The organism is Segatella baroniae B14, assembly GCF_022024235.1.
GTDB classification, from domain to species: Bacteria; Bacteroidota; Bacteroidia; order Bacteroidales; family Bacteroidaceae; genus Prevotella; species Prevotella bryantii.
The window spans coordinates 7501-122843 of sequence record NZ_CP091799.1 but is presented as its reverse complement, the minus strand read 5'-3'; the positions used below and the strand labels follow the sequence as shown (position 1 = coordinate 122843).

The following is a 115343-nucleotide window of genomic DNA, read 5'->3' as shown; positions in this document are numbered from 1 at the left end:
CACGGCCATATTCACGTGTACCCGTTTGCTCAACCTTTCCACCTTGTGCATAAGAAATAAACTGTGCACCATAGCAGATACCTAATACTGGATATTTACCGATAAACTGATTCAAGTCTACCTTGAATGCCTCCTTATCATGTACAGAATAAGGACTACCACTAAGGATGACGCCGATTACACCTTCGTCATCTTTTGGAAATTTGTTGTACGGTAAAATCTCGCAGAAGGTGTCAAGTTCACGGACACGACGACCAATAAGCTGTGTGGTCTGAGATCCGAAATCGAGGATAATAATCTTCTGTTGCATTTTATAAATATGTTATTTATTGGGATTATAACGTATTCAGAAAGTCTTCTGCCTGCTTCAAAGTATCCTGTTTGCCCACGTCCATCAATCGGAGGTCATTTTTTACATAACCTCTGATGACAGCCTTGTCACAGTTTTGCAGATAGAAGTCCATAATTGGGAATTTCTCCGGATAGCTTTCCATCAACGAGAAAAGGCGAGGAGAAAAAGTATGTATGCCACTGAAAGCATACAGTTGATAGTGAAGTGTAGAAAGCGGCGAGTTTGTTGGTGTAGAAGTATGGATCGCTGATAGCTGAGCTTTGAGGGATTCAACGTTTTCTGCTATCTCCGTTTTGACTTCTTCAAACGGACTCTTCACTTCTCCGGTTTCTATATTCACCCATCCGACGAGAAGCATGTCATTATTGAAGACCAAATAGCGTTTGGTTTTACGCCAACTCATTAATAATGTAGCATCTGCCTGAATATGAGGAACACCACACTCCTGACACATGATGCGAGGATTTAAGTGATAGAACTTCTTCAAGTCGACATTACTCAATATGTCTACATTATGAATAAGGATAGGTGTTAAAGGACTAAACAGCTTGCGAGCATGAAGTATGCCACCTCCCGTCTCTAATAATTCGGCCGTCTCATCACTGATACGGATATCCATGCCGAAATTATCATTTTCTTTCAGATAATCAACAATCATATCTGAAAAATGATGAACATTAATAATAATACGGGTAACGCCAGCTGCTTTAAGTTTGAAAATGACACGACGCAAAAGCGGTTCTCCTCCTACCCTTACCAATGCCTTTGGCATATGATCCGTAAGAGGTTTCAATCGGGTACCTAACCCAGCCGCAAAAATCATTGCTTGCATCATCTTCTACTTTTTAATGCGTGCAAATTTAATCATTTTTCATGAGACTACCAAAAGATAACCCGCGATTATTGTTCGCGGGCTGGTAATATCTGGTGAATATGCTGTTCACGATGGGTAATCTCTACTTCGATACCAAACTTCTCGTGGATATGTTCGGCTAGATGTTGACAGCTATATACACTTCGATGTTGTCCTCCGGTACAACCAAAACAGAACATCAAACTGGTAAAGCCTCGTTGTATATAGCGCTCCACATGATGATCGGCCAATTGATATACGCTCTTCAGGAATGTCAGAATCTCACCATCATCTTCAAGGAATCGGATAACAGGTTCGTCTAGACCTGTAAGCTTTTTATAAGGTTCGTAACGACCGGGGTTATGCGTACTTCTACAGTCGAAGACATAGCCACCACCATTTCCTGATGGGTCTTCTGGTATACCTTTGTGGAATGAGAAGCTATAGACGTGCACGACCAATGGACCTTTACCTTCGTATTTTGAAAAAGTTGCTGGTCCATCTTGTGGATGAGCTTGATAAATATTGTTATCTGCCACCTTATAACCATCTGCACGAGTCAACGCAGGCTGTTCTATTCGTGCAAACTGAGGTAGTTCTGTTAATCGACGCAACATATCCATCATATATGGATAAGGGAACACTTTATCACCCAGTGCTATTAAATCACGAAGATTCTGAATAGCAGGCGGAATAGAATCGATAAAATGTTTTTTACGCTCAAAATAGCCTCTGAAACCATATGCTCCTAAAACTTGAAGGGTACGGAAGAGCACAAATAGAGAGAGTCGACGTACGAAGTGGCGCTCACTTGGCACTTCGATATAATTCTTCAGACTATTGTAATATTCCATAATCAGCTGGCGACGCATCTTAAAAGAATAATGTGCGGAAGCCTGCCATAAGAATGAAGCCAGATCATAATAAAATGGTCCTTTTCGCCCTCCTTGATAGTCAATAAAGTACGGATTTCCTTCTGAATCCAACATTATATTGCGTGCCTGGAAATCACGATACAAGAAACATTCCATCTTCTCTGATGTCAAGTCTTTGGCAAACAGACGGAAGTTTGCTTCAAGCTTTAATTCATGAAAATCTAAATCTGTAGGTTTCAAGAAACAATACTTGAAATAATTCAAGTCAAAAAGTACTCCAGCCTCATCAAATTCTGGTTGTGGATAACAATTACTCCAGTCTAATTCTCGTGCACCACGAATCTGAATATTGGGTAATTCACGGATGGTCTTCAATAGAAGTTCATATTCTTTCTGATTATATCTGCCTCCAGCTTCTCTACCACCACGAATGGCATCGAAAAGGGATACTCCACCTAAATCTGTCTGGATATAACGAAGTTCATCCGCACTAACTGCGAGAATCTTTGGTACAGGCAGTTGGCGCTTGGTAAAATGACGGGTAAGATAAACAAATGCATGATCTTCATCACGACTCGTGCCCACAACACCGATAACCGAGTGGCCATCATCATCAAACATACGATAATACTGGCGATTACTACCCTGACCAGCTAGTTGTTCTACACGAGCAGGTTTCTTACCACTCCATTGCTCAAATAATTCAACAAGTTTTTCCATCTTTCCTTCTTATTCCTCCCTGTTTTTTTCTTCGTCTTTTTTTCTACGTTTTTCTGCCAATTTCTGATCAGCAACCTGTGCATAATGATCGCCAACCAACAATAATAACAGAATACCTACAGTCATCAACAAGGGGTGAACCAGATGAAGAACGAAACTCGTAATAAAGTAAATCAAACCAATGACAAAAGCAAAGCCGATAAACTTTTTCCAGTCGATATCAATTTTCTGTTTCATATGGTTGCAAAGATACAAAAAAAAATCGGATGTCGTCACGACAACCGATTTTCAAAAACAAACTACTTAAAAACTAATCTACTAAAACAAATCAAAAAAATATCTTTATTCGGAAAATTCCGATACTTTCTTTACTTATTACACTGCAAAGATAAATGTTTTAAAAATAACCACAAAACATTTTTGCAAAAAAATGTTCTGCCTATTATAAAAATAATAAAAAAGGGACAGATCTTTAAGACCCATCCCTATTTTTGTTATCTATGGTTTACAATTATAGGCTTACATCATGCCTGGAGCAGCTGGACTCATTGGAGCAGGATCTGCTGCAGGTTTGTCTACCAATACACACTCAGTTGTCAAGAACAAGCCTGCGATAGATGCAGCATTCTCGAGAGCGACACGCTCTACCTTAGCAGGGTCAACGATACCAGCGGCACGAAGATCCTCGTAGATATCCTTACGAGCATTGTAACCGAAGTCACCTTCACCCTCTTTTACTTTGTTTACGACTACAGAAGGCTCACCACCTGCATTACGTACAATCTGGCGAAGTGGCTCCTCAATAGCACGCTCAACAATCTTGATACCAGTTGTCTCGTCAGCAGTTTCACCTTCAAGACCCTTCAAAGCTTCGAGTGCACGGATGTAAGTAGAACCACCACCTACAACAACACCCTCTTCGATAGCAGCACGAGTAGCGCACAAAGCATCGTCTACACGATCCTTCTTCTCTTTCATCTCTACCTCAGAGTTAGCACCTACATAAAGAACTGCTACACCACCAGCCAATTTAGCTAGACGCTCCTGCAGTTTCTCTTTATCGTATGAACTCTTAGTATTTGCGATTTCGTTCTTAATCTGAGCTACACGATCAGCAATATTTTCTTTCTGACCTGCACCATTAACGATGGTAGTATTGTCCTTATTAACAACTACCTTCTCAGCAGAGCCCATCATCTCGAGAGTAGCCTGCTCAAGTTTCAAGCCCTTCTCTTCGCTGATAACAACACCACCAGTCAATACAGCGATATCCTCAAGCATTGCTTTACGACGATCACCGAAACCTGGAGCCTTAACAGCACAAATCTTCAAGCCACCACGAAGACGGTTTACTACCAATGTTGTCAATGCTTCAGAGTCAACATCCTCAGCGATAACCAACAAAGGACGACCGCTCTCTGCTGCAGGCTGAAGTACTGGCAAGAATTCTTTCAAGTTACTGATCTTCTTGTCATAGATAAGAATGTATGGATTATCCATTACACACTCCATCTTGTCAGCATCTGTCATGAAGTATGGAGAAAGGTAACCACGATCGAACTGCATACCTTCTACTACACCGATATTGGTATCACGGCTCTTACTCTCCTCGATAGTAATCACACCATCTTTAGAAACTTTACGCATAGCATCAGCGAGCAATTTACCAATTTCAGGATCATTGTTAGCAGAAACAGTAGCAACCTGCTCTATCTTATCATAGTTATCACCTACCTGCTCAGCATGATTCTTGATATAATCTACGACAGCCTTAACAGCTTTATCGATACCACGCTTCAAGTCCATTGGGTTTGCACCTGCAGTAACATTTTTCAGACCTTCAGTTACGATAGCCTGTGTCAAGATAGTAGCTGTTGTTGTACCATCACCTGCATCATCACCAGTCTTACTTGCAACGCTCTTAACCAACTGTGCACCAGTGTTTTCGAACTTATCTTCAAGTTCTATTTCTTTAGCTACAGTTACACCATCCTTTGTAATCTGAGGAGCACCGAATTTCTTTTCGATAACTACATTACGACCCTTAGGACCGAGAGTTACTTTTACAGCGTTAGCCAACTGATCTACGCCCTTCTTGAGAAGGTCGCGTGCATCCATATCAAACTTAATATCTTTTGCCATGATTTTCTTTACTTTTTAATGATTATACAAATAATTAGTCTTCTACGATAGCTAAAACATCGCTCTGACGCATCATGAGGTATTTCTCACCATTTGCCTCAAGCTCTGTACCAGCATACTTACCATAAAGAACAACATCGCCTTCTTTCAGGATCATCTGTTCGTCCTTTGTACCCTGACCTACAGCGACAACTTTACCACGCTGTGGTTTTTCTTTAGCTGTATCAGGGATAATGATTCCACCTACTTTTTCTTCAGCTGGTGCAGGAAGTACCAGCACTCTGTCTGCTAATGGTTTAATGTTCATGATTTTATATTTTTTATTTGTTATTTTAATACCTGGGTGCTAATCTATCATTTAGCGCTCGACCATTATTATACATAAAGTGTGCCAAAAAAAGCGTGTGACAAATTTGTCACACGCTATACTGACAATTTTGTCACACGACAGCTTAATAACCTGGATTCTGCCACATATTAGCAGAAGCCGTACTATACTGAATTACTCCATCTGCATCTTGACTATAGGTCTCACTGCTCAAATTAGTATCCGATTCTAATTCATAGCTTGGAATAGGACGATAATAGTGCTTCAAGGCTATATTACCAGATCCTTGCGCATTATATTTCTTCACGTGGTCGAGCAAAGTATGAGTACGTTTCAGATCAAACCATCTCTGATATTCGCCACAGAGTTCGAGGGCACGTTCTTTCAAAATGGTTTCTATCGTTACAGTACCTGATATCTTATTGTCCTTACCCGAAATAGCACGAACGGTACGAAGCGCATTAATGGTAGCAAGTGCAGAACTATTGTCACCGGTTTGCATCTCTGCTTCAGCCTCGATAAGATACATTTCTGCCAGACGAAGTACCATGATATCACGATAAGAACAGTCGTATGTAGGATAGTCCGTATCATATTGGTCATCCAGGAATTTTCGAATACCAGGATAAGAACACCAGCCGCCTATTTTATATGAATTGTAGCGACTGTCTCCATATACATCTGAGGTTTTCTTAGCCGACTTCGTAGGAAGAGCTGTTGCAGGATCGTTAGAAGTATAAACAGGAATATCACCACCACTGGCAAACTGGATACGATATTTATTCTTAGCCTCAGCTTGTGCAGCCTGTCCTTCTTGAGAGTCACCATCGAGCAGACTATATACGATAGCAGCTCCACCACCATTGAAATAATTTCCATCGGCATTGTAAACAGAATCATAATCTGCAAAGTCTTGATCTGCCATATTTGGATAGTTAGTAGCATTACCAGCCAAATCCTTAGGAATACGATAACTGGTAAGCATAGTACCCTGATAACGCTGATCGGTTTCCTTTACCTCATCCAAGAGCTGCCACAAGTACAACGATGGCAGATAACGAGTAAAGCCACGGCCGTAAGGAGAATAATAAGGACCCACTGTAACTTTTTCACCTGTTGTAGCACTCACGATATAGTCATTACGACTACTACTGGTTGCATCGGTTACACGTACAAATACCTGATTTTTATTCTGGCCACTACCGCCCAAATCACTGGCACCATTATTCCACATGCTGACAAACATTAAGTTCATCGCACTACCACCATTCTTACTATAGCCACGGCGAGTTAACAACGAGTTATACTCTTCATGATCTCCATCTTCATCCGTACTAAAGCGATAAGGAACACAGTTATCATAACCAGAACTGAGCGTATTGCCATAATGTACGCGGAACAACGACTCTGAATTATTTTCCTCGTTGTTCAAATTCCACGTATCAGAATAGCGTGTGTATAAACTAGCACCCGAACTACTAATAACGTCCTTAGCAGCATTCAAGGCTTCAGTATACAGATTACCATAACCGTCTACACTATTAGCCCCTAACCAAGATGCTGCATACAGAGCGACACGAGCATATAGAGCCTCGGCAGAATAGTAATAAGCACGACCGGTACCCGTTGCATTCGACTGAGACATGATACCCGCACTCTTATATTTTTCCATAGCCAATTTCAAATCATCTAAAATATGACCATAGACCACATTTTCTGGTTGACGTACAGGAGTTGTACTCACCGTCGTTATTGGTTCTGAATTATAAGGAATAGGGCCCCACAAAGCCACCATCTGTGAGTAATATAGCGCTCTCAAGAAATAAGCATCTGCTTCATAAGCGGCTTTCTGCGTATCATCAATAGCCGAACTTTCGTCCACATATTTCAAAGTATTGTTACAAACATCTATTCCTGCGTAAAACAACTCCCAGTACTGATCCAGACAAGGATTATTATTAACAGCATTGGTACCCGAAGTAGAAGAAAATCCATAACTTTCAGCAGAAAGGTCATAGCTGCAGAGCGATTTCTGTTTATTATCATAGCCATAATAAAACAAATCAGACCCCATCTCTGCCAAACCGAGAGAAGGTTCTTTGCCCCACCAACCACGAGCATACGCATATGCTGAAGATACCAGGCCATCGATACCTGAAGCCGTATTATAGGCCAAATCTGCAGTTGTTCCCGTTTTATTATCCTCAGTCAAATAGTCAGAACAAGAGGTCGCCGTTACTCCGAGAACTGAGACAGCGAGAAATAAACCATATATTGTTTTCATGCTAAGATTGTTTAGAGTTAGAATGTTACATTAAGACCTACTACCACCTGTTTCTGCAGAGGGAATGTTACAGCACCGCCACGTTCTGGATCATAGTCACCAAAACGGCTGAATGTAAAGAAGTTTTTCAGAGAACAATATACACGGGCATTGCTAGCAAGGACCTTTTTCAGCAAAGGTTTAGGCAGATTGTAAGACAGTGTAATGTCTTTAATTTTAAAATAATCAGCCTTTTGCATGGCGATAGCGTTCTTAAAGGCCGTTGATGATTGTCCTGATGCACCTGGAGATGGTATGGTGGTATCTGTGTTATCAGGTGTCCAATAATCCAAATCTCCCCAGTTAGAACCATCATAGGTATAGAGAGTATAGGCACTGTAATACATATAGCCTCCAAGACGGGCCATGGTAGAAATACTCAAATTAAAGTCCTTATAGGTCAAAGAGGTATTCAAGCCCAAGATGGCTTTTGGCGAACGATTATAAACTATTTTATCATCATCATTGATTACGCCATCATTATTTTGGTCTACTACTTTTGGTGTACCAGGATCTCCATAATCATCGTATGGCTTTGTAAAGGTTAGTCCCTTGCTGGTATAGTTTTCTTCTACATACTGGTCAAACTCTCCTACTCCCCAACAATTTTCTACTTGATAGGTATAATAAGCCGAAACTGGCGAACCTACTTTCAGTATGTTATAATTGTCAGATACATATTGTGTAATACCATCAGACAGTTCATCTACATAATCACGTGAGAAAGTGGCAGAGGCACTGACATCCCATCTGAAATTTTTGTTCTGCACAGGTACTGCTCCCAGGGAAATTTCGAAACCATGGCCACTGGTTTCGCCCACATTATCCAACTGACTGGTATATACAGAAGAGGCAGGTGCCGTCTTATAATACAGCAAATCGTACGTATGCGTTTTATAATAATCAAAGCTACCATACAGTCTGCTACCTAATACCGACCAGTCCAAACCGAAATCAAGAGAAGCAGTCTTCTCCCATGTAAGATCTTCATTGGCCATAGTCATTGGCGCCTGGTCTGTAGAGTTCGGCAGAATAGACGAAATCGTAGCTAAAGTCTGATAAGCACTGATGGCAGAGTTACCCGACAAACCCCACGAAGCACGAACCTTTAAGTTATCCAACCACGACTTGGTATTTCGCATAAAATTCTCTTCGCTTATACGCCAGCCCGCACTGAAAGAAGGGAAATAGCCCCACTTATGTCCATCTGCAAGAACAGAAGAACCATCAGCACGGATAGAAGCCTGGAAAAGATATTTAGAGTCATAAGAATAGTTGACACGTCCAAAGAAAGATACCATATTGCTCTTGACATAAGAACTTGTCGCTGTAGGACTGGTAATCTTTGAAACATCATAAAACGAACTTGTATAGTAATGTTCTTGTCCTGCCTCTCCAGAGATACTACTGGTTTCTTTTACCGTCTGTGTCATTTCATGACCCAGTAAGAAGTTGAAATCATGTACCTTATTAAGGGTAAAATTATAATTAGCCGTATTCTGCCATACATATTTGGTAGAAATAGAAGATGCATTACTGATATACGTTGTCTTAGAACTCTGGTAACGGCCCTGACTCTCGTAATCCTGATACAACCCATCTCTCGAATTGTTACGATCTAATGTAAACTGAGACCTAAAATTGAAGCCCTTAAATGGAGTAAGTTCTGCATAAGCACTACCAAAGAAACGTGTAGTCTCTACATTACGCTGATAGTTGCCATTTTCGTCCATCAAAGGCGAACAATGCGCTATATACCATGGGTTAGGAGTTGCATTGATAGAACCATCACTGAGATAAGCATGGGTAATAGAAGTCATCTTCTGAGCCTGACCGAACACACCACTATTTCGCTTGTCATTATCCTTATATACATACGACAAGCTTGCACCCACTTTAACCAGTTTGTTAATACGATGATCGATATTAGCTCTACCTGTATATCGGTTATATTGATCACCATCCATCAGACCCTGATCAATCATATCAGACAGCGAGACATTGAAATTCGTTTTCTCACTACCACCCTGTATAGATACTTCATAATTTTGAGATACACTATTCGTCAGGATCATATCCAGCCAATCGGTATACGATTTGTCATTATAGATAGAAAGAGTAGAAGTACCATCATCCAGATATTCACCCAACACATCCTCTGCAGTCGTTGTCTTTGACGCTGAACTCCAGTCACCAGAAGAAAGCATATTCTTATAATCTTTGGCATCTATCATACGTTGTACTTCCTTGTCACCATACATGGACTTGGTAACACCCGTAGCACTATTAAAAGAAAGATAACCATTGAAACTAACCGATGTACGACCAGCCTTACCACGCTTGGTAGTAATAATGATGACACCATTAGCACCCTTAGTACCATAGATTGCTGTAGATGCTGCATCCTTCAAGATATCCATCGACTCAATATCGCTGGCAGGAATATCCAGAGTAGAACCATATTCTACTCCATCCACCAAGATCAAAGGATTATTAGAAGCCAATAGAGAACGATTACCACGAAGCGTCATACTGACACCCGAACCAGCCTGTCCGTCACTCTGCTGAAGATCTACACCCGGCACCTTTGCTTGCATGGCTTGAAGGGCATTTGCACTAGCCACCTGATTAATGTCTTTCGTGTTGACACTAGCTACAGAACCCGTCAGGTCTTTCTTTTTCATCGTACCATAACCGATAACGACCACCTCATCCAGATTTTGGTTATCCTCCTTCATGGTAAGGTTAATCGTGGTACGATTACCAATCGTTACGACCTGCTCTTGATAACCGACATAGCTTACTGTTAACTTAGAATTGGGGTTAACATTAGAAATCGTGTAATTACCATCAAGATCAGTTACAGCTGCAGACCGACCGTTAATCATAATTGTCACACCAATCATTGGTTCACCGTTAACATCTTTCACGGTACCCGTAACTTGTCTTTGCTGTGCCAAAGCCGGCATACAAGTCAGGCCTAAACATAAAGCCATAGAGGCTTCTTTCATTTTTAGGTACATATTAGCGTTATATTAGTTATTAATAAATGTGGAACATGATACAAAAAGGAAAGTCTTGTAGAAGAAGGCAAGACTGATTTGCTTTAGGTATTTGTTCGCTTCAATTAGATTGTTTTGTCTAGTTTAGTTGATGCTTCAAAAGTAAAAAAAATAATTCGCGATGAAATAAGACCCTTTTTATTTTAAGGTTTTTATATATTAAGAAGGGCTTTTTTTAATAACTTTTCTTAAAATGTGACACTACGCACAAGGCACAAAAAAAACTGCTGATGCTTCATGCACCAGCAGTTATATCCGTGTGAAAGTACCACACTTCATCTCATATTATTTTAATTATTTTTTCTTTTTCTTTGAATTCTTAGCCGAAGACGCATCTTTGAGAAGAGTCTGACTAATAATCGTAGCCATCTGGGTAGCTCCTTGTATAGAAGGATGCACACCGTCTGCCTGGAATTGTTTACCATCTTCATTCTTGAAGAGATCACGCATTTCTATAACCTCCAGTTTATTTTTCTTGGCTATTTTACGAATCATCGGGATAATTTCCTGGAATGTTTCCTCCTTCATATCCCATTTCACATTGGTACCAATTGGTGTAACCAGGATAATACGAGGATTAGTTGGCAGAGCTTTCAGGCTATCAATCAATTGCTGATAATCTGCATGAAACTCATTCTTATGAGCCCAATTATACCCTTTTACGTCATTCGTTCCTAATTTCACTATAGCGATATTAGGCTCGAAAGCCAAGGCATCATGCCAAGCCTCTTCTTTCTGGTAAGGCAAATCACCTTTATTTAATAATGTACGCCCACTAACGCCAAAGTTCTTGACGTTATAATTACTACCTAATTTTTTCTGCAACACAGCAGGATAGCCTAAGTTATCAGCCATATCAATACCAAAACCATCTGTTATTGAGTTACCAATGCAAGCTACACGTACCGCATCTGCCTTTGGTGAAGGGAGTGCATTCAGCCAGTTGGTTAACTCAGTCAACATTTGGTCATGGTAAGCATAGTTCGTACGAAATCCAAAACCGTGACCGCCACTAGGATAAATATAAAGTGAACAGTTATTACCAGCTCTGCGCATAGCACTATAATAAGCCACACCGTTGGTTACAGGAGGCACTACCCGGTCGTCATTGGCAAGAAGGATAATGGCTGGAGGAGTCAAGTGGCGTTTAACAGAATTAAAATTACTGAATGATTTTACCAACTCTTTATCGGCTTTTTTTTCACCCAGGAATCCATTAACACTACCTTTATGTGTATCCCGCTCATTCATAGAGACAACAGGATAGAATAAGATCGTGAAGTTAGGGCGAACTTTCCAGTCTGCGTGAGTACTCACCGAAGAAGCCAAATGGCCACCTGCCGAGAATCCCATAATACCCACATCATACGGATTCACATGCCATACACTGGCACTATCTCTTACCGTTTGGATAGCGTGATAAGCATCACCCAACGGAATAGTACGGTCTCCATTTGGCATACGGTATTTCAGTACGAAATAAGCTATACCCTGACTATTGAAATATTCAGCCCATTGATGACCTTCGTGGTCCATAGCCAAATGAGAATAGCCACCACCCGGACAGTCTACAATAGCTCTACCTGTAGCCTTGCTGGCATCTGGCAGATAAGCATAAACAACCGACTGTCCATCTGTAGAATTTTTCCATTCAAATTTTCGAACCGTAGACTGTGCCATCATCGTAGATGACAACCACAGCATAGCCACAGCTAAAAATAAATTCCTCTTCATGAGTGTAATATTTATAGATATCGTTTAGTTAATAATTATTTTCTCTGAAAGGTCTCGATATAGTCAGGCAGATAATAGCCTAAATGTGGAGGCTGATTATACGACACATTCTGCCAAGCCACCCCCATGCGATACACATGATCTTGCATCAAGCAAGGCACTCGATAAGGGGTTGGGGTTTGAGTAGAATAGATATAGAGCAAACTTGGATCTTCACGGTCTCGTAAGATGACTTCTTCACGCCAGTCGCCAAAGAGATCTGCTTGCAAGCATGGGGTACTCTTACTACCATTACAAGATTGTGGATTACCTAATTCGCGAAGAGCTTTATCCCCCACACCGAGTTCTTTCACCTCTTTACCTCCATTCCATTTTGTAATCGAGTTACCATTGAGCATTTCATCATAAACATCGCCATCCCAATAAATACGGAAGTTCATACCCATCATACTGCGCCAGATATTAAAACCTCTGTTACGCTCGCCATTACCTCGTGGTCTTCTGACATGACTATTCTGATCATTTGGAAGCCACTTAACTGTTGAAATCACACTACCCTTAATATCAAAAGTTGAAGGTTGACCTATATAACTATATTCTGCACCACGATGAGTAGAGTCAATATCAGCCATAAGTCCACGCCCCGTGTCGTCTTTAGCTGTATGATATAGCAAGACCTCACCAGTACGAGCATCACGATAGTTGAATCCATAGGGATCGTTCTCGAGGACCATAAAGTATTCCAAACCAGGACGGTCTGGATCAAAATCACTTAAATGTTGAGCATCGCCATGACCTAATCCTGTAGAATAAAGTAAGTTACCATCGTGATCGATAGCAGCCGAGCCATAGGTAATCTCGTCACAACCGTCACCATCTACATCAGCCACACTGAGGCTATGGGCTCCTTGTCCATAAGCCGTAAATGCCCCATGAATGTCATTGAATGTATTATGCTGATAAGTTTTAACCGTCTTATTCCAATGAGCATCATAGCGGTCAACCTCCGTATTCGACACAGAAGCATGAAGCCATTTCGTATTGAGCTTACCATTCTGATAATCTACTGCCCACAGATAACTTCGGGTATAATATCCTCTGCACATCACTGCACTTGGCAGAGCATTTGGACCATCTAAATAAGCCACAGCTGCCAAATAACGTTCAGAGCGGTTGGCATACTCATCACCCCAAAACGATTTATCCGGATACTGACCTACTTGATTGAAAGTTCCCTCACGATTCGGATTATAATATATCGTATGGACAGCCTTGCCTGTTTGTCCTTCAAACACCGTCAAATATTCGGGACCACTCATAATAAGGCCCTGATTATTGCGATAATCCACCTGATTGTTCTCTGATTTTATCTTAACATCTGTAGCCGCCTGATTTACATAGTGCCCTTTTCCATCCAAGGTACCAGGAGCTGTTTTACAAATCATTTCAGCCTTACCGTCGCCATCGAAATCATAAACCATAAACTGGGTGTAATGCGCACCCGAACGGATATTCTTACCTAAATCGACACGCCATAACTGTGTACCATCAAACTTATAACAGTCGATATAAGTATTACCCGTATAGCCTCGATGACTATTATCATGACTATTCGATGGATCCCATTTCACAATCAGTTCATACTGTCCATCGCCATCCACATCACCCACCGAACAATCATTAGGGGTATAACGCCAACTTTCTCCATTCGGAGGACAGTTCAGTCGCAAAGTCATATACGGCAAAGCAGAAGGAGTAATTGCCTTAGAAATATCCTTCGCTACCCCATTAACCAAAGTTACCACCTGAAACTTACTATCTGGTTTTCCATCAATCTCCATACTAGTAGCCTGTGTAAGATGATCAGCAACCACTTTACCATCTCGCAAGACACGGAAAGAAGTATTTTTATCATCGTTCGCTAAATAGCGCCAACTCAAGAAGTACTTTCCAGGTTGCGATAAAGTAGCAATAACGCCCCTGTCCAGTTTCTCCATTTGAGACGCAGGAGTCCCCGGCTTTTGTGCGAAACTATTCACAGAAAAGCCACCTATTAGAACTAACGATGCAAATAATTTGTTCATCATGAGTGTATTTTAGATTTTAGCCTATTTATGAGATTGTTATGGTTATTTGCAAAAATACGCAAACAAATAAAAACAGACCCTTAAAATTTGATTTTTCACCTCATATCCGTGCTCCAAAAGAAGAAAGAGGTAAGCTCTGCTAAAATCTTAATAAAAAAATCAAAAAAAACATAGCCTCCAAAAGTCGTCATCTAGCTCAAAATATTCAACTTTTGGTCAGCCTGTTTGGTCTTTTTTTCACCCCTCGATTTTCTCTCCCGACAAAACCATAGGTCCTAGGGGTCGAAAGCTTAGGGTTAATGCGATAAGGTCATAGAGTTTAGCGAACAAAGTCTTAGGTTTCGACCCCTAGGACCTGTGGTTTTGGCGCCCATTTATTTAGCCCACGAAACAATAAACGCATAACGTGCTGATATTCAGACAGATATAAAAACGCCTCAAAATTTGCATATTTGAGTCCTTCTAACATATCAGCTACAAATACGCAAACTACAAGACCGTTCTTGTAAAAAAAAATACAGTCTTTTTTTCGACATGCATCGAAATAAGGACTGTATTCATCGTTCGATCGGTGTATTATTTTGACTTACTTTGTTACTTAGTCGAGGACGTTTTTGTTCCTTCTGCCTGAAATAAAATCGGAGTCAAGTTTGATTTATCCTGATCGTCTAATACTAAATCATTAACAGAGAAATAAAAAGTCATATTATTATTGGTATATGTATATACCCCCTGTACAGATACTTTAGCCCAACCTTGATGAGAAACGCCATCCCTTACAAAACTAAAATTAAGGTTTTCTGTATAGTCATTATTTGTTTTGAATAGTAAAAAGACAGAACTCGAAGCGCCCACACTATCAATAGGAGACTCATAGGTATCAACATTGACAGATGAAACATACTGATAGTCATTCGGGTAAAGCTTACTTAATATCACATCAATTGGAAAATCTACAACCTGAACAGCCGTTCCATAGCTATTCTTTGTAACATCAGATATAGCAATATTGAGCGACTTACGGGTATTATCAGGCATATCAAGATAGCAACTATAATTGCCCTTCATATTCTGAAACATAGCAGCAACACCACTGCCCCAAGTATCAGTATTGACCGTATCAGAAGAACAAGATGAAAACTCTATGCCTGCCATAAGCAGACATAGAGTTAATAGCAGAGTTTGAATCTTTTTCATATTTATATCGATTATAATAGCATTACTTTACAGTTACTTTAAAGCTTCCCTGAGCCGAACGGATAACATATACACCATCTGCTCCTGTAATCTTCTTAATATCTCTTGCAGCATTAGCCTTAGTTGTTGTAATATTAGCCACCTTAATACCATTAACCGTATAAACAGATCCAGAAATGGTCTGATTAACTGCAATATTATCAATACCAGTAGTAGCCTCAACCACTTTAATAACACCTGTAGGCTGCAACAATTCAGAAGTATCCCATGCTAAGTTTTCTGGAAGTTCAGGTAAGGTAATACTTGTAGGAGTTCCACTATAGCTATTTGCTGTCCATAAGGTAAAGCTGTCGCCAGCCCGCAAGGCATAGCTACGGGTATAATTTTCAACAACAATATTACCCGCAATCGACACCATACTACCTGCTTGTAAAGCAGAACTACTTGTTGCGCTATTTGCACGACGAATCATAAATTTAGCAGTAGAACCTTCATAGCAGAAAATACTACTTTGAGCCTTCAAACTACCAGTCTTTAATTCCTGAGTATAATTGCCTGGAGCAATGGTTCCACCATTATTCACATAGATGTTACGAACATAAGCTTGACCGGCAAGTGTACCTGTACCAGAAGCGACTACATCATTATCACCGAAGAAAAGATCCTTGGAAGAAGAATTACTCAAGTTGAGCACACCACCATTTACTGTAGTCTGTCCACCTACTCCTTGCTGAAGTTTGCTCATCGTCCAAACACCATCACCAGTCTTCATAATCTTACCACCAGAGAATATACCATTATAAGTAATATCTTGGTTTAATGTACCTATCGTCCACGTTCCTGCACCACTTAATGTGCCACCTCCCTTAAGGTTACCAATAGTAACATTGTATTTACTACCAGAACTGTTTGGATTCGTACAACTAAACTCACAAGCAACATTCAAAGTTGCATTTTTCAATCCATTTGAGTTAGCAAAGTACAACACAGGAGTATAAGAACCTGTTTTATTGGCATTCACATTAATCGTACCGGTAAATGCACTCCAGTTACCTGTTATAATATTTCGGATATTACGAGCATAGAGGTTTAATGTTCCAGCTCCTGTCAGTTTGCCCTTATAATCACATCTTGAATCAAGATACCATGCAGATGTTGATTCTTCAGGAACCACCACATTAGCAGAGTTACTAGAATATGAATACATTCCATCAACATCATTCAACGTTGAATTGTTCAAGGTTATGTTTGTTGGAACACCATGCTTATCTCCAGTTTCCTGAATATGGACTGTACCACCATTCACAATAAGGTTTTCATAATCAGCTGTTGGAGCAAGTACAAGCGTACCAGCACCTTCTTTGGTTAATGAATATCCCTTTCCTTTAATCGAAGATCCTATCGTCATCGTGACACCCTCTCCTGTCTGTATTGTACCTCCATTTGTATTGAGAACAAAAGGATGATCTGTAGTGAAAGATGCAGAAGGAATTAAGGTTCCACCATTCAAATATATCGTATTGGTATATTTACCAAAGGCACCATAGTTTACACCATTAGCCTGTCCTAGACTATTAACTGTAATAGAACCGCCATAAATATTGGTTGAACCCGTAAATGTGTTGACATTATTGATATTCACATTAGCATTACCATTCTTGGTAATACTAGAAGTTCCGACTATACTATCGCCTGTTAAAGTATATTCCAGAGTAGTATTAGCAAAGGTTACTGATGCTGGTGAAACAGGCTCTTCAATCTTAACAGTTGCATTACTTGCACCATCACGGAAGATTACTTGATCACCTGAAACAAAGACGTCATCATCACCTGTACTTACATTCTTGAAGTTTTCCTTATCAGCTAATTGCCAGGTCGCATCTTTATCACCTGTCCACTCTACAGAAGTTGCATCACGAAGATCAGCAATAGTCAACTTAATTTCACCATTCTCATAAGAAAGAGAACCCTTGTGACCAGCCAAACCAGTAAGTTTAACATCACTCCATGAGGCACCTTGAATTTTACCTACTTTAGCTATAGTATAGGTACCAGCCTTCACCTCACCATTGAATGTAATATTGAAACGTGGAACCAAATACGCAGGACCAACTTTCCAATCCTTCTTTTCTAACTCAAGTACATTAGTCGTAATCATATCAGATGTACCATCGGCGAAGACATCGAAATCTATAATAGAACCGAAATTCAACTTCAAAGAATCGGTCTCAATAGTACCCTTGACCTCTTTTCCACCAGGACGAACAGTTGCACCATAGTCTGCCACAATACCATTTAAAAATTTACCTCCATTCGAATTCAGTGTAGTAAAACGATTCAACCAAACTCGACTGTTCTTCATCGTACCATCAAAATTTACAGTACCAGCCCAGACATCGGTATTACCAGTATAGGTCTGCTCTACATTAGGAAGGGTTAATTCGCCATCTCCCTGCTTAACAACGCAAGTACCGCCAGCAAAGGCTCCACCTTTTAAGGTATGCTTATAGGTAATATACTCAATAGCATCGTTATCATCATGGCCTTTTACCCATGACGGAGCGTTATCAAAGAAGATCGCTGGAGAAACACCTTCTGCCACAGTATATTCAGCATCAGCTGTTTCGTCAAGCAGAACCTGCTTACTATTATAAGCTGTAGAAATTGTACCACCTGCAGCAATAACTTCTTTACCCATCTTAGTAGCAGGAGGTGGGGCCACTGTAATACCTTCCATTTCACCTAAGAAATAACTCACAGCAGGTGGCTGGTTATAACCATTCATTTGCCAGACCATAGCATTACGATACTGTGGATCGTGAAGCAAAGTATAATTGCGCCATTGTGTAGGTATTGTAGTTGTCTCAATACGTAAATTATTATCTTTATCACGCATAGCGATTTCCTCGCGCCAGTCACCAAAGATATCACCTTGGAAACAAGGTGTAGCCTTAGTATCATTGTTAGTATAAGTATCGGCAAAAGTCTTGATAGCACCTTGACCATACTTATAAATAACACCCTGACCATTACGGGTGGCATTACCGTTAAAACTCTCATCACAGAGATCACCGTCCCAATAAGTTCGGAAATTCAAAGTTACACCACTACTACTGATACCTTCTACATGATTGTTAGTCACACAGCTAATTGGGGTATCATGACCACTAAAGCCAATCGCACCAGGTATGTCATTCGTAAAATTACCTGCCATAGAACGGCCATCATCGCTACCACCCGCCAAACGATAGTAAATCTTACTGGTAGTTGCATCACGATAGTTATTGGCAGGATTATCTTCATTACATGCATAGATTTCCAGACCAGGTACATATGGATTGTAATCACTTACATGTTCGGCATCTCCATGCCCAAGTCCTGTTGTGCTCAAACCCTTACCACTATCATCGATTACCATTGAACCGAAAACGATTTCGTCGCGGCCATCCATATCTACATCAGCTACGGCATAGTTGTGATAGCCCTGACCGTACCACTTAGAAGAAGCATCATTACAGTTCCAAGTCCAACGGGTAGTCAACTGATGGGTAGAAGGATCGACATCAAGAGCTATCATCTTATGACGAGTATAGATACCGCGAGCCAGGAAAATACTTGGTTTTTTTCCATCAAAATAAGGCGCACCAAAGAAGTTTTTTGTAGAACGGTGACCATAACCATCCCCCCAAGCAGCCTCAAGGCTAGTTTCATTAGCTTCTAGTCGCTTCAATGGGTAAGGGCTGACAGAGTAAGGCTTACCTGTCTGACCATTCATATAAACAAGATACTCATCTCCTTTGTGTACGAAATAAGCTGAAGTATTTATCGTATTATCATTACGCCAATTCACGGTTTTATCACCAATAACCTGTGTCGTACCATCAGCCATATGTATAACTGTACCATCAGCAGCACGCATTATAGCCTCAGCTTTACCGTCCATATCCCAATCATAAAGCGCTATATTTGTTTCATTATGTTGGAAATCGGTAAGATTAGGACCACAATCTATCCACCATAGTAAAGTACCATCTAATTTATAAACCTCGATACGATCAAAATCTTTTCCATCAGCAGGAAAACCTGCATTATGATCAACATCGTTCCATTCTTTGATGATAACTTCCATTTCGCCATCACCATCAACATCTGCAAAAGTTGCATCATTAGGTTCAAAATAATCAGTAATATCCGTTACACCATCATTAGAAATACGTTTAGCTTTAGGTATTACCAAATAGTCATTTTGCCAAACTGGCACCGGTTTACTCTGTTCCTGCTCTACGCCATTTACAACAGCGGAAACCGTATACTTACTAGATTCGTTACCAGTTTCATCCGTAAAGTTAGAAACATACAAAGGAACTGTGTTTAACTTGATACCATCGCGATAAATATTATAAGCAACACCATAATATTCAGTTCCATAAATTCGCCAACTGACATACACCCCAGAGGTTGACTTTACTGCAATAAGACCACGATCAAGGGTATCCATAAAGCGTTGAGCCTGAACGCCCATCGTAGCAGACATCGCTAATAAAGCTGCTAGAAAAGTCTTTTTAATCATATTAATTAGGTTTTATACATTATTAGGTTCTGTATGCAAAATTACAAATAATAGAATTATTCATACCAAGAAATTTGATTTTTAACCCGAAATTTTGACAGGTATAAAAAAAGTCCTCTTCTCCATAGGGAGAAGAGGATTAAAAAGAATGTTATATAAAAAATTACCTAACAACAAATTTCTTTCCATTCTGAACGTAAACGCCAGCCTTCAAGTTATTTTTACTTACACGAACACCACTGATGGTATAGATAGGAGCATCTGCATTCAACTTATTCTCTTCAACAGAAACTTCACTAATTCCAGTAGCATTCTTCTTTGGACTCATAACTAAAATACGAGCAATTACATCAGAGATACGATAAAGAGCAATCTGATCATTTCCCTTCAAAACACTTGTTATAGGAGCATTATGAGCTGCTACATAATCATCAAGAGTAGCTACTACTGGATGCAAAGAGTTTGAACCATAGTTGCTCAAAGAAGAAACCAAAACGATATCATCAGAGGTAAGACCATTAACGGTTAAATACAAACTTGTAATCCATGAGCCTGATAAATCATCACCTTTTCTACCTTCGAGATTCAAACCAACACCTGGCCAAATATGAACATTAACAGAAGGGATAGCTGTGAAAGCTACTTTATCTACAAGAATTGAATCTGTCCACTCTGAAGATTTCTTGGTATACTGTATAATATCATTGTATGTTAGTTTGGTATAAGTAGTATTACCTGTTGTTTCATCAACTACTTCTGTACCTTCCTGGTTACCATAGAGACGGCCATAAGTAGCATAATTTCCTGTTACCTTACCATCTTCATTAAAGCCTACAGGAATAGTCATATGAGCAAAGTCATAATCAGCTGATTGAGCATATTCTACATCGTTAACAATAGTTGTCTTAGTTTCACCATAACCAAATGCCTTTGAAACCAATTCAAGAGTTCCCTTTGAAGGGACTTCAATAGAAGAACCTGTCTTCAAATCAGAACCTTTAAGAACATCACCACCATCAGAAGGTGTAAATGTATAGTCCACAAAAACTGTAGGCAAAAGTGGAGTTGAACTATTATCAACAGTCATTGTATAAGTTTTACCAAAACCTTCAGTAACGTTAGTTACTGATAAAGCAGCAGCAGGAAGGGCAATGATTTCGTTAGAAACCTCCTCAGAAATCTTTTCAGAAGTTGCACTACCAGAAGTTGTCCATGCAACTAATGTACCAGTAGCACACGCATCATTCACTAATTCCTCATTTTCCGGATTAAAATTTGGATTATTTGACCAAACATAATTACCATCACAGTCAGCAAATGATATAGGATCAAGTTCGTTTCCTTGGAAGCTCAAATGAAGAGTTTCACCCTTCAGGAATTGAATCTTGTAAATACGCTGCTGATTATTAATACCAGTTAGAGCCACAGAAGGGTTATTTGCGACATCCTCATCTACATAAGTACTAACTCTGATATTATCGAAAACCTGATTATGGTTAAAACGAGCACCGAGGAAATAAAGACCAGTCGCAATCATGCTTGTTCCCTCTGGAACAGTATAAGTATTAGACGCAACTGTCACTTCTTTAGCAGGATTCTCAATTTTCCAATCAACAGTACGAGCTATCGTATCAATATCAAGGGTAACTTTATAGAAAACACCTGAAGATAATGTAACTGTGTATGCAGAATCACCATTAATAGCAAAGACCTGATCACCGGTAGCAGCTAAAGCCTTACCACCACTAGCCTCAGGTATTTGTGTCAAGTCAAACAACCAGTTTGCACTATTAGCTCGAAAGTTATTATTTGGCTTTTTCGTACAATTGGTCTCATCACTCATGATGGTATACTCTGTCGTTGAATGGTTGTTACCCCAAGCAGTCGCACTCATGTCAAACGATACTGTATAACTAGCAACATTTTCACTCTTAATCAAGTCTGTACCCCAAAGCAAATGAGCAGAACGGTCATTACCACTTTGAGTGAACCGAATAAATTTACCAAACTGATCACCACTAATAGACAACCCTGCTGCTGCTGATGGAGATACCCATTGAGTAGAAGCAACATCTGTAGCCGCCTCAAAGTTCTGATTATACAGGACTTTAATACTCGCATTTGCACTCGTTGCAAAAGCAACAAGAGCTGTCAAGAAAAGATAAAATTTTCTCATAGATAACAAGTTTAAATTATTAAGTTTGTAAAAAGTATTAGACTAAGTATTGGCTAAGGTATAAAAACCTTAGCCAAACAATATGAAATCATGAGGTCGTTAACACATTAATACCCTGGATTCTGAACATAATTACAGTTCATGATATCCTTCTGAGGGAATGGGAAGAGATACCAAGCATCCTTCCAAGTACGTGTCTCAAGAGTACCTGGTGTATAAGTCAAACTACCATCTGTATTCTTGGTAATCGTCATTTTTTTGATAGTCTTCAAGTATTCTGGAGCTTCCTTCCATCTACGAAGATCAAAGAAGCGATGCCCCTCAAAAGCAAGTTCTACGAAACGTTCATTCTCATACTTCTTCTTGAATGCATCAAAATCCAAATTTGTAGCCAAATCAGGTTGACCAGCACGTTTACGAACCGTATTAATGGCTTGAGCTGCCGTCATCGACAAACCTGTAGGAGCAGTATAGCCGCTACCCGTGTAGTTAAGTGCAGCTTCTGCATAGTTCAAATAGAACTCTGCCAGACGGAATGTAATCCAAATATGATAGAAGCTACTTGCACCATTAGCCTTAATGATTGTACTCTGGTTAACGTATTTCTTCAAATAATAACTGGTTGGAGTACCATAGGTAACAGAAGAAGAATTTGCACCACCAACATATGTCTCCAATTCTTGATCAGGCCAAACTTCTCCGTTACGAGCCACAATAAGAGCAAGACGCTTATCACGATTAGCATATGGATTCTGAGGATCATAATTACTGCCCTCTTCATTTATAGCCTTACCGTTGGTCATTTCGAAAGCATCTACCAAGTTTTGCGTAGGGCAATTGCCACCACCTGCATTCTCAAGACCAATTGGGAAATTATATTTCTCAAAAGAGTTGCTGGCTGCTGTACGACGACCAAAGATAATTTCCTTCTGAGCATTAGCATCGCTCCAACTGTCGCTACCAAACATCTTAGCATAATCGTTAGATAATCCTTTGCCCTCATTTTTAGCTTCAACGATAACTTCATTACAACGTTTAGCTGCTTCAAGCCACAAATTCTTATCATTGTTAGTATTAAACAAAGGACTAGCATGGTACAAAGCAGCTCGTGCACGAAGAGCCATAACAGCCAATTTGTTAGCACGACCGGTCTCAGACTTTGTAGGATAACCAATAGCTGTATAGTCCTTAACAATACTATCTTGAATAGCTGCACATTCCGCATCAATAAACTGGAAAATAGAGTCAGATGATACCTGAGGAAGTGCATTGGCTTCGTCTGCATCCATATGCTTTGTTTTCAAAGGAATATTCTTATAACGACGAACCAATTCAAAATAGAAATAAGCACGAGCCCAACGAGCCTCATATGTATAGTTCTTATATTGGTTCATCTCCTCCTTATAATGCACATCAAGAAGGTATTCTGGGAAAGTCAAACCAGAGAAGTTATCAAGAACCAAATTACAATAACTGATACCATCCCAAGCTGTTGTCCAATAAGAGTTTTTTGAATTTGTAGCACTCCAAGCACCATTGTAGAAATCCTCTACAGCATTACCTGGATGTGAATATACAGATTCATCTGTCGCTGAACTCAACATTGCACCAGAATAATTACCAAAATCATAATCGATATCATTATAGATTTTGGTCATAAATCCTCCTACACGACCGAACATCTCCTGAATATATGCCTCATCATAGACATTATACTCTTCATAATTCATTTTGTCTGAGCATGAACTTAATGCAAGGAGTCCCGCAGCAGATGCCAAAAATATATTTCTAAGTTTCATAACTTTATTCAATTTATTATTAGAATGTAAGTGAAGCACCAACAACAAGACTGCGGTTCAACGGACTCGTTGCGCCATATGATTCTGCATCAACTGTCTTAATATGATCACAAGTAAATAAATCTACACCACGAACATACAGTTTAGCAGCATTTAAGAAACCTGTCTTGCTTAACAATTCCTTAGGGAAGTTATAATACACTTCTACATTGCGAAGCTTGAAGAAGCTACGATCACGCATCCAGAAAGAACTTGTCTGATAGTTATTAGCATTAGAGCTAGAACTTAAGCGAGGGAACTCTGCACTTGTATTAGATGGAGTCCAACGATTATCATAGACGTACTGAGAAAGAGTACGATTGCTGATTAAGCCCCAATAATAACCTGTTGTATTCAAAATAGCAGAATACTGTCCTACGCCCTGGAACATTGCATCAAAACCAAATCCTTTATACTCAGCACCAAGATGGAAAGTATAGTAAATTTCAGGAGCAGCGGTGCTATAACCTAATTTTACCTTATCATTATCATCAATCTTGTTATCACCGTTAACATCTTCATACTTGATATCACCAGGATGAACAGATGAATAAGTTTGGGTAGGACTATTTGCAATTTCCTCTTCACTTTGGAATAGACCAAGAGCCTTTAATCCCCAAATACTATTTAAAGGATAACCTGTTGTTACCAAATTATCATAAGCACGTGGCTCTTCTGCCTGATTATGAATCTTATTCTTATTCAAAGAGAAAGTTCCACCAACATTAAATTTAACCTGGCCAAATGTATGTGTATAATCAGCACTGGCTTCATAGCCCCAACTCTTTACAACACCCTGATTTACATAAGGTGCTGAAAAACCAATAATAGAGCCATAAGCACCTGAACCAGAAACCCAAATGTTATCACGATGCTGATAGTATAGATCCATTTGAATATTCAGACCTTTAAATAAGCTAGCATCAAAACCAAGATTAAACTTATCAGAAGTTTCATGATAAGGACTTATGGTTGCCATCTGACCCAAAGTTGTTCGACCGAAATCGGAATCATAACCAGAATTAAAAGGATATGTTACACCATCAGTAGAATAACTCTGTGTATAATAAGTCCATACATTATCGCCTGGAAGATAATCAGCATTGAGGTGACCATAAGACACACGAAGTTTCAAAAGATCAATCCACTTCGAATCTTTAACATTGTTCTCGTTACTGATAATCCAAGCACCACTTATTGTTGGTGAGAAAGACCACTTGGTTCCCGGTGCTAAACGACTAGAACCAGAAGCTACGAGAGCTAACTCTGCAATATAACGATTCTTGTATTCATAATGATTGAGCCAAGAAGCATTCTGACGATAAACGGTTGTATTTACTCCTGTAGCATTTTCATATTCATAATCCCAACGCAAAGAAGAATACCAATAATGATGATGCTCAAAACTACGTTCAAAATTTAAGCCTCCATTAAAAGTAAAACGCTTATGATATGAATTCGTATTAGCTTCCTGACTTTGTGTACCAGCTTGACCACCAGTAGTTAAACCTGTACCAACAGGACTGCCAGATTCCCAATCAATAGCGGTGTAATATGAATAAGGGAATGTTTTACTATGATTCTCATAAACAGTAGAATAAGTATCATAGCCAAATTTTAAAGTTGCACTTAAACCTTTCAAGAACATACCTAAATCTTGATCTAAGGTTACATCACCATATAATGCACGATTATGCAATTTATAATAAGCAGCACCAGCTGTATTCGCCACAGGATTATTGGTACCAGCCCATGTTACGCTACCACCCCAAAGATCAGTTTCTGCATTTTTAATTGGGAATGCAGCTGCTGGCAAAGCATATACCAAGCCCCAAAGATCGGTCTGGTTACCAGGACGAGACATTTCACTTAACATACCCAAGGCATTCACCTTCATCTTGGTCGTATTGGTCAAATCGACATCAAGATTTATACGAAGGTTACCACGTACGAATTTATCCTGAGTATTGTTACCATTATCATCCTTCGTGTTGTTGATGAATCCTTTATCAGAAAGCAAATTCACCATCGTATAATAACGGAAATTATTCGTTCCACCCGTGAACTCTGCACCTATTTTATTGGTTACACCATGATGACGGAACGTTTCATCTACCCAATTTACATTTGGATAGAGATTAGAATAAGTTCCATTTCGGAACGCTTCTATTTCCTGTCCTGTATATTTAGCAGAAGCACCCTCGTTAGCCAAAGCCTCATTCATTGCGCTCGCATATGTAGGTGCATCAATAAACTTAGGACGATCTATCTGGTAATTAAATAAATGGTCGTAAGTTACCTTAATTTCTTTAGAATTATACTTACCACGTTTTGTTGTTACCTGAATAGCACCATTAATACCCTTATAACCATAAAGAGCTGTTGCTGCTGCATCTTTCAAGATGGCTACACTCTCAACCTCAAGTGGATCTATAAAGGTAATATCACGCTCAATTCCATCAACCAATATTAAAGGATTGCTAGTACTTAATGACTGAAGTCCACGAACATAAAAAGTAGGATCAGCAGCATAATACAAACCTGCATTTTGCAAAGAGACAAGACCATTACCACCCTGACCTATAATAGAATTGCCGATGTTTTTGGCTGAACGCTTATTTACATCTTTATTCTCGATAACGGTAACTGCTGCCGTAGAATGCTTACGTGTAAAATTCTTGTTGGCTCCAACCTCAATAGTCTGATTAACAAATCGACTAGCAGAACTAACAGAATCATTTTGCGCTACTGCTGGTAAGACAGAACTTACCAGCAGAGAAATCGCATATATATTTTTCTTATTCATTGTGATTCAATTAACAATTGATAATAAACATATCAAAAAAATTACCATCCTGGATTCTGTACCAGACCATACTGCTTATTGATTTCTGACTGTGGGAAAGGCCACAAGAACCATTTAGTAACAGTCTGTGATGTTGGATTCTGACCCCATAATGCATGTTTACGATTTTGGATTTCAAACTTCTCATATTCAAAACGAGAAGGTTCAACCTCTCCTGCATCTTTATCTGCACCCATCCAAGGACCATATACTCTAACCCACTTACCGGCAGCATTCTTCTGCATACGATAAGTTATCAGACCATGCAGAGGTTTTGTCATCCAATCACCTCTCTTATAACGAATCATATCATAATAGTGATTGTTGCTCAAGCCTAACTCACAAGCGCGTTCGCGAAGGATTTCATTGATCAAATTATCCTTGTTTGAAGTCAAATTAAGAGTTGGATTACAACTAGCTAATGGATCCAAACCAACACGACTACGAACTATATCAACCTGATCAAGAGCAGATGTCAGATTACCTGTCTGTGCCAAACATTCAGCATACATCAGATACATTTCATCCAAACTCAAATATACCCACTGAGTATACTGACGAAGGTAGTCCTGATTCATATAATATTTGTTATCATCGTAACCTGTAGCATAACGTGAAGTTAAGGCCTCGGTCACCTTTACTTTACTGGTCTTATCATCATAAGAAGCGACATTATAAGCAGCATCATAGCCACCGACCCAAAGTTCATAAACATCACCATTAGATGTACCAGAAGTCCAGTCTAAAGACTTTTGCTGACCATTAACAATACACTCTTCATATAAACGAGGGTCGCGAGATGCAGTTTTTACAACACCACCACGAACAGCTTTGTACTTATAGAACATACGACCATTAACCCCTGTTAAACGTCCCTTAATAGAATCAGTTTTCCAATTAAATGGAGTACCATCGCTCCAAGGGAACATTTCTATATATTCCTGAGTAGGAAGACAGTTTTGGCGAGCAGGAGAATCATGCCATTGATGCCAAGTATAAGTACCAGACTTAAATGCATCTACACCACCAACACGAACAGAGTGAATAATCTCATGACTACCCTGATGTGCATAACCTTTACGATAGGCCTGACGATAACCATCCGGAGTTCTTGTACAACCGACATCTTCTGGTTGTGTCAATTTATACCAACCATGAGCGCTCAATTCTGCAAAGAAATCTTGACAAGCCTTAAGAGCTTTCTGCCAACGTGTTGCATCATAATTACCATACCATACCAAATGTTTCTGCTCAGCCTCTGAAGAACCACCATAATAACCCTGGTCTGCATTGAAGATTGGAGAAGCAGCGAAAGTCAAAATTTTAGCTTTCAAGGCCATAGCTCCAGCCTTAGTCCAACGGCCAATATTATTGGTAGAATCTGTCTCTGTAGTATTACCATCATAAGCCCAACGTAAACCACCAGACTGAATTGCCTCATCCAACAAACCTGTCATAAATTGTACTGTTGAATCTACAGTTGCACGTGGCAACTCATAGCTACCCTCGGTACCTGTATAAGCATGATCTACAATCGGAAGTCCACCATAAACAGAGAACAAATCAAAGTAACGTGCTGCTATCAGACATTTAGCCTGTGCTTCCATACTAGCCTTTTCAGCATCTGTCAAGCCTGGTACAGTAGGAAGATGCTCAATTAATTTCCAACCTGCACGAACAGCCTGCCATACATTATCATTACTATATGAGAACAATGGCGTTTGAGTAGCATCCAATGTTCCAGAATAATAAGCCTTATAAATAGTATTATTATCCCAATGCATTAACCAACAATCGGTAACCTGATCAAATTTACCAGTCCATGGACTAGCAGAATTACCACAATTATTATTATATGGTAATCCATAATACTGAAGTGCATATATGGAATTTAAGAACTGACCAGTATATTCTGCACTGTTAAAAACAGTATCCTCTGTTACCGTGTTACCAGCAGCCTTATCCAAGAAAGAATCACCAAAAGCAACTTTGTCGGTACAAGCAGTAAACATCGCAGTACCCAACAAAAGGCAAGTAACTCCTTTATATAATTTATTTAATTTCATAATTATCTTTATCGTTTAGAATCCAACCTTTACACCAAGTGTATATGTTCTCTGAAGTGGATAAGAAGGTGCATTAGAAGCACGAGTCTCAGGATCACCCCACTTATAAGGAGTAACTGTAAAGAGGTTGTAACCACTCAAAGAAACTTGTAACTGAGTTAAGCCCAAAGTCTTCATGAATGGGAATTTGAAATCATATGCAACCATCAAGGTCTTCAAACGCAAGTATTTAGCATCCTTTTCATATAATGTAGAAGTAGCATAGTTCTGAGCGGCATTTGTCCAAGTCGCACGTGGATATTCAGAACTCTGAGAAGGATTCTCTGCAGTCCAAGTGTTATCTACATGATACTGAAGCAAGCCACCTTCTGTTGTAGAAGAAGAACTATAGAATGGCTGACGGAACACATCACTAAGCATACGAGATACATTCCAAGCGCCTGTGAACTGAGCATTCAATGAAAGACCTTTCCACTGGAAACCGAAGTTCAAACCTGCAATATACTCAGGATCATCTGTATAACCATAATCACGGCTCATATCATTACCATCTATGATTCCATTTTTATCCAAATCTACATAAACAGCATCACCAGGTTCCAACGTATTTACCAACTGCTTAGGGAACGCAGAACCAAATTCCTTTTCATAATCAGTCTCAGCTCCTTCATAGTAGAATTTCCAGAACTTATACTGAGAACGAGCACCAATACGATGACCCTTAGAATACTGATATTCGTTATTCATAGGTGCCTCTCGAGCATCAATGACTTCATTCTGGTTATAAGAAAGATTTGCCTTTACCCAATAGCGGAATTCCTTGCCAATCTTATCATTCCAGTTTAAAGAAACTTCATAACCCCAAGATTTCGCTTCACCCAAGTTTGCACGAGGTGCAGTAAAACCTATGAAAGTAGGAACAGTACCATCAGAAACGAAGATATCCTTACGACGCTCCCTGAAATAATCAAATGTTGCACGAAGACGATCATTAAAGAAATTAACATCTACACCATAATCCTGCTTAAAGGCAGTTTCCCATGTAATATCTGGATTATGCTTTTGAGATTCGATAGCACCATACTTTGTTGTACCATTTTCTACACCAAAGTTGTAACCATATGCACCACCATCTTTACCTGTTCTATTGAACAAAGCTGTCTGGTTAGGTGTATATGGGTCTGCTGTATAGTAGAATCGATAAGCAGAACCCAACCAGTCATTACCAACAAGGCCCCATGATGCACGAAGTTTCAAGAAAGAAATCACTTTCTTTAAAGGCTTAAAGAATGGCTCGTCACTAGCTACCCATCCCACAGAACCTGCAGGGAAGAAACCATATCGCTTTTCTGGTGCAAAGTTTTCAGAACCATTATAACCTACGTTAAACTCAGCCATATAACGGTTATTCCAGTCGTAAGTAACACGACCAACCAAACCTACATAACCATGAGGAATATCAGAATAACTACCAGAAGGATAATAAGTCTTACTCTGATTATACAAAGCAAGAGCTCCGACGGTGTGCATACCAAAGGTACGATTATAATTAAAAGCGGTTTCAAAATACCAATCACGTGCCTTGCCACGACTTTCAGCATATGAAGGTTCTGTCGTATCACCATTCTTACGATAAAGATATGTAGAATTACCTTCAGCATCAAGCCCCTGATATACTGGGGTATAAGTAGCTACAGAAGCAGAGCCCTGCTTATAAACATCAAACTGGCTATTATATGAGCCCTTAACTCTCCAAGAAAGACCTTTTGTAATGAAATCCAATTTTTGAGTAAGTTGCAAGTCCATACTCAACTTATTCTTATTAGTGTTCATAAAACCAGAACCATAATAAGTCATAGCTGTACTTCCTACAAATGGAAGGACTTGACCGTCACTGTTATCTGCTGTTGATACAGTATTTACAATATAACGACCATCAACAATACCAGGACTTGAGAAAGGAGTCGCATAATAAATATTCTTTATCATACCAGATGAGCCCTGACCTGTATATGGTTTTTTAGCCTCATCTATCATACCAGAAAGATTCGCACTCAACGTAGTTGTTGGAGTGAGATCCAAGTCTATATTAGCACGATAGTTAAAGCGCTCATAACGATAATCATTATCATATGACTCATCAAACTGCTTGAACAAGCCACCAGTGGTATACATACCAGCACTGATGAAATAGCGGAGTTTCTTAGTACCACCAGAAATATTCACGTTACTCTGTGTCTGCAAAGTAACATCTTTCATAATGTAATCAGCCCACTTCATATTTGGGAAACGAATAGGATCGTCACCATTTTTGAAGTGATCAATAACAGACTGTGAAAAACGAGCTCCACTACCATCATTGGCTAACATTGCATTATAGAATGTGGCATAATCATAAGAAGAAGCTTGCTCTACCATTTTAGTAGGTGTCAGCGCTGAGAATGTTGTAGAAGCTGTAATTTTAGCTTTACCCTCCTGACCACGTTTGGTAGTAATCAAAACAACACCATTTGCACCACGTACACCGAACACAGCAGTAGCAGATGCATCTTTCAAGACCGTAATGCTTTCAATTTCATTAGGGTCTATATCGCTCATAGAACGTTCTACACCATCAACTTGAATCAATGGAGAAGAATTTTCCCATGAACCTTTACCACGAACGAAAATAGAAGCTGCATCACTACCAGGCTCACCGGAATACTGAACAGTTGTCACACCTGAAAGCTGACCCGCCAAAACATTATTAACAGAAGATATTGGAGTTTTTACCAAATCATCACCTTTGACAGATGACAAAGCACCTGTAACGGTCACTTTCTTCTGAACACCATAGGCTACAACTTCGACGCCTTTCAGATTTACAGCACCAGCAGATTTCAGCTGCACTTTTAAACCATTCTTTGCATCTACTGTTACATTATCATAACCAATTTAAGAGATTTGTAGTTTGGTACCTGGCTTTACATTCAATACAAAATTACCATCCAAGTCGGTTACTGTTCCTGTGCCCTTGGCACCAACTACCTTGATAGTAGCACCAATAACAGGCTCACCCATATCATCTACTACAGTACCCTTGATACTGTTAGCCTGCTGGGCAATCTGAACTGCAGCATTAGCTGTCTGCACTCCGTAAGGACTGAATGCTAAAGCCGAACATGCAACTACCGTTGGTAGAGCTGTTGTTTTTAATAGCTTTTTACTATTCATGTTATTAATTAGGTTGTTATATTATCTTTATTAGGTCCACATGTAACCAGCACAAGGTCTTTCGTGGCATATTTTGTTAAAATTAGGCCGTAGGTTGATGCGCAACCGATGGTATAATCTTATTAAGTATAGTTTATTACGATGGCAAAAGTACCTAAAATTGTATCTATACACCCGTAATTTTTGATTACAAGACTTTATTTTTTGATATTTAACATTTACAATGAGTACAAAAAAAAATCCCCTTCCAAAACTCACGTTCAAGAAGGGGAAAATACCTTTTTTATTATATATATCTAATTACCATCTGGCTTTATCGTCTCATAAATCGGACAAAGTGCCCAATGAAATGTTTTCCAATCATCTGGTTGGGCTGGATTATAATCTTTCCAATCATTTCTTAAATTATTAACAATTGGCAACTGAAGCTTTTTCATGCCCATCACAACCATTTTTGACACTTCATAAGCGCCATATTGATTGAAGTGTGTATTATCTGCCAATGCTGTTGTCTGACCAGGAAATGTATTTGCTGGATAATGAACCAAAGCTTTCGTACTATTGTCATAACCTAAAGTTTCGAAGAATGTACGAGTCATGTCATGAAGTTCTATTACAGGAACCTTTTCTCGAATAGCAACAGCACGCATCGCCTCCGGATAATTACTGTGTGTTTCTAAAATTTTAGTCTTACTTGTATCCCATGCACGACGCTGCGTTGGAGTAACAAAAATTATGGTTGCCCCTGCTTTGCGAGTCATATCTATAAATTTCTTCAATGCAAAGGAGAAATTATAATATGCGCCAGCACCGGGACCTTTTTCTTTCTGATCATTATGACCAAATTCACAAAGCACATAATCACCCTTCTTAATCATACTCATAATTTTATCAAGACGTTTCTGGGCGATAAAAGATGATGCCGTAAGTCCACTTTCCGCAAAGTTAGCAAAACATACCTGATCATCAAACCAGCGAGGAATCATCTGTCCCCAACTAGCCCAAGGCTCTTTGGCTTGATCGACAACAGTAGAGTTGCCACAAAGGAAAACTGTAGGTGCTATCGTATCACGCTCAACTCGTATCTCCCGAACAGCAGGAGCAGAACCATTAAACTCCAATGTCAGGCGATCATCCCAATGAAGATATTCTCTCTCCCTATCTTTTATAAGTACGCGTTCCTTATTATTAATATAAGGGCTGCGCTTATTGACCAAAAACGAGAATGTCTGATATTTACCTTTCTTCGTTACGCACTCTTCAAGAAAGAGACGACGACATTCCGCACGAACAACTGTAGATGCTGCACGCTTACTACTACCTAAAGTTACGGTAACACGATAATTACCATCCGGAACTTTTACAGAAAAAAAGAATGCTTTTTTAATATCTTTCTGTTCTGGTGCAGCTACAACATCATAGCCATATCCTGCTTGATCTGTATAATTAGGCTGACTTTTTGTCATATCAAACTGATATGTCTGAGCAGACACCCCTAATGCACTCAAAAGCAAGCCTGCTAATAACAATTTTATTTTCATGGTCCTTCCTATAATCATTACTTCACCTTTTCACCATTGATGACAACATTCTTTACCGTTGTATTGGTAATCATATTCTTATCGAATGAATTTTTCTCATCCTGAATATGGATATCCTTAAATGAAAAATCATTCAAGATGTATTTATCGCTAGTCCCTACATTAAAGAAATTACCACAATCCATTTTAATATTTTCTATCGCAATATTATTGCACTGACTTGTAGGCATATCCGGACGATTCTGCTTTTCATAGAACTGGGTCCAAGGACGAACAACTAAGAAGTTCTCACAATTACCAGTAATATTGCTTACTGTAACATACTCATAATGCTGAGGTGTATCAGGACGCATCTTTAACCAAAGCACACGATGTGCTTTATCAACCTTAATGTTACGAAGGATAACATTACGGTCGTGAACACTTTCACTTCCCAATGTCAGACAACCATGGACAATACCATAATGACAATTCTGAATCATGATACGATTGCAAGGACCATTCGTTGAATCAACATCAGCATAAGTACCCTTACCACCTTTTAATACTACGGCATCATCATTTACATTCATGAAACAGCCATTTATCAAAACATCATCGCATACATCGATATCAATAGCATCACTACTTGGTGCCTTTACACCCTCTGTCGGAGCATATATATAGCAATCTAAATAACGCACATGGTTGCTTCTATAGAGATGATTGGTCCAGAAAGGACTATTGATAAGATGCACATCCTGTACGGTTACATTCTTACAATTAGAAATATAAACAAGACGAGGACGCTGAGCATCTTTATTGGTGCACTGACGATTCCATTCGCGACGAATCCAAAATTCCTTCCAATAATGATAGCCATTACCATTAATTGTTCCCTTTCCGGCGATGGTAAATCCATCCAGACCATCGGCATTAACGATAGCCGTAAAATACTTACAGGTTTGCCCTTCGATACGAGTTTCTTGAATAGCAAAGTTCTCAATACGATCAGACCCCTTGAGCACACCACCTTCTTCTACATAAAGATGAGTACCCTTCTTAAAAAATAAACTACCCGTCTGAAAAGTTCCCTTAGGAACTACAACTACACCACCTCCCTGTTGAGAAGCCACATCTATAACTTTCTGTATAGCAGCAGTTTGCACTAGATTACTATCGCGAACAACACCATAGTCTGTAATCACATATTTCTTGCCCAACTGTGCTACATCAACCTTAGTGGTATCATTAAACCAAGAATCTATAGGAGTGCCATCAGGCCATAATTGTTTTTTTGCTTTGGCATTTACAGTCTGACAACCAGACCAGCCAGCTACAAATAATAAGGCTATTAATAAGATTTTTTTCATCGTTTAGAGTAAAAGTTATATGTCTGCAAAGATACAAAAAGATTTATCTGCCAATTTTTAGGATTTGGTAAAAAAACTCTGATTTTTGATAAAAACAATACATTTACTCCTATATGACAAAATATTTTTGCTATCTTTGCGGAACAAAACTTATCAAAAACGAAGTATGAAGGATTTCTTAAAAAATGTACTTGCCACTATCATAGGTATTTTTCTGTTTGGGTCTCTTATTGGATTTTTCGGCCTAATCAGCCTTATCGGTATGATTTCTTCGAAAAGCGCAGGAACTACTTTACAGGACAATTCCGTTTTGGTTCTTAAACTTCAGGGAATAATTAACGAACAGGCAAGCGATAACTTCATTGGACAGATTACAGGGCATCAAATCAACCAAATCGGTATGAACGAAATGATGTCAGCCATCAAAAAAGCCAAAAATGATAAGCATATTCAGGGTATCTATTTGGAGTCAGGCTTTTTGTCTGCAGACTGGGCTACCGTGCAAGAGATAAGAGGTGCATTACAAGATTTCCGTAAATCAGGTAAATGGATTATCGCTTATGGTGAACGCTTTAATCAGCCTACATACTATATCAGTACTGCTGCCAATAAGGTATACCTCAATCCTGAAGGTATGATTGACTGGCATGGTATAGCAGCTCAACCTGAATATTACAAAGACTTATTCGCAAAATTTGGGGTTCGTTTTCAAATTTTCAAAGTAGGAAAATATAAAAGCTATACCGAAACATTTACCGAAGACAAAATGAGTGACGCTAACCGTGAACAGATGAGTCGTATTATCAACGGTTTATGGTCTGAAGTGTGCACACAGGTTTCTCAGTCTCGTCACATCAGTACCAGCCAGCTTAACCAGTATGCTGATGAAATCGTTTCACTCGACGGAGGTAAATCATTACTTAAAAAGAATTTCGTAGATGGTCTTTTATATGCCGACGAAATAAAATCTGTAGTCAAAAAGCGACTCGGACTTGAAGACGATGACATGATTCATCAGGTGAGCGTTGCCGAAATGAACAAAGCTATTATCAACGAGGATAAGGGAGATAAAATCGCTCTATACTATTGTGAGGGTAGCATTATTGATAAGGCGAATTCATTGAATAACAATGAGCCACAGATTGTTGCGAGCAAAGTTTGCAAAGATTTGGAAGACATGGCCAATGATGACAGAATTAAAGCTGTAGTTCTCCGCATCAATTCCGGGGGTGGAGATGCTTATGCTTCAGAGCAAATTTGGCATTATGTCAAGAAGTTGAATGCCCAAAAGCCTGTAGTGGTATCAATGAGCGGCATGGCTGCTTCAGGAGCTTACTATATGAGCATGGGCGCACGATGGATTGTAGCTCAACCTACTACAGAAACTGGAAGTATTGGTATTTTTGCAGCCATTCCAGACTTTAGTGGACTGATGACACAAAAACTTGGCATTAAATTTGATGAGATAGGAACCAATAAGAATAGCACATTCTCAATGAATAACCCTATCCCTATGGCAAGACCATACAATGAAGATGAAGCCAAAGCGCTGCAGAGATATGTTGACAGAGGTTATGACTTATTCTGCCAACGCGTAGCGGATGGAAGAAAATTGTCTGTAAATCAAGTACATGAGGTAGCACAAGGGCATGTATTCTTAGGAACAGATGCCATCAAACTCAAACTGGTAGACCAATTAGGCAGTATGGATGATGCTATCCAAAAAGCGGCTTCATTTGCCAAACTGAAAAACTATTATACAGTAGACTATTCACAACCTACGAATTGGATAGACCAACTACTTGGTATAACAGAAGACAGCAACTCTTTAGATGAACAACTTCGTTTGGCATTAGGTGAATACTATACACCATTTATGATGTTACGAAACATCAAGCAACACGAAGTATTACAGGCACGCATTCCATATATACTAAACTTGTATTAATGAGAACAGAAGGAGATTTCATAAAAATCAATGATTGGCTCTTACCTCTATCTTGGATTTACGGTGCAGGGGTAAGATTCCGAAACTGGCTTTTTGATGTAGGCATCAAGAAGTCGAGAGCATTTGATATACCTGTCATCTCTGTAGGTAATATCACCGTAGGAGGGGCTGGTAAAACACCGCATGTAGAATATCTGATAAGATTATTGCAAGATGTAGCACAAGTTGCTATATTGAGTCGTGGCTATAAACGTAAAAGTCATGGTTATGTTTTGGCTGGTCCAAACACTGCCATGCCTGAAATTGGCGACGAACCTTACCAGATGCACCAGAAATTTCCAAATGCATTTGTTGCCGTTGACAAAGATAGATGCAGAGGCATCGATCATCTTTCCTTTGATGACGAAACACGCTCTACAGATGTCATCCTACTAGACGATGCCTTTCAGCATCGTTATGTTAAACCTGGCATCAATATCCTACTGATAGATTATCACAGACTGATTATTTACGACAAGTTATTACCTGCCGGCAGACTTCGTGAACCTCTAAGTGGTAAAAACAGAGCAGACTTGGTTATTATCACCAAATGTCCAAAAGACCTGAAACCTATGGAATTCAGAGTACTAACCAAAGCTATAGATCTGTTTCCATATCAACAGTTGTATTTTACGACACTAGATTACGACCCTCTCAACCCGATCTTCGATCAAGCAGAGAAAAAAGAGGTTGCACTTCAGGAATTACGCAATAAAAACGTACTTCTTCTGACCGGTATAGCTTCGCCTAAACAGATGATCATGGATCTGAGAACCTATCAACCCATCATCAAACCACTAACCTTTGGCGACCATCATCAGTTTACCAATAGAGACATTGAAAAAATCAATGAAACATTTGCAGCAATGTCATCACCTAAACTGATTATTACAACAGAAAAAGATGCTACACGCATCCAATGCCTCGAAGGTTTGAGTGAAGAAGTTAAAAAGAGCATTTACAGTCTGCCTATCAAAGTAAGATTTATGCTCAATGAAGAAGAATTTAATGAAAAAATAATAAGCTATGTACGAAAAAATTCAAGAAACAGCATCCTGGTTAAAAGAAAGGATGACCACAAGTCCAAAAACAGCAATCATTCTAGGAACGGGGCTGGGACAATTAGCTTCAGAAATAACTGACAGTTACGAGTTTTCGTATGCTGATATTCCAAACTTCCCAGTATCAACAGTAGAAGGACATGCTGGAAAATTGATTTTCGGTAAGTTAGGCGGTAAAGATATTGTCGCTATGGAGGGTCGTTTCCATTTTTATGAAGGCTATTCTATGAAGGAAGTTACTTTCCCAGAGCGAATCATGTACGAATTGGGTATCAAGACGCTTTTTGTATCTAATGCTTCTGGTGGTATGAATCCTTCATTCAAGATTGGCGACTTAATGATTATCAACGACCACATTAATTTCTTCCCAGAGCACCCACTCCATGGTCCAAACTTCCCTACAGGTCCTCGCTTCCCTGATATGCATGAAGCCTATGACCATCAGTTGATTAAATTGGCTGATGAGATTGCTCAAGAAAAAGGTATCGAAGTGAAACATGGCGTATATGTAGGTGTACAGGGACCTACCTTTGAGACCCCTGCCGAGTATCGCATGTACCGCATCCTTGGTGGTGATGCCGTTGGCATGAGTACTGTTCCAGAAGTCATTGTAGCTCGTCATTGTGGTATCAAAGTATTCGGAATTAGTGTAATCACAGACTTGGGAGGATTTGATGTTCCTGTAGAGGTTAGTCACGAAGAGGTTCAGAAGGCAGCCAACGAGGCTCAACCAAGAATGACTGAGATCTTCCGCGAAATCATTCGCCGGTCTGAATAATTATATGATTAAGAAATAAACTAGATGGAAATATCTAAATTAGGTGAGTTTGGTCTGATTAAGCGCCTCACAAAAGACATTGCTATCAAAAACGAGTCAACCGTATATGGTGTCGGCGATGATTGTGCCGTGATGCACTACCCAGACAAGGAAGTGCTGATGACTACAGATATGCTTATGGAGGGTATTCACTTCGACTTGACCTACATGGACTTGGAGCACTTAGGCTATAAGTCTGCCATGGTTAACTTAAGTGATATCTTTGCCATGAACGGAACGCCTCGCCAGCTCGTTGTAAGTCTTGCTGTAGATAAGCGCTTCAAAGTAGAAGATGTAGAAGCCTTCTATCGTGGTTTACGTGCAGCTTGCGATAAATGGAACGTTGATATCGTAGGTGGCGACACAACGTCATCTTATACAGGTCTTGCTATCAGCATTACTTGTATTGGCGATGCCCCAAAAGACGAAATCATATATCGAAACGGTGCTAAAGAAACCGATATCATCTGTGTCAGCGGAGACTTAGGAGCAAGCTACATGGGACTCCAACTTCTTGAACGCGAAAAGACCGTGTATTATGGTCAGATTAACGACTTTAACAAGAAACTGAAAGAGGCTAAGATTGCAGATGATAAAAATAAAGTAGCTGCTCTTGAAGCCAAAAGAAAAGAAGTATTTGATTTTCAACCAGATTTCTCAGGTAAAGAATATCTTTTGCAACGCCAGATTCAACCAGAAGCTCGTGGTGACATCAACCAAAAACTGAAGGAAGCAGGCATTCGCCCTACTTCTATGATGGATATTTCTGATGGTTTGAGTAGCGAACTGCTACACATTTGCAGCCAAAGCCACTGTGGATGCCGCATCTACGAAAAGAATCTGCCTATCGATTACCAAACAGCTGTGATGGCAGAAGAACTGAACATGAATGTCACTACTTGTGCACTGAATGGTGGCGAAGACTACGAATTAGTGTTCACAGTACCTATTGGTGATCACGAAAAGTTAGAAGGCATAGAAGGTATTCGTCAAATCGGCTATATTACAAAAGAAAACCTTGGTGCGATGCTGATTACACGCGACGATAAGGAATTTGAATTGAAAGCACAGGGGTGGAATCCTCTGTTTGATCAAAAAGACTAATCCAAGCGTTCTAGATGTTAACAAATATTAATGCATAGAACTTTTATGGATATTTTTTTGCGGGTTCAAAGTTTTTTACTACCTTTGCACCCGCAATTAAGCACGGTACCTTAGCTCAGGTGGTAGAGCAATGGACTGAAAATCCATGTGTCCTTGGTTCAACTCCAAGAGGTACCACTCCTCCTTTCATTAGGGCGGTTCTCTTATTACAAGAAGGCCGCCTTTTTTTATTTTTATATCATTACACTAAATTATCCCTAATATCCCTAAAATATCCAAAAGAATACTCGTTTGTTATTATTTTTACGTAAGTTTGTACACTGAATAAAGAAATATAAGCTATTATTTAACGTAGAAAACAAATGAGAAGAACTATTCTATTAGCACTTTCTTTGCTTTTTTCTCTTACAAGTGTATTTGCAGGAGATTACAGCAAGTATTACCAAAATTTACCTAAAGCAATGCCTGAAGTTACGGTTCCAACAATACCTGCAAATACCGTTTCAATACTTGATTGTGGTGGCAAAGGAGATGGTATTACCTCTAACACAGAAGCATTTCGCAAAGCAATAAGCAAATTAAGCAAACTAGGCGGTGGTCATTTGAATGTACCTGCTGGTATTTATCTTACAGGATTGATTTCTTTCAAGGATAATATCGACCTTCATTTGGAGAAAAATGCAATTATTGTTTTCTCTGAAGATAAGAAAGAATTTATTAAGGAAGAAAATGGTGTAAAAGATGACAAGGCTACACCTGGTATTAATGCCAGCAAGCGCAAGAATATTTCTATTACGGGTGAAGGTATCATCGACGGTAATGGAGAATGGTGGCGCCCTGTTAAACGAAGCAAGGTGAGCAACACCGAATGGAACGACTTCAAGGCTATGGGTGGAACTGAAAGTGCCAAAGGCGACTTATGGTATCCATTCAACCTGAAACATTTTGATAACATTGCTGCTACACCCGAAGCTCAGGAGAAAATGCGTACACACCTCATACGCCTGACTGATTGCGAAAATGTATTGATTCAAGGTGTTACAGTTGAAAATTCTCCAAAATTTCATATTGTACCACAACGCTGTAAGAATGTTATTATTGATGGCGTAACTGTACGTTGCCCATGGAATGCTCAGAATGGCGATGCTATCGATATCGGTAACTGTACCAATGTACTTATCGTGAATAACGTGATTGACGCGGGTGATGACGGTATCTGTATGAAAGGTGGTGCTGGTGCAAAAGCATTAGAATACGGTCCATGTCTGAACATCAACATACAAGATAATATCGTTTACCATGCTCACGGTGGTTTCGTTATCGGAAGTGAGTTCTCGGGTGGAATGAAGAATATCTACGTACACAATAATACTTTCTCTGGCACTGACACAGGACTTCGCTTCAAGAGTTCTGTTGGTCGTGGTGGTACTACAGAAGATATCTACATTAGCAATATCTACATGACTGACATCGATAATCAGGCCATTGTATTCGAGACAACCTATTTTGATAACCATGTTGGTGCTAAGAAAGGCGCTCAACCTACCAAAGTTGAGTTTGCACCTAACTTTACTGACATCCACATGAAAGATATCGTAGTAAGAGGTTGTAAAACAGGTATTGCTGCTCATGGCGAAAAAGGCATGATTCATGGTATTACCATCGAAAATGCAAACATTTTCTATCATGAAACCGCTCAGGATATTGATGCAAACAGTGATATCACATTGACAAATGTTAACTTTGTTACATTTGCCCAATAAACGAAACACACTTTATAGCACTTCGACGACATCATCGATGACGCGAAAGTGAATATCAAGACCCGCAAAAGGCATACCATAGACCTTCTGCGGGTCTTTTTGATATTGCGGGCGAGGGTCTTCAGCAAGAACCTCCTGTAATTGAGCTATCGTTTCATCTGTCCACCCCTTTTGCGTCAATAGACGTGCTTTAGTATTATCAGATAAAACAACCTTTAGCTTACACCATTTCCGCTCATCTACAAAACCACTTTGTGCCTCTGCATGACTATCAGCATAGGTCACATACGGCTTAATGTCATAAATCGGTGTACCGTCCATGAGATCAGCCCCAAGAACATGGATAACAGGACCACGATGACTTTCCCACTCCACATAATCGATTCTCACAGACGATAAACCTAAACCATTCGGACGAAAAGGACTTCTACTGGCAAAAACGCCTACTTTCTCATTACCCCCCAAACGAGGTGGGCGAACCATCAGGCTATTTGCAGCATGCTTATTCGCAGAAAACTGCCAAATAAGCCACAAATACTCAAATCCTTCTATTCCACGAATAGCATCAGGATTACGATATTGCGGTTCGAAGACGATTTCGCCTTTCAGTTCTTCTATAATACCACTTTGCTTAGGTATACCAAATTTAGAAGCAAAGGGAGAATGAAAAATTGCTACTGGTTGTATTTCCATGATGCAAAGGTAACAATTTTTATTGCAATAACCCCTCTACCTTATTGCTCAACATAATCAAAGTAAGCAAAATCGGCATATCCACTACCCTGCGCATACATACCAAGGGTGACACCCGTAAATCCACCGACGACTTCTGTACTTAACAAGGTGGAAGAAAGTTGACCTACATTTTTATAATGCATCCCCTTCTCTGCATAATCGAAATAATACTGATTATCACCCGAACGCACACGTAGTTTCAAATTGTAGGGATTGTCGATATGAGCAAAAACAATCTCATTATGAGGTAGATTCTTCACGACATACCGAAGTCCGACAGCATACTTACCATTCTTTTCTGCCTGCACAAAAAGATCATAATGCCCGTCATTAATCTGATAAACGGTTAGTCCACTTTCAAAACCCGTCTTACCATGAGGAGTTACCTGTGTTTCCAAAACGATTCGCTCAGCTTCCTGTCGAAGGCCAAGGAAAGTTGGACGGTTATTTTCTGTCAAACTACTCCATCCACCTTTCAACCGCAATTTACCCGACACAAACTGATAATTATCCCAAACAGGATTCTGCAGATACACCCATTGAGGCCCTAATTGACCAGACGAGAAAACTATTTTTCCAGTAGACTTTGTCCATTCGACAGCTGGCAATAGAGATGCCTGCATCAAAGTATCGATAGGTTGAAGATTATATACTATCGGCCATTGGCCCTCATCCCATTTCACAGGAGCGATACACGTTTCCCGACCTAAATGATGATAACTCCCCCCCATATTGCGATAAGCCAGGAATGTTATCCACCAACTACCATCAGGCGCCTGAACAAAATCACCATGTCCCGTGCCTTGAATCTGCATCAATTGCCCCTTCATATTACAATTAGTAAGAATAGGGTTAGCCGGATTACTCTCATAAGGTCCCGCTATATTTTTACTGCGTGCAATCGTGAGATGGTGTGCCAATTCCGTTCCACCTTCCGAAATAAGCAAATAATAATAACCATCTTTCTTATAAATATGAGGTCCTTCTGGATATCGGCCACCATCACCATGCCATATGGCCCTACTAGGTGTCAACTGTTTACCCGTTTTAGCATCGATCTCACACAGCATAATCGTATTGTCAGGGTTACTGACCATATAGCATTTTCCATGTTCAAAATAAAGTGACGGATCTATCCCCTGTTGCTCCAACCAGACAGGTTCACTCCAAGGCCCTTGCGGATTTTTTGCCGTTACCAAGAAATTTCCGCCATGTCCTATATTCGTCGTAATCATATAATAAACACCCTCATAATAGCGAAGTGTAGGAGCATAAATGCCTGTCCACGAATTAGCACCTTGCAACGGGAGTTGAGATTCACGATCAAGAACATTACCGATTTGTTGCCAGTGTATCAAGTCTTTACTGTGAAAAATAGGAACTCCCGGAAAATAATTAAAAGAAGAATTCACGAGATAAAAATCGCTTCCTACTCTACATATACTTGGATCAGGATGAAAACCAGGAATGATGGGATTACGAAACTCCTTGCTCTGTGCAAAAAGTGCCAAAACACAACAAACGAAAACAAAAAAAGTTGACAAACGCTTCATAGTAAACATGATTATCGGTTCTATCTGCAAAGATAATAAAAAATATCAAAAGCATTGTGGTATCAAAAAATTATGGTAACTTTGCATAAAACGCAAAAAGAAGGACAATCAATGAAAATCATCAAACCTCAATATGAAATATGGGAGCAGGCTCAGGGTGAAAATGCGATATATACCCAGATTGAGCGTGCTGGTAGAGTATGTTACAAAAGCGAAGAGCATACGACCGCAACGAGTGCTAAACCCTTTGTTGGTCGCATGATAGAGCACGAGCACTATGCTATGCTTGAACATGGTACGGTGTATCTCTGCGCTGACCATGGCGTACTAACCAGTAAATATGCTACCAACCCTTTCAGCAGACTGAACACCGTAAACGGTAAAGATTACATCACCACCAATATGCGTGTACTCGCTGAAAACAAATGGTTGGACGACCTGCAGTATTTCGAGGATTATAATAGTAATTTTGAGCGTCGTATCACCGTTCATTTCACTACTCAAGTAGCGATTACCCGCGAATTCAATCGCCATCGGGCAGACTCTATGGCGGAACAAAGTACACGCTATTGCAATTACAGCAAAAACAAGTTTGGTAATGAAATTTCGGTAAATCTACCAGAATGGGTAAAAAATGAACCCGATTTTGATAGTAATACCAATTACGATCAACATGATTTTGTAAATTTACTCCGCGATATGAGCGAAGGCAAAAGTTCAGAATGGAGCAAGTTCCAATTATGGCTTTTTGCCAATGAAGCTGCAGAGTATGCATACATGCATCTGATAGAATTAGGATGCAAGCCGCAAGAGGCTCGTGTCATACTTCCCCTCGACACCAATACAGAATTGGTACATACTGCATTTGTTAGTGACTGGAAACATTTCTTCGACTTGAGAGCTCTCGGTACAACTGGTGCGCCCCATCCTGACGCCAAGGCTATCGCACAGCCTCTCTACGAGGAATTCAAGACAAGAGGATACATTTTATGAGAGAAATCAAAACAGGCAAACCGCTAAGCGAACAAGAAAATGATTCGCTTCAAACTTATCTCTCTGAGATAGGAAAAGAAAATTTACTCTCCGAACAGGAAGAGCAGGAACTGTCTGCTAAAATACAAAATGGCGACGAAAGTGCTATAGAGAAATTGACGACAGCCAACCTGCGTTTTGTGGTTAGTATCGCCAAACGCTATCAAGATCGAGGGCTTGGTATCAATGATCTGATTAGTGAGGGTAATTTTGGTTTAATAAAAGCAGCACGAAAGTTTGATGCTGCTAAGGGGCAACGCTTTGTACAATATGCGGTGCATTTCATCCGGCAGGCAATCGAGAATGCGATACAGGAACAAAGTGGTATCTATACTTTACCACATAGCATGGATGATCCTGTGGAATTAAAGCAAAGCAAGGCATTCTCAGTTGATGCTCCTTTGGTACAAGGCAAAACTGCAAGTTTGCTTCACGTATTAAGCGATCCTAATGCTGTCATTCCTGACAAACCCTATCTTGATGATGTCTTACGCCAAGGCTTAATTCGTTCACTTAGCGTACTGAACGACAGAGAAAGAAGAGTGGTCAGTATGTTTTATGGTCTCAATGACCAGAATGCTGGTCTTACCTATGAGGAAATAGGCACACAATTGGGCTTGAAACGCGAACGTGTACGCGATATTCGCAAGAAAGCTGAACGAAAGATGAAGAAATATACAAAGAATGATCAATTGAAATCATACCTTAAATAAGGTAATAGAAGTATGTTTTTCCAAAAGAGCCGTTAGCGTATTTATATGAAGCTAACGGCTCTTTTGTTGTTTTATGGCATTGGAAGAAGTCCTTCCCATCTGACATCCCATTCTTTTGGAAATCCTGGATTCTTGCTTTGATTACCATCCCAACCGGCACACATCAAGGCAACTGTTGTCAAGAGCCCACCATTACCAGGAAGATACACACGTAACCGATCATCTTGATAATTATGCCCGCTCACTAAATAAGTATTGGTACGTTGAGGTAACAACAGCGCATTTACAGCAGCTTCCGGGTCACCCAGGCGAGTAGCACACATCGCTGTCATTGGGAAATCCCACCCCCAGGTTTTATTCCAGTTCCAATTTTTAATCACCCAATCAAAAGTATGTCGCATGATATTTTTATCCACCAATTTGTTATCGGGCAAAATACCTAATGCCCCCAGCACGGCCATATGGTCTGAAGTACATCTGATATCCTGATAGGTCTCTACTGCAGATTCTGCAGCCAGATATAAGCTATCAGCATTCGCAGCCAAAGGAGATAACTTTTCTACGAGTACATCCCATTTCTCTTTTCGAGGCAATCCACGGCGTTCACGCCATTTTTGGGCAACCTGAATGGCATAATGCCAATAAGACAACTCAAAAGGAGGATTGTAGGTCACCTCTGCTTTCAAGGTTTCCTGAGCAGGTATACAACCTTTTAATATATAACGATCGTTGGTCTGATCATACGTCGCAAACGAATACATAAAATCTGCCGTCTGATCAATAAGTTCACCATACTTATCCAATAGCAACTGAGATGGATGAGCACGATACAACAACTCAGCCAAATAAATAAGATGAGGTTGCTGCCATATCAGATAAGAACCGACATTAGATGGAGCCTCTGCGCCAGAAGGATCGGTCATTTTCATCCATCGTATTCCATCAAAACCTTGTCGCTTAGCTATATCGCGCGCTACAGGCGCAACCTTCTGATACCAACTTAACGGGCGATCGAGTAACTCAGAATGTCCCCATAAGGCAAACTGAGCTAAATGCCACCAGGTCATCTCCAAATGAAATTTCCCAAACCATGAATTATAAGTAAGTCCGGTTTCTTGTGGTGGTGTAGTACCCGCATCATTGACAGCCAATAAATATTGCGAAAGAACCACACGTCGTTCTAATTCCTTCGCTCTATTATCTTTAACATGAGAGAAATCAACAATACCCCCACTCTTCCAATACCCCTGCCAATAATGAGCAGAAGCCTGACTGGTGGATTTAAAATCAGCAAGATGTATAGTGAACTTATCGGGAAGATTCTGACGATATTCCACAGAAAACTCTAATTCATTCGCACGTGACTGAAGAACAAAGACATGCTCTGCTTTTTTCTGTAAATCCGCCTTACCTTTCCAACTGACGATAACATAATATACCGTAGCATCCAACTGATGCTGAAGAACAACAGCATGGTCATACCGCGCAACGATAGTTGTCGTATGCTTATCATTAGCCTTCCAATCACAAGCATCATCACTGTGTCCACCCGTAGGATAAGGAAACCGAAGACGAACAGAAGGCTTTACCGTAGACCTTACCACAGAAGCGATACGATCTGCTTCTGGAGAGCATACCGTCTGAACTTCATATTTATTTCCGCCATAGTAAAAAGAGCTATGGATTACTCCGTTCCACATATCTAATGATTCACGAATCTGACGAACCTGTTGGATATCCGCTAAATTTAATCCAACCGTTCCCAAATGAAGTCGATGTGCATTTTTACGATACCACTCACTCGCATCATGCTGTCGCCCCTTCGTTTTAAATTGCGCCGCATAGTACTCAAGGTGTCCACGTCCGAAGTCTTTAGCCACAAGCGCCTCTTCAACTCTCAGGTCATCCGGATTAGCGAAAGTATGCCATCCCCAGTCGCTCATCGTTCCCAGAGGCACCCCATGCGAATAGTACTCAGGAAAAGTTTGCAGTCCCGTACCATCTACCGTCATCGCAAAACCGCCATTGCCTACAGAAAGAGACTGAAGAGAATCCATAGAAGTTACCCAAGGGTTATTCCGGGTAACCACAGCATGACGATCAATTTTCGCCCAAAGGGGCGAATGAAATAACAATGAGCAAAAAGCAAGACTCAGTATATGAACTTTGAAATGTTTAGACATGTGAATATTAGGTATTAAATATTTGCGTTAGCTTCGCAAAGATAACAAATCAAGCTGGAATAAGAAAACAAACACACACATATTTTAAGTGAACAAAAATAAAATCACATTTCATATAGAAACAAGGCTATAATTCATAAAATATAGCTACCTTTGCAGTCGATTACGAGAAAGTTAATTTCTATATTACAAACATAACTAACGAGGTATCAATAGCAATTCCTCAATTAAAAAAAATGATTATGAGTACACAATGGAGAGGTTTCAAAGGAAACAAGTGGAAGAATGAAGTGAATGTTCGCGATTTCATTCAGCACAACTACACCAGTTATGACGGTGACGAAAGTTTCCTCGCAGGACCTACTCAAGCAACAGAGACACTTTGGGGTAAACTTCAGGAGCTTCAGAAAGAAGAGCGTGCTAAAGGCGGCGTTCTTGATATGGAGACAGAAGTAGTATCAAGTTTAACAGCTTACGGACCAGCTTACATCGATGAAAAAACTAAGGATTTAGAAAAAGTTGTCGGTCTCCAGACAGACAAGCCACTCAAGCGCGCATTTATGCCTTACGGTGGTATTAAGATGGCAGCACAGGCTTGTACTACTTACGGTTACGAACCATCAGAAAAACTTACAGAAATTTTCACTAAATATTGCAAGACTCACAATGACGGTGTGTTCGACAGTTACACACCAGAAATGCGTTTGGTTCGCCATGCCCATATTCTTACAGGTCTTCCTGACACTTATGGCCGTGGTCGTATCGTAGGTGACTATCGTCGTGTAGCTCTTTACGGTATCGATTATCTGATAGAAGAGAAGAAGAAAGACCTCGCTAACATGGGCGACCGTGAAATGATTGACGATGTTATTCGTCTTCGCGAAGAGGTTTCTATGCAGATTCGTGCCCTCAAGGGTTTGAAGGAAATGGCTGCAACCTATGGTTTTGATATTTCTCAGCCTGCTACAAATGCTATTGAAGCTGTTCAGTGGTTGTATTTCGGCTACCTGGGTGCTGTTAAGACTCAGAATGGTGCAGCGATGTCTGTTGGTCGTGTTTCTACATTCCTTGATATCTATATCACTCGTGATCTCAACGAGGGTACACTGACAGAGGAAGAAGCACAGGAGCTCATCGACCACTTGGTTATGAAGTTCCGCATGGTGAAATTCGCTCGTATCCCTTCTTATAATGAGTTATTCTCTGGCGACCCTGTTTGGGCTACTCTCGAAGTTGGTGGTATTGGTCAGGATGGCCGTTCTATGGTTACCAAGAACGACTTCCGTTTCCTCCACACATTAGAGAATATGGGTCCTTCACCAGAACCTAACTTGACAGTACTTTATAGTTCTCGTCTTCCTAAGAATTTCAAGCACTATGCTGCGATGATTTCTGTAAAGACAAGTTCTATTCAGTATGAGAATGATGATGTAATGCGCCCAATATGGGGTGATGACTATAGCATCTGCTGCTGTGTATCTGCTACACAGACCGGTAAAGAGATGCAGTTCTTCGGTGCTCGCGCCAACCTGGCTAAATGTCTTACATACGCTATCAGCGGTGGTGTAGACTCAAAGACTCGTCAGCAGGTAGGTCCTGCTTATCGTCCTATCGAGGGTGATGTAGTAACTTATGAGGACTTCTTGCCTAAGTTCATGGATATGATGGAATGGTTGGCTGCTGTATATGTGAAGACATTGAACTTGATTCACTACATGCATGACAAATACTTCTATGAAGCAGCAGAGATGGCACTCATCGATACAGATGTTCGTCGTACTTTCGCTACAGGTATTGCCGGTTTCTCTCATGTAGTCGACTCTATCAGCGCTATCAAGTATGCTAAGGTTAACATCATTCGTGACGAGACTGGTTTCCCTCTCGAATTTAAGACAGAAGGCGACTTCCCTCGCTATGGTAACGATGATGAGCGTGCAGACGAGATCGCAGTTTGGTTGCTGAAGACCTTCATCACGATGATTAAGAAGCATCATACTTATCGTAACTCTGAGCCTACAACAAGTATTCTTACCATCACATCAAATGTTGTTTATGGTAAGTACACCAGTAACATGCCTGATGGTCGCAAGGCTGGTACTCCATTGGCTCCAGGTGCTAACCCAAGTTACGGTGCTGAGCAAAATGGCTTGCTCGCTTCTTTGAACTCTGTAGCGAAGTTGCCTTATGAGTATGCACTCGATGGTATCTCTAATACACAGACCATTAACCCTGATGCACTCGGTCATGATGATGAAGAGCGTGCTAATACTTTGGTAGGTGTTATGGACGGTTACTTTAATCAGGGTTCTCACCACTTGAATGTTAACGTATTCGGTGTTGATAAGTTGAAAGATGCTATGGAGCATCCAGAGAAACCTGAGTATGCTAACTTCACCATCCGTGTCAGCGGTTATGCAGTGAAGTTCATCGACCTGACTCGCGAGCAGCAGCTCGATGTTATCGCTCGTCAGGCTCACGAAAGACTCTAATATAATAGAACAACATAGAAGTCCGGAGTTACTGACAAGATTCAGTCTCCGGACTTTTTTCATTGATAAACTTGTAAGGAGGAAAGATTATGAATTTAGGATATGTACATTCTATCGAAAGTTTCGGCTCTGTAGATGGTCCTGGTATACGTTTCATCGCATTCTTAAAAGGCTGCCCTATGCGGTGTCAGTTTTGCCATAATCCAGACACCTGGAAATTAGACAAGACCAACGAGACTACAGCAGACGATTTGCTTGACAAGGCAGAACGCTATCGCACCTATTGGGGAGAAAAAGGAGGTATCACGGTGAGCGGTGGCGAGGCTTTGATGCAGATCGATTTTCTTCTCGAACTTTTTGAGAAAGCTCATCAGCGCGGTATCAATACTTGTCTGGATACTTCTGCACAACCGTTTACTCGCCATGGTGCATGGTTTGAAAAATTCGAAAAGTTAATGGCAGTTACCGACACCATCCTTTTGGATATCAAGCATATCAATAGCGAGGAGCATAAAAAGTTAACCCGATGGGGAAATGAAAATATCCTGGACTGTGCACGCTATCTTTCTGATATCAACAAACCCGTCTGGATTCGCCACGTGCTCATCCCAAGCATCACTGATAATGATAGGTATCTACAAGAACTCGCCGAATTTCTAAAGACACTAAAGAATATCGAGCGCATTGATGTACTGCCCTATCATACACTGGGTGTTTTCAAGTATGAAAAGCTAGGTATAGATTACCCATTAGAAGGCATACCGACACCTACACCAGAGCGAATAGAAAATGCTAAAAACATTCTGGCCCAAGTACCGCTCAAAGAAAGAGCATGATAGCAAAAAATTCTAAAACCACATAGATGATGAAGATGAAAAAGACAATAAGATTAAAAGCCATCCGCATGACTCTCATCGCCATGGCACTTTTCACCACAAGCGAATTCGCATGTGCACAACAAAATCAATCTTTTACAGTACGTATTAAAGGTATGCGTTGTGATGACTGTGCCCATAAAGTCATGGACAAACTGACCAAAATTAACGGAGTAGACGATATTCAATTCAATCTGGAGAGACGCACAGCTACCATCAGCTATAATCCAGAGGTGACTTGTGAAGATTCTATTAAGAAACCACTTATTGGTACTCGGTATAACCCAACTTCCTATAGCGCCAGCGATATCATTATGCGAGGTTATGGCCAACACATGGAAATCGTAACCGAAGCAGATGCACAAAAGGCTATTCGTGCGCTCCAAGGATTAACGGGTATCGACTCGTTGGCACCACATCTTGACAAACATTATCTCTTTATCCGATACGATGCTAACCGAACAGACAAGGCTACGATTCGTAGAGCTTTAATCGACAGTGGCTTTACACCTACGAACTATTACAATAGTTCTAAAATCAAGTTTGCTCTCTATCAATTACCTGCAGAACAGGCTACTTCTGCTACAGAAGAAAATGTACTCACCATCAATGGAGTGGATGATGCAACCATCAATGTCAAAAAACAAACACTTGCTATCACATACTTCATAGATCAAATCGGAACCACCACTGAAAAATTAGAAAAAGATCTCCAAGTACTTGGGCTAACTTTTCAAAGGATACCATAAATTAAGTAAGCCATATCACAAGCACAAAAAAAAGGATAGGCCAGGGATTCTCCCTCACCTATCCTTTTTTTATTTAAAAACGATTATCTGCGATACCTACAAGTAGGTAAATTCAAACTATAACTGTTAAAAGAATAAAGAATTAACATATTAATGTTGCTTTTTAAAGAAATTTATTGGTATATTTGTCACAAAGATTAAAATTAGTAAAAAAACGAATCATGATTTTCTACACAAGTAATTACAAGAGACTATCACTAGTTTTTTGTCTTCTATTGATTTCGCTCATTACATTTGCGCAGAAAAATGAAGGGAAATATCGGATAGGTGTGACGGTAACAGACAAGAACACCCATGAGTCTATTATTATGGCCACACTGAAGTTAGAACCGCTGCAAGCAACATCCGTCACAGATGCTGATGGTAAGGCCTCGCTTGACAAAGTGCCCGACGGTATATATACTCTTCTCGTATCTTACGTAGGCTATGAAGAGTCTAAAACGATTGTTAAAGTGAACAAAGATATGAATCTTCATATTCGGCTTACACCAACTTCACTTGCACTTCAAGAGGTCGTTGTAACCGCTCAACAAAAGTCTTCAGGTGCCTCTACAACCTCTGTTGTAAACCGTCAGGCCATAGATCACTTGCAAGCTGCCTCACTTGCCGACATCATGCAACTTCTACCTGGACAAAAGATGGGGAACACCGATCTTACGTCTCAAACAAATTTGCAGTTGCGTACCTTAACCAATAACAATACGAGTGCCTTTGGTAGTCAGATTGTGATTGATGGTGTACCGATATCGAACAATGGTGCGCTCACCCAGGGACAGTTCTCCAGTTCTGCCTTTGTTGGTACAGACTTGCGCCAGGTTGCTGCTGACAATATCGATCAGGTGGAAATCATTCGAGGTATTCCTTCTGCAGAATATGGTGATTTGACCAGCGGACTTGTAGTGGTTCATTCTAAAGTCGGTGTTACTCCATGGCAGTTTAAGACTAAGATTAATCCAGAAATGACAAACGTATCGTTAGGCAAAGGATTTAACCTCAACAAAGCTGGCATTTTCAATTTTAATGCAGACTATGCCAAGGCTTGGGGTGATCCACGTCAGAAGACTCGTTCTTTCAGTCGATATAATATCCATTTAGGCTATGGCTACGATATCAATCGTGACTGGCATACTGATACCAAATTCCGATTCATGTATGCTAAAGATTGGACAGGCAATGATCCTGACGCCATAGATGACGGTACTTATTCTAAAAACAAGAATGTCAATATCGGGTTCACCCATAATGGCCGCATCAATGTAAACAAACTTCTGATGCGCTCTCTTTCATATACTTTTGGTGTAAGCATGGGTTGGAACGATAATATCAATGCGAGTTACGTTACCAATTCTACAGGCTTGCTCCCTATCATTACAGCAACCACTTCTGGTTACTACAGTGTGCCCTGGGTTACCACTTCTTATCTAGCACAAGGCAATACAGAGAGTCGTCCTGGAAACATCTATGCCAAGATTAATGATTCGTTCTACTTAACCTGGGGCAAAACTCGTCAGACCTTTAAGGTCGGCATCGATTATCATTACGATTGGAACAATGGTAAGGGCTACTATAACAGCAATGACAGTTTGCCATATCGCCCGAATTCCAATGGCCGACCACGTGCCTTCTCTGATATACCAGGCCTCCACCAGTTCTCTGCTTATGCAGAAGACAACTTCAACTGGGATATCAACCGTGTCAACAAACTCAAGATAAACTTTGGTTTGCGCCTTACCAGTTTACAGCCATTCTCAGACCTTGCCACAACGGCCCTAAGTCCTCGTCTGAACATAGCTTTTTCTGCTACCAAATGGCTCGACATCCGTGCTGGTATCGGTATGAATAGCAAAACACCAGGTCTAAACTATCTCTATCCTGATAAGAAATACGATGACCGTGTATCACTCAACTATATGCCGCAGAATGATCCTTCAAGCCAACAGCTTATCTATCATACAGAGGTATACGATGTACAGCGAAGCAAAGATTTGAAGAATGCGACAACAACCAAAGTGGAAGCAGGTGTAGATGTAAAACTACCTTGGGGCGGACGCATCAGTGTACTGGCTTACCAAGACAGAACTCCTAACGGATTTGGTAACGCTACGGAGTATTATACATACAGCTACAATCTCTATACCTATGGTTCAGATGAACCAACTCGTACCTTCCTTGCCTATATGACAACCGGTAAGATTGGCAACACAAACAGTACTGTGAACAAAGGTATAGAATTTGATATGGACTTCGGTGAAATCAAACCTATTCACACCCGATTCGCTTTCAGCGGTGCTTGGTCACAAACGAAGACTTGGAGTACTGATGCGGTCATCGAGTCAGTGAAGAGTTCACTACTTACTGCAGAACAACAGACCTATAATCTGACTCCATTCAAGGTAGTATATCCATCAGGTCTTGATTTCAGCAAATACCGTCAGTTCGTCAATACCTTACGCATCATCACCAATATACCAACTCTCAAAATGGTGGCATCGTTTACCGGACAGGTATATTGGCACAACTGGAATCAAAGCTATATTGCCGATAAAGATCCTATCGGATGGATTGATTCTAATCTGCAGTATCACGAGATAACATCGGATATGACTCAGATTGAAGGTATCAATATTAGTGATCTGTCTAAGACCTATACCGACAGTAATCCTGTTTCTAATCCGATTACATGGAATTTATCAGCCCGCCTGACCAAGGAACTTGGCAAGATTGGCGGTTTCTCACTCTATGTGAATAATTGTCTCTACCATGAGCCTTATCTGAAGAGTAGCACCACCACAACGCTCACCCAGCGCAATACGGGTACTTTCAGTTTTGGAGCAGAACTTTATTTCAACTTGTAAGAACTTGACAATAATGATGATGAAAAATATATTCAAGATATTTGTAAGTTTGTTACTGTTCACCTCATGCGTGAACTATAATGATGCAACCCAAGAGACAACGGTGAACATTCAACTCTTACAACCTACCGATTACGAAACGACCGTAGACCTGACCGGTAAAACCGTTACGGCTACACGAGGAACTGTAACCCTAACCTCAAAGACGGATGCCAATGGCATCGCCACTTTCACAGGCATCGCACCAGACGAATACTCCTTCTCTACTTCATGGGCACTCTCCCAAAAGGAGACTCTCTCTGGCAGTATCAGCACGACCATGATTACAGGCGAGACTACACTTGATATGCCAACACAGGTAGCCATAAACCGAGACTTGGTTATCGGCAAGATATACTTTGCCGGTTCAAAAGATAACAACAATAAGAATTACGTGGCTGGTAAATTCATAGAACTCTTCAACCAAAGCGATGATAGCATAGACGTATCTGGCCTATATCTCGGTATTGTAGAATCAGAGTCTACCCCAGCCTATACACAAGAAAACTTAAAAACAGCATACAACGACAGTGTGGTTCTGCTTAAACAGATTTATCGTATTCCGGTAAATGCCAATAAGAAAGTAGCACCAGGAGGTACGATACTCATTGTAAATAGTGCAATAGATCACACGACTAATAACTCGATGGATCATAATCTGCTCGATGCCGATTTCGAAGTAAAAGATGTACAAGGTAAGTATCAGAATAACCCCGAGACACCAGCTATGGAGGTTATTTACAACATCTATACCGGTACATCGATTATGAATATGCTACAAAATGGTCTGGGCAGCTATATTATTTTCCGCACCGACGAAGACCCTACCTCATGGCCAAAAACCTATAAGTATGGTAAGACCTCGGGTAATGAATGGATTGTAGCACCTACCCGCTATATTCTCGATGGCGTAGAAAGTATGCGTAACAGCACCAAGGGATTTGATCTCACGACCAAACGTCTATGGGATTATATCGATGCCGGATATACATATATCCAGTCGACTACCGGATATTCGGGCGAAATCATTTATCGTAAAACTTCCAAGACACTGAATGGTCACAAAATCCTTGTGGATACCAATAACTCTTCTAACGATTTCCAAGTATCAAAAACAATCGGAACACGCAACTATGATGAATAAAAAGATATATACCCTGACTTTTGCGCTACTTGCAAGCGCAACAAGTATGGCTCAGAATAATCTGACAGACGAAGGCCAGTATAGATATTATGACGCCACACAACTGTGGCGAAATACAGACAATGCCGCTTCGCTAACCCTCGATTCTACAAGCAATCGTGGTAAGGCCGAATTCTATATGAGTCACGTATCAGGAACTTATCATCGAGTACAAGAAGGTAATCAGACTAATACCTTGCAATTTTACACGGAGCGATACCAGAAAATAGGCAACTATCTCTATGGTTATGGCAAGTTCGACTTTAATATGGGAAGAACAAAGCAAAGAGCCTGGAGCGATGTTATGCGTACTTACTTCAGCAACCCTTTCCTAGTGGGATCCGACAAAGCTGGTAAATACGACTTTCAGAACTTCAATTTATCAGCTCATGTAGGAACCATAGATTTCAACGGATGGCGATTCGGTATGTCTCTCGACTATAATTTGGGCGACTTGAGCCGACTTCGCGACCCTCGTTCACGTTCACGTAAACTTGAATACCAGCTTACGCCATCTGTATCTTACACTATCGGCAACCACACACTGGGGGTAAGTGGTTATTACAATCGTTATAAGGAATCTCAACCATCCTTAACTACCGTACAAGAAGATCCAAGTCTGTATTACTATCAGATGACAGGTCTTGAGGCTGCTACAGGTACGCTTAAAGGATGGACGGGCTATAGCCGTGAATACGTAAACGACAAGTTTGGTGGCGAACTGAGTTATGGTTTTCGCAGCAACAGTTATACGCAGGTCACCTCAGTAAGTATCTCCCGTGGTGCCGAATCTATCTTTGAACAATATAAGCGCGAACCTGGTAAATATTATGAATACAATTACAAGGTAAACACCCAACATCGCATATACCGTACCCAAACTATACACCAAATCGATGCACAGGCTGTTTTCTCTCAAGACTATGCAGATGAATATCGCCCAAAGTTGATCATTACTATCGATAGTATACATGGCTATACTTCTAATCAATATATCAACCAGTTTACCTACAAAAAGCGTTATCAGTTAAAAAGTGCTGACGTAAGTCTTCACTATCGTGCCAACAGGCTTGAAGGAAACAGCATAAAAAGCTATATCGGTTTGCAAGCAGGCTTTACCTCTATCAACCAAAAACATCTACTGCCAACCAGTACTTTCAAGTATCAATCAACAGACCTACTTGCCGAATATGGTATTGCCCTTCTGTCCAACCATCAGTTATGGATAGACGCACAGGCAGGTTATCACTTTAGTAACCAAGCAAAACTGAATTTAGCCGATGCTACTGGTACATATGCACAAAGCGTACTGATACAAGATTTAGCCTATTATGGAGCCCATTACTTCAAGGGTAAACTACAGATAACCTGGCAGATGCCTATTACTATCAAAGGCTATCGCAGCATATGGTATGTTAAAGGATATGCCAACACCATACAAGCCCAACATAGTCTCAATACGACAACTTATGGCTTCACTATAGGTACGTTTAATTAAAAAATATGATCACAAAAAAAGAGGAGTTTGCTACTCAGACTCCTATTTTTATATCAAAATTTAGTAATGTTTTTAGCAATATATTGATACATACTCTTAAATCGTATAGAAAATAAAAAAGCCCTTAGGAAATTCCTAAGAGCTTAGCGGAGAGAGAGGGATTCGAACCCCCGGTACCTCTCGGTACGACGGTTTTCAAGACCGTTGTAATCGACCACTCTACCATCTCTCCAGGCGTGAGCCGATTTGCTATTTCTTTTTAGCGAGTGCAAAATTAATTATAATTTCTGAAATTACCAAACTTTTCTGCTAAAAAATACTTTTCACGCCATTTTTTCATAAGATCCTTGATAACACCACGCTGTCTGATAAGACCAATAAAGTGGCTTCCAACTGATAGAATCATATAAATTTTATTGATATCAACTGTGTTATGGTTAGCTTTTTCACTACGACAATCATACTCTTCTTCCTGAATACACTCTGGTGCACCCTCCTGCCAAACTTGGTGTCAAGAACGAGATCAGAGTCAACGATTTTGTAAAGAATTTAAGATAAAAGGTGCAAGATATGAACATATATTTACTATAAACATGATAGTAGATATGGTTATCGACAATATACTCAGTATACTTGTCATAACCTATCTCTCTCATTTTTGTAATAACCTTATTAATATCATGTTCTTTCATTTTGATATTCCGATAAACGAATACTATACATGAAGGATAATCCAGGAATAAGAATCGGCAATACGAAAAGCAAAATCCTGAAAGTGCCCACCTTTATTCCATAATAAGACCGTATTATCCCCACCCAACTGTCGAATAAGCTGCTCATGATAGGAACGAATATTATCGCCAACTTGTTTCATATAACGATTCTTACAATGCTCCTCTCTGTCGCCAAGACTCATATATACTTTTTTAGCTTGAACGGGATGATTCTCTACATAAGTCATCCAATTCGAAATCCATACAGAAGGAGAAGCAGCTGCAATATAATCGAAACAAGAAGAACGAGTTGAAGCCCACAGAGCAAACAAACCACCCAAAGAATACCCACCAAGCACTACTGGCTGTGCTCCATATTGCTGATATAACTGAGGAAGTATCTCGTTTTCTAATAACGCTAATACTTGAGGCGCATACTTTCCCGACTCAGGTCTACGGTCTACAGCTTGATCATTCCATGGCATAAGTTCCTTGCACCAATCGATAATCGGCACACCCACCAGGACAAATGAGCGATTGGTTGAAGCATGTATTCTATCCACAATTTCATCAAGAAGCGCAATTTCCTTACGCTCTACTAACTGAATAAGAATGAGTTCTGGAGCCTCATCCGCATAAATCATGCAACGACGAAGCGTTTCATCGAAAGTTGTTTTTACCAATAGTTCCTGATACATGCTCTAAAATCGTATAGAAAATAAAAAAAGCTCTTAGGAATTTCCTAAGAGCTTAGCGGAGAGAGAGGGATTCGAACCCCCGGTACCTCTCGGTACGACGGTTTTCAAGACCGTTGTAATCGACCACTCTACCATCTCTCCATGGTATCGCAACCAATAGCTTTATTCTCAAAAGCGAGTGCAAAGGTAACATAACATTTTGGTTCCACCAAATTTTTTCTTAACTTTTTTGCTCAAAATGATAAAAAAGCGTATTTTTGCAACATGATATACCCAGATAACTTCGAAATCAAGATAGGTTTTAGTGAAATACGACGATTACTGAAGGAACGTTGTCTTTCAACTCTCGGCAAGGAAGAAGTAGACAGAATCTTTTTTTCTACAAAAGCTGATGAGGTTAATGAGTGGTTGGCACAAGTACGCGACTTCAGAAGAATACAAGAAGAAACCGAGAATTTCCCTCTCAGTTATTTTTATGACGTTCGCGCAAGCGTATTACGTGCCCGCGTAGAAAATACATTTCTTGAGGAGCACGAACTCTTCGACTTACGTCGCTCGCTCGACACTATTGCCCAAATCGTCAAATTCCTAAATACGAATGTAGATGGTGATGATGAAGAGAATGAAGAACAAGACGGATGGAAAGTAGATAAGAAATATCCATATCCCGCTCTACATCGACTGGCTGAAGATATTATGACTTTCCCTCAACTGATTTCTCGTATTGATCAGATCCTTGACAAATTTGGCCATATCCGTGATAACGCTTCGCCAAAATTGTTGGATATTCGAAGAGAACTTGCCCGTACAGAAGGAAATATCTCCCGCATACTGAATGGGATATTACGATCTGCTCAGAGTGAAGGCGTGGTAGAAAAAGATGTTACCCCTACCCTTCGTGACGGCCGACTGGTAATTCCTGTGGTGCCTAACCTTAAGAAAAAGATTCGTGGTATAGTACATGATGAGAGTGCTACAGGAAAAACCGTTTTTATCGAACCGGCTGAAGTTGTGGAAGCCAACAACCGGGTAAGAGAACTAGAAAGTGAAGAACGCCACGAGGTGATTCGCATTCTCACCGAATTTACGGACAAAGTACGCCCACATATTAAGGAGATTATTCTAAGTTATCTATTCTTAGGACAAATAGACTGTATCCGCGCAAAAGCAGAATTGGCTAAAATAATAAAAGGATTTGAACCAGAAGTTAAAAAAGGTCCTGCTATGGATTGGATTCAGGCTTCTCATCCGCTTCTGCGCTTATCACTGGAAAGACAAGATAAGAAAGTAATACCACTGGACATTACATTGACGAAGCAAAAACGCCTACTTATTATTTCTGGTCCTAATGCCGGCGGTAAATCAGTTTGTCTCAAAACTGTAGGTCTACTACAATATATGTTACAATGTGGTCTTTCTATTCCTGTAGGCGATCGCAGTACTACCGGTATGTTTACCAATATCATGATTGATATCGGTGATGAACAAAGTTTGGAAAATGACCTCAGTACCTATTCTTCACATCTATTAAATATGAAGAATATGATGAAACATGCGAATGAATCTACAATCATCCTCATTGACGAGTTTGGTACAGGTACGGAACCGGCTATCGGTGGTGCCATAGCAGAAAGTGTACTGAATCAGTTCTGTCAGAAAAACGCATTTGGAGTAATCACCACCCACTATCAAAACCTGAAGCATTTTGCTGATTCTCACGAAGGAGTGGCTAATGGTGCCATGCTCTACGATAGACATGAGATGAAACCTCTGTTTCAGTTGGCTATCGGTCAACCAGGAAGTTCATTTGCTATAGAAATTGCTCGCAAAATAGGTTTACCAGAACAAGTCATTCAAGAAGCATCTGAAATCGTTGGTAATGACTATATTCAAAGTGACAAATATTTGCAGGATATCGTACGAGACAAACGCTATTGGGAAACCAAACGCCAGAACATTCATCAGCGTGAGAAAGACATGGATAAAGCTGTGAGCCGCTATGAAACTCGTCTGCAAGAAATAGAAGCACAGAGAAAGGAAATTCTCGCCAAAGCACGCCAAGAAGCCGAAGAATTGCTGAAAGAGAGCAATAAGAAAATAGAGAATACAATTCGTGAAATACGCGAAAAGCAGGCTGAGAAAGAAGAGACCAAACGAATAAGACAGGAGCTTCATGAATTTGAAAAGGAAGTCAGTGCCATCGATACTAAGGCTAACGATGACATGATAGCCCGACAAATAGAAAAAATAAAACAACGCAAAGCGCGTCACGAAAAGCATAAGGCTGAAAAAGCTCAAAAACAGGAACAGGCTGCTGCAACCTTACGCCAAGCTGTAAATAAACAAACGGGTACCAAAGTGCTTGAAGTGGGCGACGAGGTACGTATTAAAGGAACTAGTAGCACAGGAAAGCTGGAAAGCATAGACGGTAAAACGGCTACGGTCATTTTTGGTGGCATGCGCACCAAACTAAAATTAAATCGTTTGGAATATGCAGCTACACCGTCGACATCTTCGCAAGATAGCCAAGAGAAGACGCTCAGTAAAAATGAAGAAATGGCGGAAAGACTTCGTTCGTATGGAATCTCGAAAGAAACAAGAAAGACGATGGATGACCATAAACAGAATTTCCATCAGGATCTTGACGTAAGAGGTATGCGAGGGGACGAAGCTTTAACAGCCGTACAATATTTCATAGATGATGCTATTCTGGTTGGAATGCCTCGCGTAAGAATACTCCATGGAAAAGGGAATGGCATTCTGCGTCAGCTCATTAGACAATATTTAGGAAGCGTGCCAAATGTAACACATTATGGCGACGAACACGTTCAATTTGGTGGTGCAGGAATCACAATTGTTGACATCGGATAAAAAAAATGCAAAAAAGTTAGCAAAACATTTGGCAGAACCAAAAATAATGCTTACCTTTGCAACCGCAAAAATGAGACGGGCAAGTCTCATACGGTCAGCTCCCTCGGAACTCCCCCAGGATGGGAACATAGCAAGGGTACTTGGTCGTAGCGACGCGATATGAATCGCTTGCCCACCCATGCCTCTTTAGCTCAGTTGGCCAGAGCACGTGATTTGTAATCTCGGGGTCGTTGGTTCGAATCCGACAAGAGGCTCAAAAAGTGAATCAAAATTACTTTTGATTCACTTTTTTTGTTATACTACTACAACAACTTTTATTACCCTACCCCCATCAAAAGAATCCATGTAAAAACATACCCAAACGGGGCCATTTACAGAGATATCCCTAAGTAGACATACCTCCATAAGCCATTAAGAAGTTAAAGAAATAAGAAAAATTATCATAACGCAGAAGGCTATCTCAAAGAAATTGACTATTTTTGCATATTAAAAAAGGAAAGTATAATGATTACCCAACAAATAATACAACAGACTAGAGCATTTGCCCGTCAGGATGGTTTTTTCCTATCCTTAGTCTGGATAGCGTCTTTTATTGGAGCCATGCTAGCCCACAAATGGCCTAGCCTCAGTTTAATATCTTTCATTTTTGCAATATCCACCCCCTTCGTGGTAAGCTATACGCTTAAACTCTTCCGCGATAAAGCACTGGATGGGCTCATTTCATTTAGACGAGCTTGGTTTTATGCAATGGAAACATATTTCTATGCTACCCTAATTCTAACCGTTGTGCAATTTGCATATTTCGAATGGGGAGACACAGTAGGATTTATGACCCAAATCAATGAATCCGTTAAAATCGCAAGCGAATACTACAAGCAACAAGGAATATCAGCTCAGGAGATTAAAAATATGGGAGAAGCTCTAACTATGATGTCTTCTGCAGCATGGGCTTCGCTATTTATGATATACGAACTCATATTTGGATGTATTACCAGCCCTATCATCGCACTGCTGATGAAAAGAACAAAAAAATAACAAAATAGAAGAATTAAAATAATATTATCATATGAATATTTCAGTTATCGTTCCTCTCTACAATGAGGAAGAATCATTACCAGAACTCCACGCATGGATTAAACGCGTGATGACAGCAAATAATTTTACTTACGAAATTATTTTTGTCAATGACGGTTCTACAGACCGCTCCTGGGATGTTATTGAAGAACTGAGCCAAAAAGACGAAAATGTAAAGGGTATCAAATTCCGTCGTAATTACGGTAAGAGCCCAGCTCTATATTGTGGATTCAAAGAGGCTAAAGGTGATGTCATCATAACTATGGATGCAGACTTACAAGACTCACCTGACGAAATTCCTGAACTTTATAAAATGATTACTGTAGATCATTATGATTTAGTATCAGGTTATAAGCAGAAACGATATGATCCACTTACCAAGACTATACCTACCAAACTGTTTAATGCTACTGCCAGAAAAATCAGCGGTATACATAATCTCCACGACTTTAACTGTGGTCTAAAGGCTTATCGCAAGGAGGTTGTCAAAAACATAGAGGTGTATGGTGAGATGCATCGTTATATCCCATATCTTGCAAAAAATGCTGGTTTTGACAAGATTGGAGAAAAGATAGTACACCATCAAGCAAGAAAATACGGTTCAAGCAAATTTGGCATTAACCGATTTTTCAATGGCTATCTCGACTTGCTCACCTTATGGTTCTTGAGCAATTTCGGCAAAAAGCCAATGCACGTATTTGGCTTTTTAGGCTCTATCGTCTTCTTTATCAGCTTCTTAGCTTTGATAGGAATGGGTATTGGCAAGATTATCGAACTATCCCATGGCAACTATGGTCATTTGGTTACAGAATCGCCTTACTTCTATATCTTCCTTACTACCATGATGATAGGAACACAACTCTTCCTTACTGGTTTTATAGGAGACTTAGTAAGCAGAAATTCGCCTCGCCGAAACGATTATCAGATAGAAAAAGAAATAAGATGCGAAAAATAATTCCCGTTTTATTTGTACTTCTCCTCACAATGGTAGCATGCTCCAGCAGTATCGACTATCCACTGAATAATACAGTTTATACAAACTATAAACTGGCAGGATATGTAGATACCCTGAAAGACACGCTGACCATTTGGACAGTAGACCAAAACAACCAAAGAGATACGGTTTTTCAATCAAAAGCCAATGTTGATAGTTGCCTGGTGGCTATGAGCTATACGAGAGATCAGGATATCCTTATCTTTGAAGTAAAGAGTTTAGATCACCAGACTTATCTCGATACGGTGACGATAAGTAAGACCAATCAGCCGCACTTTGAAACAGTAGACTGTCCACCTGCTTATTTTCACACCATAACGAAGGTTGACTATACAACCAACGCACTCGATTCTATTCGAATTAACAAAAAGGAAGTAAACTACGATGCAACAACCCCACACTTCTATATCTATTTCAAAGATCTTGACTAGTTTGCTGCTTCTATGCACGCTGAGTATACAGGCGCAACCAAGAGGAAAAGTTATTCCAAAAGTAGAAAAGGATACAACTGCTCTATTTAAAAATATAGCAGTATCTGTTGATCTTGTGGGTGTTGCCCAACTTGCATTTGGCGACTATGGGCAATACGAAGCTGCCGTGCGCATCAATCTGAAAGACAAATACTTTCCTATACTTGAGCTTGGATATGGAAAAGCCAACACGACAGACGAAACGACTAACAATACCTTTAAGACGAAAGCCCCTTACGGAAGAATCGGTATCGACTTTAATTTATTAAAAAATAAGCACGATATCTACCGACTCTACGGAGGAGTTAGATATGCTTTTACATCCTATAAATATGATATCATCAATACTACGGTTACAGACCCCGTATGGAAAGACCAAGTGGACTTCAGCTACACAGGCGAAAAAGCAAATATGCACTGGCTCGAACTTGGACTTGGTGTAGACGCTAAGATAGCTGGTCCGCTACATTTAGGATGGAGTGTACGATACAAAAGAAGACTAATCCACTCTGAGGGAGCTATCGGTAACAGTTGGTATGCACCCGGATTCGGACGAAATGAAGGTTCACATTTAGGAGGAACATTTAACGTAATCCTAGAATTTTAAAAAGAAAACAAATGGAAATCACACCCAAGAAAACAGCATGGCAAATAGGGGCATTACTTGTACTGACAGCCATCATTATAGTTATCGTTCGTCAGCAAAAAACGATTCCCTTTCAACATAATACCGGATTTATTTTCGGAACCATATATAATATAACTTATCAGTCTGATAATGACCTGCAAACCGAGATAGAAGGAGAACTTAAAAAAGTAGATGAGTCTTTATCTACCTTCAACAAGACATCTACTATCTCTAAGATAAATCAAGGTAAAGATGTAAAAGTCGATGATATGTTTGCAGAAGTTTTCACTCTAGGCGAGAATATAGCCAAAGAGACAGATGGCGCATTTGACATGACCGTAGCCCCAATGGTTAACACCTGGGGGTTTGGATTCAAAACAGGAAAAGAACCATCCAAAGCTGTTGTTGACAGTTTAAGAAATATTGTGGGCTACCAAAAAATCAAAATGGAAAAAAAACATATTATCAAGCAAAACCCAAATACGATGCTTGACTGTTCGGCCATTGCGAAAGGATTTGGAAGTGACGTAGTAGCCAAGTTCTTAAGACAAAAAGGAATTAAGAATTTTATGATTGAAATAGGTGGAGAAATCGTAACCTATGGCCTGAATGAAAAAAGAGTACCTTGGAAAATAGGTGTAACCAAACCTGTAGACGACTCTTTAAACAATCAGCAAGAGATACAGACCATATTAAATGTTACCAACAAAGCTATGGCAACTAGCGGTAATTATCGCAAATATTATTATAAGAATGGCAAGAAATATGCTCACACCATAGATCCCAAAACGGGCTATCCTGTACAACATAATATCCTCTCTTCAACCGTTTTTGCTGACAATTGTGCAACAGCAGATGCATATGCTACTGCCTTTATGGTAACTGGATTAGATGGAGCAAAAAAAATATTAGCAAAACACCCTGAACTCATGGCATACTTTATCTACGCGGATCAAAATGGAAAAAATGCCGTTTGGTATTCTCCAAAATTAAGAAAAAAGATAGTAAACTAGAACATGAAAGAGCTACAAATATATAATAATCTCTTACAACTCCCTCTCTTTCTTGGTATTAGTAAAAATGACATCTCACTTATTGTAGCACATACAAGATTCAATTTTTCAACAATACGAGCAGGAAAAGATATTGTAAAAGAAGGTGATCCATGCCATGAATTATTTTTCATTTTAAATGGAAAAGTTGAAATTAAAACGGTTTCTGACGATGGAAGTTACTACGTTACAGAAATTTCAGAAGGGCCATCTGTGATACAGGCTAACCGCCTATTCGGATTACACCAGCGATATACACGTACTTATAAGGCATTAGAAGATTGCAAACTCTTCAGCCTAGATAAAAAAGAAGTTTTACGACTTAGTGATCAATTTGTCATATTCCGAATCAATATATTAAATCTACTTTCCATGGAGAACCAACGCTACGAACACCGCCCATGGAAAAAAGTTCCACAAACACTCGAAGACAAAATAACACGCTTCTTTGAAGAGCACTGTATATACCCTGCCGGTCCAAAAACCTTCTATATCAAAATGAACCAACTGGCACTCGAAGTAAATGACAGTAGACTAGATGTGTCAAGAGCATTAAACAATATGCAAGATGCCCAAAGACTGACATTATATCGAGGAAGAATATTTATACCCGCATTGGAAAAATTACTGATGTAACAATAGTTAAATTCTTTGATAATCAGGCTTTGTCTTTTATTATTTTTATTATCTTTGCAAGGAATTATAGAAAAGCATAGTATGAATGAAAATATAAAAGAAAATAGCAAACATATCAATCCTTTTTTTCACCCTTATAACACCCCTCATGACACCGTACCTTTTAACCAAATTGCGTTAGAAGATTACGAAGAAGCATTCATGGAAGGTATCAAAAGGGATAACGAGGAAATCGATAAAATTATTAATAATCCTGATGAACCAACATTTGATAATACGATAGTTCATGAGGATGATGAAAAAGGCCCACATTATTATGACCTGTTAGATCGTGTTTCTAATGTGTTCTCGTGCATGTTAAGCGCAGAGACAAATGATGAATTGGACGCACTAGCACAAAAAATGAGTCCTATTCTTACGAAGCATGCCAACGATGTAAGTCTTAATCCAAAATTGTTTGAACGTGTAAGAAAAGTATACGAAAACCATCGTGAACTTACACCAGAAGAACAGATGCTACTGAATAATAGCTATGACGGATTTGTTAGAAGCGGAGCTCTACTGGATGAAAAAGGCAAAGAAAAACTCCGAAAACTGACTGAAGAATCAAGCATACTTACGTTACAATTCTCACAAAATTTACTTAAAGACACCAAGGCTTTCGAACTTCACATTACTGACGAAAAGCAATTGGAAGGTCTACCTGATAGCGCAAAAGAAGCAGCAGCTCTTTGTGCCAAAGAGAAAGAAAAAGATGGTTGGATATTTACTCTCGACTATCCAAGCTATTCTCCTTTTATGACATACTCAACTCAAAGAGAATTGAGAAAACAAATGTACATGGCACGCAATACGCTATGCACACATGATAATAAAGAAAATAATTTAGATATCTGCAAGCGTCTCATCAACCTAAGAAGAGAAATTGCACAATTGTTAGGCCACGAAACCTATGCAGACTATGTGCTAAAACACCGTATGGCAAGTAATGCTGATCATGTATACAAATTGCTGAACGATCTCATCGAAGCCTACAAGCCAACTGCTCTGCAAGAAGTAGAGAGTATCAAGCAAGAAGCCCAAAAATTAGAAGGAAAAGATTTCGAACTCGAACCTTGGGACTTCAGCTATTACTCGCATAAACTGCAAATGGAAAAATATAATTTGGACGCAGAAATGCTTCGCCCATACTTTGAACTATCTAAAGTTATCAAAGGGGTATTCGGCTTAGCTACCAAATTATATGGAATTACGTTTAAAGAGAATAAAGATATTCAGGTGTACCATCCTGACGTAAAAGCATACGAAGTATTCGACAAAGATGGCAGCTATCTGGCTGTACTTTACGCAGATTTTTATCCACGTAAGGGTAAACAGGGAGGTGCTTGGATGACCGAATTTAAAGGTCAATGGATTACCAAAAAGGGCGAAAACAGCAGACCACACGTAAGCGTAGTTACTAACCTGACCAAACCTACTGCAGAAAAGCCAGCCTTACTGACACTCTCTGAAGTAGAAACATTCTTGCATGAATTTGGACATTCTCTACATGGTATGTTTGCCAACACCCGATTTGAAAGTTTGTCTGGCACAAATGTATGGTGGGATTTCGTAGAACTACCTTCACAATTCATGGAAAACTATGCCATTGAAAAGGATTTCTTACGAACATTCGCTTTCCACTATGAAACAGGAGAACCTATACCTGACGATCTCATTGAACGAATCGTCAAAAGCCGTAATTTCTTAGCGGCTTATGGCTGTCTAAGACAAGTAAGTTTCGGCCTTCTCGATATGGCCTATTATACTAAAAAAGAAGCTTTCGATGAAGATATTATACCATTCGAGAAAAAGGCTTGGGAAAAGGCTATAATTACTAAACAATTGCCAAACACCTGTATGACAGTACAATTTGGACATATTATGGCTGGTGGATATGCAGCAGGCTATTACAGCTACAAATGGGCTGAAGTACTCGATGCTGACGCCTTCAGCGTATTTAAAGCAAACGGTATTTTCAATCAGGAAACTGCACAACGATTCAGAGACAATATCTTATCAAAAGGTGGAACAGAACATCCGATGACACTGTATAAACGTTTCCGTGGACAAGAACCTACTATAGACGCTCTACTCAAACGTAATGGAATTATCAAATCATAGTAACACCATGACCTCAGAAGAAAAAAAACACCAACTAGACTTGCGATACCTACGTATGGCACGCATTTGGGCTGAAAACAGCTATTGCAAAAGACGTAAAGTCGGCGCATTAGTAGTTAAAGATAAAATGATTATCAGCGATGGATACAACGGTACACCTAGTGGATTCGAAAATATATGTGAAGATGATAACGATGTAACTAAACCATACGTTCTTCACGCAGAAGCAAACGCTATCACAAAACTTGCTAGAAGCAGTAATAATAGTGATGGCAGTACGCTTTATGTTACTGCTTCTCCTTGCATTGAATGTGCAAAATTAATAATTCAAGCTGGTATTAAACGAGTAGTTTATGCTGAAAAATACAGGCTTGAAGATGGTATAAATCTTCTGAAAAGGGCAAAAATAGAGGTAGAATATCTTAATCCGGACGATAAATGACAAATTCTAACAAACATAACCGATATACACCCTTGCTGATGGCTCTATGTATAGTCATCGGTATTCTTATCGGTTCTTTTTTTACAAATCATTTTTCAGGTAACAGACTGAATATTATAAATTCAGGTAGTAATCGCTTGAATAATTTGCTTCATATCATTGATGATCAATATGTGGACGAAGTAAATATTGACTCCCTCGTGGATAAATCTATTCCACAGATTCTGGCAAACTTAGATCCACACTCTGTCTATATTAATGCTAAAGATGCAAAACAAGCAGAGGATGACCTTAAAGGGTCTTTCTCTGGAGTAGGTATCGAATTTGTAATTCGAGAAGATACCATCCACGTGCAAAATGTAATACATAATGGACCTGCAGAAAGAGCCGGAATATTAGCTGGTGATAAAATCGTAACTGTAGATGGAAAAAAATTCGTTGGTAAAATGGTTACTAACGATGAAGCACAACGCAGATTAAAAGGGCCTAAAGATACAAAGGTACAGATCGGTGTCGTAAGATATGGTACCAAGGAAGTTAAGAACTTTACGGTTACTAGAGGAGAAATACCACAAAAAAGCATTTCTGCAACATACATGATCAATGAGACTACTGGTTACATCAGAATCAAGAACTTCTCCGAAACGACCTATCCAGAACTCCTGATTTCATTGGCCAAACTTTCGCAAGAAGGCTTTAGTAACTTAATCATCGATTTGCGAGATAATACAGGCGGTTATCTTACATCTGCCACACAAATAGCAAATGAATTTTTACCAAAAAATAAGCTGATTGTTTATACGCAAGGTAGACATAGTAGAAGACAAGATTACAAGAGCAACGGAAACGGAAGCTACCAAAATATACCGCTTGTAGTATTAATCAACGAGGCGAGTGCTTCTGCTGCTGAAATTTTCGCTGGAGCTATGCAAGATAACGATCGTGCTACAATTATAGGAAGACGCTCTTTCGGAAAAGGCCTAGTACAACAACAGCTTGCTTTTAACGACGGTAGTTTGATACGTTTAACTATAGCTCGCTATTATACACCTTCTGGTAGATGTATTCAAAAACCATATACTTTAGGCGAGGGAACAAATTATGAGCAGGATTTACTGACCAGGTATCAGCATGGCGAATTCTTCTCAAAAGACAGTATTAAGCATACGGGGCCGGCATATCACACCAGTATAGGCCGAATCGTATATGGCGGAGGTGGTATCACACCTGACATTTTCGTTCCAGAAGATACTACAGAAGTAACCTCTTACTTAAAGCAAGCAAGTATGAGTGGACTGATACTACAATACGCTTTCACATATACGGACAACAATCGCTTGAAATTGAATAATTTTAAGGAAATGTCTGAAATGGCGGATTACCTGAAAAAACAGAATACGGTACAACAATTCGTCATCTATGCGGATAAGCGCGGACTACAGAGAAGAAACTTGATGATCAAAAAATCACATGCTCTTCTCGAAAGATATATTAACAGTAGAATTATCTACAACATGCTTGATGAAGAAGCCTGGAACGAATATCTTAATCAAAATGACCCAGTTGTAAAAACTGCACTACAGGTTTTTAGTAATCACGCTGCTTTTCCTAAGCTCCCGGCAACCAACTCACAAAACCATTCTAAAAAAGTCATCAAAAAAAGGAAAAAGTAATCGATGAACAAACAGGAAATCAGAAAGAAAATAAAGCAAATTAAACGACAGTTCTCTGAGTCTCAACTCAAGGAACTGTCGCTTCCTATTATAAAAAAATTATTTCTTTCACCCACAATACAAAAAGCGAATACAATTGGCCTATACTATTCGCTTCCTGACGAAGTCGACACCCATGACCTTATAGACATACTCTTGCAAAAAGGAAAAAAAATCATACTTCCAAAAGTAATTGATGATTCCAATATAGAAATGAGAGAATACTCAAACAGCAAAGATATGGAAGTAGGTTCCTACCATATTCAAGAACCCATCGGAAAAATTTTCGAAGACTATTCTACAATCGATGTGATAATAGTACCAGGAGTAGCCTTTGATAATCAAGGCAATCGTTTAGGAAGAGGAAAAGGATATTATGACCGATTCTTAAAAAAAATTCCAGCTACAAAAAAAATCGGTATATGCTTTGATTTCCAAATGATAGAGCAAATACCGACTGAAAAGAATGACATCCCCATGGATGCTATAATCACCAATTAATAAAACCTGATTTCTGTAATAATCTGAGCTTGAACTTCCGCATTTAAACGCTCTACTAATTTCGAACGCATCATGGAGAGATCCTGTCGCAAAGCAGGACTTAAAATCTTTACAAATAAAGTTTGATTTTTGATATATTTCTCACCGGTCAATGCTGCAATAGAAGGACCAACAACAACAGGCCAACTATCTATCAGACGCTTCTGAAGTAATGGAGTTTCCAAACCTTCAGTACGAATAAAATTAAGAAGAATCGCCTCGAGCGAACGTGGATGACGTTTAAACATATTATGCGTTTCTTTGAGTAATTTCACCGTTTTCGACAGAGAAAATTTTATAAACATTGTTACTATGTTTCAAAATACGATCTAAATGATCTCTGTTCGTGTCTGTTATAAAAATTTGCCCATAATTATTGCTTGAAACGAGATTAACAATCTGCTCAACCCGATCTGCATCTAATTTATCAAAAATATCATCAAGCAATAGTAAAGGAGTAGTCCCAGAAGCTGTACGTTTCAAGAAATCAAATTGAGCTAATTTCAAAGCCAGTACAAATGTTTTATTCTGCCCCTGACTACCTTCACGCTTCATCTGATAATCACCAATAAGCATTTCCAAATCATCACGATGAACGCCATGAAGAGAATATCCAACAGCACGATCTTTAAAGCGATCACGACTAATAACATCATACAAATCACCTCGCTGACCATGAGAAACATATCGAAGACTCACCGTTTCACGATCGCCCGAGATCTTCCTATAAATCTCTTGAAAAACAGGAACCAATTTATTGACAAAGTCATCACGTTTTTGATAAATCAGAGTACCCTGTTCTGCCATTTCATGCTCCCAAATATCAAGAAGAGAAACATCTGGTTCGTCCTCCATTTTCAGCAAAGCATTACGCTGCTGCAACGCCTTATTGTAATTATTCAACGCATCCATATAAGTATTGTCATATTGTGAGATGACAACATCCATCAACTTGCGGCGCCCCTCACTCCCCCTTCGATCAAAAAAGAATCTGAAGGAGAAATAAAAATAAGAGGAATCAATCCAATATGCTGGGATAAACGCTTGTATTCTTTTTTGTTACGCTTAAAATGCTTTTTGGTACCACGCTTCATACCACAATAAATATTTTCAGAGTCTCCATTGTCCGTAGAATAATTTCCTTCAAGAACAAAGAAGTCCTCATCGTGCGTAATACATTGCGAATCCATAGGATTATATGCACTATGACAAAAAGAAAGATAATATACGGCATCAAGTAAGTTTGTTTTACCTACTCCATTTTGTCCGATAAAACAATTAATTTTAGGAGAAAGAACAAGATCTGCTGTCCTAATATTCTTATAATTGATTACTGAAATATTATTTAAAACCATAATGTGATACTATCTTTAGGTTGCAAAAGTAATGTAAATCAATGGAAAAAGAGAAAAAAGTAAGTGATAAATTTCAATATGTGGGATAAATTCATTAATTTTGCCACGCTAATATATGAATAATAAAAACAACTAAATACATGGCAGACAATATGGAAATGGGTGCTCAGGAGATGAATGAGTCACTCAACAGTTCACAGGCCTTTATCGAGAAAAACAAAAAGGCCATTTTCGTTGCAATTGCAGCTATTATCGTAGTTATCCTTGGTATCTTTGCCTACAATGCTTACATCGTAGGTCCACGTGAGGAAAAAGCAAGTACAGCACTTGGTAAAGGACAAGAATACTTTGGCCAAGAAATGTTTGACAAGGCCCTTAACGGAGATGGTGCAAACTACGCAGGTTTTGCTAAAATAGCTGAAGACTATAGTGGTACAGATGCTGCTAATCTTGCTAATCTATATGCAGGTTTATGCGAAGCCAACCTTGGCAAATGGGCTGAAGCTCAAAAATATCTAGAGAATTACGATGCACAAGATGATCAAATGGTAAGTCCTGCTGCTATCGCTGCTTTAGGTGATGTTTATGCACACAACAACCAATTAGACAAAGCAATTGATAGCTTTAAGAAAGCTGCCAAGATGGCTGATAGTAAAGCTGCAGATGGTGTAAACAATAGCTTATCACCTACATTCCTTTTGAAAGCCGGTGAAATTCTTGAAAGCCAAAACAAACAGGAAGAAGCACTTGAAATCTACCAAGATATTAAAAAGAATTACTTAAATTCTGCACTCGTACAGTCTGCAGAAATTGATAAATATATCGAAAGAGCTACAAAGTAAAATGGCTACAGCACTTCATAATCTATCAGAATACGATATTAACAAAATTCCAGATGCTAGCAACATGTGCTTTGGCATTGTAGTTGCAGAATGGAATCAAGAGATAACAGGCGCCCTCCTACAGGGCGCAGTTTCTACTCTGCAGAAACATGGTGCACTCGAAGAAAACATACATATCAAAACTGTTCCAGGAAGTTTTGAACTCATCTATGGCGCTCACCAAATGGTTTTAAATGGCGGATATGATGCCGTTATTATCCTTGGAAGTGTAATTCGTGGTGAAACACCTCATTTTGATTACATCTGTGAAGGGGTTACTTACGGCATAGCAAGACTTAACGCTACACAGGAAATACCTGTTATCTATGGACTTCTTACCACAAATGACCTTCAACAGGCTAAAGATAGAAGTGGTGGTAAGCTAGGTAACAAAGGTGATGAATGTGCTATTGATGCAATTAAAATGGCAAAATTCTAAAGTTTATATTCCAACATGAAACTATACCAGCTATTACAGGCCTTTGAGTTTAAAGAACTCTTTCCTGAAATTAATAACATGTTTCCTAATGCAAACCTGCATAGAGACGTTTATGAAAAGGCATTTCAGCTTGCTTGTGAGCTCAAACCAATAGCAAGCAAAAAGGTTATTAGATATGAAGTCATGAACGACCCTGACACAAATGAAATGTTTTATGGTTCTGACGACAAGAATTTTGAAGGTCCTTGGGAAGTCGTTATTGGTAAAGAAATAAAAAAAGAAAAAGGAGTAGATCTTAATGACACTGAAATAGCTGCAAACTGTCTACTCAACCTACTCATGATTAGTAGATGTCCTAAGAGTTTCGAACCAGAATATAGAAAACTGATGAAATAAAATATATATCACATATATTATTCTGAAGCCTCATCCTCATCATCGGATGGGGCTTCTGTCATATTATTAGTATCCATTTGAGTATCTTTATTAATGGAAACATTACCCATACGGGATACTTGGACTATTAATGGTACATATTCATCACTATTAGCATCAGGTGAACCTACACTAGCAGCAAACCTTAATACATCGCCTTTTGCTTCAACAAAAATAACACCTAACAAAGCACTTCTCTTAGCCATATCGTCATCAATATATGGCGAGAAGTCGCTCTTAACAAATGAGCGATGAAAAAATTCTGTTCCATCTGAACGCAATACCCTAACCGTTACACGATTATCATAGTACTTAGTATGATCATCAACTCGAACAATACCAAGCTTGGTATCTGCCTGACGTTCATATTGTACAGTATATTCTTGCCCTAACCATTGTACTTTACGTGACTGAGCATAGTTACTCATCTTTTGTGTACGGGCAGGAGCCTTTACCACAGGCTTATGCGTGATAATAATATTTTTTTCTTTCTTCTCATGACAAGAAGAAATGTTTACCACGGCTAAACCAATCATAAAGTAACAGAAAATCTTTTTCATCGCGCAAAAATTTTACGGATACAAAGATAATAAAAAAGACTGTAATAAAAGAATATCACTAAAATTTATTATCTTTGCCAGCAAAACAAAAGATTTTAGGATGAGAATTAGCACCTTATATATACTGCTATTGCTTACAGTACTGGTTTCATGTAATAATCCGCAGAAATCAAAATCTTCTGATACTGTAAAAGATACAATACCCAATATCGTCATGCTTATTCAAAAATGCAGCAGACTTTATACGACTGAAGTTCATGTGCACAAGATTATAACTCATGAAGATGATAAGAAAATAAAAGGCTCTTTTTTAGGACAAGATATAGACATCACACTTCCTGCTAGTGAAAGAAAAATAGCCATTCCCCTAGATGCTACACTAAAGGCATATATAGATTTTAGCCATTTTACAAACAGGAATATTACTAAAAAAGGAACAAAAATTGAGATTATATTACCTGATCCCAAAATCATACTTACTAGTTCAAAAATCAATCATCAAGAAATAAAAAAACAAGTTGCTTTCATGAGAAGTAACTTTACTGATGCTGAATTAAGTCAGTTTGAACAACAAGGAAGAGCACAAATCATCAAACAAATACCTGAACAAGGTATAATCTCGTCTGCACAAGAAAGCGCTGCCAAGATACTTATACCTATGATTCAAAGAATGGGATATCAAGAGAGCGATATCAAAATTACATTCAGGAAACAATTTACTCTTCACGATATCCAAATATTAATAGATAAATCAACTGTAGAAAATGGAGAAGCAAAATAAAAGATTAAAAAACATTCTCAGATACATACCCTTTTCTGCCTGGTTGGCTATACTATCTATTGTCCTCATCGGAGGTCTTGTCTTCTATCTTACTTTGCAGTTCAGGAAAAGTGAAGTACATATCGAAGAAAATAAAAATATCGATATTACGCCTACTCAAATACGCTCTATCGAAAGTATTGGAGAATGGGAATTTCTCACTATTCATGATGAAGAACTCATAGACACCATCAAAAAAGGGTTCTTTACTGACAGTCAACTCACAAAAATATACTATGGAACTCTAAGATTAGGTATTGACTTGCAAGAAGCTCCACATGACTGGATTGTTACGAAGGGAGATTCTATCATCTGTACACTACCAGCTATAAAATTGTTGGATAAAAACTTCATTGACGAAGCAAAGACGAAATCTTTTCTCGAAAAAGGAGATTGGCAAGATCAAGATAGAGAACTATTATATCAGAAAGCCTATAAGAAAATGTTGAACAGATGCATGACACCTCAAAATATCAAATCAGCTGCCAATAATGCAACACAACAATTTCATCAGCTCCTAAAATCAATGGGATACGAAAAAATTAAGATTAAAATAAAATCTACTAAATAAAAAGGTATGGAACTACTTAATAATTTATTCTCTGAATTAAGTGGACTGTTATGGGGATGGCTTATGATTATCCTATTATTAGGTACTCATATATTCCTTACCATCCGCCTTCGCATTCCACAACGCAAGATTTTCACCGCAATAAAATTATCCTTTAAACATGATAAATCTGCCCATGGAGATGTTTCACAATTCGGAGCTTTAGCAACAGCTCTTGCAGCAACCATCGGAACAGGAAACATCATTGGAGTAGCGACCGCAATAGCCTTAGGAGGTCCGGGGGCGGTCCTATGGTGTTGGCTTACGGGTGTATTTGGCATAGCCACAAAATATTCAGAAGGACTCTTAGCTATAAAATATAGAACCATCACAGAACGTGGCGAAATGTTAGGAGGTCCTATGTATGCTTTAGAAAAAGGACTTGGATGGAAATGGCTGGCCATACTGTTCAGCATTTTTACAGCAATAGCAGCTTTTGGTATCGGAAACACGGTACAAGCCAATGCTATCGCTACCATAGCGACAGAGACTTATAATATATCTCCTATCATTACAGGAGCTATCGTTTGCACCCTCACTGCTTTTGTGTTATTGGGAGGTGTAAAAAGTATTGCAAAAGTATGCCAAATATTAGTCCCTTTTATGGCTCTTTTCTATGTATTAGGCTGTATATATATTCTATTCGTAAATGTACACTACATCGTTCCGGCAATACAACTGATTGTCATATCAGCTTTTAATCCTCAGGCTGCCGGAGGAGGATTTGTAGGTGCAAGCGTGATGATGGCAGCAAGATTTGGTATCGCCAGAGGTCTTTTTTCTAATGAATCCGGATTAGGTTCTGCACCTATCGTAGCTGCAGCAGCTCAGACCCGAAATCCGGTTCGCCAGGCACTCGTCTCTTCTACCGGAACTTTTTGGGATACTGTTGTAATATGTGCACTAACAGGTATAGTCATTGTAAGTAGTATTATCGCTTATCCTGACATGAACTATAGCGATGGTGCCACTTTAACCAAAATAGCTTTTAGCAAAATACCTTATATAGGCTCTCCTCTACTTAGTTTTGGCCTTCTTACCTTTGCTTTTAGTACAATACTTGGATGGAGCTACTATGGAGAAAGGGCTATGGAATACTTAAAAGGAAGGAAATGGATGCTTGCTTATCGCATATTATACATTACTGCTACATTTTTTGGAAGTATAGCTAATCTCAGCATCGTATGGAATATAGCAGACTGTATGAATGCTCTGATGGCAATACCAAACTTAGTTTCATTACTGTGTCTAAACGGTGTTTTAGTACAAGAAACTAGAAAATATCTATGGAAAGGAAATCTTGATCAAGACATGGAAGAATAAGCACAAAGCCTGATTACAAAAAATTGCAATCAGGCTTTTACTTTACTCACTAATATCAACAAAAAAGTCTCCTTTTTATACATGCAAAGATACAACGAAAAAGAAAAGATAATCAGCCTAAATAAAAAAAATCGCACAAAAACGTAGACAAACGATTGCACGATATTAATGATTAAAACTATTGCCTATGATGGATAAAAATATATACTTGAACTGATTAACATGATGTTTTTACTGCATAAACACTATGTTTTTAAGTCGTAAACATCATACTTTTAAGTCGTAAACACTATACTTAGGTCTAGCACCTACAAAGTGACAAATACAAAATGGATAACGTATTGACATTCAGATAGATATAAAGCCATGCAAATAAGGAGCTCCCAAGACAACTCATGTCTCAACCAAATTCAAATACGCATGATAAACTTGGGTGATTATTTTTTACTAGACTCTCGAATCTTTAAAATCATTGGAACGACTTCTTTATATACATGTGTATCACCCATAATACCCCTCATCAACAGTTCACAAGCTTTTGAACCCTGCTCATGTGCCTGATCCATGATAACAGACAAGCGTGGCGTTACAAAGGCAGCCGTATCACCATCTGTAAATCCAATAATTGCCACATCATTAGGAATACGTAATCCTTTTGCCTTTATAGCATCAAACGCAGCATAAGTGATAATATCATTAAAAGCTAGAATCGCATCAGGATGAGCATTCTCAAGAACCCTAATCGTATTAGCCCGTGCTACCTCAAAGTCTATTTTATCGCAAGCCACCAATTCACGTTCTATAGGAATATTTCGATCTCGCAGTGCTTGTAAATAGCCATGCTTACGACGCTTTACCATATTCAGGTTATTAGGACCACCTATAAAAGCCACTCTCTTGGCACCAGAATCTATCATATGAATTGTTGCATCATATGCTGCAACATCACCATTGCCAATAACATGAGAGAACTGATCATCAAGACAAGTACGAGCAAAGAATACCAAAGGAACACCTACTTCCTTTAATTTAAGAAAAGGAGAAAAGTCAACAGTATCCTGAGCTAAACAAACAATTATCCCCTCTACATGCATATCCAAAAAATTCTCGATAGCTTGCGCCTCACGTTCATGGTCTTCATGACTATTGGCACTTAGTACAGAATACCCTTTACGACGAGCGAAATCTTCTATTCCATCGAGTACTGCAGCAAAATAATGGGTAACTAAATTCGGAACAATAACTCCTATAACCTTAGGTGCCTCTTTACGAAGAGATTGAGCAAATGGATTCGGACGATAATTCATCTCCTTAGCTAAAGCCTTAACCTTAACTTTCATTTCCTCACCTACCTCATGCGAATTACGCAATGCACGAGATACAGTTGCTATACTAACCCCAAGTTTATCTGCCAGGTCTTTCAAGGAAGTCCTGTGTTGTTTCATAATGCTTTAGTTGATAATTTATGCAAAGATACTAATAAAGTCTTAATTCGCAAACGTTTACGTTTATTTTTCTTTATTTCAGGATACAATTTAGATAAAAATCAAGTACTTTTGCACTCGTTAGGAAAATGAGTAATGAATAGTTGATAATAAGTTAGTTAGAAAACAAGAGCTTGAAACTGTCGAGAGATATTTTCAAGCCTTTTTGTTTATATATAGTATTCTGCAGAATCTACCAAACCCGCACGCAATGCATATTTAGTAGCTTCATGTACATTGTTTACATTTAACTTTCGGAAAATATTTTTACGGTGAGTATTGACGGTATGGAAACTTGAAAAACGCTTTTCTGCAATTTCCTTTGTGGTCATACCCAAAGCAATATCTTTGAGGATTTCTATTTCTGTTTTTGTCAGATTTATTTGCTCTTTTTCAGGAGTAACCTCACGTGATACGAGAAGCATTTCTGTCATTCGCTGGCAAATATATCGATGATTACGCATTGCAAACATTATAGCTTCATGTATTTCCGGCAAAGAACTCTCTTTAAGAAGCACACTGAACTGAGAGCTAGAGGCGATAATACGACGGACAAAGTCGATGCTTAAATCTTCACTAAACAAAATCCACTTGGTTTTAGGAAAGCGAGCACCAATAATCTCTAACTCTTCGACATCATTAATATCAAATAATGTATAATCCAATATAACTACAGCATCTTCTTCTTGCTTAAGAGCCTCCAACAATTCACTTTTATCTTCAGTGAACTGTGTTACAGATTCTGGTATATCAGAAATGATATAGCTTAAGCCTGCGCGCGTTATATCTTGTTTATCAGCCAAAAATATTTTCATTTTACCTTAAAATCTTACATTTTGACGCAAATTTAGATAAAATAATTCATATTTCGAAATAAAAATATAATTATTTGTACTAAAATGTCATTTTAAATCCAAATCTTATTCCCCACTTATTTAAATACTTACGTTGTTCTAAATAATTAATACGACGAACCAAAGATACACTTAAAAACTTTAATATATTATGTATACCAAATTCCGCTTCCCAATACGGTTGATTCCCCATAAGATGCGACTTAGAAGGAAAAATATAAAGTCTTTCATCAGAAGAGTTCTGTACCGGATTATTCTTATCCGTCAAGGTTCCCCAAATGCCTTTTATAGCAAAAAACTCTCTAAACTTTAACGATTTGATTAGCGGTATTCTATTAAGCAATTTTCCATTTAAGTTCCATTTAATCCCCCAAAATACTTGTCTGTCATTCAAAAATTCCCAATCACTTAACAAGGAAAAAGAAGTTTCATTTGCAATAAAACTCAAATTGACGGGTGGCTGTAATAAAAGTGGGAATGGCACTTTATTCCACTGTGCCATTGCCCGAATATTGAAAGATAAATATCCCCAACTCCCCAACCATTGACGTTTATAAAAAGATAACGTGCTGACATTGCTCCTAAACTGCCCACCCAAGAAATGTTTAAATCCCACGGTATGGGATATACCAATTTCAGGAGAATCTAAATTTATGGGTAATCGTTGTTGTTTCGTATTCACATAAGTGACACCTGGATTATACACCACACCCATCGTTGCATCTGATAAGCGTATTTTATGTACTTCTACACTATCTGTAAGTTTATAATAATGAAGTTCACCAGCCGTTTGATTACTCTGAGTCTGAATGGAAGCACTAAAACGAAGTCCCCAATCTGTTTCATATCTAAAAGACAAACGCTGTCGATTATAAAGAAATACTTCTTTCAAGGCAGAAGTACGTGTCATAAATATATTGTCTTTATTATGCCCTAGATTGAGATCTGAAGGAGAAGTGAGGTCTGATGACGTATCAAAAGTTAAACTACGCAGAGGAAACTCAAATACATTTGCTTTTTTCTTGTTAAAAGAATAAGTAACAGCACTACTATAATACCACTGTTTACTATCTACACCATAAGCCGCAAAACCCGACCAAAACCAATGTGGGTTTAGATAAGCGGTCGTACGACCAGATAATCGTAATCGAATTTTATCAACATAATTCATGCTGACTAAAGTATTAACAGGCCCAAAATCAAACTTGCTTTTCCGATTTGCCCCACCCGTTTCAACATAATTTTCTATCAACGCTTTAACACCAAATATGATATACTTCCATCCTTTGCTATTTTGCATTTTATGTATAAAAGTATCCATAGAACTTTCACTTTTGGTCAATGCTACAGCACGATACTTATTCCAAAAAGATTCATCCCGATTAAAAGCCTCAAAATCATATCTTACCTTTACCTTACCACGAAAAAGTTGCTTGGGTATCGTGTCAAAAGAATAATCTTTATACCTGGTATTCCTGACTATTAATAAATCTTGCAACACCTTATTCACATGAATTTCTGCATACATATCATCTTTAGAAAGTACCCATTCACCATTACTCAACTGGGAATATTTCTGTTCTATCTTCATATTATCTACCCAATTCACATCACTTTTTTGGGGTATAAACAGAATACATTTCTTTACATGCAATGTAGAATCTTTCAGTACAAAGATTTCACCACGAAAGCCAAAATCCTGCTGATTAGCTGGAATAAACTGTAGGTGATAACATAACTGATGATCTACATATACCGTATCTTCGATATAAAAGTGATAAAAAGAAATTGCCGTCTTACCTATTGGAGAAACAAAGGGAAATTGAAGTAATCGTACGTAATCATTATAGATATCAACATCCGTAAAAACATCTTTAATTACTTCGTTCAAAATATCACCAGTTTCGATAACATTACCAATTCCATTGCTTTGCTGTCCCTGAATGATCTCCTTCTCTGAAAAAGGATTCTTCCTATAAATATGCTGAGAAACCGTTTCGTCAACAGATAAAGGTAATATTTTCTTATCATTGATTGGTGATTTCTCTATCTGATCAAGCATGTATTGTCGTTTTTTTAAAAAATCACCCTGCAATTGTTTTTCAGTGATATTGTTGAATGCCATGGTTATCTTCTGATAGCGATTATACTGAAAATAATCATGATTTTTCAAATCCGTCTTAGCCTTCGCAGCAATAACCTTTTTCATTAATTCTACTGCTGGATTATCTTTGCGTCGATAACGTCCAGACTTACTTTTCACAACAACTTCATTTAGCGAACGGCTCTCTTCTTGCAAGGTCAACTTGCCCAAATCGGTCATTGAGCTAGTAACTCGAATTACTATGCTTTGATATCCTACAGAACTAATTACCAATGTACCACCAACCCGCCTAGGAATAGAAAACAGACCATCCTTATCACTAGATACAGCTAAACGAAGCCCTTTGTAAGAAATACTTGCATAAGGAATAGCACCGCCATCCTTACCAATTATCTTACCTGAAATATTTTGAGCATGAGCCATGATGCTTACAAACAACAACATCATAACAAGCAAAAATGCGTTTTTCTTACAATTCATTTCGTATATCATTACTTGCAAAGTTATGATTTTTTTATCAAACAAATCAGGCATTTTGGTATTTTAAGTTTTTTCTGTTAATTTTGCGTTTCAGAAAGAAGAAAATAACTGAAAAAACAATGAATAACAAAAATAATATTTCTGACAAACGACCACCACTCATTCCTATGTTAATAGGAACTGGATTCGGAAGCGGTTTTTGGCCATGGGGACCAGGAACAGCGGGTAGCATAGTTGCTTTAATAGGTTGGTTTGCACTATCTTCACTCTTCCATAATGATAACAGTGCAATACAACAATACATCATAATAGCCTTTATCCTACTCTTTACTTGCTTGGGAACATGGGCCATAAGGATACTCCAGCCTTACTGGGGTGAAGATCCTTCAAAAGTTGTTATAGACGAAATGGTTGGCATATGGATTCCTTTGTCCATCTTACAACCCGAAGACTATTTAGGAGCAATACTGGCACTCATCAGCTTTAGAATCTTTGATATATTTAAGCCTTTCGGTATTAAAACCTTAGACCATCAAGAAGGAGCTTTTTGGGTTATGGCCGACGATATACTTGCAGGAATATATTCTCTGATAGTCATAACAATTTATCTACAAATATTCCGTTTTACATGATAATGGGAAAAATTAAACATGAAATTTGGCTTTTATCCAAAGCTGAAATAAGTGCTAGCATAGCTAGTATTGTAGATTTTGGACTTGCTATTTTTTTAACTTATTGCAACATATTAGAATATACATATGCAAACATAATAGGCATCATTTGTGGTGGAATAACCAACTGTTGTATCAATTCCAAGTATGTCTTCGATATTGCCGAACGAAAGAAAAAAGATATTCTATTTCGATACTTTACCGTTTGGACAGCGAGCTTGATACTGAATGGCTTTGGTACCAATATGCTCACTGGCCTTTTGGGAAATGCCCTTTTTATCCCTATTAAAAGTTGTATCGCTTTCCTTGTTGCTATTTTTTTCAACTATCCTCTTCAACGGAATTTCGTTTTTACAAACAAAAATAAATACAAATCATGAATTATAGAGATTATTTACAAAAACTAATATATGGGGGCATAGATCCTCTTATCCATGGAATGATTCATTTAGGAATAACACCCAATATTATTACCTTCTTAGGTTTCCTTGGTAATATTTTTGCTACAGCACTTTTTATATCTTCTGTTCAATATAAAATCAATTATACCACTATTGGATGGGGAGGATTTGTCATTTTAGTAGCAGGCTTATTTGACATGATGGATGGAAGACTTGCCAGAACCAGTAATAAGACATCTTCTTTTGGAGCACTCTGGGATTCTACTTTAGATAGATATAGCGAACTTGTAACTTTGTTTGGTATTGTTCTTATTTTTGCCTCAACAACAGCAGAATGGTTTTGGTGCACCATCGTAAGTTTTACAGCAATGGTCGGTTCTGTTATGGTTAGTTATGTTAGGGCGAGAGCTGAAGGTTTAGGTATAGAGTGCAAAGTAGGATTTATGCAACGACCAGAAAGAGTTGTTGTGACGGCTATAACCGCAATAATTTCCGGATGCACCAATAATTTATGGTGGTTAGCTGGTGGAATGATAACGATAGCATTCTTAGCAAATTTGACCGCATTTTGGAGGATTTGGCATTGCTACCACGAATTAAAAAGAAAAGATTCAAATATTTCCTCTTCAAACTAACAACATCAAATGATTTCTCTAGCAATACTTTTTGTCTATTTCACGCTACTCGCCTGGAAAAGAACCAGATGTTTAGCATTTTATATGCTTCCATGGGTTATATTTGGATTATGTTACGATGTCATGCGCTTTTACCCAAATTATAAAGTAAATCCTATTGACATAAAAAACATATATAATACAGAAAAAGAATTATTCGGCATCACAACCTCGCAAGGAATTTTAATTCCTGGAGAATGGTTTAAACTTCATACTTCTTCTTTTTTCGATTTCATGGCTGGTATTTTCTATCTCTGCTGGGTACCGGTGCCATTATTTTTTTCATTCTATTTATTTTATAAGAAAGAATACGATTGGACTCGTCGTTTTACATGGTCTTTTTTAGTGGTAAACCTTGTTGGCTTCATGGGATATTACATTCATCCCACCGCTCCACCATGGTATATCGATCTTTATGGGTTTGAACCTATACTCAATACACCTGGCAATCCGGCCGGACTCATAAGATGGGACAAACTAACTGGAATATATTTTTACAGCAATATGTATGGAAATAATTCTAATGTATTCGCCGCCATACCAAGTCTCCATGCTGCTTACTTATTAGTTACAACCATATATTCCATCATGAGCAAGCGACGATGGTATGCCTCTTTGACATTTGGAATACTGTGCATTGGCATCTGGTGGACGGCCGTTTATACACAGCACCATTACGTTATAGATGTCCTTTTAGGCATCTTTACAACAATAATAGGCATACTACTTTTTGAAGGAGGTCGGAAAATTATGAGAAATAACATATTTTTATGAAACTTGAATTCAAATTGATAATGCAACAAATGTGTCAAAGAAGTAAGTGAGCAAGGAGCATGAAAAAAGGGACAAAAGTTCCACAAGATCTTTCGTCCCCAGCATTAAATGCTTACCTTTGCAGACAAACTTCCACATAAGTTGCAAATATGACAAAGCATCTAACTGCGCAGCAAAGGTACGAAATATCTTTCAGACTGCAAAAAAAAGAACGTTCAACAGACATAGCCAGGGCTCTTGGTGTGCACCGCAGCACCATTAGCCGAGAAATTAGGCGCAACAAGGCACCCCATGGCAGGTATAATGCGGAAAAGGCCCAGTGGCTGTCAGACAGGAGAATGAGCGCAAGAAAGCACTATACCGTCCTTACGGACGAAATAAAGGTTTACATTGACCATAAGCTCACACAGGAACAGTGGTCTCCCGAGCAGATATCCGGAAGACGGCGTGCACTGGGATTACCGCCCATCTCACACGAAACCATCTACAGATATGTGTGGGAGGAGAAGCACAAATGGGGGAAGCCTCTCTATAAGCATCTGCGCCACAGGGGCAGGCGCTATAACAAGCGCGGTTCATCGTATAAGTCAAGGGGAATACCTGGACGTGTCGGGATAGAGCAAAGACCTGCGGTCGTTGATGAGAAAGGAAGGTTCGGAGATCTGGAGATCGACACCATTGTGGGGAAGAACAGGCGGAGCGTCATCATGACAATCAATGATAGGGAGTCCGGGTTCCTAATCATGAGAAAGCTTCCTTCAAAAGAGGCAGAGCCTCTGGCGGAGGCAGCCATTGCCGCACTTAAGCCGATAAGAAAGGGATTGCATACCATGACCGCAGATAATGGTACAGAGTTCTCCAGGCACCAGCAGATTGCTAGAGCACTGAAAATAGACATCTTCTTTGCAAGACCATACCACTCATGGGAAAGAGGTGCTAATGAAAACACTAACGGTCTAGTCAGGCAATATTTCCTTAAAGGGAGTGATTTTACAAAGATAACAGATAAAGACATCAATATGGTACAGGACAGAATCAACAACAGACCTAGAAAGAGATTGAATTACAAAACGCCTGTCGAGTTTATCAGACAAAAATACGGAGAGAATAAAACAATTATAAAGTTGTTGCGTTATTAATGTGAATCCTGCAAATAAGTTATAACTAAAATCAAGAAATTTATTACCTTTGCACAAATATATTGATACACCATATAAATGAGTTATCCAGATTTAGCAAATCGATTAAATCAAGCTGTTAGCAAATTATCTGCACAGGAATCACTCAAGGGACTTTTTCACCAGCATCGTGATGGTGATCCTCTTCCTTCTGGAGATAAATTAAAGGATATAATCGACTTATCACGTTCAATCCTCTTTCCGGGATATTTCGGTAGAAGTTCGTTCACCAGTCAGACATTAGAATTTCATATCGGTGTACGAACAGAAAGGTTACATAAAATGCTAACCGAACAAATTCTTGCAGGTTTATGTTTCACAGATTGCGATGAAAAAGAAACCCCTGAACAAATTGATACCCGAAAAAAGAAAGCTGCAGAGATATCATTGAAAGTCATAGAACAGCTTCCTGAAATAAGAAGAGTTCTTGCAACAGATATCACAGCAGCATACAATGGAGATCCCGCCGCAAAAAGCAAAGCAGAAATTGTGAGTTGCTATCCTGTTATAAAAGCATTGATAAGCTATCGAATAGCTCATGAATTGAATAATCTCCAAGTACCTCTCATCCCGAGATTAATTACCGAGATAGCTCATTCTGAAACAGGTATAGATATTCACCCTGCTGCAAGTATCGGTGAATATTTCACTATCGACCACGGTACCGGTGTAGTAATTGGTGCCACATGTATCATCGGTAAAAACGTTAAACTGTACCAAGGTGTCACACTAGGTGCAAAGAGTTTTCCACTAGACGACAATGGAAACCCTATAAAAGGAATAGCACGACACCCAATTATAAAAGATAACGTCATCATATATTCAAATGCCACTATTTTAGGCAGAATTACTATCGGTGAAGGTTGTATTGTCGGTGCCAATGTGTGGGTTACAAAGGACATGAGACCCAAAACAAAAAAATACAAACAAGTAAAAATCGATAAATTAGATATAGAATTCAATAATGGAACAGGAATTTGAACTCATCGCCAAAACATTTATGGGTCTTGAACCAGTTTTGGCTCAGGAGCTCACCCAGCTGGGTGCTAACAATGTACAAATAGGCAGACGCGTGGTTTCTTTTACAGGAAATAAAGAAATGATGTATCGTGCTAACTTCCAACTGCATACTGCAATTAGAATTTTAAAGCCTATAGCCCACTTCAAGGCAGCATCAGCTGAAGACATGTACGAGGAAGTAAAAAAAATAGACTGGAGTAAATATCTTGATAATAAAAAAACATTCTCTGTAGATTCTGTTGTATACTCTGAGGAATTCAGAAATTCAAGATTTGTTACATATAAAGTAAAAGATGCAATTGTAGACTGGTTCAGAGAAAAAACAGGAACCCGCCCAAATATTAGTATCAGTAATCCTGACATACGCTTAAACATTCACGTTGCAGAAGATAAAGCTACACTCAGTCTGGATTCAAGTGGCGAAAGTCTTCACAGACGTGGTTACAGACAAGAAAGCGTAGAAGCACCTCTTAATGAAGTTCTGGCTGCCGGCATGATTCTCATGACTGGCTGGAAAGGCGAGACCGATTTTATTGATCCTATGTGTGGTTCTGGTACACTATTGGTAGAAGCTGCACTTATCGCTAGAAATATTTCTCCTGGTATTTTCAGAAAAGAATTTGCTTTCGAAAAATGGGCAGACTATGACGCTGACTTGTTCGACAAGATTTATAATGACGATTCTGCAGAACGAGAGTTCAATAATCACATCTATGGCTATGATATCGATATGAAGGCTGTTAATACAGCTAGATTAAATATTAAAGCTGCAGGTTTATCAAAAGATGTCACCGTAGAACAAGCTGATTTCAAAGATTTCAAACAACCAGCAAACAAGAGTATTATTGTTATGAATCCTCCTTATGGAGAACGTATTTCTACTCCAAATCTGCTTGGTACATATAAAATGATTGGCGAACGCCTAAAACATGCTTTCACCGGTAATGAAGCTTGGATCTTGAGCTACCGTGAAGAGTGCTTTGATCAAATCGGCTTAAAACCATCAATTAAGATACCTGTATATAACGGTAGTTTGGAATGCCAATTCCATAAATATACTATTTTTGATGGTAAACTTCGAGAGTTCAGAAGCGAAGGTGGTATCGTTAAAACTGATCGCGAGAAAAAAGAAATGGCTCAAAAGCACCGTTTCAAACAAAATCGTGAATTCAAAAAAAGACTTGAAGAAGAAGAGGAAAACGAAGAGGGTGACATTCGTTCGTTTACTTTCCATAAGCCTAATTTCGGAAAATATGACAATAAAGACCGCAAAAAAGGTCGAAAAATGAATTTCCGTGACAATGAAGATAGCTTTGACCGTAACTTTAAACACGGCAAAAAGAATTCTAAAAGAAATGACCGTGATTTTAAACGAGGTAATCGTGACTTTAAACGTGGTAAAAACAGATTTGAAGATGAAGATTAATAAGTTTCAGTCTCAGAAAGTGTGTCTCCTGCAAACCGCATTAACTTTTATGTTTATGGCTGTTTCAACGTTATCATATGCTCAAAAGCTTAAGACTTTTACATTGGAAGACTTAAATTTTGGTGGTAATAACTACCATAATATGATTGCCAAAAACAGATGGACAACATGGTGGGGAGATCAGTTAGTAAGACTTGACACTGAAGAATGCTATATAATCAATAAAGCTACCGGAAAGGAAACTAAATTATTCACTCTTTCTGATCTTACAAAGATCAAAGGAGTGGATAATATCCATTCTTTGTATGATGCAACTTTTCCTAATGCCAAAAAGTCAATTGTAAAAATCGGAAACCTACTTATTGACTGGAAGAAGAAGTCATGTACTGTTGATGCTACTCCTAAAGCATATATTAAAAATTACCAGCTTTATGTAAAAGACAAAAATGGAAAGGAGCATCAGCTTTCAACAGACGGAAGCCGCAACATCGTATATGGACAAAGCGTACATAGAGATGAGTTCGGTATTTCAGATGGTCGCTTTTGGAGTCCAAATAAGGAAAAACTTGCTTTCTATCGAATGGACCAGAGTATGGTAACTGATTATCCACTAGTTAACATACCAGAAATAGAATGGAATCCTGAGAAAAATCAAAGCAGAATTGCTACTCCTGCTCCTGAAAAATATCCAATGGCAGGTGAAACATCTCATGAGGTAACTGTAGGCATATATAATTTAAAAACAAACAAGACAATATACCTCAAGGCTGGAAATCCACAAAATAGATATTTTACCAATATCGCTTGGGGACCAGACAACCAAACTGTATATATATTTGAACTTAATCGTGACCAAAATGACTGCAGACTAGTTAGTTACAATTCTGAAACTGGCGAAAAAATTGCAGAACTCTATCGAGAAACTGACACAAAATATGTAGAGCCACAACATCCTATAGTATTCTTGCCTTGGGATCATTCTAAATTTATTTTGCAAAGTCAAAAAGATGGATATAATCATTTTTATCTGTTCAACACACAAGGTAAACTTCTGAAACAGATTACTTCGGGCAACTGGGTAGTCATGGATTTTATAGGCTTCAATGCTAAGCAACATTCTATTATCTATGCAAGCAATGAATTAAGTCCAATCCAAAGAAATATTTTTTCAGTCAACTTGGAAAGTGGAAAACGAACATTAATAGATGATAATGGCAAAGGCTGGCATCATGCAAGTCTTAGTCCTAACGGACAATTTATAACAGATAATTACCAGACACCTACTATTCCTAGAAAAATTGCTATTATCAATATAGATAATAGTAAACGAACACCATATTATACAGCAGAAGATCCATGGAAAGGATATAATGTTCCAGAATATAGCTGTGGTACATTAAAAGCTGCAGATGGTAAGACGGATTTATATTATCGTATGGTAAAGCCTGTTAATTTTGATCCTAATAAAAAATATCCAACTATAATCTATGTATATGGAGGTCCACATGCGCATAATGTAGATGCTAGATGGCACTATAGCAGCAGAGGTTGGGAAACCTACATGGCTCAAAATGGATACTTACTTTTCATTCTCGATAATCGAGGTAGTGAAAATAGAGGAAAAGAATTTGAGCAAGCTACATTCAGACATTTAGGACAAGAAGAAACTAAAGACCAGATGAAAGGTGTAGATTTCTTGAAAAGTTTGTCTTATGTCGACACGACAAGAATTGGTGTGCATGGCTGGAGTTTTGGTGGCTATATGACCATAACAATGATGACACATCATCCTGAAACATTCAAAGTAGGAGTTGCAGGTGGACCTGTTATCGATTGGAAATGGTATGAGGTTATGTATGGAGAACGCTACATGGATACCCCTGAAAATAATCCAGAAGGATATCAACAAACCAGTTTATTAAATCAGGCAAAAAACTTAAAAGGGAAATTACAAATTATCATAGGTTTAAACGATCCAGTAGTTGTTCCACAACATGCATTTAGCTTTCTTAAAGCCTGCATCGGAGCCAACACACAACCGGATTTCTTCGTATATCCTGGTGAACCACACAACATGAGAGGCCATCAGAGTACACACCTGCATGAGCGCATCTCACAATATTTCTTTAACTATCTTAAATAAACCATAAATAGACCAGAAACAATGAAAATTTTACTGTTAGGAGGTGGCGGCAGAGAACATGCCTTAGCATGGAAAATTGCCCAGAGCAAAAAAGTAGAAAAACTATATATTGCTCCAGGCAATGCTGGTACAGGCTCTGTTGGAGAAAATGTTGCAATTGGTGTCAATGAGTTTGACAAACTTAAGGATTTTGCTGTAAAAAACGAAATCGATATTGTTGTTGTCGGACCAGAAGACCCTTTAGTAAAGGGTGTTTACGATGAATTTAAGAATGATCCACGTACAAAAGACATTCCTGTTATCGGTCCATCAAAACAAGGTGCAGTTCTTGAAGGAAGTAAGGACTTCGCTAAAGCGTTCATGGAACGCCATAATATCCCAACAGCAAAGTATCATACTTTTGATGGTACAACCCTTGAAGAAGGATTAAAATTCCTTGAAACTCTTAAAGCACCATACGTATTAAAAGCTGATGGATTGGCTGCAGGAAAAGGTGTCTTGATTTTGCCTACTTTAGAAGAAGCTAAAAAAGAGTTCAAGGATATGCTTGGTGGCATGTTCGGCAACGCATCTGCAAAAGTTGTTATCGAAGAATATCTTAGCGGCATCGAGTGCTCTGTATTTGTACTTACAGATGGTAAACACTATCAGATTCTACCTGAAGCAAAAGACTACAAACGTATCGGAGAACATGATACGGGTTTGAATACTGGAGGAATGGGTAGTGTTACTCCAGTACCTTTCGCTACTAAAGAATGGATGAAGAAAGTAGAAGAACGTATCATCAAACCTACGGTTAATGGCCTTGCGGAAGAAAATATCGATTATAAAGGCTTTATTTTCTTTGGCCTTATAAATGTAGAAGGTGAACCTATGGTCATCGAATACAATTGTAGAATGGGCGATCCTGAGACCGAAAGTGTAATGCTACGATTAAAAAGTGATATCGTTGACCTTTTCGAAGGTGTAGCAAACGGTAATCTGGATAAGTATACTGTTGAATTCGATGAACGTGCTGCTGTCTGTGTCATGCTGGTTAGCGGCGGTTATCCTGAAGAATATGTAAAAGGATATCCTATATCAGGTATAGATCAAGTAGAAGGCAGTATTGTATTCCATTCAGGAACAGCAGTGAAAGAAGGCCAAGTTGTTACAAATGGTGGCCGAGTTATTGCTGTTAGTAGCTATGGAAAAGACAAAGAAGAAGCTCTTCAGAAAAGTTTCCAAGAAGCACAAAAGATTGAATTCAAAGATAAGTATTTCCGAAAGGATATTGGACAAGACCTCTGATTTAATAAATTTTGGAGAAAAAAAGATTTCAAAATAAAGTTGCAGGTAGTAGGATTTCTCTACCAATAACAGCTTTATATGGAGCAATAATATGGTTGGCAAGCGGACTATTACAACAAGCATTGTGGATTCCGTTTGCCACATTTATCGTATCCACCTATCTTATGGTGGAACTGAACAATCAGAATGCACTGATTCGAATATACAGCCGTATGGTTGCATGCTCGTTTTTAGTTCTAACCTGCATGACATTACCGACTAAGATCTCTATAGAACCATTTGCAGTTCAACTAAGTTTCATTGCATTCTATATTATCATATTAAATGCATATCAAAGGAAATCAAGTTCTGGGTGCAACTTCTTCGCATTTACAGCTATTAGTATAGGCTCTGTATTTTGGGTACAAGAACTCTTTTTCGTTCCGCTGCTATGGATAATTGTAGCAACTAACATTTTAGCTTTTAGCGCTAAAAACTTTTTTGCATCGCTATTAGGTTTAATAACACCTTACTGGTTTATTGGTGGCTATTTACTATATCAAGATAAACTAGATATAATAATTAATCATTTCACACAAATAACTCAATTTGGTAAAATAGCAGATTTCAGTTCATTTACATCACTACAATTTTCACAATTTATTTTTATCATTCTGCTAGGTATTATTGGAAGTGTTCATTTCATAAGGAATAGTTACAAAGATAAGATCAGAATCAGAATGATATATGAACTATTCATCACAATGTTTGGCTGTACTACTTTATATATCATATTACAGCCTCAACACGCATTAAACTTATTAATGATATTAATAGTTAATACGGCATTATTAATAGCACATTTTATATCTTTGACAAAAACAAAAATAACAAATATTGTATTTTTCGTAATAACAATAATCGCACTATTCTTAACGCTTACCAACATATGGATAGCATCTTTGCATTTTTAATAGACTGGGGATATTGGGGAATGCTAATAGGAGCATTTCTTGCTGGAAGTTTTTTCCCATTCCCTAGTGAGGCTATCATGACAGGATTAGTAGCAACTGGCCTTGACCCCACAACACTCATTTACTATGCATCTATTGGAAATATTCTAGGTTCTTTATTTAACTATGGCGTCGGTAGATTAGGAAGACTAGACTGGATTGAGAAATACCTACATGTTAAAGAAGAAAAGATAAACAAAACCCTAAAATTTATGAATGGGAACGGAGCGTGGATGGGCTTCTTTGCGTTTATTCCTGTTTTAGGTAGCGCGATTACTATCGTTTTAGGATTAACAAGAGCTAACTTCCCAATATCTTTATTCAGTATATCTGTTGGAAAAATTGTTCGATATTTAATTCTGGTATATGGTTTAAGTTATATATTTTAAATCGACATATGGAGAAAAATTTGATTATGTTCCTTTGCTGCTTATTATGTATGGCATGTCAAGGAAACAAAAAAGATAACGCTAAAGAAATAGCTGTAACGATAGAACCACTACGCTATTTCACGGAACAAATAGCAGGCTATAATTATCATATTATAACTATGGTACCACCTGGCAGTAATCCCGAAATCTACGAACCGACTTCAAAACAAATGGTAAATTTGGCAAACTGCTCTTTAATTATCAAAATTGGAGAACTCGGATTTGAGAAAACATGGATGAATAAAATTACAGCTACTGCACCTAATATAAAGGTAATTAGTGCTTCTAAAGGTATAACACCTGTAAAAAGCGCATATAACATTCCTGATCCACACACGTGGATGAGTTGTACGAATGCCGCTATCATTGCAAAAAATATTTGCGAAGCATTAAAACAAAAAGATCCTGCGCAGAAACAATACTACGAGAAAAATTTGAAAAAATTACTCAATAAAATAAGTAAGACAGAAAAGGATATTAGAAGTAAATTTGCTCATGGGAAGCAAAAGAGTTTTTTAATCTATCATCCTGCCCTCACATATTTTGCTAAGGAATACAATTTCATTCAACTTCCTATAGAAGAAGAAGGAAGAGAACCGTCAGCGGCACAACTTAAGAACCTCATTACAAATGCGCAAAAATATGGAACTAAAATCATGTTTATACAAAAGGAATTTTCCAATCGAAATACAAGTATCGTAGCCAACGGTACCAATACCAAACAGATTGAAATTAATCCTCTTTCATATCAATGGCATGAACAAATGCTAAACATAGCAAAAAACTTACAATAACATGGAACCTATCGTTGAAATTAAAGATGTGTCAGCAGCCTATGACGGTAAACAAGTGCTTGAACATGTAAATTTAACTATATACCAAAATGATTATCTTGGTATTATTGGTCCGAATGGTGGAGGAAAGACCACTTTAATAAAACTAATTTTAGGGCTCAAGAAGCCAACTCATGGACAAATTATTTATTATAAAAATGGGAAAAGTATCAAAGATATCACTATGGGATATTTACCACAGTATAGCAAAATTGACAAAGATTTTCCTATATCAGTACATGAAGTGATACTATCGGGATTAGCACATCAAAAGAAAATATTTCGTCCCTACTCCAAGTCACAGCTTCATCAGGTAAAAAAAACTTTGGAAGAAATGCAGTTAACAGATTTAGCTGAAAGACCAATAAACGCACTAAGTGGAGGACAACTACAACGCGTTCTTTTAGCACGAGCTATCGTTTCCAATCCTGATATTCTCATACTCGATGAGCCTAATACATATATAGACAAAAGATTTCAAGCACAAATGTATGAAATGCTAAGCCAAATCAACCAACGGTGTGCTATTATCATCGTCAGTCATGACATCGCTGAAATCCTTGAGAATGTAAAACATATAGCATGCGTTAATCACCATCTACACTACCACGCAAACGCAGATCTTCAACAAGAAAAGCTAGAAGAGCATTTTCTTAAAATGTAATAGATTGGAAGTTTTCATATTAAAACTTTTTAATTTCATTTTACAAACTGTGAAATAATAATATAGAGAGAAGAACTTCTCTTTCTTTTTATTATCTTTGCAAAAAATAAACCGAAATAACACAAATAGTTTATAAATAAATGAAACAGTACAGATTAGTGGACAATATCCTCGGATGGGTCGTTTTCTTTATTGCGGCTTTCGTATATTGTTCCACAATTGAACCGACAGCCAGCTTTTGGGACTGTCCTGAGTTTATTGTTACAGGCTATAAGCTAGAAATTGGTCACCCACCAGGGGCTCCGTTCTTCATGCTTACAGCAAACCTTTTCTCACAATTCGTTAGCGACCCTTCTCAGGTAGCTCGTATGGTTAATACCATGAGTGCACTATTAAGTGCTACTTGTATTATGTTCCTTTTTTGGACTATATCACACCTTGCTCGCAAGCTTCTTATAGACAAATGGGAAGAGCTAACCATGAGTAAATTAATCGCAATAGAGGGTTCTGGCCTTGTTGGTGCATTAATCTACACTTTTAGCGATACATTCTGGTTTAGCGCAGTTGAAGGCGAAGTTTACGCTTATTCTTCTGCTTTCACAGCTATTGTATTCTGGCTGATTTTAAAATGGGAAGATCATGCTGATGAACCTCATAGTGACCGCTGGTTAGTATTAATTACCTATATGACTGGCTTATCTATCGGCGTTCACTTGCTTAACTTATTGTGTATTCCTGCTATTGTATTGGTATATTACTATCGTAAAACTCCAAATGCGAACTTAAAAGGAAGTCTGATTGCTCTAGCAATATCATTTGTAATTGTAGCAGCAGTACTCTATGGAGTTGTTCCTGGTATCATTACTGTAGGCGGCTGGTTTGAACTGTTCTTTGTAAACGTACTTGGTTGCCCATTCAATACTGGCGAAATCATTTATATTATTCTCTTGGTTACCACAGTTATCTGGGGTATCTACGAAAGCTATGTAGATAAGAGTGTAAAACGTAGCAATATTGCATTCCTCCTATCCATTGCCATGCTTGGTATTCCTTTTTATGGATATGGCTGGTCTGCCGTACTTATTGGTATCATCATACTCGCTGCTCTTTACTTCATCGTCAACAAGAAGATTACAGTTGACGGTAAAAAGATTCAGCTCGTTTCTGCACGCATTAAGAATACATCACTTCTCTGCATGCTGATGTTAATGATAGGCTATTCAAGCTATGCACTTATCGTTATTCGAAGTGCAGCCAACCCTCCAATGGATCAAAACTCTCCTGAGGATATCTTTACTCTTGGAAGTTATCTCAGCCGTGACCAGTATGGTGATCGTCCACTTCTTTACGGTCAAGCATATACTTCTCAGGTAAAACTTGAGCAAGATGGCAATATGTGTAAGCCTGTTTATAAGGAAGGTGCACCTGTATATCAGAGGAAGGAAAAAGCCTCTAAAGACGAAAAAGATTCATACTTTGTAGTAAGTCACAAAAACAAGCTGCAATATGCACAAAACATGATTTTCCCTCGTATGTATGACCAAGATCATGCAAGTGCTTACGAAAGCTGGCTCGGTGGTGTAGAAGGTAAAGAAGTTCCATATGACAGATGTGGTGAAAATATCACAGTTAAAGTTCCATCAATGTGGGACAACTTAAGATTCTTCCTTTCATACCAATGCAACTTTATGTATTGGAGATACTTCATGTGGAACTTTGCCGGACGTCAGAATGATATTCAAGGCAACGGTGAAAAGGAACACGGCAACTGGATTACTGGTATTTCATTTATTGACAATGCTATGTATGGAGATCAAAGCATGTTGCCTGATGAATTAAAAGCAAACAAAGGACATAACGTATTCTATTGTTTACCATTGCTACTTGGTCTTATTGGACTTTTCTGGCAAGCATACCGTGGACAAAAGGGTATTCGTCAATTCTGGGTAGTATTTTTCCTGTTCTTCATGACAGGTTTAGCCATCGTACTCTACTTGAATCAAACTCCTCAGCAGCCTCGTGAACGAGACTATGCTTATGCAGGTTCATTCTACGCATTTGCCATCTGGTGTGGTCTTGGTGTAGCTGGTATTTTGGATCTGATCAAGCAGAAATTCAACAAAGACAATGTAGCATTAGCAGCATTAGTTTCTGTTGCTTCGTTACTAGTTCCTATACAAATGGCTTCACAAACATGGGATGATCATGATAGAAGTAACCGATATACATGTCGTGACTTCGGTCAGAATTATCTCATGTCACTACAAGAAAAATCTCACCCTATATTGTTTACTAATGGTGATAATGATACCTTCCCTCTTTGGTATAATCAAGAGGTAGAAGGAGTAGGAACAGATGCACGTGTATGTAACTTGAGCTATTTACAAACAGACTGGTATATTGACCAGATGAAACGTCCTGCATACAAATCGCCATCTGTACCAATTACCTGGCCTCGACTTGATTTCTGCTCAGGTACAAATGAGTATGTAGAAATCAATGCTGAAGCTAAACAACAAGTTTTGGATTTCTATAAAGAAAATCCTGAAGCAGCTAAGGCACAGTTTGGTGACGAACCTTTTGAATTGAAGAATATTCTGAAATATTGGGTTCGCTCAAAAGATGCTAATATGCATTTCATCCCTACAGATACGGTATATGTTACTATAGACAAAGAAGCTGTCAAAAAGAGTGGAATGCTGATGGCATCAGATTCTATTCCAGACCGTATGGTAATTTCTTTAGCAGGTAAGAATGCTCTTTACAAGGGTGATTTAATGATGCTTGAAATGATAGCACAGTGCAACTGGACACGTCCTGTCTATGTAGCTATTACTGTTGGTGAAAACAATTATATGAATCTCGGCAATAATTTTGTTCAAGAAGGTCTTGCTAATCGTATTACTCCTTTCACAACGAATGTAGAAGGGGCCAAGAATTTTGATACAGAGCGTACCTATCATAATATTATGAAACGCTTTAAATTTGGCAACTTAAAACAGAAAGGCCTTTATATTGACGAGACTACCATGCGTATGTGTTACACACACCGCCGCTTAATGGCTCAATTAGCTCTTCAATTAATTGCAGAGAACAAAAATCAGAAAGCACTCAAAGTATTGGAAAAGGCAAGCGTAGAAATACCATCATACAATGTACCGAATAATTATATGAGTGGTAGTCTCGACATTGCCAAGAGCTATGCATTCTTAGGTCAGAAAGCAAAAGCAAAAGTTCTTGTTGAACAAGTATTCAAGAATGCTAGCCAATACATGAGATGGTATTTAAGCCAGGACAACAATGACTTCATGCTTTCACAAAGAGAATGTATGACACAGCTCATGATTATGCAGCAAACTGCTGAAGTTGCAACAATGGTTGATAAAGTGCTTGGCAATAAACTTAACAACCAAATTAACAGCTTCTACAATCAATATCGTAGCCGTGGTGGTCAAATGCCTCAAGGTCAAGAATAAAGAAATAAGATGTTAATAGAGCAGCCTGCTAAATGGTTGCGCTGGTTATATCCCAGAGCGACTTGGAGAATGGACAAGAACGAACGTTCAGTGTATTTGACGTTCGATGATGGTCCAATCCCCGAGTCGACTCCATTTATTCTTGAAACACTTAAAAAGTTTAATGCCAAAGCAACCTTCTTTATGGTTGGAGAAAATGTCATGAGACATCATGACCTATATACACAAATCGTACATGAAGGTCATCAAGTTGGTAATCACACATACAACCATATTGGTTCTCTAAAGCATTGGGCTATTACATATGCCTATAACACAGAGAAAGCCAATCAACTTATTCACGCTCATCTATTTCGCCCTCCTCATGGGTGGATGAAGCATAGTGTATATTGGTGGATGTCACGAAGGTATCGTATCATCATGTGGGACGTTGTTACACGAGACTATTCTAAATGGATGACTGCAGAAGACATCTTTGAAAATGTCAAGAAATACACACGCAATGGAAGCATAATAACTTTTCATGATTCTCTGAAGAGTATAGAAAAACTTCATTATGCTCTGCCAAAAGCGTTGCAATGGTTAAAAGACCAAGGTTATGAATTCAAAACTTTTGAATAATACTGTTGACAAGAAAGTTTTAAGTCAAAAAATAAAAGCTGAGGCAAAAAGTCTCGGCTTTTTTTCCTGTGGAATAGCCCAAGCAAAAGCCGTTGATCATGAGACTGCTCAACATATCAAAAAGTGGTTAGCCAATGGTGATCATGCAGGTATGGCTTATATGAACAATTACACCGACAAACGTCTTGACCCTAGATTACTGATGAACGGGGTTAAAAGTATTGTTAGTGTAGCATTAAACTATACCCCGAACATAACTCTTCCACAAGAAGAATACCAATTTGCTGCTTATGCTTTAGGAAAAGACTATCATGACATTGTCAAAAGTAAATTACAACAATTGGCAGAGAAAATAGGATTTACACCTCTACCATACCATGAAGAAGATAGAAAAACCGATGGTAGCATAAATTATTATAGGGCATTCTGTGATTCTGCTCCCGTTCTTGAAAGATATTGGGCAACACAAGCAGGATTAGGATGGACTGGAAAAAATCATCAGCTTATTATACCTCGCGCTGGCAGCATGTTTTTCTTAGGAGAACTGTTCCTTGACATTGAATTAGAATACGATCAACCATTATCAAACAAATGTGGCAAATGTCATCAATGTATAGATGCCTGTCCAACTGGTGCTCTCCTAGAAAATCAAGAACTAGATGCTAACAAATGCTTATCCTATCAAACCATAGAAAACAGAGGAGAACTAAATAAAGAATTTGCCAAGAAAATGGGAAATGTAATTTATGGATGTGATAGATGCCAGCAAGCTTGCCCTTGGAATAGATATGCCACACCTAATACGACTCCTGAATTACAGCCCAAAGACGAACTCCTGCACATGACCAAAGAGAAATGGCAACACTTAACTGAAAAGCAATATCAACAGCTATTTCAAGGAAGTGCCGTCAAACGCGCTAAATATAGTGGTTTAATGCGCAATATAAATGCATTGGATAATGAAGAACTATAAAAAAAGGCTTGAATCATTTTTTAGATTCAAGCCTTTTATATAGTTCAATATTTTTATTGCATACTATATACAACATCCATTAGTTTCTTACCTAAAGCATCTGCCTCTGCCATAGTTTGAGCCTCACTATAGACACGAATAATCGGTTCTGTATTACTCTTACGTAAATGAACCCATTTATCAGGGAAATCAAGCTTTACACCATCAATATCAGTAACTGTTACATCCGTTTCAGCTCCATATAGTTCTTTTACTTTAACAAGAATAGCATCTACATCAGTTTCAGGTGTCAAATCTATACGATTCTTAGCAATACAATATTCTGGAAAAGAAGCACGCAATTCACTAACTTTGCAGCCTTTCTTAGCGAGACTACTTAAGAACAGAGCAATACCCACCAATGCATCGCGACCATAATGACTCTCTGGATAGATAACACCACCATTGCCTTCACCGCCAATAACAGCATGTACATCTTTCATCTTGGTCGTTACATTAACTTCACCAACAGCAGCAGCAGTATACTTACCACCATGCTTCTCGGTAACATCACGCAAAGCACGTGTAGAACTCAAATTAGATACCGTATTTCCTGGTGTATGAGCCAACACATAATCTGCAACAGAAACCAATGTATACTCCTCACCAAACATTTCACCATTCTCACAAATGAAAGCCAAGCGGTCTACATCTGGATCAACGACTATACCTAAGTCATAGCCTCCATTCTTCATTTCACCCATAATACCAGTAAGATTTTTCTCCAAAGGTTCTGGATTATGTGCAAAATCGCCATTAGCTTCACCATTTAAGAACTTAGCCTCAACACCTAAAGACTCTAATAACTTTGGCAATATAATACCACCTACTGAATTAATAGAATCTACGATAACCTTAAAGTGGGCATTACGAATAGCTTCAAGATCAACCAACTGTAACGATAATACAGAATCTATATGTCGCTTATCAAAAGTATTATCCTCCTGATATTTGCCCATATGATCAACATCTGCATAATCAAAAGCTTCTTTTTCTGCAATAGCAAGAACTTCATTACCATCATCTTTAGTCAAGAACTCACCCTCTGCATTCAAGAGTTTGAGTGCATTCCAATGACGAGGATTATGACTAGCTGTAATAATAATACCACCGGCAGCACCTGACATACGAACCGCGAGTTCTGTAGTTGGTGTAGAAGCCAAACCGATATTAATGACATCGTAGCCCATACCCATTAAGGTACCACAAACAACATTCTTTACCATTTCACCCGATATACGAGCATCACGACCTACAACAATTTTATTACTGTTTGACTTACCACTCTTACGAATAAAAGTAGCATAGGCTGATGTGAACTTTACGATATCGAGCGGATTCAAAGTATCGCCCACTGGACCACCAATTGTACCACGGATACCAGAAATTGATTTTATAAGTGTCATAACTATTTTGTTAATTTTGCCGTTCGTAAGTTATTTCATATAAACAAGGATAAACATTTGCCGAAGCATATTGCTGTCCTTGACTATGTGGAACAATTAGACGAACTTTTGCAATTTCATCACCTTCTTTTTCTACTCTACCTACTTTAATATATTTCAAAGGAACAAGCCATCCAGAAGGCACAGAAGTACTTCCATAATAAGAATACATTACACTGCTATTTGCATCAAAAGAAGCAGAGAATGTACCAGAGGTATTAGTTACCGACATGATATCTGGAGTAGGTGAATAATACATCACATTGTTAGTTGCTTGTAATGTGTCTTCCATCAAATTCCACTCGGAAAAACGACATAACACATTCGTGGTTTCCCCACTTTGTATCATTTTTCCACATCCACGACGTATAATCTGCATATAGACACCTGTTGTTTCAAACAACACATATTCATTATTATCCAAATTCGTAGTTGTATCTTGTTCAAGGAACTGAGACTCTGAGATTACTTTAATACCTTGATCAGCTATATAATTATTAATGCAATCACGCTCTTTTTCTTTCTGTTCTGCATATGTCTCAGTATCTGAACAGGAGTTCAGAACAAATACCCCGATAAGGCACGCGAGGATAAGGGTCAGTTTCTTCATTTTTCCAATTTATATTTTAACGAAGCAAAAGTACGTATTTTTATTGACATACGAAAAACAATACCAAGTTTTTACTATTTATTCGCAAGCATAACAACGATTTAACGGTTTTTAGAGTTAATGGTTTTGTTGATATTAGGTAGAATTATGTTAAAAAGAACATTTCCATCAAAATAAAATCATATTTTTGTTATTCAAAACATCTATGAAAAGTATGGACGATTATAAAAGACAGCAAATACTACAATCAACATCCTATAAAATGCTGGAAAGAATAGCAATTTATATGGATACTTATCATCTTGATCCTATTATCGGCCTTATACCAGGAATAGGCGATCTCATCAGTGCTATTTTAGCTATTCCCTTCATATACTATAGCCTCTTCACGCTCAAATCCATACCACTAACTCTTGCTATCATCAATAATATTCTTTTAGATATATTCTTGGGATTGATTCCGATGTGGATTGGCGATTTCATTGACATATTTAATCTGTCTTTTAAACGAAATATCCAACTCATTTTGGGATATATCAATGATGACCCAATCATCATAAGGAGAATTAGAAAGAAAGTAATTCTGCTATTCATAACTATGATAATACTCGGGATACTGATTATATTCATGCTGAGACTCACTGTGGTGTTTATCCAGTGGATAATAAAATTCCTATAAAAAATAATCCGCAAGACTGCTTTTATCCAGTCTTGCGGATCATGATAAGCCATCAGCAAGAATAATTTATATCAGGAAACAGAGAATACTACTTTTTCAAAAGTTCTGCATAAGCATAAATAGCTTTTTTGGCTATCTCTATAGCATCAGCAATTGTACCATTAACCCTGCCACCACTTGCATTTAAATGACCACCACCTTCAAAATATTCTTGCGCAACCTTATTGCATGGAAAATCATCTACAGAACGCAAACTTACCCAAACGAGATTATCTCGCTCGACATCTTCACGAAGAGATATAGACATTTTTACACCTTTTATTCTTAAAGGTTCATTTACTAATCCTTCTAAATCGCCCTTAATAAAATGGAAATCTTCCATTTCTCTACGCGACACTGCATAAAAAGTAGCATGAAGATCATCCAATACATTTAATTTTTGGCTCATAATATAGCCGCGAAAGCGCATAGCCCATGAGCTGTAATTATTAAAGACATTTCTATAAATTTTGTCTTTATCGATATGCTTGGTCAGCAATTCGCCTATAATAAAATATATAATAGGGTCTGTGCTATTATAGGTAAAGCCGCCTGTGTCTGTCATCATTCCACAATATATGCAACTTGCCCACTTACGCGACATCGATTCAAAACCACCAAGCTGCCACACGAGCCTAAAAATCAGCTCACAAGTACTACTTGCTTCCGGACGAGACACTACTAAAGAAGCATCGTCAAACGAAGGTTGCAGATGATGATCTACAACCAAAACTTTAGCAGGAGAAGAAACCAAGGCTTTCTCCATATCCTCGACTCTATTAGGTGCATTAAAATCAAGACAACAAACTAAATCTGCTTCTTGGAAGAGTTTTGTTGCCCTTTCCTGATTTTTATCAAACCTTACTACCTTCTCAGAATTAGGTAACCAATGTAAAAAGTCGGGATAAGCATCTGGAAGTACTACTACAGCATCCTTGCCTAAGGAACAAAGATATTCTCTCCACCCCAGACATGCACCCATTGCATCACCATCTGGAGATTTATGTCCACAAATAACAATATGATTTGAAGCTGCTATCAACTCTTGGAGCATAGCAGCTTCTGTATCTGTAAGAATATTAATATCCATCAACAATTAAAAGAGCTTATTAGGATAAACTCCCTCGTCAACCAACTGCTGAATTTTAGCTACAACACTTGGACGATCTTCTGAGTAGGTCACACCAAACCATTTACTTGTAGTATCAAGAACCTTTACGGTCGCAGTACCATCGTTGATCAACTTATTAACAACCCATGGGATAAGGTACTCTGCCTTGATATTGGTTTTGGTCTCAGGAGCATCCAAGAATTCCTTGAAGAAGGCATCACTATATTCAAAATAATCTGGAGTAAAGCCCCATACATTCATAGAAACAGGAGTATTATCTGCTATAGATACCCACTCACCATTCTCATCTTTATATGCTACCTTACCATCTTCCTTACGCTCTATTTCTGTACGCTCAACTACTGTTGTCAAATGTTCCGCTTCATCCTTAGAACATACACCACGTGATACTGTACCATTTTCTGACAAAGTGTTACCTACACGGAACCCTACCATTGCATAAGTATTCTTAGCACCTTCAGGAAGATCTGCCAAAAACTTACCAATTACCTTGAAACAATCACGATTATAGAAATCATCACAATTGATAACGCAGAAAGGTTCCTTTACTACATTTTTAGCCATTAAGACTGCATGGTTAGTACCCCATGGCTTGGTACGACCTTCTGGTACAGAGTAACCGTCAGGTAGTGCATCCAAAGCTTGAAAACATACTTCTGCAGGAATATGACCTTCATATTTTGAAAGAACTTGTGTACGGAATTGCTCTTCGAAATCTTTACGAATAATAAATACGATCTTTCCAAAACCAGCTTGAATAGCATCGTAAATAGAGTAATCCATGATAGTTTCACCATTAGGTCCAAGACCATCTAACTGCTTGAGGCCTCCATAACGACTGCCCATACCGGCAGCGAGTAATACCAAAGTAGGTTTCATATTTTTATACTTTATAGTTGAAATAATTCTTTGTCATGCAAAAGTAATCATTTTATCCGAAGAGCACAACTATCCTATGATAATTTTTAGAAAGGATATCCGATTGCTAAATGAATACTTTGCGCATTTTTAAAGCTACTGACATTGTAAAATCCTGACTTTTCTGTTTGATAAGGAACATGAAGACCAATACCCCAATCAAGTCTCAATACAAACATACCGATATCGTATCGTAATCCTATACCTGTGCCAACAGCTATCTGTCGGGCAAAGTCTTTTAAAGCAAAAGTACTTCCTGGTCTAGCATCATCAGAATGTAATGCCCACACATTACCTGCATCCAAGAATATTGCACCATATAAACTACCAAATAATTGAGGTCGATATTCCAAATTAGCCAACAATTTTATATCACCAGTTTGATCTATATAAGAAAATCGTCCATCTGCAGGTACATACTTTCCTGGTCCGATACTTCTGACATTAAATGCACGTATACTATTAGCTCCACCTACATAAAACTGTTCATAATAAGGAGCCTGTGTGGCATTTCCATAACTCCAAATTGCACCGACATTAAAGTGTCCGACCAGTGTTGATGACTCTCCTACCTTCCACTGCTTCACAAAATCCGTTTCAAGTTTTAAGAACTGCGCATAAGGATTTTTAAACATGGTCTTATTAGTTGTATTCCATTTTTCACCAAACAACACATAAAAACCAGAAAGGATATTACTTGCCTCACTGACCGTAGTAGACCAAGTTATAGGATTCTGGTATTTGCTTGGACTTCGATAGCTATACGTGTAACTCATTTTGGGAACAAACTGATCACGCATTGAGATTTGCAAATAAGGATTCAAAGATAATAGACTATCAAAAGCCTGAGTCTTATCATTCATATACTGGTAAGAAATACTTAGCGGAGTAAAAGAATGACGAGATGTTTCTGAATTTGCCCACTCATAAGTTAATTCACCCGATACAACATGACGCTTAAAATAATCTGCACGATTAAGTATATTCGTTGCCACCTTAAGCGTTGTTGATGGCACACCATAATAATGGTGCCTTCGACGTCTAACTCCTTTTCTGCTACCTACAAATAAACTCCAAGGTGTTAATAATCTCGGCATCGTAAGCGAAACAGCTGCTCCATATTCGTAAGAATTCATCTTAGACGAAGAATGTTCATTTTGATGCGCTGTTTGCCATTCATACGAACCATTAACGCTTATATCAAGAACTTCTCCTCCTCGGAACGCATTCTGCTTCGTTAAACCCATAACCAATTGAGGTCCGACTCTACCTGTAGTCTTCCCTTTGGCATTACCTTCTATATAAAAACTATAAGGTTTATCAAATATTAAATCTAGATTCACATCCAGTGTATCACAGTTCAAACTAGAATCTCGTGGAGTAAACTGTAAATTAGTATAACTAAATAAGCCCAAAGACTGCAAACGCTGCTTTAAAGCATCTTCATCTTCATAACTATATAATTTACGTGAACGTAAATTGACTCCACTTAAAATGACACCAGCACGCAAAGGAGGACGCTTTCCATTATAATTAATAATTAAATTTCTAAAACTTCGCGAACTATCTAATGATTCCATAAACTGCTTTTTAAAGTTGATTGCAATCTTACCAATATACCATGGATGAGAAGCTCGCTCACTAATGCTATCAACCATCTGAAATCTAAGTTGCACCTTTCCCGGAGTATTCACTGTATCTGCCAAATATTTTGCATCACTTTCTTCATAATAATAATATCCATGATTTCTGAATAAATTGGCAATGCGAAGTCTTTCTGCCTCTAAAGTGGCTACTTCGAAAGCATCACCTTTATGCAAAAGTGTCTCCTGCATAGAATTATGAATCAGGCTATCCGTCTGAAGAGGAAAATTCTTATAAGACACCGTATCTAAAGTCCACAAATGTCCCATATCTACAGTATAGGCTATCTTTGCTTGTTTCGGATTGTGCTCGGTGACATTTTCAAAAGATACTTTTCCATTAAAATAACCGAATTTCTGCAATTGCTGTTGGGCTACCTGAGCACGTAACAATGGATTTACTTGGCTCAACAATTTTGGCTTAGAACCAAAAGACTTAGCTAACCACTTTCCTATACCACCCTTGGAATTTGCAAAAGCATTCCACACCCAAAGTCTTATCGGGAAAGGTGTGCGATAATAACTACTCCCCATGAAGGCACCAGTAGGTGCTGATGCCAAAACTGATTCCATTTCCAGCATCGTCTCATCAGCATGAACTCCTGGCTCATAGTTTACATATTTTATTTTTTTCAACCCCGTAAACAATTGTTCTCCTTCAGGAATGGCACTGGTAGAAGAGCATGACTGTATGAGTAGCAATACTCCACATACAATCATTAATGATACTATTTGAAATATACTATTTTGCTTCATGATTGTCTAACTTTATTTTTACCGTATCTTTACGATTAGGCATCATCATATTCGTATTTGGTTCTGATTTAAAACGCAATAGGTCTTTAAAGCTGTTTAGCTTTCGTCGCCATAGAAAACCTACACCGTATTCTCCAATCTGCCCCTCCAACCAATCATATACATTATTCTTGTAGAATAACGTAACATACTTACTAGACGCAGTACCCAAACGATATTGTAGCTCTACATCATCGAAAAAGTTATTCTGACTTCCTGACTGATCCATATTTGCTCCTGTCGAGACTTTTCCACCCACAATAACACTTAATCTGTTATTTAAGAATCTCTTAGAGAATTTAAAACTGTAATCAGTATGGACTAATCCTGCAGAATTAGTTGTATTATCAACTGACATACCTAAATCAAGACCCATACTTCGAAGTGCTGTACCGGTAATATTATTAATCTGCGAATTCAAGAAAGACGTCAACGCACTATTCATCGAGAATGAAGTGGTATTACCATCTGATAAATACATACCTGATGCCAACATCGTAATTGCTACTTTACTTCGTCCTTCTTCAGTCAGGGTGTTCAGCTCATCCTGTACGGTCATATCATTTGGAGCTTCAATGATAAACTGTACACCTGGTTTTGCCAAAGTCTTTGTTAATTTAACACCACAGATAAAATCTACAGTATGCTCATCACCTGAACTAGACGCCACATTAGATTTCACATTTTCTGTAGCAGTAATATTCAAAGTTGGATTCATCACATCTCCAGTAAACTCGATAAAGCTACCTTCTTGAATATGAAATGTTTTCAATGGAATTACAGGCAAAGAATATTTCATCTCACCACTATTCAAAGTATATCGACCAGTCAGGGTCAATTCATCTATTGGATTGTAGCTCATTCTAAGATCACCACCGCCTTGCAAATCTATATAATTCGTCTTATCCTCATTAAGAGTACAATGTATATGGGCTGACTCATCTACAGATATACTCATTGACATATCTAATCCTTCAAGCTTAGGTTTTTCTACAGTTTCTGGAATAGAGTCTTTAAAATTAGTAAACTTAATCAAATCATCCATCTGATTATCAGTAGCAAGTTCAGATTCTTTCAAGACATATGTCATATCAGTATTCCCCAACACATCAAGTTTTCCTCGCATCTTCAAATTAGATACAGGACCATTCATCATACCATAAAAATTCACAAATGCTTTTCCATAAGCCATTGAACGTACGTTTTCTTTTGCATTAATCAATTGAAGATTTTCTGCTCTCATTCTGACATCCATCATCATTCTGTCCAGATTTGAGAAATCTAAATTTCCTGAAATGTTCAACGAATTATTATTATTGGCAAACATCTCAAAATTTTCAAAAAGCAAATTACTGCCTACTATACGAACAGGGTCATTGGCAAAACGCATTTCTACACCATATGGATCGCTATAAAGATAGCAAGAATCTAAATATATTTCTCCATTTACATCAGGTCTACTTAATGAACCTTTTATACTTAAAGAGCCATCACCATAACCTCGTAAACCCACAATACGCTCTGGTATAAAACCATTAATCATTGAGACAGGTAATCTATCCATTGTCAATTCTGCATCAAGATAGCCCTCCCCCTTAGATTGATAAGAACCTTTTAAGATGCCAACTTCGTTTCCTTCGCTCAACAATATACCATCTACGACATGAGTTCCATCTGCTTTTGGCATATATACAAATTCTGTACCGACATTACCCATGCTGCAATGCTCATAACTCATCTGGTCTACGGTTACGGATGACGAAACGGATAATTTGTCCTTGGTCTGAATAATATGAAAATCACCATTAGCTATACCTGATATATCAGGCATATATGGAATAACGGCTAACAAATTATGTAAATCAAGTTTGGTTATTCCCACTGTCAAGTCTTGCAACGCTTCCGAATTTTCATCATCTGTATACAGTTGGATACCCATTCCGTCGTCTGACTTCAGTACCATGTTAGCAGACAAGCGCCTATCATCGCCCAAGAATACGTAGTTATCACTATTATATCCGAATTTCTTATATCCGAGAACCGGGTCATCACCAAAAATACTCACTTTAATGCCCTTATGCTCCATAGAAGCATTAAGTCCTAAATCAAACCCAAGTCTGTTATCCCGATCAAAAATTTTGGCAACTAGACTAGTACCTGTCGCATTTATTCTACCATCAAAAAGGGCTTTAAATACATACTGAGGGTTCGTCGGACCATTTCTTACCATTCCTTCATAATATATCGTACTACTGTCAGAACGTAAAGCTAATCGCAATGTATCCAACTGTACACTATCTGCTATTAAAGAATCAATAGCCAAATTACCATTCAGGCCTAATATAGGTGATGATTCAAGCTGAATATCAGCCATTTTAAACTTATAACCATAGCGAGAAAGTGCCTTTATAAAGAAATTTTCCTTACCACTCTTCAGATAGATATGTGCATAAGGCAATTGACGTCGAAGGCGCAGTTGGTCAATTGTTCTGTTTTTCAGTTGTCTCTGCGCTTCAACCATTAAGCGATTCCCCAAGTTCATTAATCTCTGATAACCACCCTGAGCATTCATATTGAGATGAAAATCACCACAATCTATTACCGCATGTGTAGTATCACGACGTGTCAAGACATCCATAACAATATCATCAGGGCGTAAGCTCTTTTTACCTTCTCTAAAGGTGATATCACTTACTAACCCTTGCACCTGATAATAATCCTTCAAATTCGTACTCAAATCAACATGCCCACAAAGAGATGTAACCAAAGGACTCTTGACCAAATGCAAATGATATAAATCTGCTTTACGAATATCTGCAGTAAAAGTTCCCTTGATATGCTTCAAATTAAGAAGAGCATCTAGAGATATTATTCCATCCAGGAGATTATTTTTACTATTGATATCTGCATGAATTTTTCCGTTTCCAAGATGAGCAACAGCATTTATATGGTCTAGATTATATCCACCATACTGAAATTTCTGAACTGTCGCTTTAGCATAAAGCCGGGTACGTGGCGACAAGAAATCCGTACCTGAGCCTCTAGCTGTTATGTATCCTGTAAATGGATGTAAACCCTGATTAGGGATAAAATGTTGCACAGGAAAACGACTCGCACGTAAATTAGCCCGATAAGTCATCGTTTTTAAACTAATTGCCGCATCTGCATTGACACTACCTCCACCTTGTTTAGCTATAAAACGAGTAGATATCTGTTTACTAGCCATATCAAATAGTCCGTTAATATGGATTCCATATGGAATATTCAGTATGCTCGTAAGCGACTTGTCCAACATATTCGTCACAAATCCCATCCGATAGGTTTTCGCATCCAATTGCAAATGAGCCTGCAAACGATCAATATTATCCAACCTTTTTAGCCATCCTGTTGTTTGGATATTAAATGCAGAAGGTAATTTAATATTCAATCCATACAAATTAACCTTCTTCATATTGCCATCAACAGTTCCGTTGATTGTCAACAGTTCATTAGGATATCCCTTACGGAAAGCTACTGGCATTGAACCCATAAAACGCATCAAATCTTGCTTACCAAAAGTACCATGAACGATAGCGTGTAATTTTCCAGGATTCTTATCGTCAAAAGTATTAAGATCCAGGGCAACATTCGCTTGAAGCGAAGATTCAGGGGTACGAAGTTCTAATTCTGGTAAAAGAATTTTTGTCGAATCAAGCATCAATGGACCTGTAAACTTACTCAAGATTATACCACTTTTTTCCCGAAAACTCGCCTTACGCATTTTCAAACGTAAAAGAGGTGCTTGATAATAAAAAGAGTCAACCCCTAACTGAAGATTATTCAAATCAATATGATTCACATCAAGTCCTTGGGTATGCACTTTAAAACGATTATCGTATTGAACATGTCCGTCTTGCACGTCCAATTGGCCTACCTGATAAATACTTTTCTTTAAATCCAAAAATCCTTTTTGGGCAAGTGCATCAACTAAATAAGCCTTTACCTGAATGGTATCCCCAGGCATATGAACAGTTACACCTGACTTCTGCACATGTACCTGATCTATAAAAAGCTTCCAAAAATTCTTACTCGGTGTTGTATCGGGCGGAACCGTATCACTCAGAACAACATTCAACTGAGAGTTTAAGAGCTGAGCATCATTTAAACGAAGCGTTTCTTTCGTCAAATCTATATTATGACTTACAAGAGATAACTCTCCCACAACACCTTTTATTCTAACATCGGGAATAAAGTGTGTTGTATTAAGCTTAACTTGCTGCAAACGTAATTCATCAACCTCCACCTGACTTTTCAGAAGAGGAAGCAATTGTATCCGAGCTACTAACTTAGAAGCATCAGTAACCGTATCCTTAACTTGAGGCAGGGAATCATTATGCTCAATCATTTTAAAGTTCTCTACAGCTAAATCAAGCGGGAACTCTAAACTAACATGACCAACAGAAATTTCCATCCCTGTTTTTTCAGAAGCTACTGAGGCTACCTTATTTGCCACCCAATTCTGAAATGGAGGAAAATAGAATAAAAGTGTAATTATAGTAAATAGGATAAAAGGTGTCAGTACTATTACCAATATCCATTTCCAAATTTTCTTCATACCATGCACTTAAATAGGAATTTAATCCTGTAATAATGCAAAGTAAGTAAAAAAATTGATAAAAACGAAATATTAGAATAAGAAAAATGTCTTATTCTAATGTTTCGGAGCAATTGATTGCCATAAGTTATCATCAGGGAGAGGAGCTGTTGCCTTTATCGTTTCTTTAGAAACTGGATGTACGAATTCTACAAAACGAGATAGCAACGAAATACTACCATCGGGATTACTACGAGGAGCACCATATTTTAGATCTCCCTTAATAGGACATCCCATATGAGCCAATTGACATCTAATCTGATGATGACGACCAGTCATAAGATGAATTTCCAATAAACTGTAATTATCAGTATGACCTATTAGCTTATAACTGAGAACTGCCTTTTTAGAATGAGGCACTTCCTTATCATACACATAACTTTTATTTTGCTTTTCATTACGTGTAATCCAATTGATTAGTGTCCCTTCAGGATTTTTAGGCACATTTTTTGTGATAGCCCAATACGTCTTGTGAACGTTACTATCACGAAACATCTGATTCAGTCGAGATAAAGCCTTGGAAGTTTTAGCAAAAACAACAAGGCCAGAAACAGGACGATCAAGGCGATGTACCACGCCAAGAAAAACATTCCCTGGCTTGTGGTACTTTTCCTTGATATACTTTTTTACTATCTCAGATAGTGGTTCATCGCCAGTTTTATCACCTTGTACGATTTCACCACTCTTTTTAGAGACAATAATGATATGATTATCTTCGTAAACGACTTGCATGTATTACATATTCATACCACCATCAACCTGGATAACCTGACCAGATACATAGCTAGAAAGATCAGAAGCCAAGTAAACTGCAGTATTAGCAATGTCCTCAACATTACCACCACGACGAAGAGGAATTTTACTAATCCATTCTTTACGAATATCATCAGGTAAAGCCTGAGTCATTGCAGTATCAATGAAACCTGGAGCAATAGCATTAGCACGAATACCCTTAGGACCCATCTCCTGGCCAATACTCTTAGCTAAGGCGATCAAACCAGCCTTAGAAGCAGCATAATTAGCCTGACCAGCATTACCATGAACACCAACAACTGATGCCATATTAATAATGCTACCACCACGCTGACGCATCATGAATGGTATACATGCATGAATGAAATTAAATGCACTCTTCAAGTTTACTGCTATAACGGCATCCCACTGAGCCTCTGACATACGAAGCATCAAACCATCTTTAGTGATACCAGCATTGTTAACCAAGATATCAATTGAACCAAATTCTTCTTTTACAGCCTTAACAGTTTCTTCTGTCTGAGCAAAGTCTGCAGCGTTACTAGCATAACCTTTAGCCTTTACGCCCAAAGCAGCAATCTCACGCTCTGTTTCCAAGCCACCATGCTCTTCATCGATAACGAGATCAGTGAAAGCAATGTTAGCACCTTCCTGAGCAAACTTCAAAGCAATAGCCTTGCCGATACCACGTGCAGCACCTGTAATAAGAGCTGTCTTACCTGTTAATAATCCCATTTTGTTATTTTTTATGTTTATAAATAATTTGTTTTATAAAAAAGTAATTATTTAGTACTTACCTTCCCTAAAGCTCCATAAACCACTTTAGCCACCAGCGGCTTACTGCTTTCCTCCGTTAGTCCATGACCCAAACGTCCATAAATGAAGGGAACTTCAAGTCCTTTAATGCAATAATGAGTAATATCTGCTACAAGATCAACATTTTCTATATCAAACTCACCATCATTTTTCCCATCAGAATAGACCTTACGAAAAAGTTCAATTTCATCCTCATCGAAATTTTTCCTCACTTTTTCTACCATCCATATATTTCTGAAAAATTCAGCCCTTAAGTTTCCATTACGAACAACAGTCTCCTTAATCATACTTAAATGAGTATAGATGAGTTCAATAATCTTATCCTGTGGACGTATCTTTTTAGCAGCAACCTCATCTAGCTTATCAGACAAGCGCTCTAGCTCTGACTCAATCACAGCATAATATACATCTTCCTTACTTTTGAAATACGTATAAAGTGTTCGGCGACCTTTGCCTGAAGCGACAGCTATATCATTCATGGTTGTATTGTTCAACCCATTTTTCGCGAAAAGTTGTCTGGCAACATCTACCAGTTTCTGTCTGGTTTTTGATATTGACATTCTAAGATTCCTCCGTCATTTAATTGCACATAGAAATTATTGTGTGCAAAAGTACTCGAATTATTTGAATTAAACAAATAAATAAGACAAATATCTCATTTTTTTAATGAAGTATTTAAATAGATTTTTAAAACACTCGTAGAAACATTGTACATGATAAACGTGAGAAACTGGAAAAAAATAGATAAAAACAGCAATTTGTAAACCAATATGGCTATTATTTAGTTAACTAGTGTTAATTATTAAACAATATCACAGTTTTATTTGCTAGTTACAGAAAAATACACTACCTTTGCAACCGCAAATCAGAAATGACAAGCATAATAAATTAAATATCGCGGAGTGGAGCAGTTGGTAGCTCGCCAGGCTCATAACCTGGAGGTCGCATGTTCGAGTCTTGCCTCCG

84 protein-coding genes, 5 tRNA genes, 1 other RNA gene and 2 pseudogenes (2 of these 92 only partly in view) are annotated in these 115343 nt (G+C 38.6%); 51 read left to right on the top strand and 41 right to left on the bottom strand.

Annotation, left to right across the window (positions count from 1 at the left end):
* From guaA to L6469_RS00395, 19 genes and pseudogenes are all read right to left on the bottom strand, one after another.
* A protein-coding gene (guaA, locus tag L6469_RS00485; protein ID WP_006283434.1) for a glutamine-hydrolyzing GMP synthase crosses the window boundary here: on the bottom strand, positions 1-310 show its 5' end (the start). The gene continues 1235 nt to the left of window position 1, outside the view; 310 of the gene's 1545 nt are visible here — the first part of the coding sequence; it begins with the start codon at positions 308-310; its stop codon lies off the left edge, out of view.
* A 25-nt stretch (positions 311-335) separates the two neighbouring features.
* Positions 336-1187, bottom strand: a complete 852-nt coding sequence (locus L6469_RS00480; RefSeq protein ID WP_006283433.1) for a sugar phosphate nucleotidyltransferase — start codon at positions 1185-1187, stop codon at positions 336-338.
* A gap of 65 nt (positions 1188-1252) precedes the next feature.
* Positions 1253-2800 carry a phosphotransferase gene (locus L6469_RS00475; protein WP_006283432.1) on the bottom strand — a complete coding sequence of 516 codons (1548 nt, stop codon included), beginning with the start codon at positions 2798-2800 and terminating at the stop codon, positions 1253-1255.
* 9 nt (positions 2801-2809) lie between these two features.
* Positions 2810-3037: a hypothetical protein gene (locus tag L6469_RS00470; protein WP_039871135.1), complete on the bottom strand. Its 228-nt coding sequence runs from the start codon at positions 3035-3037 to the stop codon at positions 2810-2812.
* 282 nt (positions 3038-3319) lie between these two features.
* Positions 3320-4942, bottom strand: a complete 1623-nt coding sequence (gene groL / locus L6469_RS00465) for a chaperonin GroEL (protein WP_006283431.1) — start codon at positions 4940-4942, stop codon at positions 3320-3322.
* Positions 4943-4976: 34 nt separating this feature from the next.
* Positions 4977-5249 carry a co-chaperone GroES gene (locus tag L6469_RS00460; protein WP_006283430.1) on the bottom strand — a complete coding sequence of 91 codons (273 nt, stop codon included), beginning with the start codon at positions 5247-5249 and terminating at the stop codon, positions 4977-4979.
* Between the two features lie 145 nt (positions 5250-5394).
* Positions 5395-7554, bottom strand: a complete 2160-nt coding sequence (locus tag L6469_RS00455) for a RagB/SusD family nutrient uptake outer membrane protein (RefSeq protein WP_074802906.1) — start codon at positions 7552-7554, stop codon at positions 5395-5397.
* Positions 7555-7571: 17 nt separating this feature from the next.
* Positions 7572-10604 carry a SusC/RagA family TonB-linked outer membrane protein gene (locus tag L6469_RS00450; RefSeq protein WP_006283673.1) on the bottom strand — a complete coding sequence of 1011 codons (3033 nt, stop codon included), beginning with the start codon at positions 10602-10604 and terminating at the stop codon, positions 7572-7574.
* Positions 10605-10949: 345 nt separating this feature from the next.
* A complete protein-coding gene (axeA1, locus tag L6469_RS00445; protein WP_006283672.1) occupies positions 10950-12389 on the bottom strand; it encodes an acetylxylan esterase AxeA1 in 1440 nt (479 codons plus the stop codon).
* 35 nt (positions 12390-12424) lie between these two features.
* Positions 12425-14476 carry a rhamnogalacturonan lyase gene (locus tag L6469_RS00440; protein ID WP_143067120.1) on the bottom strand — a complete coding sequence of 684 codons (2052 nt, stop codon included), beginning with the start codon at positions 14474-14476 and terminating at the stop codon, positions 12425-12427.
* 594 nt (positions 14477-15070) lie between these two features.
* On the bottom strand, positions 15071-15673 hold the full coding sequence (locus L6469_RS00435; protein WP_143067119.1) for a hypothetical protein: 603 nt from the start codon (positions 15671-15673) through the stop codon (positions 15071-15073).
* Between the two features lie 22 nt (positions 15674-15695).
* Positions 15696-20243 (bottom strand): autotransporter-associated beta strand repeat-containing protein, encoded by a 4548-nt coding sequence (locus L6469_RS00430; protein WP_074802904.1) that lies wholly within the window; start codon positions 20241-20243, stop codon positions 15696-15698.
* Positions 20244-20406: 163 nt separating this feature from the next.
* Positions 20407-22419 (bottom strand): hypothetical protein, encoded by a 2013-nt coding sequence (locus tag L6469_RS00425; RefSeq protein ID WP_074548606.1) that lies wholly within the window; start codon positions 22417-22419, stop codon positions 20407-20409.
* Positions 22420-22526: 107 nt separating this feature from the next.
* Entirely contained in the window at positions 22527-24218 is a 1692-nt protein-coding gene (locus tag L6469_RS00420) for a RagB/SusD family nutrient uptake outer membrane protein (RefSeq protein WP_039871375.1), read from the bottom strand.
* A gap of 19 nt (positions 24219-24237) precedes the next feature.
* Positions 24238-27063, bottom strand: coding sequence for a SusC/RagA family TonB-linked outer membrane protein (locus tag L6469_RS00415; protein WP_074548610.1), 2826 nt, complete (start codon positions 27061-27063; stop codon positions 24238-24240).
* Between the two features lie 41 nt (positions 27064-27104).
* Complete coding sequence (locus tag L6469_RS00410; RefSeq protein WP_006283702.1) at positions 27105-29168, bottom strand: RagB/SusD family nutrient uptake outer membrane protein; 2064 nt, start codon at positions 29166-29168, stop codon at positions 27105-27107.
* Positions 29169-29183: 15 nt separating this feature from the next.
* Positions 29184-32381 (bottom strand): annotated as a pseudogene (locus L6469_RS00405) (SusC/RagA family TonB-linked outer membrane protein).
* 296 nt (positions 32382-32677) lie between these two features.
* A complete protein-coding gene (locus L6469_RS00400; RefSeq protein WP_006283698.1) occupies positions 32678-33922 on the bottom strand; it encodes a rhamnogalacturonan acetylesterase in 1245 nt (414 codons plus the stop codon).
* A gap of 17 nt (positions 33923-33939) precedes the next feature.
* Positions 33940-35274, bottom strand: a complete 1335-nt coding sequence (locus L6469_RS00395) for a glycoside hydrolase family 28 protein (protein ID WP_006283697.1) — start codon at positions 35272-35274, stop codon at positions 33940-33942.
* Between the two features lie 166 nt (positions 35275-35440).
* On the opposite strand from L6469_RS00395, the gene sppA reads away from it, so the two are divergent.
* The 6 genes from sppA (at position 35441) to L6469_RS00365 (ending at position 42006) form a co-directional block, all read left to right on the top strand.
* Positions 35441-37222 (top strand): signal peptide peptidase SppA, encoded by a 1782-nt coding sequence (gene sppA, locus L6469_RS00390; protein WP_006283696.1) that lies wholly within the window; start codon positions 35441-35443, stop codon positions 37220-37222.
* Positions 37222-38403 (top strand): tetraacyldisaccharide 4'-kinase, encoded by a 1182-nt coding sequence (lpxK, locus tag L6469_RS00385; RefSeq protein WP_006283694.1) that lies wholly within the window; start codon positions 37222-37224, stop codon positions 38401-38403. Before sppA ends, lpxK begins: the two co-directional genes overlap by 1 nt.
* Positions 38288-39100, top strand: a complete 813-nt coding sequence (locus tag L6469_RS00380; protein WP_006283693.1) for a purine-nucleoside phosphorylase — start codon at positions 38288-38290, stop codon at positions 39098-39100. The genes lpxK and L6469_RS00380 overlap by 116 nt, the downstream gene beginning before the upstream one ends.
* A 24-nt stretch (positions 39101-39124) precedes the next feature.
* A complete protein-coding gene (gene thiL / locus L6469_RS00375) occupies positions 39125-40243 on the top strand; it encodes a thiamine-phosphate kinase (protein WP_006283692.1) in 1119 nt (372 codons plus the stop codon).
* Between the two features lie 104 nt (positions 40244-40347).
* Positions 40348-40420, top strand: a tRNA-Phe gene (locus tag L6469_RS00370).
* A 185-nt stretch (positions 40421-40605) separates the two neighbouring features.
* Positions 40606-42006 carry a glycoside hydrolase family 28 protein gene (locus L6469_RS00365; RefSeq protein ID WP_074802902.1) on the top strand — a complete coding sequence of 467 codons (1401 nt, stop codon included), beginning with the start codon at positions 40606-40608 and terminating at the stop codon, positions 42004-42006.
* Between the two features lie 12 nt (positions 42007-42018).
* On the opposite strand, the gene tsaA is transcribed toward L6469_RS00365, so the two are convergent.
* Together tsaA and L6469_RS00355 are read right to left on the bottom strand one after the other, a co-directional pair.
* Positions 42019-42699 (bottom strand): tRNA (N6-threonylcarbamoyladenosine(37)-N6)-methyltransferase TrmO, encoded by a 681-nt coding sequence (tsaA, locus tag L6469_RS00360; protein WP_006283688.1) that lies wholly within the window; start codon positions 42697-42699, stop codon positions 42019-42021.
* A 41-nt stretch (positions 42700-42740) separates the two neighbouring features.
* Positions 42741-44294, bottom strand: coding sequence for a glycoside hydrolase family 43 protein (locus L6469_RS00355; RefSeq protein ID WP_006283687.1), 1554 nt, complete (start codon positions 44292-44294; stop codon positions 42741-42743).
* A gap of 111 nt (positions 44295-44405) precedes the next feature.
* Here L6469_RS00355 and L6469_RS00350 point away from each other — a divergent pair, with 111 nt between their 5' ends.
* Positions 44406-45287 carry an FAD-dependent thymidylate synthase gene (locus tag L6469_RS00350; protein WP_027454166.1) on the top strand — a complete coding sequence of 294 codons (882 nt, stop codon included), beginning with the start codon at positions 44406-44408 and terminating at the stop codon, positions 45285-45287.
* Positions 45284-46039 carry an RNA polymerase sigma factor RpoD/SigA gene (locus L6469_RS00345; protein WP_006283685.1) on the top strand — a complete coding sequence of 252 codons (756 nt, stop codon included), beginning with the start codon at positions 45284-45286 and terminating at the stop codon, positions 46037-46039. The genes L6469_RS00350 and L6469_RS00345 overlap by 4 nt, the downstream gene beginning before the upstream one ends.
* Before the next feature lie 71 nt (positions 46040-46110).
* On the opposite strand, the gene L6469_RS00340 is transcribed toward L6469_RS00345, so the two are convergent.
* Positions 46111-48222, bottom strand: a complete 2112-nt coding sequence (locus L6469_RS00340; protein WP_039871237.1) for a hypothetical protein — start codon at positions 48220-48222, stop codon at positions 46111-46113.
* A gap of 242 nt (positions 48223-48464) precedes the next feature.
* Here L6469_RS00340 and pflB point away from each other — a divergent pair, with 242 nt between their 5' ends.
* The 6 genes from pflB to L6469_RS00310 all read left to right on the top strand — a co-directional run bounded on the left by pflB (position 48465) and on the right by L6469_RS00310 (position 57970).
* Positions 48465-50711, top strand: a complete 2247-nt coding sequence (gene pflB / locus L6469_RS00335) for a formate C-acetyltransferase (protein ID WP_027454169.1) — start codon at positions 48465-48467, stop codon at positions 50709-50711.
* Between the two features lie 89 nt (positions 50712-50800).
* Positions 50801-51547, top strand: a complete 747-nt coding sequence (pflA, locus tag L6469_RS00330) for a pyruvate formate-lyase-activating protein (protein ID WP_006283681.1) — start codon at positions 50801-50803, stop codon at positions 51545-51547.
* Between the two features lie 35 nt (positions 51548-51582).
* Positions 51583-52335: a heavy-metal-associated domain-containing protein gene (locus L6469_RS00325; protein ID WP_162091565.1), complete on the top strand. Its 753-nt coding sequence runs from the start codon at positions 51583-51585 to the stop codon at positions 52333-52335.
* A 221-nt stretch (positions 52336-52556) separates the two neighbouring features.
* Complete coding sequence (locus tag L6469_RS00320; protein ID WP_074548630.1) at positions 52557-55250, top strand: TonB-dependent receptor; 2694 nt, start codon at positions 52557-52559, stop codon at positions 55248-55250.
* A gap of 13 nt (positions 55251-55263) precedes the next feature.
* Positions 55264-56433 (top strand): DUF4876 domain-containing protein, encoded by a 1170-nt coding sequence (locus L6469_RS00315; protein WP_051214739.1) that lies wholly within the window; start codon positions 55264-55266, stop codon positions 56431-56433.
* A 46-nt stretch (positions 56434-56479) separates the two neighbouring features.
* Positions 56480-57970, top strand: coding sequence for a DUF6850 family outer membrane beta-barrel protein (locus tag L6469_RS00310; RefSeq protein ID WP_237851092.1), 1491 nt, complete (start codon positions 56480-56482; stop codon positions 57968-57970).
* A gap of 147 nt (positions 57971-58117) precedes the next feature.
* Here L6469_RS00310 and L6469_RS00305 read toward each other — a convergent pair.
* From L6469_RS00305 to L6469_RS00295, 4 genes are all read right to left on the bottom strand, one after another.
* Positions 58118-58202: transfer RNA gene (locus L6469_RS00305), tRNA-Ser, on the bottom strand.
* Between the two features lie 42 nt (positions 58203-58244).
* Positions 58245-58376, bottom strand: coding sequence for a hypothetical protein (locus L6469_RS14690; RefSeq protein WP_256207985.1), 132 nt, complete (start codon positions 58374-58376; stop codon positions 58245-58247).
* A gap of 309 nt (positions 58377-58685) precedes the next feature.
* Positions 58686-59381 (bottom strand): alpha/beta hydrolase-fold protein, encoded by a 696-nt coding sequence (locus tag L6469_RS00300; RefSeq protein ID WP_006281279.1) that lies wholly within the window; start codon positions 59379-59381, stop codon positions 58686-58688.
* Between the two features lie 56 nt (positions 59382-59437).
* Positions 59438-59522 (bottom strand) — tRNA-Ser (locus L6469_RS00295).
* A 123-nt stretch (positions 59523-59645) separates the two neighbouring features.
* Between L6469_RS00295 and L6469_RS00290 the strand changes: the two genes are divergently transcribed.
* The 13 genes from L6469_RS00290 to L6469_RS00230 all read left to right on the top strand — a co-directional run bounded on the left by L6469_RS00290 (position 59646) and on the right by L6469_RS00230 (position 71924).
* Positions 59646-62252 (top strand): endonuclease MutS2, encoded by a 2607-nt coding sequence (locus tag L6469_RS00290; protein WP_074802897.1) that lies wholly within the window; start codon positions 59646-59648, stop codon positions 62250-62252.
* A 77-nt stretch (positions 62253-62329) separates the two neighbouring features.
* Positions 62330-62429, top strand: an RNA gene (gene ffs, locus L6469_RS00285) — signal recognition particle sRNA small type.
* Positions 62430-62432: 3 nt separating this feature from the next.
* Positions 62433-62506: transfer RNA gene (locus L6469_RS00280), tRNA-Thr, on the top strand.
* A 250-nt stretch (positions 62507-62756) separates the two neighbouring features.
* Complete coding sequence (locus L6469_RS00275) at positions 62757-63287, top strand: DUF4199 domain-containing protein (RefSeq protein ID WP_006281276.1); 531 nt, start codon at positions 62757-62759, stop codon at positions 63285-63287.
* A 31-nt stretch (positions 63288-63318) separates the two neighbouring features.
* A complete protein-coding gene (locus L6469_RS00270; protein WP_006281275.1) occupies positions 63319-64281 on the top strand; it encodes a glycosyltransferase family 2 protein in 963 nt (320 codons plus the stop codon).
* Positions 64269-64751, top strand: a complete 483-nt coding sequence (locus L6469_RS00265; protein WP_006281274.1) for a DUF6452 family protein — start codon at positions 64269-64271, stop codon at positions 64749-64751. Before L6469_RS00270 ends, L6469_RS00265 begins: the two co-directional genes overlap by 13 nt.
* Positions 64705-65397: a DUF6048 family protein gene (locus tag L6469_RS00260; protein WP_006281273.1), complete on the top strand. Its 693-nt coding sequence runs from the start codon at positions 64705-64707 to the stop codon at positions 65395-65397. The genes L6469_RS00265 and L6469_RS00260 overlap by 47 nt, the downstream gene beginning before the upstream one ends.
* An 11-nt stretch (positions 65398-65408) precedes the next feature.
* Positions 65409-66431, top strand: coding sequence for an FAD:protein FMN transferase (locus L6469_RS00255; RefSeq protein ID WP_006281272.1), 1023 nt, complete (start codon positions 65409-65411; stop codon positions 66429-66431).
* 3 nt (positions 66432-66434) lie between these two features.
* Positions 66435-67106: a Crp/Fnr family transcriptional regulator gene (locus L6469_RS00250; protein WP_006281271.1), complete on the top strand. Its 672-nt coding sequence runs from the start codon at positions 66435-66437 to the stop codon at positions 67104-67106.
* 81 nt (positions 67107-67187) lie between these two features.
* Entirely contained in the window at positions 67188-69269 is a 2082-nt protein-coding gene (locus L6469_RS00245; RefSeq protein WP_006281270.1) for a M3 family metallopeptidase, read from the top strand.
* 7 nt (positions 69270-69276) lie between these two features.
* Positions 69277-69711 carry a dCMP deaminase family protein gene (locus L6469_RS00240; protein WP_006281269.1) on the top strand — a complete coding sequence of 145 codons (435 nt, stop codon included), beginning with the start codon at positions 69277-69279 and terminating at the stop codon, positions 69709-69711.
* A gap of 38 nt (positions 69712-69749) precedes the next feature.
* Positions 69750-71384: a S41 family peptidase gene (locus tag L6469_RS00235; protein WP_006281268.1), complete on the top strand. Its 1635-nt coding sequence runs from the start codon at positions 69750-69752 to the stop codon at positions 71382-71384.
* A 3-nt stretch (positions 71385-71387) separates the two neighbouring features.
* Positions 71388-71924 (top strand): 5-formyltetrahydrofolate cyclo-ligase, encoded by a 537-nt coding sequence (locus tag L6469_RS00230; protein WP_006281267.1) that lies wholly within the window; start codon positions 71388-71390, stop codon positions 71922-71924.
* Here L6469_RS00230 and L6469_RS00225 read toward each other — a convergent pair.
* Together L6469_RS00225 and recF are read right to left on the bottom strand one after the other, a co-directional pair.
* The gene (locus L6469_RS00225) at positions 71921-72211 is read right to left on the bottom strand and encodes a DciA family protein (RefSeq protein WP_006281266.1); all 291 of its coding nucleotides are present in this window, start codon (positions 72209-72211) and stop codon (positions 71921-71923) included. The genes L6469_RS00230 and L6469_RS00225 overlap by 4 nt on opposite strands.
* Position 72212: 1 nt before the next feature.
* A pseudogene (gene recF / locus L6469_RS00220) lies at positions 72213-73318 on the bottom strand (DNA replication/repair protein RecF).
* A gap of 140 nt (positions 73319-73458) precedes the next feature.
* Here recF and L6469_RS00215 point away from each other — a divergent pair.
* From L6469_RS00215 to L6469_RS00205, 3 genes are read left to right on the top strand one after another with little or no spacing between them, the layout of a single operon-like run.
* Complete coding sequence (locus tag L6469_RS00215) at positions 73459-74160, top strand: tetratricopeptide repeat protein (protein ID WP_006281264.1); 702 nt, start codon at positions 73459-73461, stop codon at positions 74158-74160.
* A gap of 1 nt (position 74161) precedes the next feature.
* The gene (gene ribH / locus L6469_RS00210; RefSeq protein WP_006281263.1) at positions 74162-74638 is read left to right on the top strand and encodes a 6,7-dimethyl-8-ribityllumazine synthase; all 477 of its coding nucleotides are present in this window, start codon (positions 74162-74164) and stop codon (positions 74636-74638) included.
* Positions 74639-74653: 15 nt separating this feature from the next.
* The gene (locus L6469_RS00205) at positions 74654-75034 is read left to right on the top strand and encodes a hypothetical protein (protein WP_027454180.1); all 381 of its coding nucleotides are present in this window, start codon (positions 74654-74656) and stop codon (positions 75032-75034) included.
* A gap of 17 nt (positions 75035-75051) precedes the next feature.
* Here L6469_RS00205 and L6469_RS00200 read toward each other — a convergent pair whose 3' ends face one another.
* Positions 75052-75633 (bottom strand): DUF4738 domain-containing protein, encoded by a 582-nt coding sequence (locus L6469_RS00200; RefSeq protein ID WP_027454181.1) that lies wholly within the window; start codon positions 75631-75633, stop codon positions 75052-75054.
* A gap of 100 nt (positions 75634-75733) precedes the next feature.
* Here L6469_RS00200 and L6469_RS00195 point away from each other — a divergent pair, with 100 nt between their 5' ends.
* The 3 genes from L6469_RS00195 to L6469_RS00185 are packed head-to-tail and all read left to right on the top strand — an operon-like array spanning position 75734 to position 78386.
* Complete coding sequence (locus L6469_RS00195; protein ID WP_006281260.1) at positions 75734-76414, top strand: DUF4230 domain-containing protein; 681 nt, start codon at positions 75734-75736, stop codon at positions 76412-76414.
* Complete coding sequence (locus tag L6469_RS00190; protein ID WP_006281259.1) at positions 76398-77024, top strand: DUF4230 domain-containing protein; 627 nt, start codon at positions 76398-76400, stop codon at positions 77022-77024. The genes L6469_RS00195 and L6469_RS00190 overlap by 17 nt, the downstream gene beginning before the upstream one ends.
* A 6-nt stretch (positions 77025-77030) precedes the next feature.
* On the top strand, positions 77031-78386 hold the full coding sequence (locus L6469_RS00185; RefSeq protein ID WP_006281258.1) for an alanine/glycine:cation symporter family protein: 1356 nt from the start codon (positions 77031-77033) through the stop codon (positions 78384-78386).
* A gap of 437 nt (positions 78387-78823) precedes the next feature.
* Here L6469_RS00185 and L6469_RS00180 read toward each other — a convergent pair whose 3' ends face one another.
* The 3 genes from L6469_RS00180 to L6469_RS00170 form a co-directional block, all read right to left on the bottom strand.
* Positions 78824-79831 (bottom strand): LacI family DNA-binding transcriptional regulator, encoded by a 1008-nt coding sequence (locus L6469_RS00180; protein ID WP_006281257.1) that lies wholly within the window; start codon positions 79829-79831, stop codon positions 78824-78826.
* Positions 79832-80040: 209 nt separating this feature from the next.
* Positions 80041-80685, bottom strand: coding sequence for a response regulator transcription factor (locus L6469_RS00175; RefSeq protein ID WP_006281256.1), 645 nt, complete (start codon positions 80683-80685; stop codon positions 80041-80043).
* A 79-nt stretch (positions 80686-80764) separates the two neighbouring features.
* The gene (locus L6469_RS00170; RefSeq protein WP_237851090.1) at positions 80765-83308 is read right to left on the bottom strand and encodes a DUF5686 and carboxypeptidase-like regulatory domain-containing protein; all 2544 of its coding nucleotides are present in this window, start codon (positions 83306-83308) and stop codon (positions 80765-80767) included.
* Between the two features lie 119 nt (positions 83309-83427).
* Here L6469_RS00170 and L6469_RS00165 point away from each other — a divergent pair, with 119 nt between their 5' ends.
* The 16 genes from L6469_RS00165 (at position 83428) to queG (ending at position 100875) form a co-directional block, all read left to right on the top strand.
* Positions 83428-83940 (top strand): phosphatidylglycerophosphatase A, encoded by a 513-nt coding sequence (locus tag L6469_RS00165; protein WP_039869390.1) that lies wholly within the window; start codon positions 83428-83430, stop codon positions 83938-83940.
* A 2-nt stretch (positions 83941-83942) separates the two neighbouring features.
* Positions 83943-84359 carry a GtrA family protein gene (locus tag L6469_RS00160; protein WP_006281252.1) on the top strand — a complete coding sequence of 139 codons (417 nt, stop codon included), beginning with the start codon at positions 83943-83945 and terminating at the stop codon, positions 84357-84359.
* Positions 84356-85015 carry a CDP-alcohol phosphatidyltransferase family protein gene (locus L6469_RS00155; protein ID WP_006281251.1) on the top strand — a complete coding sequence of 220 codons (660 nt, stop codon included), beginning with the start codon at positions 84356-84358 and terminating at the stop codon, positions 85013-85015. Before L6469_RS00160 ends, L6469_RS00155 begins: the two co-directional genes overlap by 4 nt.
* Before the next feature lie 123 nt (positions 85016-85138).
* On the top strand, positions 85139-85828 hold the full coding sequence (locus tag L6469_RS00150; protein ID WP_223918705.1) for a phosphatase PAP2 family protein: 690 nt from the start codon (positions 85139-85141) through the stop codon (positions 85826-85828).
* Between the two features lie 149 nt (positions 85829-85977).
* Positions 85978-86967 (top strand): IS30 family transposase, encoded by a 990-nt coding sequence (locus L6469_RS00145; protein ID WP_006282587.1) that lies wholly within the window; start codon positions 85978-85980, stop codon positions 86965-86967.
* A 78-nt stretch (positions 86968-87045) separates the two neighbouring features.
* Positions 87046-87987, top strand: a complete 942-nt coding sequence (gene epsC / locus L6469_RS00140) for a serine O-acetyltransferase EpsC (protein ID WP_006281249.1) — start codon at positions 87046-87048, stop codon at positions 87985-87987.
* Positions 87971-89452, top strand: coding sequence for a THUMP domain-containing class I SAM-dependent RNA methyltransferase (locus tag L6469_RS00135; protein ID WP_006281248.1), 1482 nt, complete (start codon positions 87971-87973; stop codon positions 89450-89452). The genes epsC and L6469_RS00135 overlap by 17 nt, the downstream gene beginning before the upstream one ends.
* On the top strand, positions 89442-91595 hold the full coding sequence (locus tag L6469_RS00130) for a S9 family peptidase (protein WP_371262714.1): 2154 nt from the start codon (positions 89442-89444) through the stop codon (positions 91593-91595). Before L6469_RS00135 ends, L6469_RS00130 begins: the two co-directional genes overlap by 11 nt.
* 21 nt (positions 91596-91616) lie before the next feature.
* Positions 91617-92885, top strand: a complete 1269-nt coding sequence (gene purD / locus L6469_RS00125) for a phosphoribosylamine--glycine ligase (RefSeq protein ID WP_006281246.1) — start codon at positions 91617-91619, stop codon at positions 92883-92885.
* Positions 92886-92896: 11 nt separating this feature from the next.
* The gene (locus L6469_RS00120) at positions 92897-93838 is read left to right on the top strand and encodes a hypothetical protein (protein WP_039869386.1); all 942 of its coding nucleotides are present in this window, start codon (positions 92897-92899) and stop codon (positions 93836-93838) included.
* Positions 93814-94266 (top strand): YqaA family protein, encoded by a 453-nt coding sequence (locus tag L6469_RS00115; protein ID WP_006281244.1) that lies wholly within the window; start codon positions 93814-93816, stop codon positions 94264-94266. The genes L6469_RS00120 and L6469_RS00115 overlap by 25 nt, the downstream gene beginning before the upstream one ends.
* A gap of 8 nt (positions 94267-94274) precedes the next feature.
* Positions 94275-95102, top strand: coding sequence for a metal ABC transporter solute-binding protein, Zn/Mn family (locus L6469_RS00110; RefSeq protein WP_039869383.1), 828 nt, complete (start codon positions 94275-94277; stop codon positions 95100-95102).
* Between the two features lies 1 nt (position 95103).
* Positions 95104-95805, top strand: coding sequence for a metal ABC transporter ATP-binding protein (locus tag L6469_RS00105; protein ID WP_006281242.1), 702 nt, complete (start codon positions 95104-95106; stop codon positions 95803-95805).
* A 140-nt stretch (positions 95806-95945) separates the two neighbouring features.
* Positions 95946-99281, top strand: a complete 3336-nt coding sequence (locus L6469_RS00100; RefSeq protein WP_027454194.1) for a protein O-mannosyl-transferase family — start codon at positions 95946-95948, stop codon at positions 99279-99281.
* A 9-nt stretch (positions 99282-99290) separates the two neighbouring features.
* Positions 99291-99902: a polysaccharide deacetylase family protein gene (locus tag L6469_RS00095; protein ID WP_006281240.1), complete on the top strand. Its 612-nt coding sequence runs from the start codon at positions 99291-99293 to the stop codon at positions 99900-99902.
* On the top strand, positions 99880-100875 hold the full coding sequence (gene queG / locus L6469_RS00090) for a tRNA epoxyqueuosine(34) reductase QueG (RefSeq protein ID WP_006281239.1): 996 nt from the start codon (positions 99880-99882) through the stop codon (positions 100873-100875). The genes L6469_RS00095 and queG overlap by 23 nt, the downstream gene beginning before the upstream one ends.
* Before the next feature lie 53 nt (positions 100876-100928).
* Here the strand turns inward: queG and glmM are convergent, their stop codons facing one another.
* Together glmM and L6469_RS00080 are read right to left on the bottom strand one after the other, a co-directional pair.
* Positions 100929-102320 carry a phosphoglucosamine mutase gene (gene glmM, locus L6469_RS00085; protein WP_006281238.1) on the bottom strand — a complete coding sequence of 464 codons (1392 nt, stop codon included), beginning with the start codon at positions 102318-102320 and terminating at the stop codon, positions 100929-100931.
* A gap of 10 nt (positions 102321-102330) precedes the next feature.
* Positions 102331-102969 carry a DUF4827 domain-containing protein gene (locus L6469_RS00080; protein ID WP_006281237.1) on the bottom strand — a complete coding sequence of 213 codons (639 nt, stop codon included), beginning with the start codon at positions 102967-102969 and terminating at the stop codon, positions 102331-102333.
* A 286-nt stretch (positions 102970-103255) separates the two neighbouring features.
* Between L6469_RS00080 and L6469_RS00075 the strand changes: the two genes are divergently transcribed.
* Entirely contained in the window at positions 103256-103648 is a 393-nt protein-coding gene (locus tag L6469_RS00075; RefSeq protein WP_006281236.1) for a DUF4112 domain-containing protein, read from the top strand.
* A gap of 88 nt (positions 103649-103736) precedes the next feature.
* Here the strand turns inward: L6469_RS00075 and L6469_RS00070 are convergent, their stop codons facing one another.
* The 7 genes from L6469_RS00070 to L6469_RS00040 all read right to left on the bottom strand — a co-directional run bounded on the left by L6469_RS00070 (position 103737) and on the right by L6469_RS00040 (position 114937).
* On the bottom strand, positions 103737-104777 hold the full coding sequence (locus L6469_RS00070) for a DHH family phosphoesterase (protein ID WP_006281235.1): 1041 nt from the start codon (positions 104775-104777) through the stop codon (positions 103737-103739).
* A 6-nt stretch (positions 104778-104783) separates the two neighbouring features.
* On the bottom strand, positions 104784-105698 hold the full coding sequence (locus L6469_RS00065; RefSeq protein WP_006281234.1) for a nucleotidyltransferase: 915 nt from the start codon (positions 105696-105698) through the stop codon (positions 104784-104786).
* A gap of 86 nt (positions 105699-105784) precedes the next feature.
* Entirely contained in the window at positions 105785-108136 is a 2352-nt protein-coding gene (locus L6469_RS00060) for a BamA/TamA family outer membrane protein (protein WP_074613972.1), read from the bottom strand.
* Positions 108123-112769, bottom strand: a complete 4647-nt coding sequence (locus tag L6469_RS00055) for a translocation/assembly module TamB domain-containing protein (protein WP_006281231.1) — start codon at positions 112767-112769, stop codon at positions 108123-108125. The genes L6469_RS00060 and L6469_RS00055 overlap by 14 nt, the downstream gene beginning before the upstream one ends.
* A 96-nt stretch (positions 112770-112865) precedes the next feature.
* Positions 112866-113540: an RluA family pseudouridine synthase gene (locus tag L6469_RS00050; protein ID WP_006281230.1), complete on the bottom strand. Its 675-nt coding sequence runs from the start codon at positions 113538-113540 to the stop codon at positions 112866-112868.
* 3 nt (positions 113541-113543) lie between these two features.
* Positions 113544-114296, bottom strand: coding sequence for a 3-oxoacyl-[acyl-carrier-protein] reductase (gene fabG / locus L6469_RS00045; protein ID WP_006281229.1), 753 nt, complete (start codon positions 114294-114296; stop codon positions 113544-113546).
* A 47-nt stretch (positions 114297-114343) separates the two neighbouring features.
* Entirely contained in the window at positions 114344-114937 is a 594-nt protein-coding gene (locus L6469_RS00040) for a TetR/AcrR family transcriptional regulator (protein ID WP_006281228.1), read from the bottom strand.
* A gap of 336 nt (positions 114938-115273) precedes the next feature.
* Between L6469_RS00040 and L6469_RS00035 the strand changes: the two genes are divergently transcribed.
* Positions 115274-115343 (top strand) — tRNA-Met (locus L6469_RS00035) (it continues 3 nt past the right edge of the window).

Coding starts and splice junctions, on each gene's coding strand:
- L6469_RS00105 (WP_006281242.1), top strand. CDS start 95,104: ATGGAACCTATCGTTGAAATTAAAGATGTGTCAGCAGCCTATGACGGT.
- L6469_RS00155 (WP_006281251.1), top strand. CDS start 84,356: ATGAATTATAGAGATTATTTACAAAAACTAATATATGGGGGCATAGAT.
- L6469_RS00440 (WP_143067120.1), bottom strand. CDS start 14,476: ATGATGAACAAATTATTTGCATCGTTAGTTCTAATAGGTGGCTTTTCT.
- L6469_RS00245 (WP_006281270.1), top strand. CDS start 67,188: ATGAATGAAAATATAAAAGAAAATAGCAAACATATCAATCCTTTTTTT.
- pflB (WP_027454169.1), top strand. CDS start 48,465: ATGAGTACACAATGGAGAGGTTTCAAAGGAAACAAGTGGAAGAATGAA.
- lpxK (WP_006283694.1), top strand. CDS start 37,222: ATGAGAACAGAAGGAGATTTCATAAAAATCAATGATTGGCTCTTACCT.
- L6469_RS00340 (WP_039871237.1), bottom strand. CDS start 48,222: ATGTCTAAACATTTCAAAGTTCATATACTGAGTCTTGCTTTTTGCTCA.
- L6469_RS00055 (WP_006281231.1), bottom strand. CDS start 112,769: ATGAAGAAAATTTGGAAATGGATATTGGTAATAGTACTGACACCTTTT.
- L6469_RS00200 (WP_027454181.1), bottom strand. CDS start 75,633: ATGAAAAAGATTTTCTGTTACTTTATGATTGGTTTAGCCGTGGTAAAC.
- L6469_RS00460 (WP_006283430.1), bottom strand. CDS start 5,249: ATGAACATTAAACCATTAGCAGACAGAGTGCTGGTACTTCCTGCACCA.
- L6469_RS00175 (WP_006281256.1), bottom strand. CDS start 80,685: ATGAAAATATTTTTGGCTGATAAACAAGATATAACGCGCGCAGGCTTA.
- L6469_RS00275 (WP_006281276.1), top strand. CDS start 62,757: ATGATTACCCAACAAATAATACAACAGACTAGAGCATTTGCCCGTCAG.
- axeA1 (WP_006283672.1), bottom strand. CDS start 12,389: ATGAAGAGGAATTTATTTTTAGCTGTGGCTATGCTGTGGTTGTCATCT.
- L6469_RS00060 (WP_074613972.1), bottom strand. CDS start 108,136: ATGAAGCAAAATAGTATATTTCAAATAGTATCATTAATGATTGTATGT.
- L6469_RS00365 (WP_074802902.1), top strand. CDS start 40,606: ATGAGAAGAACTATTCTATTAGCACTTTCTTTGCTTTTTTCTCTTACA.
- L6469_RS00235 (WP_006281268.1), top strand. CDS start 69,750: ATGGCTCTATGTATAGTCATCGGTATTCTTATCGGTTCTTTTTTTACA.
- L6469_RS00150 (WP_223918705.1), top strand. CDS start 85,139: ATGCGCTTTTACCCAAATTATAAAGTAAATCCTATTGACATAAAAAAC.
- L6469_RS00110 (WP_039869383.1), top strand. CDS start 94,275: ATGGAGAAAAATTTGATTATGTTCCTTTGCTGCTTATTATGTATGGCA.
- tsaA (WP_006283688.1), bottom strand. CDS start 42,699: ATGGAAATACAACCAGTAGCAATTTTTCATTCTCCCTTTGCTTCTAAA.
- L6469_RS00075 (WP_006281236.1), top strand. CDS start 103,256: ATGGATACTTATCATCTTGATCCTATTATCGGCCTTATACCAGGAATA.
- L6469_RS00080 (WP_006281237.1), bottom strand. CDS start 102,969: ATGAAGAAACTGACCCTTATCCTCGCGTGCCTTATCGGGGTATTTGTT.
- L6469_RS00435 (WP_143067119.1), bottom strand. CDS start 15,673: ATGAAAAAGATTCAAACTCTGCTATTAACTCTATGTCTGCTTATGGCA.
- L6469_RS00400 (WP_006283698.1), bottom strand. CDS start 33,922: ATGAAAATAAAATTGTTATTAGCAGGCTTGCTTTTGAGTGCATTAGGG.
- ribH (WP_006281263.1), top strand. CDS start 74,162: ATGGCTACAGCACTTCATAATCTATCAGAATACGATATTAACAAAATT.
- glmM (WP_006281238.1), bottom strand. CDS start 102,320: ATGACACTTATAAAATCAATTTCTGGTATCCGTGGTACAATTGGTGGT.
- L6469_RS00050 (WP_006281230.1), bottom strand. CDS start 113,540: ATGCAAGTCGTTTACGAAGATAATCATATCATTATTGTCTCTAAAAAG.
- L6469_RS00215 (WP_006281264.1), top strand. CDS start 73,459: ATGGCAGACAATATGGAAATGGGTGCTCAGGAGATGAATGAGTCACTC.
- L6469_RS00480 (WP_006283433.1), bottom strand. CDS start 1,187: ATGATGCAAGCAATGATTTTTGCGGCTGGGTTAGGTACCCGATTGAAA.
- L6469_RS00205 (WP_027454180.1), top strand. CDS start 74,654: ATGAAACTATACCAGCTATTACAGGCCTTTGAGTTTAAAGAACTCTTT.
- L6469_RS00475 (WP_006283432.1), bottom strand. CDS start 2,800: ATGGAAAAACTTGTTGAATTATTTGAGCAATGGAGTGGTAAGAAACCT.
- L6469_RS00260 (WP_006281273.1), top strand. CDS start 64,705: ATGCAACAACCCCACACTTCTATATCTATTTCAAAGATCTTGACTAGT.
- L6469_RS00325 (WP_162091565.1), top strand. CDS start 51,583: ATGAAAAAGACAATAAGATTAAAAGCCATCCGCATGACTCTCATCGCC.
- L6469_RS00395 (WP_006283697.1), bottom strand. CDS start 35,274: ATGAAAAAAATCTTATTAATAGCCTTATTATTTGTAGCTGGCTGGTCT.
- L6469_RS00270 (WP_006281275.1), top strand. CDS start 63,319: ATGAATATTTCAGTTATCGTTCCTCTCTACAATGAGGAAGAATCATTA.
- L6469_RS00430 (WP_074802904.1), bottom strand. CDS start 20,243: ATGATTAAAAAGACTTTTCTAGCAGCTTTATTAGCGATGTCTGCTACG.
- groL (WP_006283431.1), bottom strand. CDS start 4,942: ATGGCAAAAGATATTAAGTTTGATATGGATGCACGCGACCTTCTCAAG.
- L6469_RS00380 (WP_006283693.1), top strand. CDS start 38,288: ATGTACGAAAAAATTCAAGAAACAGCATCCTGGTTAAAAGAAAGGATG.
- L6469_RS00265 (WP_006281274.1), top strand. CDS start 64,269: ATGCGAAAAATAATTCCCGTTTTATTTGTACTTCTCCTCACAATGGTA.
- L6469_RS00320 (WP_074548630.1), top strand. CDS start 52,557: ATGATTTTCTACACAAGTAATTACAAGAGACTATCACTAGTTTTTTGT.
- pflA (WP_006283681.1), top strand. CDS start 50,801: ATGAATTTAGGATATGTACATTCTATCGAAAGTTTCGGCTCTGTAGAT.
- L6469_RS00165 (WP_039869390.1), top strand. CDS start 83,428: ATGAATAACAAAAATAATATTTCTGACAAACGACCACCACTCATTCCT.
- L6469_RS00230 (WP_006281267.1), top strand. CDS start 71,388: ATGAACAAACAGGAAATCAGAAAGAAAATAAAGCAAATTAAACGACAG.
- L6469_RS00420 (WP_039871375.1), bottom strand. CDS start 24,218: ATGAAACTTAGAAATATATTTTTGGCATCTGCTGCGGGACTCCTTGCA.
- L6469_RS00225 (WP_006281266.1), bottom strand. CDS start 72,211: ATGTTTAAACGTCATCCACGTTCGCTCGAGGCGATTCTTCTTAATTTT.
- L6469_RS00180 (WP_006281257.1), bottom strand. CDS start 79,831: ATGAAACAACACAGGACTTCCTTGAAAGACCTGGCAGATAAACTTGGG.
- L6469_RS00145 (WP_006282587.1), top strand. CDS start 85,978: ATGACAAAGCATCTAACTGCGCAGCAAAGGTACGAAATATCTTTCAGA.
- L6469_RS14690 (WP_256207985.1), bottom strand. CDS start 58,376: ATGATTCTATCAGTTGGAAGCCACTTTATTGGTCTTATCAGACAGCGT.
- epsC (WP_006281249.1), top strand. CDS start 87,046: ATGAGTTATCCAGATTTAGCAAATCGATTAAATCAAGCTGTTAGCAAA.
- L6469_RS00065 (WP_006281234.1), bottom strand. CDS start 105,698: ATGAAACCTACTTTGGTATTACTCGCTGCCGGTATGGGCAGTCGTTAT.
- L6469_RS00300 (WP_006281279.1), bottom strand. CDS start 59,381: ATGTATCAGGAACTATTGGTAAAAACAACTTTCGATGAAACGCTTCGT.
- L6469_RS00455 (WP_074802906.1), bottom strand. CDS start 7,554: ATGAAAACAATATATGGTTTATTTCTCGCTGTCTCAGTTCTCGGAGTA.
- purD (WP_006281246.1), top strand. CDS start 91,617: ATGAAAATTTTACTGTTAGGAGGTGGCGGCAGAGAACATGCCTTAGCA.
- thiL (WP_006283692.1), top strand. CDS start 39,125: ATGGAAATATCTAAATTAGGTGAGTTTGGTCTGATTAAGCGCCTCACA.
- L6469_RS00310 (WP_237851092.1), top strand. CDS start 56,480: ATGGCTCAGAATAATCTGACAGACGAAGGCCAGTATAGATATTATGAC.
- sppA (WP_006283696.1), top strand. CDS start 35,441: ATGAAGGATTTCTTAAAAAATGTACTTGCCACTATCATAGGTATTTTT.
- L6469_RS00410 (WP_006283702.1), bottom strand. CDS start 29,168: ATGAAATTAAATAAATTATATAAAGGAGTTACTTGCCTTTTGTTGGGT.
- L6469_RS00350 (WP_027454166.1), top strand. CDS start 44,406: ATGAAAATCATCAAACCTCAATATGAAATATGGGAGCAGGCTCAGGGT.
- L6469_RS00135 (WP_006281248.1), top strand. CDS start 87,971: ATGGAACAGGAATTTGAACTCATCGCCAAAACATTTATGGGTCTTGAA.
- L6469_RS00160 (WP_006281252.1), top strand. CDS start 83,943: ATGGGAAAAATTAAACATGAAATTTGGCTTTTATCCAAAGCTGAAATA.
- L6469_RS00195 (WP_006281260.1), top strand. CDS start 75,734: ATGAGAATTAGCACCTTATATATACTGCTATTGCTTACAGTACTGGTT.
- L6469_RS00345 (WP_006283685.1), top strand. CDS start 45,284: ATGAGAGAAATCAAAACAGGCAAACCGCTAAGCGAACAAGAAAATGAT.
- L6469_RS00450 (WP_006283673.1), bottom strand. CDS start 10,604: ATGAAAGAAGCCTCTATGGCTTTATGTTTAGGCCTGACTTGTATGCCG.
- L6469_RS00190 (WP_006281259.1), top strand. CDS start 76,398: ATGGAGAAGCAAAATAAAAGATTAAAAAACATTCTCAGATACATACCC.
- L6469_RS00290 (WP_074802897.1), top strand. CDS start 59,646: ATGATATACCCAGATAACTTCGAAATCAAGATAGGTTTTAGTGAAATA.
- L6469_RS00100 (WP_027454194.1), top strand. CDS start 95,946: ATGAAACAGTACAGATTAGTGGACAATATCCTCGGATGGGTCGTTTTC.
- L6469_RS00470 (WP_039871135.1), bottom strand. CDS start 3,037: ATGAAACAGAAAATTGATATCGACTGGAAAAAGTTTATCGGCTTTGCT.
- L6469_RS00240 (WP_006281269.1), top strand. CDS start 69,277: ATGACCTCAGAAGAAAAAAAACACCAACTAGACTTGCGATACCTACGT.
- L6469_RS00115 (WP_006281244.1), top strand. CDS start 93,814: ATGGATAGCATCTTTGCATTTTTAATAGACTGGGGATATTGGGGAATG.
- L6469_RS00250 (WP_006281271.1), top strand. CDS start 66,435: ATGAAAGAGCTACAAATATATAATAATCTCTTACAACTCCCTCTCTTT.
- queG (WP_006281239.1), top strand. CDS start 99,880: ATGAATTCAAAACTTTTGAATAATACTGTTGACAAGAAAGTTTTAAGT.
- L6469_RS00040 (WP_006281228.1), bottom strand. CDS start 114,937: ATGTCAATATCAAAAACCAGACAGAAACTGGTAGATGTTGCCAGACAA.
- L6469_RS00425 (WP_074548606.1), bottom strand. CDS start 22,419: ATGAGAAAATTTTATCTTTTCTTGACAGCTCTTGTTGCTTTTGCAACG.
- L6469_RS00315 (WP_051214739.1), top strand. CDS start 55,264: ATGATGATGAAAAATATATTCAAGATATTTGTAAGTTTGTTACTGTTC.
- L6469_RS00130 (WP_371262714.1), top strand. CDS start 89,442: ATGAAGATTAATAAGTTTCAGTCTCAGAAAGTGTGTCTCCTGCAAACC.
- L6469_RS00355 (WP_006283687.1), bottom strand. CDS start 44,294: ATGAAGCGTTTGTCAACTTTTTTTGTTTTCGTTTGTTGTGTTTTGGCA.
- fabG (WP_006281229.1), bottom strand. CDS start 114,296: ATGGGATTATTAACAGGTAAGACAGCTCTTATTACAGGTGCTGCACGT.
- L6469_RS00415 (WP_074548610.1), bottom strand. CDS start 27,063: ATGAATAAGAAAAATATATATGCGATTTCTCTGCTGGTAAGTTCTGTC.
- L6469_RS00185 (WP_006281258.1), top strand. CDS start 77,031: ATGGAACTACTTAATAATTTATTCTCTGAATTAAGTGGACTGTTATGG.
- L6469_RS00255 (WP_006281272.1), top strand. CDS start 65,409: ATGGAAATCACACCCAAGAAAACAGCATGGCAAATAGGGGCATTACTT.
- L6469_RS00170 (WP_237851090.1), bottom strand. CDS start 83,308: ATGAATTGTAAGAAAAACGCATTTTTGCTTGTTATGATGTTGTTGTTT.
- L6469_RS00070 (WP_006281235.1), bottom strand. CDS start 104,777: ATGGATATTAATATTCTTACAGATACAGAAGCTGCTATGCTCCAAGAG.
- L6469_RS00095 (WP_006281240.1), top strand. CDS start 99,291: ATGTTAATAGAGCAGCCTGCTAAATGGTTGCGCTGGTTATATCCCAGA.